The organism is Gillisia sp. Hel_I_29 (assembly GCF_000744275.1).
Classification (GTDB): Bacteria; Bacteroidota; Bacteroidia; order Flavobacteriales; family Flavobacteriaceae; genus Gillisia.
The window spans coordinates 576,717-692,059 of sequence record NZ_JQLP01000005.1; the positions used below are offsets into that span (position 1 = coordinate 576,717).

Below are 115,343 nucleotides of genomic sequence, written 5' to 3' on the forward strand. Positions count from 1 at the left end.
AAAAAAGGATAATGCTCGTGAAGATTAAGTAATTTATTATTTTATTTTTCATTTCTTTCTAGTGTTTATCCTTTAGTTATCTACTTAAGTATAATTTTCCTTGCACTGGAGATGTAACTCCATCATTGTATTTCAGGATATAGAAGTAAACTCCCGCAGGTAATACATCGTTTCCTAGAGTTGTTTTTCTGTTAGAAATACCATCCCAGTCTCCTGTAGAAGCGTTTCCTTCAAAAACTACTTGACCCCATCTGTTAAATATCTCGATAGTATAGTTTGGATAATCTGTAGCGATATCTGGTATTACAAACTTATCATTGATCTGATCTCCGTTTGGAGAGAATCCTTCAGGAATTCCACAGAAACCAACTTTAACAACAATTGCAAGTCTTTCAGTGCTTTCACATCCAAAATCGCTATCTGTTGAAGTTGCATAGTACGTAATTCCATTTTGTAAAGTAGTAGAGGCTGCAAGAGCAGTTCCTCCATCTTCAGAACTGTAAATAGATACATTGGTACCATTTACATTCTCCACAAGATCCTGAACCGTTGGATTATCTTGTCTGCAGAACTCATTTCCTTCTAATTGAAGAGTAGGAGCATCAGAATCATTAATTGTTACATTAACCATTACTGCTATAGATCCACAAGAGTTTTCATCTGCAGTTGCAACTGCGTAGTAGTCTTCTCCAGTAACTAATGGATCAGTACTTTCTGCGACAATTGTAAGTGTAGCATCTTCATACCATACTATGTTAGATCCGGTAGCAGAAAGATCTGCAACTGTTGGGTTGTTAATAAAACAGAATGTTTGATCTGCATCTGCAACAGGTGCATCAGAAATTCCATTTACAGTAATTGTAATAGTAGCTTCATCTGTTCCTATTGCACAATCCTCAGCTCCGTTAAGAGAGTATGTAAGAGTAACAACTCCTTCACCTGCAGCAGATGGATTAAATATACCATCTTGGTAAGGTGCACTAAAAGAACCTCTGTTTCTGTTAGCTTCAGGAAGTAAACTTCTTAAATCAACATCTTCAGTTTGGTCTACACAATAGCTGGCTGCTATATCATCGCCAGCGTCTGCAGTTTGTGGCTCCGTAACTGTAATTGTAAAAGTTGCAGTTTCTGTTCCAGTAGTACACTCATTATTATCATTTGAATAATCGACAACATATGTAAAAGTAGTAGTACCTACATTGTCCGCCGGATTAAATATACCATCTTCAAATCCTTCGAAAACACCAACTGTTAGTGCGTCGTCATTTAGATAATCAACAAGTGCAAAGCTGCTTTCTGTAGAACAGAAGTTCAAGGTTACATCTTCACCTGCATTAGCCGTTAGAGATTCTTTAACCGTAATAGTAAGATCAGCAGAATCAGTACAAGCTCCATTACCAACAGTGTATGTTGTAGTAAATGATGCAATTTTGTTAGACTGATATTGAGCAATGATTTCGCTGATAGTTGGATTGAATGTACCATTTCTATCAACCCCTTCTTCTAACAACCCTAAATAGAATCTTCTAACTTGAGTTGTATTAAAATTATCTACTTCAGCTTGGCAAACTTCTACGCTGTTATCAGCGCCAGCATTTGCATTACCTTCTGTGACATTGATTATAAATTGAGTAGAATCTGTTCCAATCAAACATGTGGTTGGATCATTTTCCGATACAGTGTAAGTAATATTTATGATACCAGCTGTAGTTACATCTAAAAGTCCATTATTAATCGATCCATTATCACTTGTAAATGTTCCACCAGCAATATTAGCAGAGGTAAGTAAACTTGAAAGATCTAATGTTCCTTGAGCGGTACATGCAGTTGCATCATCAATTGTTCCTGCATTAGCATTTTGAACTTCGTTAACATTAATAGTTATAGTTGCTTCATCAGAACCGATAGCACAATCTGCAGCTCCATTAATAGAATACGTAATAGTAAATTCACCAACACCTACTGTAGAAGGGTTAAAGAGTCCATCTTCAAAAGGAGCACTAAAAGTCCCTCTTGTTGAATTTTGAATAGAAAGTAAGGTTCTTAAATCAATATTCTCATTCTGGTCTTCACAATAATTAATTGCGATATTTTCTCCAGCATTAGCTTCAACAACTTGGTTTACTGTTATAGTAAATTGAGTAGAATCTGTTCCAATCAAACATGTGGTTGGATCATTTTCCGATACAGTATACGTAATATTGAAAACTCCAGCTGTAGTAACATCTAAAAGTCCATTATTAATCGATCCATTATCACTTGTAAATGTTCCACCAGCAATATTAGCAGAGGTAAGTAAACTTGAAAGATCTAATGTTCCTTGAGCAGTACATGCAGTTGCATCATCAATTGTTCCTGCATTAGCATTTTGAACTTCGTTAACATTAATAGTTATAGTTGCTTCATCAGAACCGATAGCACAATCTGCAGCTCCATTAATAGAATACGTAATAGTAAATTCACCAACACCTACTGTAGAAGGGTTAAAGAGTCCATCTTCAAAAGGAGCACTAAAAGTTCCTCTTGTTGAATTTTGAATAGAAAGTAAGGTTCTTAAATCAATATTCTCATTCTGGTCTTCACAATAATTAACTACGATATTTTCTCCAGCATTTGCTTCAATGAGTTCATTTACGGTTATAGAAAAATTTGTAGAACTTGTTCCGCTTAAGCATGTAGTTAAATCGCTAGCTGTGACAGTATAAGTTATATCGAAGACACCAGCATTAGAGATGTCTAAAATGCCATTAGTAATAGTTCCATTTGAATTAGAGAAAGTACCTCCAATAGTATTTGCACTAGTTAAAAGGTTAAATAAATTGAAGCCTTCTTGATTAGTACATACAATTTCATTAGCGATGTCACCTACGTTAGCAACTACACTTGGAACAACAGTAACAGTTAAAGAAATATTGTTGCAAGATCCGTTACCGTATGTATAGGTCGTAGTGAAATCTCCTAATCCATCAGCATCATTTTGATACATTTGAGATATTTCTCTAGGTGTAGGATTAAAAGTTCCGTTTCTAGGCGTACCCTGAGGTAATAGATTAAGATAGTATTTTCTAATCTCATCAAAGCTAGGGAAAAGTGCATCAACATTACTTTCGCATACGATAGATGGTTCTGGAGAAGGTAAAGTTGTACCCTCGGATACAGTTACTGTAAATTCTTCTGTATCTTCACCTTCAAGGCAAGATTCAATGTCATTTTCGCTTACAGTATAAATTATGGTGAAAGTTCCAGTGCTAGATATATCTAAAACTCCGTTCGTAATTGGTGCGCCGTTTATAGTAAATGTTCCTCCTGGGGGATTACCAGAATTTAGAATACTATTCAAGTTCAAACTTGATTGAGAAGTACATGCTATCACATCTTCAATATTTCCTGCATTTGCTGGAGTTGTATCGGTGATTGTTAAGCTTATTGGTAATGAACTTACTCCACAGCTATTAGTAACATTGTAAGTTGTTACGAAAGTTGCCGAAGGAGCTCGGTTTTCGTTAGCTAAATAATTCAAAATTTGACCTCCCACTTCTTGTAAGCTAGGAGTAAAAGTTCCACTTAAATCTGTAATACCTCTTTCAGCTAATGCGTCATTATATAAAGCTATTGCAGCAGCAGGGTTTGTTAAGAAACCTGCAACTTCAGTAATACATTCTTCTAAAGCTATTGGAGCTCCTAGATCTGTTCCTTGTACAGTTATGGTGAAAGTAGTAGAATCTGAAGTTCCAGGAGTAGTGCATGCCTGTCCATCACCAACTGAATAGGTTATTGTATATGTTCCTGCTCCTATAGCTGGATCAAAATTACCATCATTATTAACACCAATACCAGTAAATGTACCATTAGGAGTTGCACCCTGACTTAATAATGAATTGTCAAGTATAACTATTTCTGTGGATTCACATGGCAATGTAATATTCGCTATAGATCCTGCATTTGCATCTTGAACTGGTACAACAGATACAGTAAGAATTACTGAAGATTGGCAATCACCTGTACCTAAAGTGTAAGTAGTAAGGTAGTCACCAACTTTATCAATATTATTCTGATACATTTCAGATAATTCTCTAGGGGTAGGATCGAATGTTCCATTTCTAGGAGTTCCAGGCGCTAAAAGGTTTAAATAATATTTTCTTATTTCATCAAAGCTTGGAAATAGCGCATCTACATCAGATTCGCAAACAATACCAGTTGTAGGAGTTCCGAAATCTACAGAATTACTTCCTACAGTTATAGTGAAAGTAGTAGAATCTGAGGTTCCAGGTGTAGTACAAAGAGAACCATCACCTACCGAATAAGTAATTGTATATGTTCCAGGTCCTATAGAAGGATCAAAATTACCATCTGCGTTAATTCCTGTTCCAGTGAATTTTCCATCAACAGTAGCATTGGAACTTAAAATATCGTTGTTAAGAATTACAAGATTTGTATTTCCACAATCAACAATTATATCTTCAATGGTGCCTGCATTTGCATCCTGAACAGGGACTACACTAATAGTCAGATTTACAGAAGTCTCACAGCTTCCTTCACCTACCGTATAAGTAGTAGTAAAGTCACCAAGACCATCTGCATCGTTTTGATAAATTTGAGCTATTTGACCCGCATCTGGACTAAAAGTACCATTTCTTGGAACTCCAGATTCTAATAAACCTAAGTAAAAATTACGAATAGCATCTTCACTAGGAAACATAGCATCTACATCAGTTTCACAAACAATTCCTGGAGCTGGAGTATTAATTACAATAGGATCGGTTAATTCTACGAAAACTGGAGCTCTATCACCAGCAGAAGTTTCACAAGGAGGTGTGATACTACCTCTAGCGTTTACTACTTGGGCAGCGAAATATGTTTGCCCATTGATAAGTTGAGTGTTAGAAGCTAATGGAGAATTTGCAGTTTGAGATCTGTACCATCTTATTGCTTGAGTGTTATTGTAAGTTCCTTGAGCAATAAGATCTGCAACAGTTGCATTTTCACAAAATGTCTGTGTTGTTTCTACATTTGGAGCTACAATTTGATTAGGATTAAAACCAACTGCTACTCTAAACGAAGGACAGGAACCAGCTGCTGCGGTATTTGTTGGCACTTGACCAACAAAATAACTAGATCCAGCATTTAGTGTTGCACCAATTAATGGAGTAGTTGATTCTTCGGAGCCATAAACTTCAATACGGTAGTTGGTTTGTGGAACGAATAAATTTGCTAAATTATCAGAATTAAAGCTAGCTGGAGTACACGTGGTAAACTCAAATCCACTTACAATGCTGTTGGTTATTCTATTTGAAGGTCGCGGCGCATTTGTTACCGTAACAGATAAAGGAGATCTACAATCTCCAGTTGAATTGTTAACAAAATAAATTGCTCCATTTGTTAATAATTCATCTCCAGGAATAGCTTGAGTATCACCTTCTGTATCCGATGTTTGGAAAACCGGAAAACCGTCGGTATCAAGATCATCTATCGTTTGCAGATAGCAGAATGTTTGAGAAGCAGGAAAATCTCCTGGTTCAGGGCACGTTTGCCCAAATGAGGGCGAACTTCCAATTAATAAAATAAAGGCAAAAAAGAGCATAGAAATCCCCTTCTTTCCTAAAGTAAAATTTTGCATAGGCTAGGTGTTAAATTTGACATTAAATGATCGTTAATAATTACGGGTATTAAAACCGTCACAAATATTGCAATAAATTTCAACAATAAAGGCTCATTTAAGTATAATTTTAACAACAGCTTTAAAATACGTTAATGTTTTGTTAACCTGCTAATTGTCATTAGTTTTGGCGTAAGATTTTCTAGTGTAATTTCCGTTATATTCGATATATGAAAACAATCTTAATATTATTAGGTATCATAGTTACTCAAAGTTGCTATTCTCAAAATATTTCTAAAGAAATTAGCTCAAATATTCATAACGGTGAAGTAGGTAAAGCTGTAGAATTGTTGGAGGGAAATATTAAACATAATCCTAATGATATTTCTTCCATCAATATTCTGGGGGATATTTATAGTTACCAAAAAAAATGGGATGAAGCCATAGATTGCTATAAAAAACTTCTTGTCTTGGAAACGAATAATGCAGAGTATAATTTTAAATATGGAGGTGCTTTAGGAATGAAAGCTCTTTCAGTATCTAAAGTGCAAGCCGTAGTCTATATTTCTGATATTAAAACTTATTTGGAAAGAACTTTAGAACTTCAGCCTACTCATATAGAGGCGAGAAGGGCTTTAATAGAGCTTTATATTAAGCTCCCTGGGTTTTTAGGGGGTGATCATGAGCGCGCTGTTACCTTATCTCAAGAACTGTTTTATTTAAGTAAAGTAGATTCTTATTTGGCTAAAGCGTTTATTCTTAAAGAAGATAGTGATATTGCCGAGGCGAAAGTTTACTACAATAAAGCGTTTGTTTTATACAATCAGTTACCGGAGGGCAAAAGGAGGAATTCCTTAAATTATGAACTAGGAAAGATCGCTGCGGAGATGGATCTACAGTCATCTTTCGGTCTAAAATTATTGGATATATATATTCAAAAATATAATTACAAAGATATTTATTCTCTCGAATGGGCTTTTCTCAGAAAAGCTCAAATTCAGGCAGATCAAAAGAACAAACAAGAAGCTTACCTAGCAATAAATAAAGCTTTATCCATTAATAGTCAGTTCAAAGAGGGACATCAAGAAAGAAAAAGAATACAGAATCTATAACGTATTTACTATAATTCTGGCATAGAGGTTTGTTAATGAAATAAGTATATTTGCGAAAATTTCAGTTTATGAACTTACATTTTATTGCTATAGGTGGGAGCGCTATGCACAATCTAGCGCTTGCATTACATCATAAAGGCTACAAGGTTACTGGAAGTGACGATGCTATTTTTGAGCCTTCTAAATCTCGATTAGATAAATTTGGATTGTTGCCTCCCGAATTTGGATGGTTCCCGGAAAAGATAACCACTAATTTAGATGCAGTCATTTTAGGGATGCATGCTAAAGAGAATAATCCTGAACTGCTAAAAGCCAAAGAGTTAAATATACCTATTTACTCTTATCCTGAATTCTTATACGAGCAATCAAAAAATAAAACACGAGTTGTTATTGGTGGTTCTCATGGGAAAACTACCATAACCTCCATGGTCTTACATGTAATGCATTATCATGATAAGGAAGTAGATTATATGGTGGGAGCTCAGCTAGAAGGTTTTGATACGATGGTGAACCTCACCGAGGATAATGACTTTATAGTATTAGAAGGAGACGAATATCTTTCTTCTCCTATAGATAGAAGACCAAAATTTCATTTATATAAACCGAATATTGCACTGCTAAGCGGAATTGCTTGGGATCATATTAACGTGTTTCCAACATATGATAATTATCTAGAACAATTTAAAATATTTGTAGATTCTATTATTAGTGGCGGAGTTATAGTTTTCAATGAAGAAGATAAAGATTTGAAAGAGGTTGTAAGCAATTCTGATAATCAAATTAGAAAGCATGCATATGTTACTCCAGAATATAGGGTTGAAAATGGTATAACTATCTTAGATACTCCTGAAGGAGAATTGCCAATAGAGATTTTTGGTGCTCATAATCTAAATAATCTTGCCGGTGCGAAATGGATCTGCCAACATATGGGTATAGATGAAGATGATTTCTATGAAGCAATAAGTACATTTAAAGGGGCATCAAAGAGATTAGAGCAAATTGTAGCTTTAGATAGAACAGTAGTTTTTAAAGATTTTGCACATAGCCCATCCAAGGTTTCTGCTACCACAAAAGCTGTCAAGGGTCAGTTTGTAGATAAAGAAGTTATAGCTTGTTTAGAATTACATACTTATAGCAGCCTTACTCCAGAATTTTTAAAACAATATAAAGACAGTCTAAATCCGGCCAATAAAGCGGTGGTATTTTATTCTCCGGAGGCACTAGAGATTAAAAAGCTTAATCCTATTTCTAAGGAACAGATCATAACTGCTTTTGGTAGGGAGGATCTTATTGTTTATACCAATGCTATAGAATTTCAAAATTATTTGGAGACGCTAGATTATAAAAATAAAGCAGTTTTACTTATGAGCAGCGGGAATTACGGCGGACTTAACTTTGATGATATTAAGAATTGGGCAAAATAGCATGGGTTAAATTACAGTGCTGAAATTCAATTGTTTATATATTAAAATGTTCTTTGTTTTTTTATCTTTAATAAAAGAGATAAAATGAGCAAAGAACATTCTTCTTTTAGTATTAAAAATTGGGCGCTAGATGATCGCCCGCGAGAGAAATTACTACAAAAAGGCAAAACGAGTTTGAGTGATGCAGAACTGATCGCTATTTTAATTGGTTCTGGTAATTCTAAAGACAGCGCGGTAGAGCTAAGTAAGAAGATCTTATCTCATTGTAATAATAGCCTGAATTATTTAGGGAAATTATCTGTGCAACAACTCACACAATTTAGAGGTATTGGTGATGCTAAAGCTATCACTATTATTGCTGCAATGGAGCTTTCTCGTAGAAGGAGGTATGAAGAAGCATTAGAGCTTGTAAAGATCTCAAGCAGCAATTCGGTTTTCGAGATTCTTCAACCAGTTATTGGGGAATTACAACATGAAGAATTTTGGATCTTATATCTAAATAATTCAAATAAGGTGATAGAGCAGTTTCAAATTAGTAAAGGAGGTATTACCGGAACCTTAGTAGATGTTAGAATTACTCTTAGAAAAGCATTGGAATTAGGTGCAGTTTCTCTAATTCTAGCGCATAACCATCCTTCCGGAAACTTAAATCCCAGTGAGGCAGACAAGCAGCTAACATCAAAACTAAAAACTGCAGCTGAAAGTCTTGATATTAAGATTCTAGATCATGTTATTGTTACTGAGAAAAGTTACTTTAGCTTTGCAGATGAAGGAATGCTCTAAGCTAAATATGCAATGCTCTTAATTTATACTCAAAAAATAACACCCAGAATAATTTATATTTTCAAGCATATATGTACTCACGTGCTAGGTTTGGACATTAAATTCACTACCAAAATAGAAGAATTTATTGCGCATCAAGGCATGAAGTTCTCTTATGGGAAGAAAAGGCTAGGAAATGAGCTATTTATTCAAAGTACAGAACTTCTATTAGAACAGGGTTTAAGCGATGTAGAGGTAAAGGTTCAGAAATGGGAGCAGACAAAGTGCTTCTTTGCTGTTTCAGATAATAGCGATCTACCTTTCGATATTTTCGCTTCGTCTTTTTACCTGCTCTCCAGGTATGAAGAATATCTTCCTCATGTAAAAGATGAATCGGGGAGATTTCCGGCATCAGAAAGTTTAGCTTATAAAAAATCTTTTATAAAAAGTCCGGTAGTAGATATTTGGGCTTATAAGTTTAAAGATCTTTTAGAACTCAGATTTCCAGACATAGAGATAAGAAAAAGGGACTATGTGGCTACAACAATCATTTCTGTAAGTCATGTTTTTAATTTTAAGAACAAAGGTTTTCTAAGAACCTTAACTGGAACTATAAAAGATATAAGCCGACTTAAATTTACAAGGGTTTCAGATAGGATCAAGGTATTATTAAGGTTAAAAAAAGATCCTTATAATGTTTTTGAAGACCTAATTAGTTTTATAAAGAGACATAAGGCTAAGATGGTATTTATGTTTCAATTAAGCGATTACAATGTGTATGACAGAAATATTAATCATAATAGACTTAATTATAAATCTATTATAAAATATATGGCAGACTATTCAAAAGTTGGATTAAGGCTTGGATATTTTGCTGTAAAAGAATTAAAAGCTCTTAAATCTGAAAAGAAACGTTTTGAAAATATAATTCATGGGCCTTTACAAAATGTGCTAAATAGTAAATATAATTTAATGCTTCCGGAGCATTACAGCTATCTAAACGAACTAGAGATCACTAATGACTATTCTATGGGCTATCCACAAACTCCGGGATTTAGAGCAGGAACTACTACGCCGTACTTATTTTTTGATATTAATATGGAGGTAACAACCCCGCTAACAGTGCATCCTTACATTTTTCACTCACAAATATGTCAATCTAAAAATCAGGCAGAGTTAGAAATTATTATAGATGATATGGCAGAACAACTTAAAGCGGTAGGAGCTCCATTTATCTCCGTTTTTAAAAATCGAGATTTTTCAGAATATTCAGATAAGAATTTACATTATTCACTATTAGAACGTATCCATGAAATTTGATAATATTCAACATGTTTATTTTGATTTAGACCATACTCTATGGGATTTTGATAAAAATTCTGCCTTAACATTTGAGATGATCCTGAAACAAGAACGTATAGATATCGATTTATCTGAATTCTTAGATGTCTATATTCCTATAAATAGCAATTATTGGGAATTGTATCGTAAAGACCAGATCTCTAAAGAATCTCTAAGGTCTGGCAGGTTAAAGGATAGTTTTGAGCAACTAAAAATGAATATACCTCTAGAAACTGTTGATAGTCTTGCCACAAAATATTTAGAATACTTACCACAGAATAATCATTTGCTAGAAGATACCATGGAGATTTTAGAGTATTTGAATCCCAATTATAAGTTACATATTATTACCAATGGTTTTGAAGAGGTACAGAATGATAAATTAAATAATTCTAAAATATCTAAATTCTTTACCACAATAACTACTTCGGAAGAGGCCGGGGTTAAAAAACCGAATACTAAGATCTTTAATTTAGCTTTAGAAAAAGCATCGGCATACCCGGAAAATAGTATTATGATTGGAGATAATTTTGAAGCTGATATCTTAGGTGCTAAGAATGCAGGAATGAAATTTCTATACTTTGACTATTATCAAAAGCGCGAAGTTTTAGAATGTCTTCAAATTCAAAAGTTAAAAGAGATATACGAGTATCTATAGCAATAAAGAATTCCTATATTCGTTTTATTACCCAAATCTTAAACCGAATGTACCTCCAGAAACTTTTATATAAGGTCCTGCTATTTTCCTTGATTATTATTGGTGCTATTTCGTGTGTTAAAGATGTAGATCTCGATCAAACCGATGAAATATCTCTTCAGCCAAAAATGCAAGTAGATCTATTGATATTTGATGTAGATGAAGTAGATTTTATAGATCCTGAAACTACTGCTTTAAGAACAGTTATTAAAGATACTGTAAGGCTTGAATTTCTAGATGATAGTTACATTCAAGATGATCTGGATAAAGTGGAATTTAGCTTTAAATATAGTAACGCCTTCCCTCAAGATTTTAATACTACTATCTATCTACTTTCAGAAAATGACAGAACACAGAGAAAAATAGATCTTACAGTGAAGGGAGGTTCTTCAACCTCTCCAGAAATTACAGAAATAATAGATTTTGTAGATACAGCTGAAATTGATATGATTAAGAGATCTATTAAAATGGTAGTTGAGGTTGCTGTAGTTCCTAATACAGAACCTTTTGTGGGGGAGCTTAAATTTCAATCTAAAGGCTTATTTTATTTTGTTTTTTAAGTTATGAGAATAGTCATAAGCATTATATTATTTCTGTGTTTTTCTGTGCTCACGGCTCAGAACAAGCAGTTGTTGTATAATGTTAGTGCGCTACCACAAACCCTAATGTCCAATCCTGGAGCCAATATTAATTTTGATGGACATATAGGTATTCCCTTTCTTTCTCAAATTAGTTTTGCTGTGGGTTCTTCTGGCGTAGATATGCACGATATCTTTAAAACTTCGAGCAATGGGATAAATTCAAGAATTACTAATACAATACAGCGCCTTACCAATCAAGACTACTTTATGGTGAATGAGCAAATTGAGATCTTGTCACTAGGCTGGAGAATTAATAAAGATAATTATCTCTCGGCAGGGGTGTATCAAGAAACAGATCTGTTTGCATATTTTCCTAAGGATCCTATGGTCTTAATTAATGAAGGGAATAATGATTATCTCAATGTTCCTTTTAAATTTGAGGATGTGAGTTTTACAGGAGAAGTGCTCACCGTTTATCATTTGGGTTGGAACAAAAGAATGGATAATAAACTTACGCTAGGGGCAAGGCTAAAGTTATATTCTGGAATTTTTAATGTGGAAAGTACAGACAATTCAGGAACTTTTACAACGCGCGAAACTCCAGAGGGTTTAAATTATTATAGACATTTCGCATCCGGTATAGATATAAGAGTAAATACCTCTGGGTATGCTTCTCTTAAAGATGATAGTAAAACTGTACAAGAAGCCTCCAAAGAATTATTAAAGCGATCTTTTTTTGGAGGTAATGTAGGTGCGGGTATAGATCTAGGCGCTACCTATAAAATAGATCAAAATTTTGTGGTAACAGGAGCTATACAGGATTTTGGTTTGATGTATCAAAGAGAAGATGTTGAAAATTATCTTTACTACGGAACTTATGAAACCAGTGGTATAGAACCACTTTTTCCAGAAGTGGCTCCCGGAGGAAAAGCAATTCCTTATTGGGATATTTTTGAAGATGAAGTAGACGCAAATTTGAAAGATGAAACTATTCAGGAGTCCTACATTACTTGGAGACCATTAAAGATAAATACAAGTTTGCAATATGGTTTTGGAGAGACCGTTGGCCCATGCAACTATCTAAGACCATTAAAAAGAAGATTTGAGAACATATTTGGGATACAACTATTTGGTGTAAAGAGGCCAAGAGGTCTAAAATATGCTTTTACGATGTTCTATGATAGGAAATTCACTCCAGATCTAAGAATGAAAATAACATATACGCTAGACGATTTTTCTTATGCAAACGTAGGATTAATGGTTTCAAAGAAAATTAATAATTTTAATCTCTATCTTGCGGCAGATAATCTTTTTGGATATATCAATTTAGCCAGATCACAACATCAGGCGCTACAAATGGGACTTCAATTTATATTTATTAAATAATGAAAAACATAATTTATACCGTAATATTTATAGTACTAGGTACACTTTCAAGTTTTGCTCAAGTCAATGCATACAAGTATGTAATCGTACCAAACGAATTTGAATTTTTAAGAGAAGCAGATCAATATCAATTGAATTCTCTCACTAAGTTTCTTTTTGAAAAATATGGGTTTACCGCCTTTTTAGAAGGAGAACAACTACCTTTAGAATTAGCAGGAAATAGATGTAAAGCGCTTACTGCATTTGTAAAGAATGAGTCTGGAATTTTTTCAACTAAATTCTACGTCGGATTAAAAGATTGTAATAATAAAGAGATCTTTATTTCTAAGGAAGGTACCAGTAGAACTAAAGAATACAAAGTAGCTTATCACGAAGCTCTAAGAGATGCATTTCAATCTGTAGCAGCGTTAAACTATAGCTACAATAATTCTGAGGCTCTAAAATCAACAGATAGTACAAGTAAAAAAGAAGATATTGCTGTTGTTGAGGTAGTGGCAGTTCCAGCTGCAATTAATAGGAAGGACGAGCGTATAACAGGTAATAAATCTATGAAACAGCCTTCAGAAGATAGGGTAGATGCCAAGATCTCTGGTAATTTATCTTTCGAAATGAAGGGGAATACCTTTATTCTAAAAAGATCTGACAATGGTTATAAATTTTTTCAGAATGGAATGACTGAACCTTTTGCTGCGCTTATAGCTTCAAATAAAGAAAATAGTTTTATTTACTCTTCAGTCACTAATCAGGGTATGGCTTATTTTAACAAAGATGGAGATCTTCTGATCGAAATACTAGACAGAGCTACAAATTCTATTAATACGCTTGTCTACAAATTAAAGAACTAATATCCATATTTGCCCTTCCAACGTTTTTTTAAAAAATCGCGTTGAGCATTTTCTCGCTGATTATTTCCTGGTTCGTAAAAGGTGGTATCTTTTACCTGATCTGGTAGAAATTCTGCGGCTGCAAAGTTGTTTTCATAATTATGAGCATATTGATAGTTATCACCGTAGCCAAGGTCTTTCATAAGTTTGGTAGGTGCATTTCTAATAGATAAAGGAACAGGAAGATTTCCGGTTTGTTTTACCAAACTTTGCGCTTTATTAATAGCCATATAGGAAGCATTGCTTTTAGCTGAAGTAGCGAGATAGATTACACACTGACTTAGAATAATTCGGGATTCAGGAAATCCAATAGTGGTTACCGCCTGAAATGTATTATTTGCCATGATAAGCGCCGTGGGATTGGCATTTCCAATATCTTCACTAGCAAGTATCAGCAATCTACGTGCTATGAATTTAACATCTTCACCGCCTTCAATCATACGTGCTAACCAATATACAGCCGCATTGGGATCACTGCCCCTTATAGATTTTATAAAAGCTGAAATGATGTCATAATGTTGCTCCCCAGTCTTATCGTAGAGAACGGTATTCTGTTGTACTTTGTTCATCACCATGTCATTGGTAATTTCTACCGGGGATTCTCCCGTGCTTACAAGAAGTTCAAATATGTTGAGAAGTTTTCTGGCATCGCCACCGCTTAATCTTAAGAGAGCTTCGGTTTCTGTTAGCTTAACATTCTTTTTATTGATAATAGGATCTTCTCTCATTGCCCGCTCTAATAGTGCAATAAGTTCTTCTTTCCCAAATGGTTGTAAAACATAGATCTGGCACCTAGAAAGTAGTGCAGAGATCACCTCGAAACTTGGATTTTCTGTAGTGGCGCCTATTAAAGTTACCCATCCTTTTTCTACTGCAGCTAATAACGAATCTTGTTGAGATTTACTAAACCTATGAATCTCATCTATAAACAAGATAGGATTCTTAGTTGTAAATAGTCCTTCCCCTTTTTTAGCCCTTTCAATAACTTCTCTTATATCCTTAACCCCGCTATTTATAGCGCTAAGAGTATAAAAAGGTCTTTTGCTCTCCTGAGCTATTATATTAGCCAGGGTAGTTTTTCCAACTCCTGGAGGTCCCCATAAAATTAAAGAAGGAATCATTCCCTGTTTAATTTGCTGACTTAAGGCGCCTTTTTCTCCTACTAGGTGCTGCTGGCTTAAGTAATCTGCTAATTTCTTTGGTCTTAATCTCTCTGCTAAGGGTTCATTCATAATGCAAAGGTACTAATTAGACTCAAACCTAGATTATCTATATTGTTAAACGGGGATAGACATTTTGTCAAAAAAGTAATTTAAGCATGAGATTTGATTTAAAAAGATAGCGAGAAGAGAAACCATTCAAGATGGTTTTTAATTCTTAATTTTAAATATCAAATCACGTAATCATTGAAAGATCGTAATCCATTTAAATTTTCCACTAGAGTAATAGGGTATCCTTTACTTTTTGTACTTCTTATTTGGACGGTGTTTTGGGTGGAAATAAGATTTGGTTTAGATTTTAATTATTTAGGGATAAGACCTCGAGAAATTGTAGGTTTAAGAGGGGTGTTGTTATCGCCATTTATTCATGCAGATATAAAACACCTCTTTAATAATTCTATACCGCTACTTATATTAAGTTTGGCGCTATTTTATTTTTATCGAGAGCTTAGTTGGAAGATCTTGATCTATGGAATATTGCTTACCGGTATTCTCACTTGGTTAATTGGTAGGCCGGCAAATCATATTGGTGCCAGTGGATTGATCTACTTGTTAGCTTCCTTTCTATTTTTTAAGGGTATATTCTCTAAATTCTATAGGCTGATGGCCTTATCATTTATCGTAGTTTTTTCTTATGGGGGAATGATGTGGTTTGTAATGCCAGTAGATCCTAGTATATCCTGGGAAGGGCATTTATCTGGATTTGTAGTAGGTCTTGTTTTCTCTTTTATTTATAAAAAGGAAATAGTTGAACCTCCAAAATATGAATGGGAGCAGCCAGATTACAGCGAGGAAAATGACTTATTCATGCAGCATTTTGATGCTGATGGGAATTTTGTGGAACGCAAAGAAGAACCTGAATACCAAGAACCCGAATATCACTATATTTTTAAAAAATCTGAAGAAGAATAAATTAGAGACGTTGCCTTACAATTTCATATAAGAAAGCTCCACATGCTACAGATACATTTAGAGATCCAATTGTACCGAACATAGGTAGTTTTGCTCTATCGTTCACTATCTTTAAAACTGAAGGATTGATACCTCTTCCTTCACTTCCCATTACTAGCGCGGTAGGCTGATTTAAATTAGTGTCATATAACGTTGTATCACTTTTTTCTGTTGCTGCTACCACATTTACACCAGATCCCTGTAAGTAATATATGGCGTCTTTAATATGATTCACTTTACAAATAGGAATGTTGAATACTGCGCCGGCAGAGGTCTTCACAGTATCTGCATTTACTGGAGCTCCACCTTTATTTTGAACAATAATGGCATGGACACCTGTACATTCTGCAGTTCTTATAATTGCTCCAAAATTTCTAGCATCTGTAATTTGGTCTAACAATAGAAATAGAGGAGTAGTATCAGTATCTTCTAATACCTTTTGCACAACATCTTCCATTTCTGGAAACTCGATAGGAGAGATCTTTGCAACAACACCTTGATGGTTTCCTTGAGTAAGTTTTTGAAGTTTCTCTACAGGAACATAAGAAATGTTGAAGCCTTTTTTGTTCAATAACGTTAGAAGCTCTTGAAACAATGAATTATTAAGTCCTTTTTGAATATAGATCTTGTCTATATTCTTTTCACTTTGTATTGCTTCAATAACTGTTCTTATTCCAAAAATTGTAGTAGTATCTTCCATAAGGGCAAAGATAGGTTTTTCTTAAATCTTCTAAATAAAAAAAGCTGCCCAATTGGGCAGCTTTTAATTACTAATATTAAGTATTCTAATTACTCAGTACCACCATCATAAGTTGATTGGTCTGGGCTAGATACATCCCAGAAAACTGGAGTTTGTGCATCATCACCACCAATAGCTGTAGCAGCATCAATGTAATTAGCATTGTTCAAGTTCTGCTCATCTACAGGATATGTATATCTAAGAGGAACAAATGTTCCGCTATCTGTTGGTAAATTCAATGCAGGTGCATCATATAATCTCCAAACAGACCATCCTTGGAATGGGTTGTCAAACATTGCAATCCAGTATTGAGTTGCATATTGTTCAACAGAACCATCATAAGCTACAGAAGATTGTCCAAGATAAGCGTCTATAGCATCGCTTGAAATTCCCCAGTACTCTAAAGATGCAGTGATAGCAGCGTTGTAATGAGATTCTGCATCTCCACCAACGTTGTATCCAAGATCTGCAGCTTTAGAAAGGTTGAATTCAACCTCTGCGTAGTCTATTAATATTCCCTCTCTAGTAGGATCTAAGAATGGATCTCCAATATGGGTAAAAGACCCAAAGTTGTTACTTCCACCATAATCACCACCAACATATCCACTAGCGATGTTCTCATCAAAGAAAACTTCTCTTCTTGGATCTTCAAGAGCGTTCATGTAATCTACAATAGTTTCTGAAGCTAAGAAATCTGAACGACCACTCTGTACAAAATCTTCCCAAAGTGGGTTTGTGTTTGGATCGTTAGACTGATACTCTAAAGTTACGTTATCATCGTTAGATGTTAAAACTCCATCAGCAACTGCAGATTCTACAGTAGATTGAGAAAGACTTGGGTTTACATCTGCAAGTCTCATTCCTAATCTAAGTTTAAGGGAATTGGCAAATTTTACCCATTTACCCATATCTCCTTTAAAGATAACATCTGCACTAGTGTACCCTTGTCCAGCATTAAGTAAAGCATTTACGCTATTTAATCTTGAAACAAGATCTTCGTAGATTGCCATATCATCATCAAACTTAGGCTGAGGAAAAGCATCTGCTTGAACTGCTTCAGTGTAAGGGATGTCTCCAAAAGAATCCACTAAAACATGCCATGCGTAAACTTCAACTACTTCTAGTTGACCTAAACGTGCATCAATTTCTGCTTGTTCAAGTTCTCCGTTTTCTCTTACTACTCTTTTAGCATCCTGAAGATCAAAGATCACATCTCTGTAAAATTCTGACCATACTGCATCTGGATTTTGACGAGCTGTAAAATCATAATTTGGTTCATCTAAGTACGTAGTAGTAGTTAGATATTGCCCGAAGAATCTAAATAAAGGTTCGTTAACGTTTGGGCTAGCCATATAATCCTCTAGACTTACCGTAGCATTCGTGAATAAAAAGTCTGAAGCTACCTCTGTTGGATTTTTAGGATCCCTGTTATAATTCTCATATTTCTCATCACTCTGACAGGACCAAAGCATTGCGAGCGCTGAAACAGCAACAATATATTTTTTCATATTTTTTTAATTAAAAGTTAAGTTTAACACTTGCACCAATCTCTCTCATTGTTGGATAAGCACCAGACTGATATCCTTGTACGTTTCCAGAACTTAAACCAGCTTCAGGATCAGAGTAAGGAATGTTCTTGTCTATGATCCAAAGGTTACGTCCAATTAATGCGATAGAACCGCTAGTAAATGGAGTTGAATCTAAGATCTTATCTCCAAAAGTATAGGTTACGTTCGCTTCTCTTAATTTTACGAATCCAGCGTCATACACATGCTCTGCACTAGGAGCTCTAGCGTACCCGTAAGGGTTTGCATATGTAGAAGCATCTGCTCTAACAGTGTTTGGAGAAGTATTAGTTACTTGGTAAGATCCATCAGGATTAAATGTAACCTGTCCTTGAACTCCGTCTAAAAGAACTCCACCAGAATTAGCAGCGTATGTTCCATCTTCATTTCTAACTACAGCATCTCTTACAGGATTACCTAAGTTATTGTCACCTACACTACTTGCATAGATACCAGTTGCTCTACCATACCAAGAATCAAGAGAGAAAATATCTCCACCTTTTTGGATATCGATTAGGAATCCTAAAGATAGGTTCTTGTATGCTAAAGTGTTTTGAATACCTCCAGTCCAATCTGGTTGGAAATCTCCGATAATGTAGTTTGAATTTGGAGTTTTTACGTAGTAACCACTAGCGTTAATTAATTTATTTCCGTCATTGTCATAAACAAAGTCAGAACCTCTAATAGTACCGTAAGGTTGTCCAGGAACAGCATTAATAGAAATTCCACCTTGAGGAGAAGCTAATTGAAGGTTATCAATACCATCTGTTAACTCAAGTACAGTACTTTCGTTTTTAGCCCAGTTGATAGTCATATTCCAGTTAAAGTTCTCTGTTCTAATTGGGTTAAGATTTAAAGAAACTTCAAAACCTTTGTTCTCAATAGTACCTGCGTTCAACAATTTAGAAGTAAATCCTGTTGCAGTAGAAACTGGTACCGGAGTAATTTGATCTTCAGTTTGGTTGTTGTAGTAAGATACATCAAATCCAACTCTTCTGTTGAAGAAATCTGCCTCTAAACCAAATTCGTAAGAATTAGTACGCTCAGGTTTTAAAGCTGGATTCTTTAAACTTCCGTTGTTACTCGCTACACCTGCACCATCAAAAGGAGCATATACAGTGTAAGTATTAAATACATTGTAAGGATCTGTGTCATTACCAACTTCAGCGTAGTTAGCTCTTAATTTCGCAAAGTTTAACCACTCTCCATCAATAATGTTAGAAAGAATAATACTTGTAGAAACAGAAGGGTAATAGAATACGTTATTATTGTCCTCTATAGGAAGCGTAGAAGAACGGTCTCTACGGATAGTTCCTTCTAGGTAGTAAGTATTTAAATATCCTACTCCACCTCTTGCATAGATACCATCTAGCATTCTAGTGTTTTCGTACTCTAATGGAGGATTCATTGGGCTTGCACTGTTGCTTAAAGCGTAGAAACCTGGAGCGTTAAGACCACCATTTGTGGATGCTCTAATAGAATTTCTATCATTTCTTCTTAAGTTGAAACCAATGTTACCATCTAAGTTAAGATCTTCTGTAATGTCCTTGTTAATGTTAAGGATAAGATCATAGTTATATTCTGCAGCTCTGTTGTTGTAACGCTCGTATTTAGCGATATCTGCACTTCCTACGTTAATTCTTTCTTCTTGAAGTTCATCATAAGTATCAAAAGAGAATCTACCTAATAAGCTAAATACATCGTTGAATTCATAAGAAAGGTTTACGTTTCCAAAATATCTTGTACGAGTATCAGTTTGATAGTTTTCGTAGAATGTCCAGTAAGGGTTGTCTGAATATATTGGGGATAGGTCACTTGGACTGTTTGGGTTCCATGTAATGTTCTCTCCAGTAGCTTCATAAGCTCTTCTTTGTTCTTGCCAGTCTACGTTGGTTTGAAACCATTGTCTAAACTGTTGCATGATGTTTAAAGAACTGTATCCAGTACCATAACGACCTTTACCATTTGTTTTAGTAAAAGTAATGTTGGTTTGAGCGCTAAATTTATCTGTGAAATCGTGAGATCCACTAAATTTCAATGTATTTCTCTTAATGTTAGAGTTAGGTAAGTTACCTTCTTGATTTAAGTGAGTTCCACTAATTCTAAAAGAACTCTTGTCTGTTCCACCATCTAAAGCTACAGAGCTTATTGCAGTAAAACCAGTTTGCCAGATCGAGTTTGGATCATTAGCTCCTGCAACCCAAGGAGTTGCTTGCTGGTAGGTATCCAATTGTGGATAAATAGAATTCCACTGGTAGATGTTTCTATTTGGGTCAAAAGCTGCACCAAAAGAAGCATCTTCAGTAAATGGAGTAGACTCATCTAAGATACCATCACCATCTACATCGTATAGGTTGAAATATCCATCTTCAGAATCATAATATGGTCCGTATCCAGCACCATATTGTTTTTGATATTCAGGAAGTGTTTCCATATCTGCATTGCTCACAGTAAGTGAAGATTGTACAGATACTCCAATTCCTTTTCCTTTTTTACCTTTTTTAGTCTCAATAATAACAACACCGTTAGCTGCTCTTGCTCCGTATAATGCAGTTGCCGCAGCACCTTTTAATACGTTAATAGATGCAATGTCATTCGGGTTGATATCTGAAGCAGCGTTACCATAATCGTAACCACCTCCACCACCACGTTGTGTAGCGTCGTTGGTGTTTATGTTACTAACAGGAGTACCGTCAATAACGAAAAGAGCTTGGTTGTCTCCAGTTAAAGAAGAACTACCACGAATTACAACGTTGGTAGACCCACCCATTGTTCCAGAGCTTTTAACGTTTAGACCTGCAACTTTACCAGAAAGTGAGTTAACAAAGTTTTGACTTGGATTGTCTGAAACTTCATCACCACTAACTTCTTGTGTGGCATAACCAAGAGACTTTTTCTCTCTTTTAATACCCAAGGCGGTAACAACTACCTCATCTAGTTGAGCAGAATCTGCTTCTAGAGTTACATCTACAGTTGCTGAATCTCCAACAGGATACTCTGCTTTTTTCAATCCGATGAAAGAGAAAACCAATACATCACCTCTAGAGGCCTGGATTGAGTAATTTCCGTCAAAATCAGACTGAACACCATTAGTTGTACCTTTTACAATAATGTTCACACCCGGAATCGGAACTCCGGATTCATCGACAACGGTACCCGTTATCGGTTGTTGCTGCGCAAAGGTTACTTGCACAACAAACGCTAGTAATAGCGTCAAAATTTTACTAAATTTTGTTTTCATTGTTAATTTGTTTTGAATTAGCCAGTTCCAAAAGTCCTAATAAAAGGCATAGTATGCAAACTAATGCACTAAAAATATTAAATTAGGATTAAAATATTGTTAATAATATTCTTTATTATACTCTACTACAACCGCTTATCTCAATAAATAGGGTTGGAGCTCTAAAATAATTTAACATATTGGCGATTAAGATTCTCTCTAAATGTTAAATATATTTGCGGAATTGCTATTGTTAATCTCATAATTGCATCTTCTTTTAGGAATGAATAATGTAAATAAGACAAGGCTGCTGAAAATAAACACCTTAACATTTGAATTATTAGTTTTTATTGCTACCTTTGCAGACCCTAAAAAGTAGGGAAGGTAATTTTTAACAATAATTAGTGTAAAAGAAATTATGCCAACAATTTCACAATTAGTACGAAAAGGAAGAGCCAAAATAACCAAGAAGAGTAAATCGGCTGCTTTAGATTCGTGCCCTCAAAGAAGAGGTGTTTGTACGCGTGTTTATACCACTACTCCTAAGAAACCAAACTCTGCAATGCGTAAAGTTGCAAGGGTAAGGTTGACTAACGGAAAAGAGGTAAACGCATACATCCCTGGAGAAGGACACAATCTACAAGAGCACTCGATAGTATTGGTTAGAGGTGGAAGGGTAAAAGATTTGCCAGGAGTTAGATATCACATCGTTCGTGGTGCCTTAGATACCGCAGGTGTTGCAGGTAGAACTCAGCGTAGATCTAAATACGGAGCAAAACGCCCTAAGAAGTAATTAAAAACTTTTAATGTAAAGACATGAGAAAAAGACAGGCAAAAAAACGGCCTCTTTTACCAGATCCAAAATTTAATGATCAGTTAGTAACTCGTTTTGTTAACATGATGATGTGGGATGGTAAAAAATCGGTTTCCTTTAAAGTTTTCTACGATGCAATTGCAATAGTAGATGAGAAAAAACAAGATGAAGAGAAAACCGCTCTAGAAATTTGGAAAGATGCACTTTCTAATGTAATGCCACATGTTGAGGTGAGAAGCCGTCGTGTAGGTGGTGCAACATTTCAAATTCCAATGCAAATTAGACCAGATCGTAAAGTTTCAACTGCAATGAAGTGGTTGATCTCTTATTCGAGAAAACGTAACGAAAAATCTATGGCTCAGAGATTGGCTGGAGAGATTATTGCGGCGTCTAAAGAAGAAGGTGCTGCCGTTAAAAAACGTGTAGACACTCATAAAATGGCTGAAGCTAACAAAGCATTCTCTCACTTTAGATTCTAAAAAAAAATGGCACAAAGAGATTTAAAATTCACAAGAAATATAGGTATTGCTGCGCATATTGATGCAGGTAAAACCACTACAACAGAACGTGTATTGTTCTACACCGGAGTTAGTCACAAGATTGGGGAAGTTCATGACGGTGCAGCAACTATGGACTGGATGGAGCAAGAGCAGGAGAGAGGTATTACAATTACTTCTGCTGCTACTCACTGTAAGTGGATGTATCGCGATCAGGAATATACTGTAAATATTATTGATACTCCAGGTCACGTAGATTTTACCGTAGAGGTAGAGCGTTCTTTACGTGTACTTGATGGTATGGTAGCTTTATTCAGTGCGGTTGATGGTGTTGAGCCACAATCTGAAACTGTGTGGAGACAAGCAGATAAATATAGAGTACCACGTTTAGGATTTGTAAACAAAATGGACCGTCAGGGATCTGACTTCTTTAATGTTTGTAATCAAGTAAGAGAAATGCTAGGTGGAAACCCAGTGCCTCTTCAAATTCCTATTGGTGAAGAAAATGATTTTAAAGGTGTTGTAGATTTAATATCTAAAACAGCTCTTGTTTGGAATGAAGAAGATTTTGGAATGACCTATGAAACCATAGATATTCCAGCTGAATTGATGGATGATGTAAACAAGTACAGAACTTTATTGGTGGAAGCAGTAGCAGAATATGATGAAGCTTTAATGGAGAAATTCTTTGAAGACGAAAGTTCTATTACTGAAGATGAGATTATTGCTGCTCTTAGAGCTGCAACTATCGATATGTCTATCATTCCAATGATGTGTGGTTCTGCCTTTAAGAACAAAGGTGTTCAAATGATGTTAGATGCGGTTATGCGTTACCTTCCATCTCCTGTTGATATTGATGCTATTATTGGTGTTAATCCAGATACAGAAGAAGAAGAGTCTCGTAAGCCTCATGTAGATTCTCCATTCTCTGCTTTAGCTTTTAAAATTGCTACAGATCCTTTCGTAGGTCGTTTAGCTTTCTTTAGAGTGTATTCTGGTGCTTTAGATGCAGGTTCTTACGTATTGAACAATCGTTCAGGTAAGAAAGAACGTATCTCTCGTATCTATCAGATGCATGCTAATAAGCAAGAGCCTATAGATAGAATTGAAGCTGGAGATATTGGAGCTGCAGTTGGTTTTAAAGATATTAAAACTGGAGATTCTCTTACAGATGAGAAACACCCAATTACTTTAGAATCTATGTCTTTCCCTAACCCGGTAATTGGTATTGCTGTAGAGCCTAAGACCAAAGCCGATGTTGATAAGATGGGTATGGCTTTAGCTAAATTAGCTGAAGAGGATCCAACTTTCCAAGTTAAGACAGATGAAGCCTCTGGACAAACTATTATCTCTGGAATGGGTGAATTACACCTTGAAATTCTTGTAGATCGTTTGAAAAGAGAATTCAAAGTAGAAGTTAATGAGGGTCAACCTCAAGTTGAATACAAGGAAACTATTACTAGAAGTGCAGATCATAGAGAAACTTATAAAAAGCAATCTGGTGGTCGTGGTAAATTTGGTGATATCGTTTTTGAAATGTCTCCTGCAGATGAGGACTTTAAAGGTCCAGGTCTCCAGTTTGTAGACGAAGTAAAAGGTGGACGTATTCCTAAAGAATTTATTCCTTCAGTAGAGAAAGGATTTAAAGAAGCTATGAAATCTGGTCCATTAGCTGGATTTAAGATGGATAGTTTGAAAGTTATCTTAAAAGATGGATCTTTCCACCCTGTGGATTCTGATCAACTTTCTTTTGAATTGGCTGCAAAAATGGGATATAAAGTTGCTGCTAAAAAAGCTGGAGCTGTTATTCTTGAGCCAATCATGAAAGTAGAAGTTGTAACTCCAGAAGAAAACATGGGAGATATCGTAGGTGACCTTAACAGAAGAAGAGGGCAGGTAAACGATATGTCAGATAGATCTGGTGCTAAAGTAATTAAAGCAGAAGTGCCGCTTTCAGAAATGTTTGGATATGTTACTACATTAAGAACATTATCTTCAGGTAGAGCAACCTCTACAATGGAATTTTCTCATTATGCTGAAACTCCTTCCAATGTTTCGGAAAGTGTTATAAAAGCAGCTAAGGGTACATCAAACGAATAATATTAGGGATATGAGTCAGAAAATCAGAATAAAACTAAAATCCTACGATCATAACTTGGTTGACAAGTCTGCAGAGAAGATCGTAAAGACCGTAAAAACTACGGGTGCTGTAGTAACGGGGCCAATCCCTTTACCTACTCACAAAAAAATATTTACTGTATTGCGTTCTCCTCACGTGAATAAAAAAGCGAGAGAACAATTTCAATTAAGCTCTTATAAAAGATTGTTGGACATCTATAGTTCATCATCTAAAACTATTGATGCTTTAATGAAATTGGAATTACCAAGCGGAGTAGAAGTAGAGATTAAAGTGTGATAAATGTTTTATCAATACTTCTTAATTGAGGAAAAGATAAAAGATTTTAGCATGAAAGCATAAGCTTTCAATACATGTCCTGAGCGATTGGCGAGGGAAAAACGGAGAAAAATACATTCAGGATTGGAGTATTTTCAATCCTGAATATTTTTAATAAATAATTTAATTTAATTAATAATTATGTCTGGGTTAATAGGAAAAAAAATAGGCATGACCAGCATTTTTGACGAGAACGGGAAAAATATTCCTTGTACCGTTATTCAAGCTGGACCATGTGTTATCACCCAAGTCAGAACCAATGAGGTTGACGGGTACGAAGCACTTCAACTTGGTTTCGATGACAAAAAGACTGCTAATAAGGCTGCCACTGGGCACGCTAAAAAGGCCGGTTCTGCAGCAATGCGTAAAGTCGTTGAATTCCAAGGATTTGAAGGAGAATACAAATTAGGAGACTCTATTACTGTTGATCAATTCGTGGAAGGCGAATTTGTTGACATTGCTGGTATCAGTAAAGGTAAAGGTTTTCAAGGTGTTGTTAAAAGACACGGTTTTGGTGGTGTAGGTCAAGCTACTCACGGACAACATAACCGTTTAAGAGCTCCAGGTTCTATTGGTGCAGCGTCATATCCTGCAAGAGTATTTAAGGGTATGCGTATGGCCGGTCGTATGGGAGGTGAAAAAGTGAAAGTAGAAAACTTAAGAGTTTTAAAAGTAGTTGCAGATAAAAATCTACTTGTTGTAAAAGGATGTGTTCCTGGTCACAAAAACTCATATGTAATCATTCAGAAGTAATGGAAGTAGCAGTTTTAGATATTAAAGGAAAAGAAACAGGTAGAAAGGTTAGTCTTTCTGACTCTGTTTTTGCAATAGAACCTAATAATCACGCAGTATATCTTGATGTAAAGCAATACTTGGCTAACCAACGCCAAGGAACGCATAAAGCAAAAGAGCGTGCGGAGATTACAGGAAGTACTCGTAAGATTAAGAAACAAAAAGGTACAGGTACTGCTCGTGCAGGAAGTATTAAATCTCCAGTTTTTAGAGGTGGAGGTAGAGTTTTTGGACCACGTCCAAGAAATTACGGGTTTAAATTGAACAAGAACCTTAAAAGATTGGCAAGAAAATCTGCTCTTTCTTTAAAGGCAAATGATAAGAATATTATCGTAGTAGAAGATTTCCAATTTGATACACCAAAAACCAAAAACTTCATCGATGTTTTGAAAGGTTTAGGGGTAGATAAGAAAAAATCTCTTATAGTCTTGGGTGACGCGAATAAAAATGTATATTTGTCGTCACGCAATTTAAAAGGCACCGAAGTTGTAAGTAGCTCAGAATTAAGCACTTACAAAATCCTTAACGCAACAAGTCTTGTGTTTATGGAGGGGTCTTTAGAAGGAATTGAGTCGAATTTAAGTAAATAAATGCTATGAGTATCTTAATAAAACCTATTATTACAGAAAAAGCAACTGCAGATAGTGAGTTAATTAACCGCTATTCTTTCGTTGTTAATAATAAGGCGAATAAGATTGAAATCAAGAATGCAGTAGAATCTGCTTATGGTGTTTCAGTTACTAAAGTTCGCACAATTAATGTCCGTCCAGATCGTAAATCCCGTTTTACAAAAACAGGAGTGATCACTGGTAAAACAAGTGCTTATAAAAAAGCATATGTACAGGTGGCGGAAGGTGAAACTATTGATTTATACAGTAATCTTTAAGATTAAACAATGTCAGTTAGAAAATTAAAACCAATCACCCCTGGTCAGCGTTTTAGAGTAGTTAATGGTTTTGACGCCATTACTACTGATAAGCCGGAGAAGAGTTTAATAGCTCCGATTAAAAAATCAGGTGGTAGAAACAGTCAAGGAAAAATGACCATGCGCTATAAAGGTGGTGGTCACAAAAGACGTTACAGAGTAATAGACTTTAAGCGCGATAAGCATGGTATTCCTGCTACAGTTGCGACTATAGAATATGACCCGAACAGAACTGCTTTTATTGCACTTTTGAATTATCAAGATGGTGAAAAAAGATATGTTGTAGCTCAAAATGGATTGCAGGTAGGTCAGAACATCGTTTCTGACGCTGAATCTGCAGCACCGGAAATTGGAAATGCTATGCCTTTGAGCAGCATTCCATTGGGTACTATTATTTCTTGTATTGAATTACGTCCTGGACAAGGAGCTGTTATGGCTCGTAGTGCTGGAGCTTTTGCTCAATTAGTAGCGAGAGAAGGGAAGTATGCTACAATTAAACTTCCTTCTGGGGAGATCAGAAGAATTCTTGTGACTTGTGTTGCAACTATCGGTGCTATTTCAAATAGCGATCACCAACTTATCGTTTCCGGTAAGGCTGGTAGAAGTAGATGGTTGGGAAGAAGACCAAGAACAAGACCGGTTGCGATGAACCCTGTAGATCACCCAATGGGTGGTGGTGAAGGTCGTGCATCTGGAGGTCACCCACGTTCTAGAAAAGGTTTACCTGCTAAAGGATTCAGAACCAGATCTAAAACAAAAGCGAGTAATAAATATATTGTAGAACGTAGAAAGAAATAATAAGATATGGCACGTTCATTAAAAAAGGGACCTTACGTTCACTATAAGTTAGATAAAAAGATTTCTCAAAACGTAGAATCTGGTAAAAAAGCAGTTATCAAGACATGGTCTAGAGCTTCTATGATTACACCAGATTTCGTTGGGCAAACTATTGCAGTTCATAACGGAAAACAATTTGTTCCTGTTTATGTTACTGAAAATATGGTAGGTCATAAATTAGGAGAGTTCTCACCGACTAGATCTTTTAGAGGTCACGTAGGTGCGAAAAACAAAGGTAAAAGATAATTGAAGCTATGGGAGTTCGTAAAAGAGAAAAAGCAGAGCAAACTAAGGAAGCTAAAAAGCAGATAGCATTTGCAAAACTGAATAACTGCCCTAGTTCGCCAAGAAAAATGCGACTAGTTGCAGATTTAGTACGAGGTGAACAAGTAGAGAGAGCGCTTCATATTTTAAAATTTAGCTCTAAGGATGCATCTCGCAAATTAGAAAAGTTATTACTTTCTGCGATTGCTAACTGGCAAGCTAAAAATGAAGATGCAAGTATCGAAGATGCTGAATTATTCGTAAAAGAAATACGCGTAGACGGTGGAAGTATGTTGAAGAGACTTCGTCCTGCTCCACAAGGTCGCGCTCACAGAATTAGAAAACGTTCCAACCACGTTACATTAGTGCTTGGAGACAACAATAATACACAAAGCTAAGAGTATGGGACAGAAAACAAATCCAATCGGGAATCGCCTTGGTATCATTAGAGGATGGGAATCCAACTGGTACGGAGGAAATGACTACGGCGATAAATTAGCCGAAGACGATAAGATTAGAAAATACATCCATGCTCGTTTATCAAAAGCGAGTGTATCTAGAGTGATCATTGAGCGTACTCTAAAACTTGTAACCGTTACTATCACTACTGCTAGACCTGGTATCATTATCGGGAAAGGTGGACAAGAGGTAGACAAGTTAAAAGAAGAGCTTAAGAAGATCACAGACAAGGAAGTTCAAATCAACATCTTTGAAATTAAAAGACCTGAATTGGATGCGCATTTAGTAGCTTCTAGTGTTGCAAGACAAATTGAGAATCGTATCTCTTACCGTCGTGCAATTAAGATGGCTATTGCTGCAGCAATGAGAATGAATGCTGAAGGTATCAAAATTCAAATCTCTGGTAGATTGAATGGTGCTGAAATGGCTCGTTCTGAAGGTTACAAAGATGGAAGAATTCCATTGTCAACTTTTAGAGCCGATATTGATTATGCTTTAGTTGAGGCGCACACTACTTATGGTAGATTGGGTGTTAAAGTATGGATCATGAAAGGTGAGGTTTACGGTAAAAGAGAACTTTCACCGCTTGTTGGCATGGCTAAGAAGCAAGGTGGAAAAACCGGAGGAGCCGCACGAGGTGGTAACAACAAATCACGTCGTAGAAAGTAATTTTTTAAAGTAAAGAAAAATGTTACAGCCTAAAAGAACAAAATATCGCAAAATGCAAAAGGGCCGTATGAAAGGTGTTTCTCAAAGAGGACACAGACTTTCAAACGGTACATTTGGGATTAAGTCATTAGACTCAAATTTCCTTACTGCACGTCAAATTGAAGCAGCGCGTATTGCCGCGACTCGTTATATGAAAAGAGAAGGTTCATTGTGGATTAAAATATTTCCAGATAAGCCTATTACAAAGAAACCTCTTGAAGTACGTATGGGTAAAGGTAAAGGTGCCGTTGAATATTGGGCAGCAGTTGTAAAACCAGGAAGAATCCTTTTCGAAATAGGAGGGGTACCTTACGATGTTGCAAAAGAGGCGTTACGTCTTGCAGCTCAAAAGCTTCCGGTTAAAACTAAGTTTATTGTAGCTAGAGATTTCGAAGCTTAATTAAGACACGTTATGAAACAATCAGAAGTAAGAGAATTATCTGTAGCTGAATTACAAGAAGAACTTGGTAAAACAAGAAAAGCATATGCAGATTTAAAAATGGCTCACGCAGTATCGCCATTAGAGAACCCAATACAGTTACGTACTGTAAGAAGATCTATAGCGAGATTAGCTACGGAGTTAACTAAAAGAGAACAACAATAAGTGTTATTCTGCTGAAAGATGGAAAAAAGAAATTTAAGAAAAGAACGTATAGGTGTAGTTACCAGTAATAAAATGCAGAAATCCATAGTGGTTGCTGAAGTTAAAAAGGTAAAACACCCTATGTATGGAAAGTTCGTTTTAAAAACGAAGAAATACGTAGCACACGACGAGACAAATGACTGCAACATTGGAGATACAGTAAAAATAATGGAAACACGTCCATTGAGTAAATCTAAATGTTGGAGATTAGTAGAAATTATAGAAAGAGCTAAATAAGATGGTACAACAAGAGTCTAGATTAAAAGTAGCAGACAATACCGGGGCAAAAGAAGTTTTGACCATTCGTGTATTAGGGGGTACAAAAAGAAGATACGCTTCTGTTGGAGACAAAATAGTTGTCAGTGTAAAAGAAGCTACACCTAATGGAAACATTAAAAAAGGTGCAGTTTCTACGGCAGTTGTTGTTCGTACCAAAAAAGAAGTGCGTAGACCAGACGGATCATATATCCGTTTTGATGATAACGCATGTGTTCTTTTGAATCCGGCTGGAGAAATGCGCGGTACTCGTGTATTTGGACCAGTAGCAAGAGAACTTCGTGATAAACAATTCATGAAGATTGTATCATTAGCACCAGAGGTGCTTTAATACATACATAAGATGACAAAGCTTAAAATAAAATCTGGAGATACCGTAAGAGTGAATGCTGGAGACCATAAAGGTCAAGAAGGTAAAGTTCAGAAGGTTCTTCGTGAGAAAAATAAAGCAATTGTGGAAGGTGTTAATATGGTTTCTAAACATGAGAAGCCAAGCGCATCTAATCCACAAGGAGGAATAGTAAAAAAGGAAGCACCAGTTCATATTTCTAATTTATCTCTAGTAGATAAAAAAGGAGACACTACACGTGTAGGTTATAGAACGGAAGATGGTAAGAAGGTGAGATTTTCCAAAAAATCTAATGAAGTAATATAGTTATGGCATACGTACCAAGACTTAAACAAGAATATAGAGATAAAATTATCTCTTCTCTTACAGAAGAATTCAGTTACTCTAACGTAATGCAGGTTCCAAAACTACAAAAGATAGTTTTAAGCCGCGGAGTTGGAGCAGCTGTAGCAGACAAAAAATTGATCGATCATGCAGTTGATGAATTAACTGCAATTACCGGTCAAAAAGCCGTATCTACAATGTCTAAGAAAGATGTTGCTTCATTCAAATTACGTAAAGGGATGCCAATTGGTGCCAAAGTTACGTTACGTGGAGATAGAATGTATGAATTCTTAGATCGTTTAATCACTTCAGCGCTACCTCGTGTACGTGACTTTAGTGGTATTAAAGCTACTGGTTTTGATGGTAGAGGAAATTACAATTTAGGTATTACAGAGCAAATTATATTCCCTGAGATCGATATCGATAAGGTGAATAGAATTAGCGGTATGGATATTACCTTTGTAACTTCTGCTCCTACAGATAAAGAAGCAAAATCATTGTTAACTGAACTAGGATTACCTTTTAAAAAGAATTAATTATGGCTAAAGAATCAATGAAAGCCCGTGAGGTGAAGAGACAAGAAACGGTAAAGAAATATGCTGAAAAACGTGAGGCTTTAAAAGCAGCTGGCGATTTTGAAGGTTTACAGAAATTACCAAAGAATGCCTCTCCAGTTCGTTTGCACAACCGTTGTAAATTAACCGGAAGACCTAAAGGGTATATGAGACAATTTGGTGTTTCTCGTGTTATGTTCAGAGAAATGGCAAATCAGGGATTAATTCCAGGTGTAAGAAAAGCAAGTTGGTAAATTTATAAATAGGTTTTAGGTTCGTCCCGGTAATTACCGGGTTCGAAAACCATTACCGCAAATCAAGTATATGACTACAGATCCTATTGCAGATTATTTAACAAGAATTAGAAACGCCGTAGCTGCCAACCACCGTGTTGTTGAGATACCGGCTTCTAATCTTAAAAAGGAGATCACTAAAATATTATTCGATCAAGGATATATTCTTAGTTACAAATTTGAAGATAATTCCACACAAGGAATTATTAAAATAGCTCTTAAGTATGACAAATTAACTAAAGAGCCAGTAATAAAAGAAATTCAACGAATAAGTAAACCCGGTTTACGTAAGTATGCTGGAGCTAACGAGCTACCTAGAATCTTAAACGGTCTTGGAGTTGCTATTGTTTCTACTTCTCACGGAGTAATGACAGGGAAGCAAGCCAAAGCTGAAAAAGTTGGTGGTGAAGTGTTGTGTTACGTTTACTAATACTTAAAGACTTAAGAAATGTCAAGAATAGGTAAAAGCCCAATCACAATTCCAGATGGCGTTACAGTAGACGTAAAGGACGGGATAGTGACGGTTAAAGGAAAATTAGGAGAGTTAAAGCAAGAATTTAGCGATATCGAGATCAAGATCGAAGATGGAGTTATTACATTCGAGCGTTTCTCTGACAAGAAAGACCAGAAATCAAAACACGGTTTATACCGTGCGTTGGTAAATAATATGATTGAAGGAGTTTCAAATGGCTTTAGTAAGCAATTGGAATTGGTAGGTGTAGGTTATCGTGCATCTAACCAGGGAAATAAATTGGATTTAGCAATTGGATTCTCTCACAATATTGTATTTGAAGTGGCTCCAGAGGTTACTGTGGAAACAGTTTCAGATAAGGGTAAAAACCCAATCGTGAAATTAACTTCACATGATAAGCAATTGGTAGGCCAAATAGCATCTAAAATTCGTTCCTTCAGAGCTCCAGAGCCTTACAAAGGAAAAGGAATTAAGTTTGTAGGAGAACAATTAAGAAGAAAAGCAGGTAAATCAGCTTAATAAGAGTTTAGATATGGCATTTTCAAAACAAGATAGAAGAAATAAGATTAAGAAGAGGATTCGTAAGGACATTACGGGTACCCAAAGTCGTCCAAGATTGGCAGTATTTAGAAGTAATAAAGAAATTTATGCTCAGATAGTTGACGATGTGGAAGGAAAAACTTTGGTTGCAGCTTCTTCTAGAGATAAAGACGTATCATCAGCAGAAGGCAATAAAATCGACAAAGCTACTTTAGTCGGAAAAAGCCTTGCTGAAAGAGCGCTAAAAGCCGGAATAGAAACTATTTCTTTTGATAGAGGTGGTTATTTATATCACGGAAGAGTTAAATCATTGGCAGATGGTGCCCGTGAAGGCGGACTAAAATTCTAATAAGATATGTATCAAGATTATAAAAATGTAGAACTTGTAAAGCCAGCCGGTCTTGAATTGAAAGATCGTTTGGTGGGAGTACAACGTGTTACAAAAGTTACTAAAGGTGGTAGAGCATTTGGTTTTTCTGCTATTGTAGTAGTAGGTGATGAAAACGGAGTTGTTGGTCAAGGTTTAGGTAAATCTAAAGAGGTTGCCGATGCTATTGCTAAAGCCGTGGAAGACGCAAAGAAAAACTTAGTGAGAATTCCTTTGAATAAAGGAACGATACCTCATGAGCAAAAAGGGAAATACGGAGGAGCAAGAATTTTGCTTATACCAGCAGCTACCGGTACTGGAGTTATAGCAGGTGGAGCAATTCGTGCCGTATTAGAATCTGTAGGAGTACATGATGTACTTTCTAAGAATCAAGGTTCTTCTAACCCTCATAACGTAGTTAAAGCCACTTTTGATGCATTATTGCAATTAAGAAGTGCTCAAACTGTAGCTAAGCAACGTGGAGTTACATTAGATAAAGTATTTAAAGGTTAATTCAAGGATAAAATGGGAAAGATAAAAGTAACACAGGTTAAAAGTGCGATCAAACGTACAGCAAACCAAAAACGTACTTTGGAAGCACTTGGTCTTAGAAAACTAAACCAAACTGTAGAGCACGAAAACACACCAAATATCCTTGGTATGGTAAATAAAGTTTCACACTTAGTTTCTTTTGAAGAAACAAAATAATAAATCACATGGATTTAAGTAACTTAAAACCTGCAGAAGGTTCAGTTCAAAGTAACAGCAAGCGTGTAGGACGTGGAGAAGGATCCGGTAAAGGTGGTACTGCCACTCGTGGTCACAAAGGTGCAAAATCTCGCTCTGGTTACTCAAAGAAGATTGGTTTTGAAGGTGGGCAAATGCCACTTCAAAGACGTGTACCGAAGTTTGGTTTTACAAACAGAAATCGTAAAGTATACCAAGGGATCAATTTAGATACCTTACAAACACTTGTAGATAATGGAAACGTAACAGATTCTGTTGATATGAATGTTTTGGTAGAAAACGGTCTTGTTAGAAAAAACGAGCAAGTTAAGATATTAGGTAGAGGAGAATTAAAAGCAAAGTTGAAAATATCTGTTCATAAATTTACTGCCTCAGCAAAGGATGCTATAGAAGCTGCCGGAGGTGAAGTAGTTACTTTATAATAGATAAACTATGAAATTTATCAATACTATTAAGAATATCTGGAAAATCGAGGAGCTAAAAAATAGAATTTTAGTTACCCTAGGTCTATTGTTAGTTTACAGGTTTGGAGCCCAGGTTGTATTACCTGGGATCGATGCTGCACAGTTATCGAATCTTGCTAGTCAAACAGATAGTGGGCTTTTGGGTCTTCTTAATGCCTTTACTGGAGGAGCATTTTCAAATGCTTCCGTATTCGCATTAGGGATCATGCCTTATATTTCTGCTTCTATTGTAGTGCAGTTAATGGGAATTGCGGTTCCTTACCTGCAAAAGCTTCAAAAAGAAGGAGAGAGTGGAAGAAGAAGAATTAATCAAATTACAAGATGGTTAACGATTGCAATTACCTTGGTTCAAGGTCCTGGTTATATCTATAACCTTTTTGCTACGTTACCTCAAAGTGCATTCTTATTAGGGGATAACATTACCTTCATAGTTTCTTCAGTAATTATACTTACAACAGGTACCATCTTCGCGATGTGGCTTGGGGAGCGTATTACAGATAAAGGAATTGGTAACGGAATCTCATTATTAATTATGGTTGGTATCATCGCTCGTTTGCCTTTGGCTTTCGTTCAAGAATTCGCATCTCGCGTATTTGAATCTAACGGTGGTTTGATAATGATCTTAATAGAATTGGTGATTTGGTTTGCTATTATCTTTGCGTCTATCATGCTAGTAATGGCAGTAAGACAGATTCCAGTACAATATGCAAGAAGAAGTGCAACTGGTGGGTATGAGAAGAATGTATTTGGATCAAGACAGTATATTCCTCTTAAATTAAACGCATCTGGGGTAATGCCTATCATCTTTGCTCAGGCAATTATGTTTATTCCGGCAGCCGTTGCAGGTTTATCTGATGGGGAAACCTCTCAGGGGATCGCAGCTGCTTTCAGTAATATCTTCGGGTTCTGGTATAACCTTGTATTTGCTTTGTTAATCATTGTATTTACATACTTCTATACAGCTATAACAGTTCCAACTAATAAAATGGCAGATGATCTTAAGAGAAGTGGTGGTTTTATTCCAGGGATTCGTCCAGGAGGAGAAACTGCAGAATTTCTTGATAGAGTAATGTCTCAAATTACCCTTCCAGGGTCAGTTTTCCTAGCATTGATTGCAGTGTTCCCTGCTATCGTAATGCAATTGTTGGGTGTGCAGCAAAGTTGGGCATTGTTCTTTGGAGGTACTTCACTATTAATTTTAGTGGGGGTTGCGATTGATACTATGCAACAGGTAAACTCATATTTGCTTAATAGGCATTATGATGGCTTGATGAAAACAGGTAAAAATAGAAAAGCAGTAGCGTAACTATGGCAAAACAATCAGCAATAGAACAAGATGGTACTATAATCGAAGCGTTGTCTAATGCAATGTTTCGAGTAGAACTTGAAAACGGTCACGTTGTGACAGCTCATATCTCTGGAAAGATGCGTATGCATTACATTAAATTGTTACCAGGAGATAAAGTAAAATTGGAAATGAGCCCTTATGATTTATCTAAGGCTCGAATAACATACAGATACTAAAAACAAATTCAGGTAATTGCAAAATTTTTAATACTTTTGCAGTCTGAAAAATTTGTGATAGTAAAATGCTTAATCGCGGTTTTATTAATTACGATTAGGAAATACATAAACCTATAGAGATGAAAGTTAGAGCATCAGTTAAAAAAAGGAGTGCCGAGTGCAAGATTGTGCGAAGAAAAGGCAGACTTTACGTTATTAACAAAAAGAATCCTAGATTTAAACAAAGACAAGGCTAATTATGGCAAGAATTGCAGGGGTTGATATACCAAAACAAAAGCGAGGAGTTATAGCGTTAACCTATATCTTCGGAATTGGCAAAAGCAGATCTCAAGAGATCTTGAAAGAAGCCAAGGTAGATGAGAGCACCAAAGTTTCAGATTGGTCCGATGATGAAATCGGAAGAATTCGTGAAGCTGTGGGAACTTATAAAATTGAAGGTGAACTACGTTCAGAAGTACAAATGAGCATTAAACGTCTTATGGATATAGGATGTTACCGTGGTGTTCGTCATAGATCAGGACTTCCATTAAGAGGTCAACGTACCAAGAACAATTCACGTACCAGAAAAGGTAGAAGAAAAACAGTTGCTAATAAGAAGAAAGCAACTAAATAATAAGTAAGATGGCAAAAACTCAAAAAGCAGCTCAAAAGAAACGTAAAGTAATCGTTGAGTCTAATGGAGAAGCGCATGTTACTGCTTCTTTTAACAATATCATTATTTCTTTAACTAACAAGAAAGGGGATTTAATCTCTTGGTCTTCTGCCGGTAAAATGGGCTTTAGAGGGTCTAAGAAGAATACTCCTTACGCTGCACAATTAGCTGCAGAAGATTGTTCTAAAGTAGCTCATGAAGCTGGTTTGCGTAAAGTTAAGGTGTTTGTTAAAGGACCAGGAAATGGTAGAGAATCTGCAATCCGTTCTATTCACAATGCAGGAATTGAAGTAACAGAAATTATTGATGTTACTCCATTACCGCACAACGGATGTAGACCTCCAAAAAGACGTAGAGTTTAATTATTAAGTATAAACAAAGAAAGCACTATAGATTATCGAAGGACAGTGACCTTAATTCATAATCGCTTTTTTTTTAAAAACAATTTTCAATGGCAAGATATACTGGTCCAAAGACTAAGATAGCACGTAAATTTGGCGAGGCTATATTCGGAGACGATAAGTCTTTCGAAAAAAGAAACTATCCTCCGGGACAACACGGTAATAACCGTAGAAGAGGGAAAAAATCTGAATATGCAATCCAATTAATGGAGAAGCAAAAGGCTAAATATACTTATGGTGTATTAGAGCGTCAATTCAGAAACATGTTTGAAAAAGCTACACGTTCACAAGGTATTACCGGTGAAGTACTTTTACAATTATGTGAGTCTCGTTTGGATAATGTTGTTTACAGAATGGGAATTTCTCCATCAAGACCTGGTGCGAGACAATTGGTTTCTCACAGACACATTACTGTAAACGGTGAAGTGATGAATATTCCTTCTTACCAGTTAAAGCCTGGAGATGTTGTAGGGGTAAGAGAAAAATCAAAATCTTTGGATGCAATTCAAAGTTCACTTTCTAATTCAAGTGCTACTTACGAGTGGATCACTTGGAACAATGATACTAAATTGGGAACTTATGTTTCCGTTCCTGGAAGAGTTCAAATTCCAGAAAATATAAATGAACAATTCATCGTCGAATTATATTCGAAATAATAATTCACAGAAGTCGTAATATGGCAATACTAAATTTTCAGAAGCCCGATAAAGTTATAATGATTGATTCAACCGATTTCGAAGGGAAATTTGAATTTCGCCCTTTGGAACCAGGATATGGATTGACTGTTGGTAACGCTTTAAGAAGAGTACTGTTATCATCATTAGAAGGATTTGCAATAACTTCAGTTCGCATTGAAGGTGTTGATCATGAATTCTCTACAATCCCTGGCGTGGTAGAAGATGTAACAGAAATTATATTGAACCTGAAACAAGTAAGGTTTAAAAGGCAAATTGATGAAATAGACAATGAAGCCGTTACAATTTCTGTTTCCGGTCAAGAACAGCTTACTGCTGGTCATTTCCAGAAATTTATCTCAGGTTTTCAAATTCTAAATCCAGATTTAGTTATTTGTAATTTAGATAAAAAAGTAAGTTTCAATATGGAACTTACCGTGGAAAAAGGAAGAGGTTATGTTCCTGCAGAAGAGAACAAAAAAGCCAATGCTCCTTTAGGAACTATCTTTACAGATTCGGTATATACACCAATAAAAAATGTAAAGTATAGTATAGAGAATTACCGTGTTGAACAAAAAACTGATTATGAGAAATTGGTATTTGAGATCAGCAGTGATGGTTCTATTCATCCTAAGGATGCCTTAACTGAGGCAGCTAAGACCTTGATACACCACTTTATGTTGTTCTCTGATGAGCGTATAACTCTAGAGGCTGATGAAATTGCGCAAACTGAAACTTATGATGAAGAATCCCTTCATATGAGACAGTTGCTTAAAACCAAATTGGTAGATATGGATCTTTCTGTTAGAGCACTTAACTGTTTAAAGGCAGCTGAAGTTGATACCTTGGGAGATTTAGTATCTTACAATAAAAATGACTTAATGAAGTTCCGTAACTTCGGTAAGAAATCTTTAACCGAGCTTGAAGAGCTTGTGAATAATAAAGGTTTAAACTTTGGTATGGATCTATCAAAATATAAATTGGATAAAGACTAGTTTCCAGTTTCTGGATAATAGGTCTAAAAGAGAATAGTAATGAGACACGGAAAGAAAATAAATCACTTAGGAAGAAAAACGGCGCACCGTAAGTCTATGTTAGCAAACATGGCTTGTTCCCTAATTGAGCATAAGCGTATTAACACTACTGTTGCTAAAGCTAAAGCTTTAAAGCAGTTTGTTGAGCCTTTGGTTACCAAATCTAAAGAAGATACTACACACAATAGAAGATTAGTTTTTGCTAAACTTCGTCAAAAAGAATTCGTTGCAGAATTGTTTCGTGATGTAGCACCTAAGATTGGAGACCGTCCAGGAGGTTATACAAGAATTATAAAACTAGGTAATCGTTTAGGAGATAATGCTGATATGGCAATGATCGAATTTGTAGATTACAATGAAGTTTATAATCTTACTAAGCCAGAGAAGAAAAAATCTACTCGTAGAGCAGGTAAGAAAAAAGATGCTGATGCGGCTGCAGCTCCGGCTAAAGCAGAAAGCAAAAGCACAGAGAAAAAAGACGATAAAAAAGAAGAGTAGTAATGATTCTTCTAAATCAATTTAATAAAAAGGATAAGCCATTTAGGTTTATCCTTTTTTTTTGCTTTGTAGAGAAATCCTCGTCAAATTATCCTTATTAAAAAATCTTTAATATCTATCATGGCAAATTATTATTTAACAACTCTACAAGTGATATTGTAAAGATGTTTAAATTTGCCGCAACTTTGTAAACTAAGACATGAAATACCAATCTAGAAAAAAAGCGATTATCTTATTAGCAGACGGGACCATTTTTCATGGTAAATCTGTAGGAGATAAGGATGGAAGTGCCGTAGGTGAAGTTTGTTTCAATACGGGAATGACCGGTTATCAGGAGATCTTTACAGATCCATCTTATTTTGGGCAATTAATGGTGACAACCAATGCTCATATTGGTAATTATGGTACTATAGGGGAAGAAAATGAATCTGATAAAGCAAAAATATCAGGTTTGATCTGTAAGAATTTTAGTTACAACTATTCAAGACCTAGGGCAGAAGCTTCTTTAGAATCATTTTTAAACGATAGTAATCTATTTGCCATTTCGGATGTTGATACCAGAGCATTGGTTACTTATATCCGTGAGAATGGAGCTATGAATGCAATTATTTCTACAGACGTAGACAACATAGAGGGGCTTAAGGCTCAACTGGAAAAAGTTCCAGATATGAATGGTCTCGAATTAGCTTCTAAAGTTTCTACGAAGGAGCCCTATTATTTTGGTAATGAAAATGCCACCTATAAAATAGCAGCGCTAGATATAGGTATCAAAAAGAATATTTTAAGAAATCTTGCTGATAGAGATGCATATATAAAGGTGTTCCCATATAATGCTACTTATGAAGATTTAAGCAAATGGAAACCAGATGGTTACTTTCTGTCTAATGGCCCGGGAGATCCTAAACCATTATCAGATGCTATAGCTCTTACCAAAACTATTATAGAGAATAATCACCCTTTATTTGGAATATGTCTTGGTCATCAGATCATTGCAATTGCCAATGGTATATCAACATATAAAATGCACCATGGGCATAGAGGTATTAATCATCCTGTAAAAAATCTTAAAACCGGGAAAGGGGAGATCACATCTCAAAATCATGGTTTTGCAGTAGACAGAAAAGAGGCTGAGGCAAATCCCGATATTAGCATCACTCATATTTGTTTAAATGACGATACTATTGGAGGATTAGAAATGACCAATAAAAATTGTTTTTCTGTACAATATCACCCCGAGGCGAGCCCTGGGCCGCACGATGCCAGTTATCTTTTTGACGAATTTATAGACAGAATTAAAGCGACAAAATAAACTTTGTAATTAATATTATATAAAACTCGGGGTGTAAGCCTCGGGTTTTCTTATTTATATTCATTTTAAGCGTTAATTATGTAAAGATATTGTAATTAAAAATTAGATTTGCGGATAACCATCAATCAAAAACTAATTTAATGAAACAATTTTTTACTACACTATGCCTATTAATGGGGGTACTATCTTATTCTCAAAATTCAACTCAAAATCAATTCTCTTTAAATTTTTTAATTCCTTCTTTAGAATATGAAATTGCCGTAACTAAGAATACCACTGTAGATGCAGTATTAGGGATGGGATTTGGCTATCACGATGCTTCTTATCTAGATAATCCTGAATATGGCATTTATCCTCAATTCGAAACTCAATATAGATATTATTACAATCTTGATAAAAGAATGGAGAAAGGTAAAAAGACATCAGAAAACAGTGGGAATTATCTTGCTGCTGTAGGGCTTATTGCTAGTGGTGATCCTATTTTAGGAGATATGCAATTAAATAATGATTATAGTGGTTTTGTTGGGCCGGCTTGGGGATTGCAACGGGTTTACAGCGGAAATTTCAAGTTGAATTTGACTCTAGGATTAGGTTTAGGTTTTAATAATGTTGATAATGCCTATTTGGCCTCTCAAATATCCTTTCAGCTTGGGTTTAAGTTGGGGAAAGAAAACCCTGAGCGTAAATAGACGAAATTTTTATTATAAGAATTACAAATTGCGCTGATTGTTAAGTTTCCATACTAAATTTCATCTCTATCTATATAATAGCTATCAAATAAATATTCTTCATGAAAATCAATTTAATTTCAATTATTACATTTTTTTTAATATCAACATGTTATGCTCAAGTTAAATTTGAGAAGGGTTATTATATAGATGTTTCAGGAAATAGAATTTCGGGTTACATAGAAAATCAGGACTGGAATGATAATCCAGAAAGTTTCAACTTCAAGATCAATGAAAACTCAGAACCTGAATTCAAAACAATAGATAACATATTAGAATTTGGAGTTGCAAATTCAAGGTTTTTAAAGGCTAAGGTTCAAGTAGATCTTTCACGCAATCTGGTAAGAGAGTTAACTGAAAATCGAAGTCCAGAATTTACCACACGAGTTGTGTTACTAAGCTATTTGATAGACGGGCAGGCCGATCTTTTTCTATATAGAAAGAATGGTGTGCTTCGTTATTTCTTCAGAGAAGATAATAATATTCCGGAACAACTCATCTACAAAAGATATTTGATCTCGGGGAAGATAGCAATCAATAATTACTTTCAGCAACAACTGTTTGTGATGCTAAATTGCAGCAATAGAGATGTAGCAGATTATAAGAAGATTTCTTATAGCAAAAGTGATCTTGAAAATTATTTTATAGATTACAATAAATGTAGTGATGCCGCTATCTCTAATTATGGCAAGTATAATTCATCGGGCAAATTAAATATAAAAGCATTGGTAGGAGCAGATTTTACTAATATGGATATCGAAAATGGTCTTAATGCTACAGGTATTTCTTTAGCTAATGAAATCTCTATTCGGGTTGGTGCAGAAATAGAATACGTTTTACCTTTTAATAAAAATAAATGGGCTGTTTTTGCGCAACCAGTCTATAGAAGTTTTAAGGCAGAAAAACATCTTACCAAAAGTTATGAATCAGATTTTTCAATAAACAGTAGGTCTGTAGAATTAGCTATTGGAGTTAGACATTATTTCTTCTTAAGTTCTACAACTAAGTTATTTGTAAACGCCGTTGTAAGTGCAGATCTTCCTGTAAATACAGAGGTTGCCTTTGCAAATACATTTATGAACGAAGATCCGTTTTTAGATGAATTTAAATCGGGATCGAGTTTTGGAGTAGGTGCTGGAGCTACTTTGTTCAACAAACTAGCGGTGGAATTTCGTTACAATTCTTCTCGAGACCTAAATGGTTCTAGGTTTGTTGATGGCACCTATAATTTAGATTTTGTGTCATCGTATGGCACTGCTTCGCTCATATTCACATATTCATTTTTGTAAATATCTACAGTATTAATCCTATTTCTATAGGCTTATTTACTAAAACGATGTAGTGAAAATTCCTTCTAAAACTTTCTGAATTCTTAAAAAATTGAGCTTCAATTTGTATCTTGTCATCTGATTACTATATAAAAACAAAATATAATATTATGAGTATAATTATCAATATTCACGCACGTCAGATATTTGATTCAAGAGGGAACCCTACTGTAGAAGTAGATGTAATTACAGAAAACGGAATTTTAGGTAGAGCAGCAGTACCTTCTGGAGCTTCTACAGGAGAGCATGAAGCTGTAGAGTTAAGAGACGGTGGAAAGGAATTCATGGGGAAAGGAGTTTCTAAGGCTGTAGATAATGTTAATTCTGTTCTTGCTGAAGAATTGTTAGGTTACTCTGTTTTTGATCAGAATTTGATAGATCAGGCAATGATTGAACTAGATGGTACCCCAAATAAAGCGAAGCTTGGTGCTAACGCTATTTTAGGAGTTTCTCTTGCGGTTGCTAAAGCGGCAGCGAATGAGTTAAATATGCCGTTATATAGATATATTGGAGGAGTAAGTGCAAATACACTTCCAGTACCTATGATGAATATCATTAACGGTGGTTCTCATAGTGATGCTCCAATCGCATTTCAAGAATTTATGATCATGCCTGTGAAAGCAAAAACTTTCTCTCATGCTTTGCAAATGGGAACTGAGATCTTCCATAATCTTAAGAAAGTGTTACATGACAGAGGTTTAAGTACTGCTGTTGGTGATGAAGGTGGATTTGCTCCAACCTTAGATGGTACTGAGGATGCATTAGAAACTATTTTATTAGCAATTAAGAAAGCAGGGTATAAAGGAGGAGATGAAGTAATGATAGCTTTAGATTGTGCTGCAGCAGAATTCTATGAGAATGGTAAATACGATTATAAGAAATTTGAAGGTGAAGGTGGAGTAACAAGAAGCAGCGAAGAACAAGCAGATTATTTAGCAGAACTTGCTTCTAAATATCCAATCATCTCTATTGAAGATGGAATGGATGAAAATGACTGGGAAGGATGGAAATATCTTACAGATAAAATTGGAGATAAAGTTCAATTAGTAGGAGACGATCTTTTTGTAACTAATGTAGAAAGACTTTCTAGAGGTATAAATGAAGGAATTGCGAATTCAATTCTTATTAAAGTAAATCAGATAGGAACACTTACCGAAACCATTGCGGCTGTAAACATGGCTAAAAATGCAGGGTATACAAGTGTGATCTCTCATAGATCTGGAGAAACGGAAGATAATACAATAGCAGATCTTGCGGTAGCTTTAAACACAGGACAAATTAAAACAGGTTCTGCTTCAAGAAGTGATAGAATGGCCAAGTACAATCAACTTTTACGAATAGAAGAAGAACTAGGAAGTGTAGCTTATTTTCCGCAGATGAAAGCTTTTAAGATCTAATAAGAAAGCGTTATTTATATATTAAATCCTCATCAATACCTGATGGGGATTTTTTTATCTTCATTTTTCCAAAAATATTGCTAAAGTTATTAGTGATATGGTAAATTACGATGGGTATTACGTGTCTTTTAGACACTATTTTTGTATTTTAGCTATCCGAAAAATTAATCAGAAAAAGTTATAATTATATGTCAAAAGTTGCTACGCTAGAGATCGATGGGAAGAAATATGAGTTCCCTATAACCATTGGAACTGAAAATGAAGTTGCCATTGATATTAAGAGTTTAAGAGGGGATGCGGGAGTGATTACTCTTGATCCTGGTTTTAAAAATACTGGAAGTTGTGAAAGTGCCATTACTTTTCTTGATGGTGAAAAAGGAATTTTAAGATATCGAGGATATTCTATAGAAGAACTTGCTGAAAAAGCAGATTTTCTAGAGGTTGTTTTCTTGTTGATCTTTGGAGAACTTCCAAGCAAGCAAGAGTTAGATAAATTTAAAGCTGATATCAAAGATCAGAGCGAGGTAAATCATGATATGAAAACTGTAATAAACGGTTTTCCACCTTCTGCTCACCCAATGGGGATGTTGTCTTCTTTAACTAGTGCTCTTATCGCCTTCAACCCAAAATCTGTAAATGTAGATTCTGAAGAAGATATGTACAAGGCAATCGTTAAGTTGTTGGCTAAATTCCCAACACTTGCAGCATGGACATTGCGTAAGAGAAATGATATGTCTATGGATAATAGAGATAACAATCTTGGGTATGTAGAAAGTTTGCTTAAAATGATGTTCGCTAAATCTGGTGAAGATTATAAATTAGATCAAACGGTAGTAGATGCTTTAGATAAATTATTAATTCTTCATGCAGATCATGAGCAAAACTGTTCAACATCTACTGTAAGAATAGTTGGTTCTTCTCATGCAGGATTATTTGCTTCAATATCAGCAGGAGTTTCTGCACTTTGGGGACCACTTCATGGTGGAGCTAACCAAGCTGTAATAGAAATGTTGGAAGAGATTAAAGCTGATGGTGGAGATACTTCAAAATTCTTAGATAAGGCTAAAGATAAAGATGATCCATTTAGATTAATGGGCTTTGGGCATAGAGTTTACAAAAACTTTGATCCACGCGCCAAGATCATTAAAAAAGCTGCCGATGAGGTTTTAGAAGCTTTAGGAGTAGACGATCCAATTTTGGATATCGCTAAGAGTTTGGAGAAAGCTGCTTTAGAAGATCCATATTTTGTAGAAAGAAAATTATATCCAAACGTAGATTTCTATTCAGGAATTATTTACCGTGCTATGGGGATTCCAACAGAGATGTTTACAGTAATGTTTGCAGTAGGACGTCTTCCAGGATGGATCGCACAATGGAGAGAAATGCGTTTAGGGAAAGAACCAATTGGTAGACCAAGACAAGTTTATATTGGAGAAAGCTTACGTGATTTTCAAGATATAGAAAAGAGATAATTATTATAAATATCTATATAAAAAAAGCTTCATTGTACAATGAAGCTTTTTTTATATTTGCTAAAAACCCACTAAAATGTTGAAATTGAACATCACCAGTGAAACTGCTCCTTTAAAGGCCGTAGTTTTAGGAACTGCTGTAAGTAATGGACCAACTCCAGAGCTTATAGATGCTTATGATCCCAAATCGGCTGAATTTATTGCTGCCGGCACCTATCCATTAGAAAAAGATATGGTTGCAGAGATGGAGGCTGTAGCTGCAGTTTTTGAAAAATACAAGATTCAGGTATTCAGACCTAAGATCATAGAAGATTACAATCAGATATTTACCAGAGATATTGCATTTGTTATAGATGATAAATTTATTAAGGCCAACATCTTACCAGATAGAGATGAGGAGATAGAGGCTATAAATCATGTTATCTCTCAAATAGATCCTTCTAAGGTTCTTACCATGCCAGAAGATGCTCATATGGAAGGTGGAGATGTAATGCCTTTTAAGAACTATATTTTGGTAGGAACTTATAAAGGAGAAGATTATAAAGATTTTATAACTGCCAGAACAAATATGAAAGGTGTGCAGTGGCTTCAGGAAGTTTTCCCTAATAGAAAAGTGAAATCCTTCAGTCTTAAAAAATCGAATACGATAGCTAAAGATAATGCCTTGCATTTAGATTGCTGTTTTCAACCGGTAGGAAAAGATAAAGCGATCATTTACAAAGGAGGATTCTTAATTGAAGAAGAATATGAATGGTTGGTTCGATTATTCGGAAAGGAAAATGTATTTGAGATCACTAGAGATGAAATGTACTATATGAATTCTAATGTGTTTTCAATTTCTGAAGAGGTAGTTATCTCAGAAAAGAATTTTACCAGACTAAATACATGGTTAAGAGAACAGAATATTACGGTAGAGGAGGTTCCTTATGCAGAAATTTCTAAACAGGAAGGTTTGCTAAGATGTTCAACATTACCATTAATTAGAGAATAGAAAGTAAATGAAGATGGAACAAATTACAAATACCGTTTTAATGGTACGCCCTGTTAATTTCAGGATGAATGAAGAAACTGCAGTAAATAATTATTTTCAGGAAGATCTTAAGTTAAAAAATGAAGAGATAAACAAACAGGCACAATCTGAATTTGATGCCTTTGTAGAAAAATTAATGAAGGTTGGGGTGAATGTTGTTGTGGTAGACGATGTTAAAGAACAAGATACTCCGGACTCTATATTTCCAAATAACTGGGTTTCTTTTCATCAAAGCGGAAGAGTTGGAATTTATCCAATGTTTGCAGAGAATAGAAGAAGAGAACGCCGAATGGAATTCTTTGAGCAATTAGAATCTCGTGGTTTTAAAATTGAAGATGTTATAGATTATACTGAGGCTGAAGATGAAGACATCTTTTTAGAAGGTACAGGAAGTTTGATCTTAGACCGTGTAAATAGAAAAGCATATTGCGCACTTTCTCCAAGAGCAGATGAAGAATTATTCATAGAATTTTGTGAAGATTTTGAGTTTACTCCTGTCATTTTTACAGCAAATCAAGATGTAGATGGAAAGAGAATGCCTATTTATCATACCAATGTGATGATGTGTATTGCTGAAGATTTTGCAGTGATATGTGCAGATAGTATTGATGATGCTAAAGAAAAAAAGAATGTTCTGAAACATCTTAAAGAAGATGGGAAAGAGATCATTAGAATTTCAGAAGCACAAATTCATGAATTTGCGGGTAATATGTTACAAGTTAAAGGCGCAAATGATAAAAAGTATTTAGTAATGAGTGCTACGGCTCATAAAGCTTTAAATAAAGGTCAGGTTAATGCTATAGAGAAACATTGCGAAATTTTGAGTGCAGATCTTAATACCATAGAAACTTGTGGTGGTGGTAGTGCACGTTGCATGTTAGCTGAAGTTTTCTTACCTAAAAAATAAATTAAGAGGAAGTTTTTTTTACTACTTCCGCTTTCTTAAAAAGAGTTCTGGTAAGTAGTATAATTACTACTGCGGTAAAGAATGCAAAAGGGAGTGATCCTATTATTAGAAATTTTTGCATTGCTGTAAGTACGTCGCTGTCTGGTTTTATAGAGCCAAGAACTACAATAGCTTCAGAAAATATAAAAATGATTAAAGCCCAAATGAGTCGGAATTTCTTTTTCGGCTCTTTGTCTTTTTTGGAAGAAAACATGCTTAATACATAGATGGCAGAATCTACCGATGTAACCAAAAAACTAATCAGTAACAATACCACCAGCAAATTCACTATTACAGATAAAGGATAATTCTGTAAGAATATGAAAAGTGAGGTAAATACATTTCCAAATTCATTGTTATACGTTCCCCATTGTTCTATCAAATTAAATGCTGAAGATCCAAAAACACTGAACCAAAAGAAAGTTCCTAAAGAAGGAATAATCAATACGCCTAATATCATTTCTCTTATGGTTCTTCCCTTTGAAATTCGAGCAATAAAGATTCCAGTAAAAGGAGCCCAAGCCAACCAAAACGCCCAATAATAATAGGTCCAATTGGTTAGAAACTCTTTCCCGGGATCGTAACTTCCATAAGCAATACTCAGCGGAATAAAATCTATAATATAATGATAAGTAGCGGAGAGGAAATTGGAGAAGATCAACGACATATCGCTTTGTACAAATACAAAGAATAGTAAAATCAAGGTGAGATAAATATTCCAATTGGATATTCTCTTAATTCCTTTTTGCATTCCTTGCCAAGCAGATAAGAATGCGACTGCGCAAATTGCGAACACTAATATCAGAGTAGTTATTAGATCTCCTGATGGTTTAGAAAGTAAATGACTTATGCCTCCTTCTATTTGAGTAGTCCCTAGGCCAATAGCAGCTACCAGTCCTATTACGGTAGTAAGTATTGTAAGAATGTCTATACTATTTGGTAGATATTTAATTCGATTAAAATATGGCAAACTAGTGCCAAGTCTTATGTTATCTTTTTTGATGAAAATAGCATAGCCAACCAACAGAGCGAAAATTGCATAGAACGCCCATGCAGTAAAACCCCATTGGTAAAAGGTATATTCCAAAGCAATTACTTGGGGAGAACTTCCATTTTGTATAGGGTTATTCTGTAACATATAAACAGGTTCCTGCACACTTCGTAAAAGAATACCTGCTCCCATTCCTGCGCTATATAGCATTGCTATCCAAGACCATCTATTAAATTCTGGAGGAGAATTCCCTAATCTTAGGGCTCCAATTTTAGAGATTGCAATTGCTAATAGAAATAATACACAAATTAATCCTAGCCATAAATAAAATCCTCCAAACCATTCTCTTACCCAAATAGAGCCCACCTCAATAAAGTTGTAAAATGTGTTAGTAGCGAAGAAAATAAAAAGTGCTGTGAACAGTAATATTCCTGTAGAAAAAAGGAGTATTGAATTTTTGCTTATAAATGAATCGTTCTTCAAAAAATCTTAATTAATTATCGCCTTTAGCAATTCTATTGATCATACCATCAAAGATAAAATAATGAAATGGAAGCATAGTGTACCAGTACAATCTACCCCAAATTCCTTTTGGTCTGAAAGTAGCAGTTTGATGAAGAATGTTGTTTTCATCTATTTCAAATTCTAACCAGGCTTCTCCGGGAACTTTCATTTCTGCGAATAGAAGCAATCTCTTTTCCTCTTTATCTGCAAGGAGCACTCGCCAGAAATCTAAAGAATCTCCAGCAGCTATTTGGGTGGGATGCGTTCTTCCTCTTCTAAGTCCAACTCCGCCAAAAAGTTTATCCATATAGCCTCTAATTTTCCATAGCCAATTTCCATAATACCACCCTCGCTGACCACCAATTGCCCAAATTCTTTCTAGAACTTCTTCTGGATTTTCCACTTTTATAGATTGTTCATCTTTTACACAACCAAAAGTTGGTACCTGAATATATTGATTGAGATCTTTTCTAAATCTCCCACTGCTCATAGAATCTTTCCAGCTAGATACAACTTGATTCTGTTCAATTTTGAAGAAGGCAAGTTTTATAGCTTCTTTATATGAAATAGGATGCAGATCTAAGATCTCCTGTAATCTCTTGTCATTAGAGATCACTTCTATTCTCATACTGTCTACTAAATTAAGTGCAAGTTTGTATGAGGTAGAGGTAACAAAATATAACCAATACGATGAGATCTTTGGCGATAGAAAAGGAACATCTATAATCCATAAATTAAGCTCTCTTACTTCAGCATATTGTTGCATCATCTTTTTATAAGATAGAATGTCTGGGCCTCCAATATCAAAAGATTTATTATAGCATTGATCATTGCCTATAACTCCTGTTAAAAACTGAAGAACATCTCTAATTGCTATAGGTTGGCATTTGGTCTTTACCCAAGTAGGAGTAACCATAACCGGTAGTTTTTCGCATAGATCTCTAATGATCTCAAAGGAAGAGCTTCCAGATCCTACAATTATTGCAGCCCTAAGAACGGTGGTGTTATAATTGCCTTTATAAAGAATGTCTTCTACCTTTTTTCTTGATTTTAAATGTTTGGAAAGCTTTTCTTCATTTACAATACCGCTGAGGTAGATCACCTGTTTTACACTAGTGCCTTCCATTATAGTATTGAAATTCTTTGCTGCCTGAGATTCCTGACTATCAAAATCTTTTGTAGATCCTGTCATGGAGTGGATGAGATAATAAGCAATATCTATATTTTTTATAGATTCTGGAATTACTGGTTTTTCCAGAAAATCGATCTCCACAACCTCGATCTTCTTTCTTAATTCTTTGTTTACGGCGAGACGATTCTTGTCTCTTACGGCGCAGATAACTTCATGACCCAGCTCCAGTAATTGCGGTAAAAGTCTGAGTCCTATGTATCCATTGGCACCCGTAAGTAATATCCTCATTTGTATGTTTTATATTTTATAATTTAGGAATTAAATGATTACTTTCACTCCTATTAATAAATATTTATAAAATGAATAACACCCTAAAAATCGTTTTACTTATTTTAGGTTTTGGCTTGGTAGGATATGGACTCTACACATTATTTACTCCTGAAGTTTCTTTGCAGGCAGGACCTCTAAAAGTAGAGGCTCAGGGAGATAATACGCAATCTTATGCAATGATTGGTTTAGGAATTCTATCCTTAATTGGTGGATTGGCTTTTAGAAAACGGTAAACACTTCTTAACTAAAACACTTTATTGATAACAGTTATCACAGAAGAACTAATATATTCCACCCCAATTGCAATTACAATAAATCCTATAATCCTGGAGATAGCATTAATTCCGGAGGCACCAAGCATTTTTACGATGTAATGCGAGCTTTTTAGAACAAGAAAAGTTGCGAGGCAAACTGCAAGTATGGCTAACACGGTAATTATCCGTTCCGAAAAAACCTGATATTCCTCATACATTCCAATAAGCATAGAAATAGAGCCTGGCCCTGCTAACATGGGAATTGCCAAGGGAGTTAAGGAAACACCTTCCCGCTGGTATGCGTCATCTTTTACACGCTTGTCCATACCTTTATGTTTGGAAAAAGATCCCGTTAATAAGGCAAATCCTGAGGTTACAATAATAAGTCCGCCGGCAATTCTTAAAGATTCTATGCTAATTCCAAAAAATTGAAGTAAATATCTTCCAGTGAAAAATGAAATCACTAAGATCACAAAAATATTTATCGCGGTAAGAAATGAAGTTTTAGATCGTTCCTTAGAAGAATCGTCTTGAGTTAATCCAACAAAAATAGGTACTGTTCCTAAAGGGTTAATAACAGAGAATAATGCTGCAAATACATATATAAATAATTCCATGTGTTTTTGAGGCAAAGTTGCGTAGTTAATCTCAATTCAAAATCACTAGAAATTTAAGCTTGTATTATCTAAAAGCTTTTAAAGTGGAGCTTTGTAAAGTAAAAGTTATCTTAGATCTTCTAAATGGGTAGGAGAATTATCATTTCGATAATTTAAGATCTTCATCATATATTTATGAATCTGTGGGGTGTTTGCTTTCACCTTTATAAAATATTGGTCTTTATAAATGGAATATTCCTCTGCTTTACCTTTATAAAGATTTAGTTTATAATATGGTATAATAAGCGCATAAGTATCTAGCAGCGCTCTAAACATTACAATAATTCCCTTTGGTCTCATTTCTACATTGCAGATGTTGGTATTATTATCTAAGATTAATAGGTTATGGATATCTATACTGGTGCTTGTAATGTTTAATTTGGGAGATCCGGTTCCGTTAAGTTTAAAACGCTCTACCAACGTAAATGGTGGTCCAACTTCCGCATTAATCTTTTCCTTAATTTCTGGTCTGTTATAGCTTATATTCAATAACATAATCGCTTTTTTATAAAGATATGAAATTGAGCTTAAAGCGTTATAGCGTGCCATTAAAATCTATTATCTTTGCGGCTTATCACGCATTAAAAGAGAAAAGATCTAAAGAATGAGTATTCAGGAAAGCATAGAACAAGAGGTAAAAAGTGCATTATTGCAAGAATATGGGGTAAGCCTTGAAAATATTGAGTTTCAGCCTACCCGTAAAGATTTTGAAGGAGATATAACCATTGTAACTTTTCCTATGCTTAGGCAGATTAAAACGAACCCAGTTCAACTAGGGCAGTTTATAGGTGAAAGTTTAGTAAAATCTGTAGCTGTAATTTCAGGTTTTAATGTGGTGAAAGGATTCTTGAATCTTGTTTTAAGTGATTCATTTTATCTAGATTTCTTTGAAAAAGTTTCTTCTGAAGAAGATTTTGGTAAAGTGAAAATAACCGATAGTTCTAAAACTATTATGGTTGAATATTCTTCTCCTAATACAAATAAGCCATTGCACTTAGGCCACGTTAGAAATAATTTGCTAGGATACTCTGTTGCAGAGATCTTAAAGGCTAGCGGTAATAATGTATATAAGACTCAGATCATCAACGATCGTGGTATACATATTTGTAAATCTATGTTGGCTTGGAAAAAATTCGGAAATGAAGAAACTCCGGAGTCTACAGGATTAAAAGGCGATAAATTGGTAGGGAACTACTATGTAAAGTTCGACCAAGAGTATAAAAAGGAAATTTCAGAACTAGTTGCTCAAGGCAAAACGGAGGAGGAAGCAAAAGCTGAAGCACCAATCTTTGTGGAAGCTAAAAATATGTTGCTGAAGTGGGAAGATGGTGATACAGAGACCGTAGCACTATGGGAAAAAATGAATACGTGGGTTTATAATGGTTTTGAAAAGACCTATGATGCCATGGGTGTAGATTTTGATAAGAATTACTACGAAAGTGAAACCTATTTATTAGGAAAAGATGTAGTAGCTCAAGGTCTTGAAAAAGGTGTTTTCTATAAGAAAGAAGATGGCAGTGTTTGGATAGATCTTACAGAAGATGGTTTGGATGAAAAAATAGTTCTGAGAAGTGATGGAACTGCGGTGTATATGACCCAAGATATTGGTACCGCTATACAGCGAGTTAAAGATTTTGATATCGATGGAATGGTTTATACCGTGGGTAATGAACAGGATTATCATTTTAAAGTGTTGTTCTTGATCTTGAAAAAACTTGGTTTTGAATGGGCGAACTACTTATACCATTTAAGTTATGGAATGGTAGATCTTCCTTCAGGTAAAATGAAGAGTAGGGAAGGTACTGTGGTAGATGCAGATGAGTTGATGGAACAAATGACTACTACAGCCAGAGAAATTTCAGAAGAATTAGGCAAGCTAGATGATTACTCACCAGAGGAGAAAGCAGATCTATATAAAATGATAGGACTTGGAGCGCTTAAATATTATATTCTGAAAGTAGATCCTAAGAAGCGAATTTTATTCAATCCGGAAGAGTCTGTAGATTTTCAAGGTAACACAGGTCCATTTATTCAATATACCTATGCAAGAATACAATCTATCCTTAGAAAGGCAGAATTTGATCTTAACAAGAAGATAGAAATTGCTTCAGATTATGAGTTGCATGATAAAGAGCGTGCTCTAATAAAACAATTGCAATCTTATCCTGAAACAATTCAACTTGCTGCAGAGAATCATAGTCCGGCATTAATTGCAAACTATACTTACGATCTTGTAAAAGAATTCAATTCTTTCTACCAGAATGTAACCATTCTAGGAACAGAAGATATTTCAGAAAAAATGTTTAGAGTACAGCTTTCTAAGGTGGTTGGAGATGTAATAAAATCTGCATTCCAATTATTAGGAATACAGGTTCCAGAGAGAATGTAGATTTTTAATAGTATAAAAGATAATAAATAATTAGCAAGTTTAGGCTGAGGTTAGTTTGTTAGAACATTGTTTCTAAATAAATGTTTTCACTTCAGTCTCAAATCATTAAATTTGCGATTCGCGGTAAAAGGCGGAAAACTTAAATCAGAAGAAAGAATTATGTTTGATAATTTAAGCGATAAGTTAGATAATGCCTTACACATATTAAAGGGGCACGGGCAAATTACGGAGGTAAACGTTGCAGAAACTTTGAAAGAGGTAAGAAGAGCGTTGGTAGATGCCGATGTTAATTATAAAATAGCCAAAGATTTTACCAGTGTTGTAAAGGAAAAAGCTTTAGGACAGGACGTGCTTACAGCTTTAAAGCCGGGCCAGTTAATGGTGAAGTTGGTTAAAGACGAGCTTACTGAATTGATGGGTGGCGACGCTGAAGGTATTAATTTATCAGGGAATCCATCTATTATCTTAATGTCTGGATTGCAGGGTAGTGGTAAAACTACCTTTTCCGGGAAGCTTGCAAATTATCTTAAAACAAAAAAGACAAAGAATCCATTATTGGTTGCCTGTGATGTCTATAGACCTGCAGCGGTAAATCAATTACATGTAGTTGGAGACCAGATTGGGGTTGAGGTCTATAGTGATGAAGGAAATCAAGATCCGGTTAAGATTGCACAAGATGCAATTGCACATGCAAAGAAAAATGGAAATAATGTTGTAATTATAGATACTGCAGGTCGTTTAGCAGTAGATGAGGCTATGATGATCGAGATAGCTAATATTCATGCAGCTATACAGCCACAAGAAACACTTTTTGTGGTAGATTCTATGACAGGGCAGGATGCGGTAAATACTGCAAAAGCCTTTAATGAGAAATTAAATTTTGACGGAGTTATACTTACCAAATTAGATGGTGATACCAGAGGTGGTGCAGCTATCTCTATTAAATCTGTAGTAAATAAACCAATTAAATTTATTGGTACAGGGGAGAAAATGGATGCAATAGATGTATTCTATCCTTCTCGTATGGCAGAGAGAATTCTTGGGATGGGAGATGTTATATCTCTTGTAGAGCGTGCTCAAGAACAGTATGATGAAGAAGAGGCTAGAAAACTTCAAAAGAAGATCGCTAAGAATCAATTTGGTTTCGATGATTTCTTAAACCAATTACAGCAAATCAAGAAAATGGGATCTATGAAAGATCTTATGGGAATGATCCCAGGTGCAGGAAAGATGCTTAAAGATGTAGATATAGATGATGATGCCTTTAAACATGTAGAGGCTATTATCTACTCTATGACTTTAGAAGAAAGAACTACACCAACAGTTATAAATGCCAACCGTAAAAGAAGAATTGCTAAAGGATCCGGAACTTCAGTTCAGCAGGTAAATCAATTATTAAAGCAATTCAACCAGATGGGGAAGATGATGAAGATGATGCAAGGTGGTGGCGGTAAAAAAATGATGCAGATGATGAAAGGGATGAAATAATCCTTTTTTTCATTTCTGAATAGCTAGATAGAATTTCAACAACACAAACAACACAACAACCAAATGACAATTCTCGACGGTAAGAAAGTTAGCAATGATATTAAAGATGAAATTGCTGCTGAGGTTACTAAATTTAAAAATCGTGGTGAGAAGGTTCCTCATCTAGCGGCTATAATAGTAGGAAAAGATGGAGCTAGTCTTACGTACGTTAATAGTAAAGTTAAGGCATGTGAAAGAGTTGGATTTGAGTCTTCTCTTTACAGGTTGCCACATACAGTAAGTGAACTGGAGCTGCTTGCAAAAATTGAGGAGCTTAATCAAAATGACGATATTGATGGCTTTATTGTGCAGTTGCCTTTGCCTTCACAAATAAATACCCAAAAAGTTTTAAACGCTGTAGATCCAGATAAAGATGTAGATGGTTTTCATCCTACAAATTTTGGAAAAATGGCTTTAGATATGACTACTTTTATACCTGCTACTCCATTTGGAATATTAGAATTACTAGAGCGTTATGATATTCCAACAAAAGGAAAGCACACGGTTGTAATTGGAAGAAGTTATATAGTAGGAAGGCCTATGAGCATTCTTATGGGGCGTAGTGGATTTCCCGGCAACTCTACAGTTACATTAACTCATGAATTCACTAAAAATATTACGCAGGTAACTTCACAGGCAGATATCATAATCATAGCAGTTGGAATACCAGATTTTCTAAAGGCAGAAATGATTAAAGATGATGCGGTAATTATAGATGTGGGGATTACTCGTGTGCCAGATGATTCTGAAAAAGGCTATGTGATAAAGGGAGACGTAGATTTTGAGAATGTAAGTAAAAGAGCTTCTTTTATAACTCCGGTACCCGGAGGAGTGGGGCCAATGACGGTTTCTATGTTATTAAAGAATACGTTACTTGCCAGAGAACGGCATAATGTAAGAGCGCTAGAAGCTAAAAAATCATAAAAAAAAAGAGGGAATTAATTATTAATTCCCTCTTTTTTTTTATATCTAGTTTCTTATGCTTCAACTTCAGAAGCCCCTTCTTCCAACTTCCAGTCTAAGTAATTGTGAAGGTCAGATTCTATAAATCGTAATCCAAATGAAAGTACCGCTAGATCATCTATATATCCCAATCCTGGAATAAAATCTGGAATAATATCAAAAGGATTCAATACATATAAAAGTGAAAAAGCAATAGCGGCTATTGTAAACCAGGGTACATTGCTGTAAACCCCTTTTCTATAATCTTGTAACATCCCGATCATGATCTTTCCAAGTTCAGTATATTTTTTAAGAGTGTTAGAATTCAATAATTTCTCTGAGATCTCTTTTTGATTGTTCATTACAACATCTACATCACCTTCATTCATTTTGGTGATCTCTCCACTCACGTAATCTTCGTTTATTAATTTTTTATTGCTGTTAAACATATTGGTTTTTTTTAGTTGTTATTTTATAAATTATCATATTCATTTCCATATTCTTTCTTGTAGATCTTCAGTATAAGTAAAAATAAAGAGATTAGCAAAGGTCCAAATATCAATCCTATAAATCCAAAGAGAGGAACTCCTACAACTACTCCAAATAGCGTTATTAATGGATGTACGCTAGAAAGTTTCTCTAAAATATAAAGTCTTACAAGGTTATCTGTAGCACCTACTATGGTAAATCCATAAATAAGTATTGCAATTGCTTGCCAGTCCTGCCCTTGTGAAAACATTAAAACTGTTACGGGTATAATTCCTAAAGCAGTTCCTATAAACGGGATCATAGATCCAATAATGGTAATCACAAACCAAAATAATGGGTCTGGAGCACCAAATATTAAATATCCAATTAATGCTATAAAGCCTTGAATAATAGCAACTAAAGGAATTCCAATAGCATTTGATCTTACAGAAATATCGCTTTCTTCTCCAATTAGCAATACATTTTCTTTATCTAAGGGGATATACTCTTCTACATGAGCCTGCATTTCTTTTCTATTGATAAGCATGTAGTAGAGTAAAAAGTACATAATTCCTATAGCAATAGTTGCATTAAAAGTACCTCCCGCCAAACTTTGTAAATTTGAAGAGATCCAGGATGTAATGGAAGAGCTATCTATATTATCACTAAAACTATATCCTAAGTAATGCTCTAATTTATCTGCTTGTCCTTTTACAGCCTCAACAACTTTTTCTGAATTAGAAACTGCCTGCCCTATTTTAGAAGAGAGCATCACCACAATTAGAACAATTGGTATTAATATTCCAACAAAGGAGCCTAACATAAGAACAGATGCCGCCAATGATTTCTTCCAACCTCTATTCACAAGCTTCTCCATCCACTTGCGCATTAACACGTATAGCGTAATTGCACCTAGAACTCCGGAAAGGTAAGGAGCTATTTCTTTAAAAATCAAAACGCCCAAAAATACAATGAGTAGAAGTACAAAAAGCTGTCGTACAAGATTGGGTTTAAGTAAATTCATTTACGTATTATTTGGCAAAAAGTTGATTCATATCTTTAAATGCTTTGAACTCTAATGCATTTCCAGATGGATCTTTAAAGAACATGGTAGATTGCTCTCCTGTTTTACCTTTAAACCTTACATATGGTTCTATTATAAAAGTTATATTTTTCTCCTTGAGCCTTTGTGCAAAGGTTTCGAAATCTTTCCATTGCAAAACTACACCAAAATGAGGAATAGGTACATCTTTTCCATCTACAGGATTTCCCTTAGAAGTTAGTTTTGGTTGAATTTCTTGCTCATGCAATACCAATTGATGTCCAAAAAAGTCGAAATCTACCCAATGCTCACTACTTCTTCCTTCTTCACAGCCTAGAGTATCTCTATAAAAAACTCTGTTTTCTTCAAGATTATTTACAGGGATTGCTAAATGGAAAGGTTGAATAGTGCTCATAATTTTAATTGTTTCTTAATGCGTGAATAAGTTCAGATTTGGTCATTTTAGATCTACCTGCTATCTCTACTTCCTTAGCTTTTTTATAAAGCTCCTTTTTGGTTCGATCTTCGTAATTTTTAGATTTACCACCTTTAACTCCGGCGTTTGAAGTATTTGCAATTCTGGCAGATTTCTCTTTACTATAGCCTTTATCTCTTAAAGCTTCGTATTGATCTTCATTTTTTACGCTATTATCACCAGATGCCATTTTTATTTTAAAAATATAAAGATATCTTTAAAGAGGAGTTATCCCTACAGCTAATAATCTGTTAATATTTGTAGGGTGAATTAAAGTATGAAAGGGGTTATTTTCTTCTTGAAATTCTTTTGTCAAAAGATGTGCGCTCTTTTCTTTCTTTAGGTTCTTGCGACTTCTTATCTAACTTTTTGTTGGTATCTGCTTCATGAGTTTTTGCAGATGAAGAAACCATCTTATTAATAGTGTCAATTTCTTCTGGCGTTATATCTCTCCATTCTCCAGTAGGAATGTCTAAAGAAACATTCATGATTCTCACTCTCTTAAGGTTGACAACCTCGTATCCAAGATATTCGCACATTCTTCGAATCTGCCGATTTAAACCCTGTGTAAGTACTATTCTAAAATCAAATTTCCCAAGACGTTCCACTTCACATTTTTTGGTCATGGTGTCTAATATTGGAATTCCCATTCCCATTCTTTCTACAAAATTGGAGGTAACGGGACGATCTACGGTAACAATATATTCCTTCTCATGATTATTGCGAGCACGGAGGATCTTGTTTACTATATCTCCATCATCGGTTAGAAAGATTAAACCTTCACTCGCTTTATCCAATCTGCCTATTGGAAAAATGCGTTTTGGATAATTTATGTATTCTATAATATTATCCTTTTCAACACCAGTATCTGTAGTGCAAACAATACCTACTGGTTTATTAAAAGCCAGATAAACTGGTTTTTCGTTTTTGTTCTCTATGGTCTTCCCATCAACTCTAACAATATCCCCTTGAGCGATCTTCGTACCCATTTCTGGAACTTCCCCATTCAATGTTACTCTTCCTTGCTCAATTAATTTATCTGCCTCTCTTCTGGAACAGTAACCCGCTTCGCTTAAATATTTATTGATTCTGGTGAGTTGCATAGGATATAATAAATTAGGGTAGCAAAGATAAAGATTCAAATGCTAGTAAATAAGCAGATGACTTTTTAATAATTGCTACCCTGATAAAATATTGTAATTATTGAGCTTTTCTATTCTCAACAGCCACTTCATCTGTATCTTTTCTGTACTTAAGCATGGAAATACCGGCAATAAAGAAGATAAATCCAAGAATGGCCAAGGCCCAAGGATTCATCATTAAAGCTACACTTCCAAAAACACCTAAAACACCCATGATAAGTGCAATTGCTCCACCTATTAACATGATAACTGCTAAAATCTTAATCATAATGTAAATTATTGGTTAGAGGATAAAGGTAAATAAAGAAATTAATAAGAATTTCTAATTAACATTTTATAAACATTACAATCATTAAAGCTTATATGATAATCTCAGCATTTAAAGTGTTTTTAATAGATTACCAGCTTATCATAAAATACTTGATCTTAGCATTATCAGGAATTTGCGAAGCTGTGATTCTAGTATCCGTATCGTATCTTAGGCTAGTTGGAAGCTCTTTTTTATCTATGGTGAGGTAAAGATTAAGTTCATCAATAAAGACCACTGCAGAATTTAGTGTATTCTCTATTCTGGAAATTCCGTAGTTCTTTACAACATCTCCAAAGGTGCTATTAATATTTAGGCCTTTGGAAGTTTCATAGCGCGCATCTAAGATCTGAATATATCCAACAGTACTGGTAGAATCAAATTGCTGCACAGGTTCTAAGATCAAAATTGGAGAGCCATCTTTATCGTAAATCTCTATATCATTAGCATTGCTAGAATATCCGTCATCTGCATTATTTCTTACGATAGAATCATTCTTAAAGATAGAGTCTAATTGGTTAATTCTTATCTCTTTTGTTAGAGTGCCAACTCTGCTGGCATCGATAAGGTAGGGATCAGAATCTTTATTACAAGAAATAATGGTAAAGGCTATTAGTATTAAAATTGATATTTTTTTCATGGTGTTATTTAAGTTCTTCAATTTATTTAAATGCTTTATTTAGAATGCTCATTACTCCTCTTATAAAGGTAGCGCTGGTGAGAACCTTGATAATAGCACTTTGAGGATCGCTCCTTCTTCTGCTAGATCTTGAGGTAGTTCTTTCTACTACTTGTCGCTCTTTCTTGGCTTTATCTTTTAGTTCTTCTTTTTGTGCCTGTTCTATTTTTTTGTTCAGGATCTCATAAGCACTTTCCCTGTCTATATCTATATTATACTTAGAAATTAAGCTAGATCTTTTTATAAGCTCATCAATCTCTGAATTAGATAATATGTCCATTCTGCTCATTGGTGCTCTAAGCATTGTTGCAGCCAATGGCGTTGGACGTCCTTTTTCATCTAATGCCGAGATAAGCGCCTCTCCAATTCCTAACGATGTAAGTACAGATTTGGTATCATAAAATTTAGATATAGGATAATTCTCAGCAGTTAATTTGATCGCTTTTCTATCATTTGCAGTAAATGCTCTTAGTGAATGCTGAATTTTAAGGCCTAACTGACTTAGTATTTCTTTTGGAACATCGGTTGGATTCTGCGTAACAAAATAGATGCCAATTCCTTTAGATCTTATCAACTTAATAATACTTTCAATTTGATCTAGTAGTGCATCTGAAGCTTCTTTAAATATAAGATGAGCTTCATCGATAAATAATATGAGTTCTGGCGCTTCACTATCTCCCTTTTCTGGAAAGGTAGAATAGATCTCTGCTAGTAAGCTTAACATGAATGTGGAAAATAACTTAGGCTTATCTTGAATGTCATTCAGCCTTATAATATTAACATAGCCTTTCCCTTCGGGAGTTATTCTTACTAGATCATTAACTTCAAAAGAAGGTTCTCCAAAAAATCTGTCACCCCCTTGTTGTTCTAAAGCTACAATCTTACGAAGAATAGCTCCAGTGGAAGATTTAGACATACTTCCATAATTTTCTTGAAATTCTTCCTTCCCATCTTCCGTAGCATAAAAAATGATCTTTTTTAGATCTTTAAGATCTAAAAGAGGAAGCATATTATCATCACAATATTTAAAGACTATAGATAAAATACCTGTTTGTGTTTCTGTAAGATCTAAAATTCTTGATAGAAGTACAGGTCCAAATTCGCTTACCGTAGCCTTTAATTTCACACCTTTTTGTTCTGAAAGGCTAAGAATTTCTACCGGTGAGGCTTGAGGTGTAAAGTTTATACCAATAAGATTGTGTCTGGCTGTAATTTTTTCATGACCAGGAGATGGTTTGGCAATGCCGCTAAGGTCTCCCTTTAAGTCCATCATTAAAACCGGAATCCCTTTTTCAGATAGATTTTCGGCAAGTATTTGCAAGGTCTTTGTTTTTCCTGTTCCCGTAGCTCCCGCTATGAGTCCGTGGCGGTTTAGTGTTTTAAGGGGGATTTTTACTTGAGCGTCAGAAAAGGTTTCTCCATCCAACATTGCTGCGCCTATAACTATTGAGTCTCCTTTGGTGTTATAGCCGTTTTGGATACTTTGTATGAATTCTTCAGATCTTTCCATAATACTAAGTTATCATAAAAAAGGGAAAGGACTTTATATCAATCTCAAATCTCTATACTTATTGACCTCCTATTTTACAGCCGGACTTAACATTCGTAAAGTTCCTGTATCTGCGTTCATGCTAACCTTCAGTCCGTTAGGTAACGTAGAGTTGTCATCAATATGCCCAAACATAGCGCCAGAATATGCTGGAATATTTAATGGTTTTATATAATGATCTATCACTTCTTCAAAAGTTAAAGAGCCATATCCGCTGCCACCAGCATCACAGCCTGTACATTTACCAAAAACAAATCCGGAGATCTTGTCTAGTACTCCACCTAGCTGAAGTTGAGACATCATTCTATCTACAGCATATATCTCTTCACCTACATCTTCCAAGTATATTATTTTTCCATTCCAATCTTGAGGGAAGTATGGAGAGCCCATAATGCCGGTTAAAACAGAAAGATTTCCGCCCACTAGTATTCCTTCTGCAGTTCCAGGAGCGATTGTACGTGTTCTATTTTTTACCTGAGTAAGATTATCACCAATATCTTTTGGGTTTTCATAAGTAACTGCTTCCCCTTTAAAAATGATATTTTTAAATATCGAGTAACTAAAATTATTCCACGTAGAAACTGCTAACGGCCCGTGGAAAGTAACAAGACCGGTTTTGGTATATATCGCAAGATGCAATGCAGTAATGTCGCTATAGCCTATAAATACTTTCGGGTTCTTAGCAATAACATCATAGTTCAATTTGTCTAGAATTCTCGCGGCTCCAGAGCCTCCTCTTAAAGCTACAATTCCTTTTATTTCTGGATTGGCAAACATGTCGTTTAATTCTGAAGCGCGCTCCTCATCGGTTCCGGCAAGATGGCCATACCTGCTTTTTACATATTTTCCAAGCTTCACTTTTAGACCCATTGCTTCAAAATTTTCGACAGCGATCTCGTATGGTTCAGAATCGAAAATTGCAGAAGAAGGACTCACAATTCCTATAGTGTCACCTTCAGATAAATGCTTTGAAAGTAGAAATTTTGGATCTTTAGAATTGATATCATCTTTAGCTAAGAAGGGAGATGTAAAAGAGGCTAATGAAACTCCTAATCCGCCAATACCAATATTTCTTAAAAAATTTCTTCTTTCCATTTTTATATGTTTTTCCTGAATTTAATTGAATGTTGAGCTATCTCTAAAAGCTTAATATTTTCAAACTTAATATTTCTCGTAGATATTTTTAAAGATTGGTTCTAATTGTTTTCTTATCTCTGAAGCGGGGCGTAAATAATTATTTTCCATAAAACTAAAGATTAATATTTTACCAGATTTTGCTTTAATATAGCCACTCAATGCCTGATTGTTACTTAACGTACCTGTTTTTGCGAATATATAAGCAGGCTCATTTACGAAATAATCTTTAAGAGTTCCAGACTTTCCTCCGGCGGGTAGCATTTTAAGTAATCTTTCTTGAGGCACTTCTTTTCTTATTTTTTTAAGCAATAAGACAATAGATCTTGGACTGAAGAGATTGTATCTTGATAACCCAGAACCGTCTATCCATTTTGTTTCCGGCAAATCTTTGAGGTAATTTCTTTTCATAAAGTCAATAGCTTTTTCTGGCGCAAGTGTATCAGATATCTTTAGCGATGCCATTAATAAGATTTGCTCTGCAATAAAGTTATCGCTGTCTTGGAGCATTTTATAGTAAATACTGTCTGATGGGAGGCTGTACAAGATGCGATCTAGCTTCTGATTGCTATTTGTAATATTCAACACTTCAACCTTTTTATGTAGCGTATCACTTAGAAGTTGAGCGAAAAGTTGAGGTGAAGTTTTAAAAGGAATTATTTGTTCATTTTTTGAAGGTTTCCAATTGTCTGTATAAACCAGTTCATTCTTCTCAAGAACTCTTTTTACTTTTGAACTCGAGTGGTCTTCATTAGACTTTATCAAGATTTTCTGAAAATATGAGGGATATGTTCTAGGGGTGTTTTCAAGATAAGACTCACTTATACTAACCACATTACCATATATTGGGAATTCTGAACGCTCTGCCGAGTAATAATCGTTATAATCATCCCAAGCCCAGCCGGGACCAAAACCTGAAGTAGTTATGCTATGGGGCTGGTAATATAAATTCTGTTTACTTTCTTTTAGGAAGTTTAATACTTTAGATTCTGGTAAATTCTTGTATAACAGAGAAGGATCTCCTGTTCCTCTAAAAATCAAAGAATCACCTGAAATTCGGTATTGAAGCGCAGGAACAGAATCTCCTAGAATTTTTAGTCCAGTGTAAAAAGTAAATAATTTAGTGTTAGATGCCGGAATAAAATACTTGTCTGCATTATAAGTATAGATCATTTTTTGACTATCAACATCATACAAAGCAAAACCGGTAAATCCCAATTGTAATACTTTAGAGTCTTTTAGATCTCTATTTAATTGCTTCTGTATAGAACAAGACTGAAGAAGACTTAAAAATATAACTATGCAGATTAATTTTAATACGTAAGCTATGAAGGTGTTCACGATTTGTTTTTTAAAAGGAGTGTGTAAGTTAGAATAATTAGCAAAATATAAGTTTAAGTTCTAGATCTTTTGAAGTGAATTAAAATCTGATATATTAGGTCTTAAAGTTTCCTTATCTTTGCCGGCTATGATTACAGAAGAAACTAAAGCATTGGTAGATAAAGGTATAATGCTTCCGCTTATGGAGGAATTTTACACTATTCAGGGAGAAGGATTTCATAAAGGAACAGCTGCATATTTTATCCGAATTGGTGGTTGTGATGTGGGATGCCACTGGTGTGACGTTAAAGAAAGTTGGGATGCTGGATTGCATCCGCCAACGCATGTAGGCGAAATTGTTGAAAAAGCAATTGCTCAAAGTAAAACCATTGTTATAACTGGAGGTGAACCGCTTACTTGGGATATGACTGCTCTTACAAATAACCTTAAGGCGAACGATTGCCAGATACATATTGAAACTTCTGGTGCCTATAAACTTTCAGGTGCCTGGGATTGGATTTGTCTTTCTCCTAAAAAGATTAAATTACCTACAGAGGAGATCTATCCGCTAGCAAATGAATTAAAAGTGATAATTTTTAATAAGCACGATTTAATTTTCGCTGAAGAACAAGCTGCTAAAGTTAGTGAAGATTGTATATTATATCTTCAACCAGAGTGGAGTAATAGAGATAAAGTTATACCGTTAATAGTAGATTATGTTATGAATAATCCAAAATGGAAAGTTTCTCTACAAACACATAAATATCTTAATATCCCATAATAAAAAAGAGCTTGATAAATTATCAAGCTCTTTTTAGTTTTGTTAAGTTGTAATTACTTCGCTTTAGTAAAAGGTACCTCTACGAATTTATTATCCCAACCTGCTAACAATGAAGCGCCATCTTCTGTTGGCTCAAATGCCATAGAAAAGGATTCAATACTGGTAGGAGATTGCTTAACAGGTACAGTAATTCTTACCATATCTTTTTTATCGGTATACTCATAAGCTCCCCATGTGTGAACGCTATTATTTAAAATGATGGTCCATTCATTTTCCTGCGGAATAGTATAAATGGTATAAGTTCCTGCCTTAACCAAGTTGTTGGCGATCTTTACATCTTTGTACAATGTTAGTTCTGTAGATTCATTAGCTCCCGTTCTCCAAACCTCTCCATAAGGAACTAGGTTTCCAAATACCTGACGGTCTCTCTTTTGTGGTCTGCTATAAATTATTCTTGCAACAACTTCTTTATCTTTTGTTTTATACTCAATAAGATCCATTGGGCTGGCATCTAGTTTTGCAAAATTAGGCCCTTGTGTAGCACTCGCAGAAGTAGAATCTTGTGCAAAGCTAAGTGTACTGGTTAGTGATAGAAATCCTACCGCAGTAAAAAGAATTATTTTTTTCATAATACAATTTTCAAATTTGTTTTAAAGTTACAATTTAGATGCGATAGCCATTGTTAATGACATACTTAAACTTTGTTAAAATTAGAGGGTACTTACTAATTGAAAGTTTTTCATAAGAAATTTTACGTAATGACTTATTTTTTATATCTAATAAGCTTAAAAATGTATTTAAAAATAATCAATTAAAGATATTAGGTTTTAATATGTAACTAAAGTATTCATATTTGTTACATATTAAAATCAAAGTTATGTGTGGAATATTAGCCATTATTGGAAGAAAAGAAGAAAAAGTAGAAAGTATTCAAGCTCTTTCTAAGAGAATGAGTCACCGTGGACCGGATGAAAGTGATATGCATATTACAGAATCTGGCGCTATTTTAAGTCATGAGCGTCTAGCGATCATAGATATAAATACCGGGATACAACCAATTCAAGGAACTTCAAAAGCTTGGATGATCCATAATGGTGAAATATATAATTACAAGGCACTTAAAGAGAATGATTTGAAAGGGCACACTTTTAGAACTACTAGTGATTCTGAAGTTATTGTTCATCTATACGAAAAGTATGGTTATAGCTTTGTAGATAAGTTAGATGGAGACTTCGCTTTTGTGGTGGTAGATGGAAAAGATTTTATTGCAGCCAGAGATCCAATAGGGGTGAAACCATTGTATTATGGAACAGATGAGTTTGGTGCTATGTGGTTCTCAAGTGAAATGAAAGTTCTTGCAGATCAATGCGAAACTTTTGAAGCCTTTCCTCCGGGATATTACTATACTCCAGATACGGGCTTTGTGCAATATTACAAGCCAAAATGGTACAGACCAGAGAGAAGTGTGGAAGATGCAGATCTTACAAAGCTCAGAGAAGCGTTAATTACTGCAACCAGCAAACGATTAATGGCAGATGTGCCTTTGGGAGTATTGTTAAGCGGAGGTCTAGATTCATCGCTAACCTCTTCTATAGCGGCAAGAATTTTAGCGCAAAGCGGAAAAAAATTGCATTCATTTTCTATAGGTTTAGATAGTTCTGCACCAGACCTAATAGCTGCGCGAAAAGTGGCGGATTTCTTAAAAACAGAACATCACGAAATTCATTTTACTGTTGAAGAAGGTATAGAGATCATTAAAAAATTAATATGGCATTTAGAAACGTATGATGTAACTTCAATTCGAGCAAGTACGCCTATGTATTTCCTTTCTAAAGCGATCACCGAAAAGGGAATTAAAGTAGTACTATCTGGTGAAGGTGCAGACGAGATTTTTGGCGGATATCTATACTTCAAAAATGCCCCTTCTGCTGAAGAATTTCAAAAGGAAACCGTAAGAAGAGTAAAAAGGTTGTCTACAGCAGATTGTTTAAGAGCAGATAAATCTACAATGGCTCATGGCTTAGAAGCCAGAGTACCTTTCTTAGATAAAGCATTTTTGCAGACCGCTATGGAAATTGCTCCAGAATTTAAGATGCCATCTAGCCATGGAGGCGTAGAAAAATTTATTCTTAGAAAAGCATTTGATACGCCAGAACAACCATTTTTACCAGATGAAGTATTGTGGAGACAAAAAGAGCAATTTAGCGATGGAGTTGGATATAGTTGGATAGATAGTTTAATAGCATATGCATCTTCTAAAGTGAGTGATGTAGAGATGGAAACTGCCAAGAGTAAATATCCTGTAAATACGCCATCTACTAAAGAAGCATATTTTTACAGAGAGATATTTCATGGCTATTTTCCTCAGGATTGTGCAGCCAAATCTGTTAAAAGATGGATTCCTAAATGGCAAGCAGATTTAGACCCAAGTGGTAGAGCAAATACAACGCATATAGCCAAGGCAGATATGTCTAAAGTAGGGCAGAAAGTGTAGTGTTAAAATAGGGTTTTTCACAAAAATTGTTAATAACTTAAACGTATTGCGGTACGCTTCAAGCTAATAGCAACAAGGGTTTTGTTATATTTGTCTGTTATAAAAATAGACAAATTTTAACAGAATTATATATGAGCGAAGAAGCGAAAAAACACATTTATTCGGCGGATAGTATTCAGGCGCTGGAAGGAATGGAGCATGTACGCATGCGTCCTTCTATGTATATAGGAGATACCGGAGTACGTGGTTTGCACCATTTGGTTTACGAAGTAGTTGATAATTCTATTGATGAGGCCTTAGCGGGTCATTGTGACAAGATAAAAGTTACTATAGGTAAAGATGGAACAGTTACTACCGAAGATAACGGTAGGGGTATTCCGGTAGATCTACATAAAAAAGAAAACGTTTCTGCATTACAAGTTGTAATGACCAAAATTGGTGCAGGAGGTAAGTTTGATAAAGACTCATATAAAGTATCTGGTGGTTTGCACGGGGTAGGTGTGAGTTGTGTAAATGCACTTTCAGATGAATTAAAAGCTACAGTATACCGCGATGGTGTAATATGGCAACAAGAATATGAAAGAGGGAAGCCTCTTTATCCTGTGAAATCTGTTGGAGAAACAGAATTAACTGGAACGGTTGTTACATTTAGACCAGATCCTACAATTTTTCAGCAAACTACAGAATTTAACTATGATACTTTGGCAAGTAGAATGCGTGAGCTTTCCTATTTGAATAAAGGAATCACCATTATTCTTGAAGATGAAAGAGTTACTACTGAAGATGGGTCGGTTTTTTCTGAAGTGTTTCATTCTGATGAAGGGTTAAAGGAATTTATAAAATATCTTGATGGAAACCGTGAGCCTATCATAGGAGATGTAATTTCTATGGAAGGTGAGAAGAATGATATTCCTGTTGAGGTTGCTATGGTGTATAACACTTCTTTCAATGAAAATCTACACTCATATGTAAACAACATTAACACCCATGAAGGAGGAACGCATTTATCTGGATTTAGAAGAGGTTTAACAACCACTTTAAAGAAATATGCAGATGCTTCTGGAATGTTGGATAAATTGAAATTCGAGATCGCTGGAGATGATTTCCGTGAAGGATTAACGGCAATTATTTCGGTAAAGGTATCAGAACCACAATTTGAAGGTCAGACAAAAACTAAATTAGGTAACCGTGAGGTTACCGCAGCAGTATCTCAGGCAGTTTCTGAAATGTTAGAAAACTATTTGGAAGAGAATCCTGGAGATGCTAAGATAATTGTAGAAAAAGTGATCCTTGCCGCTCAGGCACGTCATGCCGCTAAGAAAGCGCGTGAAATGGTGCAGCGTAAAACGGTGATGAGCATTGGAGGTTTACCTGGGAAATTATCAGATTGTTCAGAGCAAGATCCTGCAAAATGCGAAGTGTACCTTGTGGAGGGAGATTCTGCAGGTGGAACTGCAAAGCAAGGACGAGATAGAAACTTTCAAGCAATTTTGCCTTTAAGAGGTAAGATCTTGAATGTGGAAAAAGCAATGACTCATCGTGTGTTTGATAACGAAGAGATCAAGAATATTTATACTGCTCTTGGTGTAACTATTGGAACAGAAGAAGATAGTAAGGCTTTAAATTTATCTAAGCTGAGGTATCATAAAGTAGTGATAATGTGTGATGCCGACGTGGATGGTAGCCACATTGAGACGCTAATTCTTACATTCTTCTTCAGATACATGAAAGAATTAATAGAAAACGGACATATTTATATTGCAACTCCACCGCTTTATTTGGTTAAAAAAGGTCAGAAAAAGCAATATGCTTGGAGTGAAAAAGAGCGTGATGCGGTAGCAGAAAGCTTTAATGGTAGTGTTCAGATCCAACGATATAAAGGTCTTGGAGAAATGAACGCAGAACAATTATGGGATACCACTATGGATCCTGCTTTTAGAAAACTGCGTCAGGTTAATATAGACAATAGTAGTGAAGCAGATAGGATCTTTTCTATGTTGATGGGGGATGAAGTTCCACCAAGACGAGAATTTATAGAGAAAAATGCAGTCTATGCTAATATAGATATCTAATAAATATTTAAAGTCCACTTTTTAAAGTGGACTTTTTTTTGCCTTATCATAAACTTTTTAAGTTTCTTTCACAAAGCTTAAATTTTACTATTTTTACCTCGAACAATAAACCTACACCCCTTGAAAAAAATACACCTCTCTATTCTGGTAGCTGCCACACTATTAGGATTTTCTACCGTAAAAGCTCAAAGTGATCAAGATCTACTTGTAGATGATATGCTATTAATTGCAGAAAATTTTGCGACCCCTGGCGCTGAGGCTGCTTCTGTACAATCTTCTGCAGGTTGGTTTAACTCTGCACAAGATTTAGGTAAATGGAAAATTGATATTTCTATTCATGGAAATGCCTTATTCGTTCCAGGAAGTAAGCAAACTAAATTAGTGCAGAATGGAGATTTTAATATACTAAATGTGCAGGGAGGCTCCAATCTTTTAGCTCCAACCGTTTTTGGTAAAGATTCTGAAGGGGTTTATGAAGGTCAATTTTTAGGGCAAGATTTTACATTGGATGCTTTAGATGGTCTGGATAAAAAAATAGTGATCCACCCATTTCCACAATTAACGGTAGGCTTGCCTTATGGTACAGAGATAGCCGTTAGATATGTGCCGGAAGTAACACTCAATAATGTTGGAGTAAGTACTGCGGGAGCTGCAATCAAGCATAATTTTTCACAATATATTAAACGTTATAGAGAAGAAGACTTTAGTATTTCTGGAGTAGTGGCATATAGTACCATCAATATCAATTACGAGTATGATCCAATTCAAATAAATGCAAATGGTTTGAACGTGCTAAACCTTAACGAAATTGAGGTTGATGCTAATATATGGATGGCTCAAGCCTTGGCTTCTAAATTATATGATAGTTTTGAAGTTTTTGGTGCTGTTGGAATTACTAATTCTAACTTTGATTATACATTAGGTGGAGGCGGACAGATATTGCCGCAATTAAATAGAGAATTGGGAGCGCTTGGAGGAACTGATGTCAATTTTAAGGCAGATCTTGGATTCAACCTATATTTTGAGGATTTTCAGTTTTCAACAATGTTAACTGCAGGAAGTTTTTTTAATGCGAATGTAGGCTTGCATTATCGCTTTAATTAACAGCACATTTAACCAATCCTTATTATAAGTCTTCTCTTAAATTTGTATTTTCGTAAAAAATAAATTTAATAACATAAAATACTTAAAATGAAAGTTACTATCGTAGGTGCTGGAGCAGTAGGTGCCAGTTGTGCTGAATATATTGCAATTAAAGACTTTGCTTCAGAAATAGTTTTATTAGATATCAAAGAAGGTGTTGCTGAAGGTAAGGCGATGGATTTAATGCAAACTGCAACTCTTAATGGATTTGATTCGAAAGTTACAGGTGCTACCAACGATTATTCTAAAACTGCAGGTAGTGATGTTGTTGTAATTACAAGTGGTATTCCTAGAAAACCGGGAATGACAAGAGAAGAATTAATAGGTATCAATGCAAACATCGTAAAAGAAGTTTCTTCTAACCTAATTCAGCATTCTCCAGATGCAATAATAATAGTGGTAAGTAATCCTATGGATACTATGACTTACCTTGTACATAAAACTACCGGACTTCCAAAAAATAGAATTATTGGAATGGGTGGAGCTTTAGATAGCGCACGTTTTAAATACCGTTTGAGTGAAGCATTAGATTGCCCTCCTTCTGATGTAGATGGAATGGTAATAGGTGGACATAGCGATACAGGGATGGTGCCACTTACAAGATTGGCTACTAGAAATAGTATTCCTGTGAAAGCATTTTTATCTGAAGAACGCCTTACGCAGGTGTCTGAAGATACTAAAGTTGGTGGAGCAACGCTAACTAAGTTATTAGGAACAAGTGCATGGTATGCGCCAGGAGCAGCAGTATCTGCAATGGTTCAGGCTATTGGGTGTGATACTAAAAAGATGTTCCCTTGTTCTGCTTTATTAGAGGGTGAATACGGGTTAAATGATCTTTGTATTGGAGTTCCAGCAATTTTAGGTAAAAATGGTCTTGAAAAGATCGTTGAAATCGAACTTGATTCAGCTGAAAAAGCAAAAATCAAAGAAAGTGCAGAAGGAGTTAAAAAAACAAATGAATTATTAGAATTGTAATTCAATCATTATTAGCGGTTTAAGCTGATAAATATTTATAAAAAAGGTCGCTTTATAAGCGGCCTTTTCTTTGTTTAAAAGTTAAATTTTTCAAAAAAAAATAATTGGGATTTGAATATTGAAGTCCTATATTTGTCCGTTTTAAAAATTGATACTAAATTTTAAGGAATAATGCAGAATAAAGGACTGATTAAGATTTTTGCTATTTTGTTCGCTTTGGTATGTATATACCAATTATCATTTACCTTCATCTCTACAGGTGTTGAAAGTGACGCAGAAGAATTTGCAACTCAGAAGATTAACACAAACGTTGAAGACTATTCAGCAAAGAGAGATCTGGCGGAACAGAGGTATTTAGATTCTATTGGGAATGAAAGTATCTTTGCCGGAATTACTTATAATTCAGCTAAAGATAAAGAGTTGAATAAAGGTCTTGACCTTAAAGGAGGAATTAACGTGATACTTCAAATTTCTGTTAAAGATATTATAAGAGGTTTAGCAAATGATAGTAAAGACCCTGTTTTTAATAAAGCTATTGCTGAAGCAGATGCTGCACAAAAAGACAGTCAGGAAAGTTATATAGATCTATTCTTCGAAAAGTTCAATGAAAATGCAGGTGCTAAATTAGCTTCTCCAGATATTTTTGCGAACAAAACCCTTAGCGATCAGATCAACTATGAAATGTCTAATGGGGAAGTAGAACCTATTATTCGTGAAAAGGTAGATCAGTCAATTCTTTCTGCTTTTGAAGTATTAAGAAAAAGGATCGATAAGTTTGGGGTAACCCAGCCAAACATTCAGCGTTTAGGAAATTCTGGGCGTATTTTAGTTGAGCTTCCGGGAGCTAAAGATATTAATCGTGTAAAAGGTTTATTACAAAGCACTGCTCAATTAGAATTCTGGTATGTTTATAAGAATACAGATTTTGGTAATTTCTTGGTAAATGCAGATAGGGTTCTTGCAGAATCTATAACTAAAAATGAGACCAAGCCTGATACAAGTGCAGATACTACTACTGCTGCTATTACTGATGCAGATAAAGAGATCGAAGATCTTTTAGCTAGTGCAGAAGATACTACTGCGGAGGCTGTAACGGGTAACAATCCATTATTAGAATTATTAGTTGCTCCAGGAGGTCAAGGTAGCCCGGTGCTTGCAACATTCAATACTGCAGATACTTCTAAAGTACGTGAGTACTTAAATATGCCACAGGTTAGATCTTTACTACCTAATCAATTAAGATATGCTGAATTTGCTTGGGGTGTGCCAAGTGATAATTTCGTAGAATTATATGCATTAAAAGGAAATAGAGAAAATACTCCTAGCTTAACAGGAGATGTGATAACAGATGCGCAGCAATCTTACGATCAATTGGGTAGAGTTACGGTTTCTATGCAAATGAATGGAAAAGGAGCTAAAGTTTGGGAAGATATGACTGGTAAGGCTTACCAGGAACAAAGTAACATTGCAATTGTATTAGATAAAGTGGTGTATTCTGCACCAGGAGTTACTACTGGACCTATTTCTGGTGGTAGAAGTGAGATCTCAGGAGATTTTGATATTACAGAAGGTCAGGATTTAGCAAATGTGTTAAGAGCTGGTAAGTTACCTGCTTCTGCAGATATTATTCAAAGTGAAGTTGTAGGACCGTCTTTAGGTCAAGAAGCTATTGATAGTGGTATCAATTCATTCCTAATTGCATTAGCGTTAGTATTAATATGGATGATCTTTTACTACGGTAAAGCCGGATGGTATGCAGATATCGCATTAGCGGTAAACATTCTTTTCATCTTTGGAATATTGGCTGGATTAGGTGCTGTTCTTACTTTACCTGGTATTGCTGGTATCGTATTAACCATAGGTATGTCTGTAGATGCAAACGTTCTTATATTTGAAAGGATTAAAGAAGAATTAGAGAAAGGAAAATCACAAGCGGAAGCTATTAAGGATGGTTTTGGAAATGCACTTTCTTCTATTTTAGATGCAAACATAACCACAGGTCTTACCGGATTAATTTTACTTGTATTAGGTACAGGTCCAATTAAAGGATTTGCTACTACCTTACTTATTGGTATTGCTACATCACTTTTTACTGCCATCTTTATTACAAGATTGTTGATTGACGGATATGGTAAGAATGGTAAATCTTTATTGTTCTCTACGTCTTTAACTAAGAACTTATTCAAGAACATGAATTTTGATTTCTTAGCAAAAAGAAAGATCGCTTTCATATTCTCCGGGATATTAGTTACCATTAGTATTATATCATTCTTAACTAATGGACTTAATCAGGGAGTAGATTTTATTGGAGGTAGAACTTACACAGTAAGGTTTGCGGAAGATGTGAATGCCACAGATGTTCAAAAAGATTTGGTAGCTACTTTTGGAAGTGCAGAAGCAAAAACATTTGGAGCAGATAATCAATTAAAGATTACCACAAAATATAAAGTAGAGGATGAAGGTGAAGCTGTAGATACAGAAATTCAGAATAAATTATATACCTCACTTAAGCCATACTTACCGGCAGATGTAACTTTTGAAGACTTTACTGTTGGTTCTAAAGATAGAGCGATAGGAATCATGTCTTCTTTGAAGGTAGGACCAACCATTGCAGATGATATTAAAAATGATTCATTCTGGGCTGTTATTGGATCTTTAGTAGTGGTATTCTTATACATCTTACTAAGATTTAGAAAATGGCAATACAGTTTAGGAGCTGTGGTTGCAGTTTTCCATGATGTGGTAATTGTGTTGGGTATTTTCTCTCTAACATACAATATCATGCCATTTAGCATGGAGATAGATCAAGCCTTTATTGCCGCGATCTTAACGGTAATTGGATACTCGCTGAATGATACAGTGGTAGTGTTTGATAGAATTAGAGAATTCTTTAATGAGCACACTACATGGCCAATGGCACGTACTGTAAACTCTGCGCTTAATAGTACATTAGGTAGAACCTTGAATACCTCATTAACTACATTAGTGGTTTTAATTGCGATCTTTATCTTTGGAGGAGAAAGCTTAAGAGGATTTATGTTCGCAATGATCGTAGGGATTATAGTAGGTACTTATTCGTCATTATTCATAGCGACACCAGTAATGTTTGATAGTGTTAGAAAGAAAGCATTAGAAAGAAAACCTGTTACTGAAGAATAGTAATTAGGTATCTATAAATAAAAAGTCCGTCTTAATTAAGACGGACTTTTTATTTATATAATTTTCTTAGTTATGTGCTTTAATAGAATAGTATTAGAAACTTAAACGTTAGAATTAATGTATTCTTTATTTCTGTTCTGAAAGTGGATAGAAATCTATCTTATCACCTACCTCTATATTTAGATGTTGAATCTCTCCTGCATTTAATTCCAATACAAATTTCGCAGGGGCTTTAGAAGGTAAGCTTGTCTCATCTAAAGGTTTTGCATTCTCTACATAGCTAACTACAGTGCTATCTTTAGAATAGTATATAATATCTAGTGGTATATATGTATTCTTCATATAGAAGGATCTTATATTTTCATCCTGAAAGATAAAAAGCATCCCTTCATTCTTCTTCATACTCTTTCTGTACATCAAACCAGTTTGCTGCTCATAAGAATTATCTGCAATCTCTATATCTATCTTTTCTATAGTATCTGCTGCCTTAAGTAAATAAAGCTCTCCTTCCTTCTTAAATTCAATTTCCGGAGTTTCTACTTTAATGTCTTTTTGCTCCTCATTTCCGCAGGAAATTAAAATGGTAGCGATTAAAGCATAGGTTAGATGTCTTAAGTTCTTCTTCATGCCTTTGTAGTTGTTTTTGAAGCTTGTGGTCTAAACATAAAATAGAATCCAGCAATTATAAATGGTACGCTAAGCCATTGGCCAGTATTTAGTAACCAGGTACCTCTTTCTTCAACCTGAGCTTCTTTCATGAATTCTATAAAGAATCTAACCGTCCAAAGTAATACTAAGAAAAGTCCAAAAATATATCCTAAACGATCTTTTTTGTCAGTCTTCCAATATAAGAACCATAATAATAGAAATATCAACAGGTAGCAAAATGATTCGTAAAGTTGTGCAGGGTGTCTAGGGAAGGTTTCTCCAAGATTTTCGAAGATCACTCCATAGTCAGAATTTGTTGGTTTTCCAATGATCTCAGAATTCATAAAATTACCAATTCTAACAAAGATACCTCCGCTTGCAACAGGTATTACAATTCTATCTAATATCCATAAAACAGGTTTGTCTAAAACACGTTTTCTGTACAAATACATTGCTACTATAATTCCAATAGCTGCACCATGACTTGCTAAACCTCTAAAGCCTGTAAATTCAAATTCAGGCTTAAATTTAACAGGTAAAAAGATTTCTAACAGATTGTGTTGAAAATACTCCCAGTCATAGAATAGCACATGGCCCAATCTAGCGCCAATGAGAGTTGCTAATACTGTGTATACAAAAAGTGAATCTAATTTTTCAATAGGAATACCCTCTCTAACATATATACTTTTCATTATGTACCATCCCAGTCCAAAGGCAATTAAGAACATTAGGCTATAATAGTGAAGGGTAAAAAAACCAAGTTCTAAACCTTCTGAAGGACTCCAGGTAATTGCATTAAAAAGCATGTTGTAAATATTTTAATTAGGTTGGTAAATATACATATTTGCATGGTTTTGTAACTTAAAGCATGCAAATATTGAACAATGCATTAGGGAACAGGATCGTATCCAGAGCCACCCCACGGGTGACAGCTAAATATCCTTTTTAAACTAAGTTTGCCGCCTTTAAATAACCCGTGCTTCTTAAGTGCTACCAATGTATATTGAGAACATGTAGGGGTATACCTGCAGGCTGCAGGAGTTAAAGGCGATATTACTTTCTGGTAGAATCTTACCAGAAGAATAAACGGATATGCTAATTGGTTTTTGATCATAGATCAACAATTAGTAGTTAACTTATAGAAAAAGTTGTTCCTTCTTTTCCGTCTTTTAATTGAATTCCAAGATCTAGGAGCTTATCTCTTATTTGGTCGCTTGTAGCAAAGTCTTTATTATTCCTTGCTTGAGCTCTCATTTCAATAAGCATCTCAACAATTCCAGATAATTTTTCAGAACTATCTTTATTAGCAATAGCTACATCAATAAGGCCCAATACATCAAAAATAAATTCGTGCATGGTGGTTTTAAGAGTGTCTCTATCTTCTGTGCTTATTTTCTCTTCACCATCTTTAATTCCATTTACTAACTTTACGGCCTCAAATAGATTAGCAATTAATATAGGACTGTTAAAATCATCGTTCATAGCGTCATAACAACGCTGTTTCCATTCACTTACTGAAAAAGAAGAAGTTTCAGAAGTAGGTAACTCAGAAATACTTCTAAATGAATCCATCAATCTATTGAATCCTTTTTCACTTGCTAACAGGGCATCATTAGAAAAATCTAATATGCTTCTGTAATTAGCTTGGAGCATAAAGAACCGTGCAACAGATGGAGAAAAGCCTTTACTTAAATTTGAATTATCGCCACTAAATATTTCTGTAGGAAGTATATTATTTCCAGTAGATTTTGCCATTTTCTTACCATTTAAGGTAAGCATGTTTGCGTGCATCCAATAATTCACCGGAATTTTCCCTGTAGAGGCTTCCCCTTGAGCAATCTCACATTCATGATGAGGAAACTTTAGGTCCATTCCACCTCCGTGAATATCGAATTCTTCACCAAGATATTTCGTGCTCATTACGGTACACTCTAAGTGCCAACCTGGAAAACCGTCGCTCCATGGAGATGGCCATCTCATAATATGTTGGGGTTCTGCTTTTTTCCAAAGAGCGAAATCCTGTGGATTTTTCTTGTCACTTTGTGCGGCAAGTTCTCTGGTATTAGCGATCATATCCTCAATATTTCTTCCGCTTAATTTGCCATAATGATGATCTTCATTAAATTTTATCACATCAAAATATACAGAGCCGTTCACCTCATAGGCCAATCCTTTTTCTATAATAGTTTTGATGGTTTCAATTTGCTCCACAATATGTCCCGTAGCGGTAGGCTCTATACTTGGTGGCAGATTATTAAACTTCTCAAGAATGTTATGAAAATCTACGGTGTAGCGTTGCACTACTTCCATCGGTTCTATCTGTTCTAAACGTGCTTTTTTGGCTATTCGGTCTTCCCCGGTTTCTGCATCATTTTCTAAATGGCCAGCATCGGTTATGTTTCTAACGTAACGAACTTTATATCCTAAATGCTTTAGATATCTAAACACAAGGTCGAAAGAGATAAAGGTGCGACAATTTCCTAAATGAACATTGCTGTAAACGGTAGGTCCACAAACATACATTCCTATATGCCCTTCATTAATGGGGGTGAAAATTTCCTTTTCTCCCGTCATTGAATTATATATTTTTAAGCTCTGCTCTTTATATAGCGCCATAAAAATCTCTCTCTTTTAAATATTTATATCAAATAGGTTTAGAATGAAGTATCTAGCTTTATGTAGTCTAAGAATTCTCTCTTAGTGCCTGCATCTTTAAAAGCGCCTCCAAATTCACTGGTTACCGTGCTGCTTTCAATATCTCTAATACCTCTACTATTTACGCATAAATGTTTAGCGTCTATAACACACGCAACGTCATCTGTACCTAAAGCTTTTTGAAGTTCTTCAACAATTTGCATAGTAAGTCTTTCCTGAACTTGTGGTCTTTTTGCGAAATAATCCACAATTCTGTTCATTTTAGATAATCCTATTACAGAACCCTTAGAAATGTATGCTACGTGAGCCCTTCCAACAATTGGAAGCAAATGGTGTTCACACGTAGAATAAATGGTAATATTCTTTTCCACTAACATCTCACCATATTTATACTTATTCTCAAAAGTAGAAGCTTTAGGTTTATTGTCTGGTTGCAATCCAGAGAAGATCTCATTAACGAACATCTTAGCAACCCTTTGTGGTGTTCCCTTAAGACTATCATCGGTAAGATCCATACCTAGAGTATGCAGAATATGCTCAACATCTTTATTGATAATAGCAATCTTTTCTTGATTGCTTAACTCAAATGCATCATCTCTGATAGGATTTTCTGAATTTGAAGAAGCATGCGCATCTCCAATTTCTGTAATCTCGTTCTCTATATTGTCTATCTTCATAGTACTTTTTTGTATAGTAGTCGTAATCTCTTTAATTCGCTTGCAAAGATACATATTTTAAAGTTTTTTAAGCGAAAGTTTATTAAGAGCTACTGTCTATACTGACATGAAATTTGTTATTTTGTAGGTTCTTGGGAAAATGAATTATGAAGTCTGTTTTGAATTGTCTTTTTTTTATCTTTTTTACGCTATTCTGTGTAAGCAACTCTTTTGCTCAAGGTGATAGGTGTGAACGCATAAAACCGTTTTGTGCGGGAGATACGCAATTCGTATTTCCTAATTCCAATAAATTAAATAGTGATATTGCTAATGCTGAAGCAGGTCCGGATTATTCTTGCCTTGAGGAGCAATCTTATCCTGCATGGTTCTTTATGAAAATAGGAAAACCGGGAGATTTAAATTTTGAAATCACTCAAACTATAAATGCAGATGGATCTGGCTTAACACTAGATGTAGATTATGCAGCATGGGGGCCGTTTAGAGAAGGCGAAGATTTTTGCAGTGATAGTGCGTTGAGCGATGCGAATGCGGCGGGATGTAGTTACTCACCTGCGCCTATAGAGAACTTTAATCTTAAAGGTGCTAGAACCGGTGACATCTATGTGGTTCTAATTACAAACTTTTCTCAAGCGGAAGGTTATATCAGTTTAAAACAAGTAAATACGGCAAGCCCAAATGCAGGGAATACAGATTGCTCGATAATTAGCTTGCTGGGTGAAGATCAAAATGTATGTGGATTAGATAGTGTAGAATTAAAGTTAGAAAATCTTTATGCTGATGTTTTTACCTGGTATAAAAAAGATGCTTCAACAGGAATATACGTCGAAATTCTTAATGAGACCACTTCTAAATATTCGGCTAATTCTTCAGGAGATTATAGAGTAGTGGCTATTAATGCCCTTACAAATACACAAGTTTCAGATGATGTATCTATTCAATTTAACGATGCGCCCATTGCACAAAAGCCAGAAGATCTTTCGAGTTGTAGTATCAATAATACTGCTAAGTTTAATCTGTCTTCTTTAACTCCGCAATTAAGCGCGAATTATATTGATACTATTGATAGTTTTTCAGCAACTTTCTACAAATCTCAGGCAGATCTAAATAATGATATTTCTATTGAGAATGCAAACGTTTATGAGGGTGTAGATGGGCAAATTCTCCTTGCAACCATCACCAATAATAGGACAGGTTGTATTTCAAAACCTGTAAGTTTCCAGCTAAAGATTGAAGACTCCTTAGAAATTGATTGGAACGATAGTATTTCAACTTGTGTTGATGCTAATGGGAAGCTGCTTAATTCTTTTAGTATTGGCCAGGATCTTGGAGATGATTATATTTATAATTGGACACCAGATAACGATCCGGATGGTGATGGTGTAGAAAATGCAATTTTTGTTGTTGATGAGATTGATGCTTCTAAAGGGTATTCTGTGGAAATTTCGAGTTTGTCTTCAGGTTGTACAGCCATTTTCAATACTACTGTTTTAAGTTATACCGTACCTACCTCAATTGAGGTAAACACTTCCGGGAACGACTTTGATGATGGATATCTGGTAGAAGTTTCGGTAATAAAGGGTGTAGGGGATGAGCCTCCTCTAGAATATAGATTGGATGATGGTATTTGGCAACAAAGTAATAACTTTAATGATGTTCCTGCCGGATTTCATACCGTTTCAGCAAGAGTTGTTGGTGGCTGTGGAAGTATCACTTCTGAAGAATTCGTTTTGATTGGCTACCCCAGGTTTTTTACACCTAATGGCGATGGCTACAATGATAGATGGAATGTAATAAATGACGAGAAAGTTTCTTACGTACGTTTATTCATTTATGATAGATTTGGAAAATTACTAAAACAACTCAACCCTAATGTAGGAGGTTGGAATGGTACTTACAACGGAAAAAATCTGCCATCAGACGATTATTGGTTTGTAGTAGAACTTCAAGATGCTTCTAGATCAATTAAACAATTCAAGGGGCATTTCACTCTAAAAAGATAGATCCGGAAATTCGAAGTGGAAGATCCGGATCGTTTGACTTTTAATTCAATATTTTTAGATTCCAAAACTCACAGATAGTACAACATTAGAGAAATCTCGTTCAATACGAGAGGTGTTAGTTAATCCAACCTGATAGAATTGTGGGTTGTCTATTCTAGAAGCATGATCATAAGCAACATCTAACTTTATATTTCCAAAATTATAACCTAATCCGGCAGAATAACCATCTAGATTTCCAATAGTAGACTCGTTTTTATAGGGACTTTGCTCATATCTATAGCCTCCTCTTAGGCTCCAGTCTTCAATTCTATATTCTCCACCAACCTTAAAACTTGAGGTGGCTTGAAGATTACTGCTGATCAATTCATTCTGAAAATTAAATTCTGGATCGCTACTTGGAGTAAATTTAGTCTTAGAATAATCTTTATAAGTGTAATCGAAACTAATTAAACCTTTGCTTCCAAACAATACTGCCAAGCTTCCTGTTAAGTTACCAGGTGTTCTTAAAGTATAATCTGGGTAAACATTTACAACGTTGGTAATTACATTTACTACTTCATCTGTATTAGCGCTATAAGATTGTATAGCCTGAGAAGATTCTTCTTGAATGTTGTACCAGGTTGGGGATTCATAAGAAACACCTAATCGTACATAATCGTTAACTTTAGCAATAGTTCCAAGTTGAAAGGAAAATCCATCTCCGGTAGTGCTTAAATTATTTCTGAATACGATCTCATTAATTTCGCTATTAGAATTCGTATTGAATTCGCTATACCTTGTTGATTTATCATAGTTAATAAAATGAGCATTTAGGTTAGCTCCAAAGTAAAGAAAATCCTTATAAGTAGTGGCTGCGTTAAATGTGAACTTACCGTTTAATCCTGTAGAAGCTAAAGCAAATTGCTGATCGAAATTTCCTGGTGCAATCGCAGAAGAATAAGAAGTATTGTCTAGATCGTTAGAATTTGGGTTGATAACAAATGCTTGATACCCTAAAAATGCCTGTTGTGCTCCAAACCCAATATTCTCACCAAGATAGCGGTAAAGATCTGCAATTGTCTCTCCATCTACGGTTTCTAGATTATCTAAAGGAACTCCATTAGCATAGCCTAGAAAATACTGATCTATAGAATTGCTGCTTATTCCGGTAGCTACATAATCATCTTTAAAGTTATTGGTAAGAGAATAATTAAAGCCTAAAGTTAATTTTTTCCAACTGTTTTCGGGATCATTACTGTTAAAAACCAAAACTGCACCGGCTTGCGAGAAATTAAAATCTGAATCGTCTGAGCTTGTGGTTCTATTACCGTAGCGGGTATCATTATTTCTACTGTTGTATTCTAATGAAACAGTACTGTAACTATTATTAAAAATAGCAGATCCAGCCGGGTTAATCTTCATTGCAGAAAGATCACCTCCCAGCGCTCCAAACGCACCGCTTAAAGCTTTAAATCTAGCCGTGCCGTATAATTGGGATGTAGAATATCTAACCGCATCTGTAATGTCTTGTGCTTGTGAAAAGGTCACAGCCAAAAGTGCTATGACCAATAAAAATATTCTTTTCATGAATTTTTCTTTGAAAAATTAATTTTAATTATTTCTTCCTCTTGAAGATGATCTAGAGCTTCCTCCAGAACTTCTAGTAGTTCCAGAACTGCGGGATGAACCACTATTACTTCTTACGGTACCACTACTTCTTCTAGTAGTTGATGAAGAAGATCTTGTGCTACTGCTATTACTGCTTCTTGTTGATCTATAAACCGGAGAATTTGTAGAGCTTCGGTTCGATCTTGAATAACCATCGTAAGAACCAGATCTAGTATTGTAAGAATTAGATGATCTTCTACTTATACCATAATCGTCATTTGAATTTCTAATATTTCTTATACTTCTAGAATAACTAGAGTTTCTCCCACGATTTCCTAAGCTTGTAGCATTTCTAAGATCTGAAGATCTATTGCTACGGTAGGTCGAGGTAGAGTTTCTTCTTCCGGTGTTATAAGCTATGTTGTTCTGGTTGTAATAAGTATATCTATTTCCATAGTAGTTGTATGGATTGTACCATCCGCCTGCTCCATATAAAAATGGGTGCACAGCGTATCCATAACCATATCTATTTCCGTAGAATCCTCCATATCCAAAACCGTAAGGAAATCCCCAGTTACCTGGTCCATAATATCCAGGGCCCCATGGGTCAAAAATTCCTCCTGCCCAATATGGGCTATAAAATCCTCCATAAAACCCATTACCATAAAACCCATTGTTAATGATATTTATAGAGTAAGAATCTGGATTTGTGCCCCAGGCAGCATTACCGCCTTGGTAGTTGTATTCAATATCTCCTTCATAATCTCCATCACTAGAAGAGTAGTTCTCTACATCTGTAAAAACTGCTCCTTCGGCTAAGACATCGCCATATAATGCGGCTTCTTCTTCAAAAAGATTTTGATAATAATTTTTATTGCTTTCTTGATTTTCCATCTGTTCTGTCTCGCCATAAGTACGAGAAGAATCTCCGTAAACACTATCATTCTCATATCCAGAATAATGGTAGGAGCCACAAGAAGTAAACAAAAACAATGTTACAGGAGCTATGAAAAAAAGTATTTTCTTAGAAATGCTAGTATAAAGTTTCATAAGCTATGTATTTAATTGTTGAACATTACAAAATTAGTTAGTTTTGCGCTAACAGATCGTGGTTTTAACAAAACACGCGACATAGCTATAAATCCTCAATTTTTATGCCAAATACAAGTAATGAGTAAGAAACTAACTACACGCCACGATAACTATTCTAAATGGTATAACGAGCTGGTTGTCAATGCCAATCTAGCCGAGAACTCAGCAGTGAGAGGTTGTATGGTCATTAAACCCTATGGATATGCTATATGGGAAAAAATGCAGGCAGAATTAGATTCAAAGTTTAAAGAAACTGGTCATGAAAATGCCTATTTCCCACTTTTTGTCCCTAAAAGTTTATTTGAAGCAGAAGAGAAAAATGCAGAAGGATTTGCTAAAGAGTGCGCAGTAGTAACTCACTACAGGCTTAAAACCGATCCTGAAAATAGTTCTAAATTAATTGTAGATCCAGATGCTAAGCTCGAAGAAGAACTTATTGTAAGGCCAACTTCAGAAGCAATTATATGGAATACCTATAAGGGATGGATCCAGTCTTATAGAGATCTGCCAATTTTGATCAATCAATGGGCTAACGTTGTGAGATGGGAAATGCGAACCAGATTGTTCTTAAGAACTGCAGAGTTTTTATGGCAAGAAGGGCATACAGCGCATGCAACAAAAGCCGAAGCCATAGCAGAGGCAGAGCAAATGAATGATGTTTATGCAGAATTTGCAGAAAAGTTTATGGCTATTCCTGTTATTAAGGGAACTAAGTCTGAGAATGAACGTTTTGCAGGTGCAGAAGAAACCTATTGTATAGAGGCCTTAATGCAAGATGGAAAAGCTTTACAAGCAGGTACATCTCACTTTTTAGGTCAGAATTTTGCTAAAGCTTTCGATGTTAAATTTGCATCTAAAGAGGGGAAACTAGATTATGTTTGGGCAACTTCTTGGGGAGTATCAACCAGATTAATGGGGGCATTGATAATGACTCATAGTGATGATCAAGGCTTGGTGCTACCTCCAAACTTAGCTCCAATACAAGTGGTAATTGTACCTATTTATAAAGGAGATGAGCAATTAGCACAAATTTCTGAGGTGGCCAATAAATTGGTAAAAGATCTTAGGGCAGTAGGGGTTTCTGTGAAGTTTGATGACAGAGATACTCAAAAGCCGGGATGGAAATTTGCTCAATATGAATTGCAAGGAGTTCCAGTACGTTTAGCAATTGGTCCTAAAGATCTTGAAAAGGGAAGTGTTGAACTTGCCAGAAGAGATACTCTTACCAAAGAAACTGTTTCGCAGGAAGATGTGGTAGATAAGATTAAAGGTTTGATGACCGAAATACAGGACAGCCTTTTTGAGAAAGCTTTAAAATTTAGAGATTCACATATTACAGAAGTGGAAACTTTTGAAGCTTTTAAAGATGTTCTAGAAAATAAGGGAGGTTTTATTTCTGCTCACTGGGATGGAACTTCTGAAACTGAATTAAAGATAAAAGAGCTTACTAAAGCCACGATTAGGTGTATTCCTATAGATGGTAGTAAAGAAGCCGGGAAATGCGTTCTTACAGGGGAGTACTCTAATCAAAGAGTGTTATTTGCGAAGGCATATTAAAAGGGTTTAAGGGGAAAGCTTACTTAGCAATGGTTAAGTATTTCTCTTTGTTATTTGAAATAGTGGGTCAAAGAAATAATTTTGAAAAGTTTTTTTCAAATGTAAATTGCTGTATTTCTGAAGCTAAAGAATTAATTTGAAAATAATTCAGAAAAAATTACTTCAGCGTTTGTACGATTGAAAAATAGTTGTATTTTTGCATCCGCATTAAAACAAATAATGGTCCGTTCGTCTAGGGGTTAGGACGCATGGTTTTCATCCATGTAACAGGGGTTCGATTCCCCTACGGACTACTAAGCAATTTTAAATTGCTAACATGTTCAGGTAAGAAGTTGAGTAGATTTTTTACAAGTTCAAATTGAAATAAATAATGGTCCGTTCGTCTAGGGGTTAGGACGCATGGTTTTCATCCATGTAACAGGGGTTCGATTCCCCTACGGACTACAATAAAAAATTAATTAAATAGTATTTGTAATGGCAAATCATAAGTCAGCGTTAAAGAGAATCCGTAGCAATGAGGCCAAGCGTCTTAGAAACCGCTACCAACATAAAACTACTAGAAACGCTATCAAGAAATTGAAAGAGGCTGATAAGAAAGATGCAGAGACTTTATATCCATCTGTTATCTCTATGATCGATAAATTAGCTAAGAAAAATATCATTCATGATAATAAAGCTTCTAATTTAAAGTCTAAATTAGCTAAACACGTAGCAGCGCTTTAAGAAAGTCCTGTTGTAATAAGTATATTAACTGTTGTAAATATTTATTTGCAACAGTTTTTTTGTTATCTAAATTTTTAGAAATAGAAATCACTAAAGCGTTTGCTATGGTGATTTTTTAATTTTAAAATAGGGTGATGTGTAAATGGAGGTTCTAGTTTCGTAGAAACTGAGTATTGATATTATCGATATAATTTAGAACTTCTTCTTGCCCAAGACCATTCTCGGAGGAGGTAACAAAGTATTCTGGCATTTCTGTCCAGGTCTCCAGCATTTTGGCTTTATAGTTTTCTACATTGCGATCTAAGGCGTTTGGCTTTAATTTGTCTGCCTTCGTAAAGATGATGCAAAATGGAATTCCATGCTCACCCAGATATTGCATAAATTCCATATCTATAGGTTGAGGTTCATGTCTGCTATCAATTAGCACAAATGCACAGATCATTTGTTCGCGTTGCTCGAAATAAGCAGTAATAAATTTTTGAAATGTCTTTTTGATACTTTTGGAAACTCTGGCATATCCATAGCCTGGAAGGTCTACCAAATGCCAATCTCCATTGATGAGGAAGTGATTTATAAGCTGCGTTTTTCCGGGTCTCCCGGAAGTTTTAGCTAAGCTTTTTCTGCTGGTGATCATATTGATCAATGAAGACTTTCCAACATTACTTCTACCAATAAATGCATATTCCGGCAGGGAACTATTTGGGCATCTTGCAACCTCGCTGTTGCTTATTACAAATTCAGCGGTTTTAATCTTCATCTTTGGTAATCTTAAAATTCTCTTTTCTGAAGCCAGTCAAAGAATAATTCATTAAATAAATCTGGATGCTCCATCATAGCGGCATGTCCGCATTTGTCTATCCAGTAAAGGTCTGAGTCTGGTAAGAGTTTGTTGAAATCTTCTGCAACTTCTGGTGGAGTTACATTATCGTTCTTTCCCCATATTATACAAGTTGGAGTAGGCATATTTGGGAGATCTTTTGCCATGTTGTGTCTAATAGCGCTTTTCGCTATAGCTAGCGTTTTGATCAACTTATTTCTGTCTGTAACAGTAGTATAAACTTCGTCTACAATTTCTTTTGTGGCTACTTCAGGATCGTAAAATACGTTTTGAGCTTTCTTCTTGATGAATTCATAATCTCCCCTACGTGGATAACTTTCACCCATTGCATTTTCATACAATCCAGAGCTTCCTGTTATAACCAGAGCTTTAACTAGTTCAGGATACATTTTTGTGCAAAGTAAAGCTATGTGTCCTCCTAAAGAATTACCAAGAAGTATCACTTCTTTATATCCTTTAAAATCTAAAAATTCTTTTATGAATTTCGCGAAATTCTGTACGCTAGTTTTAAGAAGTGGTCTGGAATATAATGGTAATTCTGGAATTAAAATCTTATATCCTTTCTCTGGGAAAAAGTCTACTACTCCATCAAAATTACTCAATCCGCCCATAAGTCCATGCAAAATAACTATCGGAGTACCTTCCCCTTTTTCTAGGTAGGTAAATTTCCCTTCTTGCTGTAAATTATGTTTCATTGATGCCCTTTGCGGTTAGCAATCGCAAATATAGCGATTTCAGTACAAGTATAATCATTTTTACTTAATACAACGGAGTTTCTCTAAAGCTTTTAATCGTGAAAATCTTATAAAAAAATGTGAAAATCGAAGCTAAAATATTCAATTCTAGCAAGGTGCTGAATCCGAACCGAATACATCTATTAAGAAGTGTTTCAGCTGAATAGGTGGTAAAACTTATCAACAAAGTGGTGAAAAGTGGTAAAATGTGGTAATATTTTCGATATATTTGAATCTATAAAGATTTGAAGTGGTAAACCTAATTGGAACTTACGAATGCAAGGTTGATGCAAAGGGCAGATTAATGATGCCGTCTGCATTAAAGAAGCAATTGTCTTCAGTTTTGCAGGAGGGTTTTGTGTTGAAGCGTTCTGTTTTTCAGTCTTGTTTGGAATTATATCCTATGCATGAGTGGAATTTGATGATGGAAAAGATCAATGATCTAAATAGGTTCGTGAAAAAGAATGATGACTTTATTAGAAGATTTACCGCTGGTGTTAAAATAGTGGAAGTTGATGCAAATGGAAGATTGTTGATTCCTAAAGACCTTATTGGATTTGCTAAAATAGATAAAGAGATCGTTTTGTCCTCTGCAATCAAAATAATTGAGATCTGGGATAAAGATAAATATGAAAATACCCTTGATGAATCTGCAGAAGATTTTGCAAGCCTGGCTGAAGAAGTAATGGGAAATTTAAATGGAAATGGAATATCATAATCCGGTATTATTAAATGAGTCTGTAGATGGTTTAAATATTAAGCCAGACGGAGTTTATGTAGATGTGACTTTTGGTGGTGGCGGACATTCTGCTGAAATTTTGAGCAGATTAGGTGAAAAGGGAAAATTATTTGGATTTGATCAAGATCCAGATGCTTTGGCTAATAAGTTAGACGATTCAAGATTTACCTTAATCCCGGAGAACTTTAGGTTTATAAAGAGATTTTTAAGATTTCATGGTATTAAACAGGTGGATGGAATTTTAGGAGATTTTGGCGTGTCTTCTCATCAGTTCAATGTGGCAGAACGCGGCTTTTCTACCCGTTTTGATTCTAAGTTGGACATGAGAATGAATCAAAAAAGCGTTTTGAGTGCATATGAGGTGGTAAATGATTATGAGCAGGATCAATTGAAGAAGCTTTTCTATGAATATGCAGATCTTCGAATAGCCCCAAAATTAGCGGCAGAGATCGTTAAGGCTAGAGAAGAAGCTCCTATAGATAGCAGTGAGCGTTTAAAAGAGGTTTTAAAACCTTTCTTATTTAAAGAAAAAGAGCATAAGATTTTAGCTCAGATCTATCAGGCTATAAGAATAGAAGTGAATCAGGAATTGGATGTGCTAAAAGAATTTTTAATACAAACTCCAGATCTGCTTAAAAAAGGAGGTAGGTTGAGTTTGATCTCTTATCATTCTTTAGAAGATAGATTGGTGAAAAGATACATAAGAAGTGGACTTTTTGAGGGCGAGCCGGAAAAAGATTTCTTCGGAAATATTTCTGTTCCACTTAAAAAAGTAGGAGGGTTGATTGTGCCTTCTTCAGAAGAGATCGCTTTAAATAATAGAGCGAGAAGTGCTAAGCTTAGAATAGCTAAAAGATTATAAGAGAAAAAAATAGTAATGCTTTCTGTAAAGAATTGAAGATGACGAAAAAGGAGATGAATAATGGAGTGTATGGTATTTTAAAAGCCAATTTTTTAATAAGCAGTGATGCGGTTAAGAATTGGAGGTTCATAGTTTTTTGTACACTCTTGGCTATTATAATGATCGCCTGTTCTCACAGCGCAGAAAGTAAAGTTCATCAAATTGCCAAATTAAGTGACGAGGTTAGAGCGCTAAGAAGTGAGTTTGTAGACAATCGTTCTTCCTTAATGAAGCTAAAGATGGAATCTAATATTATTAGAAGAATGGCAGATAGGGGTATTGAAACTTCTGAAATGCCACCATACAAAATTAAAATTAACATTACAGACTAACCCAAATAAACTGTGGCTACTACAGAGAAGCACATACTAAATAGATTATACATTATAGCGGGACTCATGTTTGTCTTTGCTGTGGCTATTGGGGTGCAGTTAATTAAAATACAGTTTGTTGAAGGTGATAAGTATAGAAAATTAGCAGAAGACGGGGTATTTAAGAATTTTAAAATTCCTGCCAATAGAGGCAATCTATATGATGTAAATGGAAATTTACTGGCTACGTCGGTTCCAAAATACGACATCCGTTTTGACGCTGTAACCGTTTCTGATGAACACTTTGAAGAAAACGTCGTGCCTCTTTCTAAAAAGCTTGCAGCTATGTTCGGCAAAACATCTGCACAATGGTCTAAAGCTTTAAGAACAGCTAGGGTAAATAAGCACAGATACTTTTTGGTGGCTAAAAACCTTGGTTATTCAGACTATATGAGGGTGAAGGGCTTCCCGATGTTTAATTTGGGAGCGTATAAAGGTGGGATCATTGTGGAGCAACGTACCGTGAGAGAGCATCCTTTAGGGCTTATGGCAGCAAGAACTGTTGGTTACGAGCGCAAAGACGATCAGGGTTACTATACCAGAGTTGGTTTAGAAGGCGCTTTTGGGCCTTTCTTAGACGGAACAGATGGGCATAGATTAAAACAAAAGATTGCAAAAGGGCAATGGAAGCCTATTAGCGATAACAATGAAATAGAACCGCAAGATGGTTATGATGTAATATCTACTATAGATGTTAATATTCAGGATATAGCACATCATGCATTGCTCGCTCAATTAGAAAAATATCAGGCAGATCATGGAACTGTGGTGGTTATGGAAACCAAGACAGGAGAGATTAAGGCAATTTCTAATCTAGGTAGAACAGAAGATGGTTCTTATTATGAAAAATTGAATTATGCTGTTGGTGAAACTCATGAGCCAGGATCTACTTTTAAATTAATGTCTTTAGTTGTTGCTTTGGAAGATAAGGTAATAGATACCGGAACAGTGGTAGACACAGAGCAGGGAGTTTTCAAGGTTAAGGGGTATAAGGTAAGAGATTCTCACAGGGGAGGTTATGGTAAAATAAGTGCAGCTCGTGCTTTTGAGCTTTCTTCAAATGTTGGGGTGGTTAAATTAATTTATGACAATTATAAAGACCAGCCGCAAAAATTTGTAGATGGTCTTAATCGTATGAATCTTAATGAAAAATTAGATCTTTCTATTAAAGGAGAAGGTGCTCCTTACATCCCGAGTCCGGGAGATAAAAAATGGTCTGGATTATCTCTAGCATGGATGGCATATGGATATGGGAGTGTGCAGATATCACCTTTACAAACACTAACCTTTTATAATGCTATTGCCAACAATGGCGAAATGGTGAAGCCTAGATTTATTAGAGAGATCAAAGAGTGGGATAAAACCATTCTTAAGAATGATAGAAAAGTGATTAATCCTTCTATTTGTTCTATAGAGACCGTAAATAAAGTGAAGGCAATGATGGAGAATGTAGTTGTTAGAGGAACTGCAAAAAGTTTGTACTCACCAAACTTCTCTATGGCAGGAAAGACAGGAACTGCTCAAACAGAATATTGGATGAAAGACTGGAATTCTAATCCAAGATATATTTCATCTTTTGTAGGTTATTTCCCTGCAGACAATCCAAAATATACAAGTATCGTAATTATACACAAGCCTAATAACAGAGTAGGGTATTACGGTGCAGATGTTAGCGGGCCCGTTTTTAAAAGGATCGCTCAAAAAATTTATACAGATACTCCTTTAGAAGATACGATAGAATCTCTAGAGGTGGATAAGAAAGTAATTACTAAAGATTTCGAAAAGTATTTTTCTGAAGCTCAAAATAAGAAGGATGTTATGCCTAATGTTACAGGAATGCCTGTAATGGATGCTATTCCTTTATTAGAAAATCTTGGGTTAAATGTAATTATCGAAGGTAACGGAGTAGTGAAGAGACAATCTGTAGCTCCGGGAAAAAAGATCAAAGCAAATCAAAACGTAGCATTAAGTTTAAGTTGAAGAATTTAAAAGACATATTATATAAAGTTTCTATGGAAGCCGTAGTAGGTAAAACTGCTATTACTATAAATTCCATTCAGTTTGATTCTAGAAAAGTAGAGTTGAATGATGTTTTTGTAGCCATTAGAGGAACCTTATCCGATGGACACGAGTTTATTAAAAAAGCGGTAGCTCAAGGAGCTTTGGCAGTAGTTTGCGAAGAATTGCCAGAAGATGTTGTAAATGGTGTTACCTATGTTCAGGTAGAGAATTCCCATTCTGCACTGGCCATTATGGCTGCAAATTATTATGATAATCCTTCTGAGAATTTAAAGTTGGTGGGAGTTACCGGAACAAATGGTAAAACTACGATTGCCACCTTGCTTTATAATCTTTTTACTAAAGCCGGATACAAGGTTGGATTACTATCTACGGTTAAAGTGATGATCGCAGATACAGAATTTTCTGCCACACATACCACCCCAGATTCTTTAACGATAAATTCTTATCTAAGAAAGATGAATGCTGAAGGGTTGGAGTATTGCTTTATGGAAGTGAGTTCTCATGGAATTGCTCAGCATAGAACTACAGCATTACAATTTGCCGGTGGAATTTTTACCAATTTATCTCACGATCATTTAGACTATCATTCCAGTTTTGCGGAATATAGAGATGTAAAAAAGTCATTTTTTGACCACCTACCAGCCTCCGCTTTTGCTTTGGCTAATGTAGATGATAAAAATGGCCAAATAATGCTTCAGAATACAAAAGCAAAGAAGTATACCTATGCTTTAAAATCTTACGCAGATTATAGCGCACAGATTCTGGAAAATCAATTTAGTGGATTATTGCTGAAATTAAATGGAAATGAAGTTTGGTCTAGACTTATAGGAAACTTTAATGCTTATAATATTCTGGCAATTTATGCAGCTGCAGAGCTATTAGGCTTAGAAACTCAGGAATCTCTCAGAATTATTAGTGAATTGAATTCGGTAAGTGGAAGATTTCAGTATATAGTTTCTAAAGAAAAGATTACTGCTATAGTTGATTATGCACATACTCCAGATGCACTTCAAAATGTATTGGAAACCATCAATTCTATTAGAACAAAAAATGAAGAATTAATCACGGTTGTAGGCTGTGGAGGAGATAGAGATAGAACCAAGCGCCCAATTATGGGTAGGATAGCCGGAGCGCTAAGCACCAAAGTAGTTTTAACTAGTGATAATCCAAGAACTGAAGATCCAGAAAAGATCTTAGAAGAAGTTGAAGCAGGAGTGGAACCTCAGAATTTTAAAAAGATCATAGCTGTGGTGAATAGAAAACAAGCTATTAAAACTGCTTGTCAGCTTGCTAAACCCAATGATATCATTCTAATTGCAGGAAAAGGCCATGAGACCTATCAAGAGGTGAATGGTGTAAGATCAGATTTTGATGATCTTAAAATAGTAACAGAATTTCTAAGTCAGCTAAATAAGTAACCTCCTTTATTTTCGAGGAACTGTAAACCAAACTATGTTATACTATTTATTCAATTTTCTAGATAAAAATTACCAAGTGCCGGGAGCCGGTTTGTTTGAATTTATATCATTCAGATCTGCAATGGCTATTATTTTGTCTTTGGCAATTTCTACTATCTACGGAAAGAAGATCATAAATTATCTTCAGAAGAAGCAAATAGGAGAGAGTGTTAGAGATCTTGGGTTAAAGGGGCAGAATGCCAAAGCTGGAACTCCTACTATGGGTGGTTTAATAATTATCATAGCCACATTAATTCCTGTTTTCTTATTTGCAAAACTTGAAAATATATATGTCATCCTTTTAATAATTACTACAATTTGGATGGGGGTTATTGGGTTTATAGATGATTATATTAAAACCTTTAAGAAGAATAAAGAAGGTCTTGAAGGTAAATTTAAGGTGCTTGGGCAAATTGGTTTAGGATTAATTGTAGGGTGCACTATCTATTTTCACCCGGGAATAACTGTAAAAGAAGATGTTCAGATCACTAATAACGATCAAACAATGATGGTTGCGGCTGAAGATATTTCATCTGGAGCAGAGATCAAGAGCACTACGACCACTATTCCGTTTTTTAAGAATAATGAATTTAATTACTCTAGTTTGATATCATGGATAGATCCAGATTTAGCCAATTATGCGTGGTTGATCTTTATTCCTATTGTAATCTTTATTGTTACCGCAGTTTCTAATGGAGCCAATTTAACCGATGGTATAGATGGCCTCGCGGCCGGTACCTCTGCTATTATAGTAGTAACTCTGGCGATTTTCGCGTGGGTTTCGGGTAACATCATATTCTCAGAATATCTCAATATCATGTATATACCAAGATCTGGGGAAATGACCATTTTTATCATGGCATTTGCTGGAGCTTTGGTTGGATTTTTATGGTATAACACCTTTCCTGCTCAGGTATTTATGGGAGATACAGGAAGCTTAACCATAGGAGGAATTATTGCGGTATTAGCAATCGCTACCAGAAAAGAATTAATGATCCCGGTATTATGTGGAATCTTTTTAATAGAAAACCTTTCTGTTGTTCTGCAGGTTGGTTGGTTCAAGATCACGAAAAAGAGATATGGAGAAGGAAGAAGAATATTTTTAATGTCTCCATTACATCATCACTATCAAAAGTTAGGAATGCATGAAAGTAAGATCGTAGTGAGATTTTGGATTGTTGGAATTTTCTTGGCGATTGTAACGGTAGTGACCTTAAAATTAAGATAACCAAAATTAACTGATGTCTGATAAAACTAAAATAGCAATTCTTGGAGCCGGCGAAAGTGGGGTTGGGACAGCTATATTGGCTAAAAAGCAGGGTTTTGATGTCTTTGTATCCGACTTCGGAAAGATAAAAGCTAAATACAAAGCTGCTCTGGAAATACTTGGTGTAGACTGGGAAGAAGCCGGTCATGATATACCAAGAATTTTAGATGCAGATGTGGTGATGAAGAGTCCTGGTATTCCAGAATCTGTAGCAATCGTTAAACAGCTTATAGAAAAAGGAGTGCCTGTAATTTCTGAAATTGAATTTGCAGCTACATATACCGATGCTAAGATCATAGGTATTACTGGAAGTAACGGTAAGACAACAGTTACAAAGTGGATCTATCATGTATTGAAGGCGGGTGGAATTTCTGTAGGAATGGCCGGTAATGTTGGGGATAGTTTTGCCAAGCAAGTTGCTGAAACTACTCCAGACTGGTATGTACTAGAACTTAGTAGCTTTCAGTTAGATGGTATTATAGATTTTAAGCCACATATTTCAGTTTTAACCAATATCACCCCAGATCATTTAGATAGATACAATTATAATTTAGATGAATATGTAGCTTCTAAATTCAGAATTACTGAAAATCAAACAGAACAAGATTATTTTATATACGATGCAGACGATCAAATTATTTCAGAATGGCTTAAAGATCATCCTGTAATAGCTCAGCAACTGCCATTTTCGCTTAAAGAAAAGCTTAAGAATGGTGCTTATGAAGAAGACAACAACATTAAAGTAAATATCAATAACTCCCAATTTATTATGCCGACAAAATCATTATCTCTAGAAGGTAAACACAACACTAAAAATGCAATGGCGGCTTCTACCGTATCGCAATTATTAAGAATTAGAAAAGAAACCATACGTGCAAGTATGGAGAATTTTCAAGGAGTAGAACACAGGCTGGAAAATGTTCTAAAGATCAATAACGTGCAATATATTAATGATTCTAAAGCTACAAATGTGAATGCTACCTATTATGCCTTAGAAAGCATGAAGGCAGAAACCGTTTGGATTGTTGGAGGAGTTGATAAGGGTAATAATTATGCAGAGTTACTACCTCTTGTAAATGAGAAAGTAAAAGCAATTATTTGTTTAGGAATAGACAATGCTAAGATCTTTGAATCTTTTGGGAATTGTGTAGATGTGATTGCAGAAACACAATCTATGGCAGAAGCTGTGAAAATGGCTTATTCTATAGCAGAAAGTTCAAATGTAGTGTTGTTATCTCCAGCTTGCGCAAGTTTTGATCTCTTCGAAAATTATGAAGATAGAGGAAGACAGTTTAAAGATGCAGTAAGAAATTTATAAGCAATATTAAGAATGACCTACGGGTTTAAAGATTAAAATGAACAACATCTTTTCAAATATTAAAGGAGATAAAGTTATTTGGGCCATCACCGGACTGTTGGCAATATTTTCATTTATTCCGGTGTATAGCGCAAGTAGTAATATTGCTTATTTGTATGGTGATGGGAGTACATTTAGTTATCTAATTGTTCATTTTTTTCATCTGTTGTTAGGTTTTTGCTTATTGTTTGCTATTCATAAGATTCCATATCATTACTTTAAAGGCTTGTCCATTTTAATGTTACCGGTAATTATATTGCTCTTACTTTATACTATTGCTCAGGGAACCACCATAGATGGTGCTTATGCTAGTAGATGGATACAAATACCTGTACTGGGAGTTACATTTCAAACATCTACTATGGCATCTGTAGTGTTAATGATTTACGTAGCCAGATATTTATCAAGAATAAAAGACAAGACCGTTACATTTAAGGAGTCTATTTTACCTCTTTGGATGCCGGTGTTTCTAGTATTGGCGCTTATTCTTCCGGCTAACTTTTCTACTACGGCAATTATTTTTACAATGGTGCTCATGTTGGTATTTCTAGGAGGATATCCTTTAAGATATATAGGGGTTATTATTGGAGCAGGAATTTTAGTGTTCAGTTTGTTTATTCTTACAGCAAAAGCATTTCCGGGTCTTCTTCCAAATAGGATAGATACATGGACAAGCAGAATTGAGAATTTTGCGAGTGATGAAGATACAGATGCAGATTATCAGATAGAAAAAGCTAAAATAGCAATTGCTAGAGGCGGTATTGCTGGAACCGGTATTGGAAAAAGTGTTCAAAGAAATTTTCTGCCGCAATCTTCTTCAGATTTTATCTATGCTATAATTGTTGAAGAAATGGGCCTAATAGGAGGCTTTCTGGTAATGTTAGCTTATTTGTTCCTGTTGTTTAGAATTGTAATTGTTGCCACTAAAGCAAATTCTGTTTTTGGGCAATTGGTTGTGATGGGAGTAGGTTTGCCTATAGTTTTTCAGGCATTGGTAAATATGGCAGTTGCTACAGAATTGTTTCCGGTTACTGGGCAAACCTTGCCTTTAATAAGTAATGGTGGTTCTTCTATTTGGATGACGTGTATGGCGTTGGGAATAGTACTAAGTGTAAGCGCTAAGCGTGAAGAGGAGAAAATGACAGAAGATAGCATAGATGAAGAGAATCCGTTAGATATTTTAAGCGAAGCGATATGAGAGATCAGTTAAGAGTTATAATATCTGGAGGAGGGACAGGAGGACATATTTATCCTGCAATTTCTATTGCAGATGAGATACGAAGACGTCACCCAAATGCAGAGATCTTATTTGTAGGAGCACAGGATAGAATGGAAATGGTTAAAGTACCGGATGCCGGATATAGAATTGAAGGTTTATGGATCTCCGGACTTGACAGGCAGCAATTACTTAAGAATCTTGATTTTCCATTTAAGCTTATAAGCAGCTTATGGAAAGCTGGAAAAATTATAAAAAAATTTAAGCCAGATGTAGTAATTGGAACTGGTGGATTTGCCAGCGGACCTTTACTAAAAATGGCTAATATCAAGAAGATTCCAACTCTAATACAAGAGCAGAACTCATATCCTGGTATTACCAATAAATTATTAGGCAAAGATGCTTCAGTTATTTGTACCGCCTATGATAATCTAGAGCGATTCTTCCCTTTAGATAAAATAGTGAAAACAGGAAATCCTGTTAGGCAAGATATTATAGATGTTTCTACTAAAAGAGAAGAGGCTTTAAATTTTTTCGGTCTTCAAAAAAATAAAAAAACCTTACTTGTTCTTGGAGGTAGTTTGGGGGCAAGAAGGATCAATCAATTAATGGAAGCGTTTAAAGATTGGTTAGTAGAAAAAGATCTTCAGATCATCTGGCAAACGGGTTCACTATATAATGAGGAATATAAAAAGTTAGATTCAGAATTTGTGCATACCCATGCCTATCTAAATAGAATGGATCTGGCTTACGCTGCCGCAGATATTATTATTTCTAGAGCTGGAGCGGGAAGTGTATCAGAATTGTGTCTGGTTGGAAAACCGGTGCTTTTTATTCCATCTCCAAATGTAGCCGAAAATCATCAGGCTAAAAACGCATTGGCTGTGGCTAATAAAAATGCAGCTTTGGTTCTTGATGAACAAGATCTAGCAAAAAGATTTGAAGAAACAATATCCATCTTATTAGATTCAGAAGAAGTAAGAATGGAGTTTTCAGAAAATATAAAGCAATTGGCACTGCCTTTAGCAACATCTGCCATTGTAAATGAAATTGAAAAATTAAAAATCATTAAATAGCTCTTTTGCAAATTGCTGAAAGAAATATATACATGGATCAATTCAAAGACATACAAAATCTATATTTTATCGGGGTCGGCGGTATAGGAATGAGCGCTTTGGCGAGATATTTCAATTCGTTAGGTAAGAAAGTTGCCGGTTATGATAAAACTTCTTCAGCGCTAACAAGAACGTTGGAAGCAGAAGGAATAGAGGTGAATTATGAAGATGAGTTAGATACCATTCCAGAAGTGTTTAAAGATGTAAAACGGTCTTTAATTGTATATACTCCTGCAATTCCAAAAAACCATGAGCAGTATAATTATTTTCTCAAAGAACATTATCTTATAAAGAAAAGAGCGGTGGTGTTAGGGATGATCACTAAGGGTGTATTTACTCTAGCAGTTGCAGGAACTCATGGAAAGACTACTACAACAGCAATTTTAGCTCATTTACTAAAAGAAACAGGTGCTAAAGTTACCGCTTTCTTAGGTGGAATTAGTGAAGACATTCAGAGTAATATTATTTTGAACGGTCATGAAGTTATGGTGGTAGAAGCTGATGAGTTTGATAGGTCTTTTCTTAACCTATCTCCAAACATTGCGGCTATAACCTCTATGGATGCAGATCATTTGGATATTTATGGAGATGCAGAGCAACTTACAAACTCTTTTCTAGAGTTTGCAGCTCTAGTGCCAGAAGATGGAAAATTATTTTTTGTAAATGGATTACCTCTAACAGGAACCACTCTTGGTATAGAAGATGATTCAGATTATAGAGCTATTAATGTTAAAGTGGAGAACGGTGCATATCATTTTGATATGCATACTCCAACACAAGTTATAAAAGATTTAAAATGCAATCTACCCGGCAAACATAATTTGCAGAATGCTATAACAGCTCTGGCAATGGCGCTTCAATTTGGAACCCCACCCAATGAGTTATCCAGAGCTTTATATACTTTTAACGGGGTTAGACGAAGATTTACCTATAGAATTAATACGGAAGAGCTTGTTCTAATTGATGATTATGCACATCATCCATCAGAAATAGCTGCAGTGTATCAGGCAGTTAGAGAAATGCATGCAGGGAAAAAAGTCTTAGCTATTTTTCAGCCTCATCTTTTTTCCAGAACTAGAGATTTTGCTGAGGATTTTGCTAATAGTCTTAGTAAATTTGATGCTGTTAGATTAATGGATATTTATCCGGCGAGGGAGTTGCCTATGGAGGGAATTACTTCAAAATGGCTGTTGGAAAAGATCGAGAATAGGAATAAAGCTATGATCTCTAAAGATGAACTTTTGGAAGAGATCAAAAATACAGATTGTGAAGTAGTGGTAATGATGGGTGCAGGTAATATTGGAGAAGCGATATTAGAAGTTGAAAAATCTTTGAAAAAATGAAGATTAATTTTAACTACATAAAAGCAATATTGGTTTTAGCACTCGTTGTGTTCTTGTACGGATTTGCAGAGAAGCGAAATAATACAAGAAAACTAAAGGAAGTTGAGGTGAAATTCACTCAAAATGAGAACTTGTATATCACTGAGACAGCGGTTAATAAATTGTTAATACAAAATAGGTTAGCGCTTACGGGGGAAGGTAAAGAAACTTTAGATTTGAATAAGGTGGAGACTGTTTTAAATAGTCAACCTATGATCGAGAATGCTGAAGTATTCTTAACATTGGATGGGACCCTAAAAACGAACATCCAACAAAGAAGACCTATAGGTAGAGTGCTTGGGAATAGTACATATTATATTGATAGGCTGGGAGCTAAGATGCCATTGTCTTCTTACTATTCTGCCAGGGTACCAATATTAAATGACATTAGTGATAATAGCATTGAAGAGGTGTATCCACTGTTAAAATATATAAGTGAAGATCCTTTTTATAGTGAACTTGTTACACAAATTAGCAGAGAGAACGGCGGTTTGTACAAATTAGAGTTAAGAAGGATAGATTTTAGTCTTTTCTTTGGGTCTGTAGACAGGGTAGAAGAAAAGATGAATAATTTCAAAGCTTTTTATAAGAAAGCTTTAAAAGATGATAAATTAAGTACTTACAAAATGGTGGACCTTCAATTTGGAAATCAGGTGGTGTGCACTAAAAAATAAGTTATGGAAGAGAACGATATTGCAGTAGGACTGGATATAGGAACCACAAAGATTGTGGCAATGATTGGGCGTAAGAATGAATATGGTAAGATGGAGATCATTGGGATTGGGAAATCCAAAAGTATGGGAGTTCATCGAGGGGTTGTAAATAATATTACTCAAACCATTCAATCTATTCAGCAGGCAATTCAGGAAGCAGAAGCAGATTCTGGATTAAAGATAAAAGAAGTAGTGGTTGGAATTGCCGGCCAGCATATTAGAAGCTTACAACACAGCGATTATATTACACGTCCAAATCCAGATGAGGTAATAGATTCTAGTGATATAGCAACGCTATGTAATCAGGTTCATAAATTGGTGATGCTTCCCGGAGAAGAGATCATTCATGTATTACCTCAAGAATTTAAGGTAGATGGGCAAGCAGAGATCAAGGAACCTATAGGAATGTATGGTGGAAGATTAGAAGCTAACTTTCATGTAGTAGTTGGGCAGGTTTCTTCTATCAGAAATATTGGTAGATGTGTGAAAAGCGCCGGGTTGGAGCTTTCTGCAGTAACCTTAGAGCCTTTGGCGTCTGCAAATGCAGTATTGAGTCAGGAAGAAAAAGAAGCCGGAGTTGCACTTATAGATATAGGAGGTGGAACTACAGATCTTGCCATTTTTAAAGATGGTATTATTAGACATACGGCGGTGATTCCTTTTGGAGGAAATGTGATTACCGAAGATATTAAGGAAGGTTGTTCTATAATAGAAAAACAGGCAGAGTTATTGAAGATCAAATTTGGATCTGCTTGGCCTGGAGAAAATAAAGATAATGAGATTGTTTCTATTCCTGGATTAAGAGGAAGAGAACCTAAAGAGATCACTCTAAAGAATCTTTCTAAAATTATTCATGCCAGAGTGGTAGAGATCATTGAGCAGGTGTATTTAGAGATCAAGAATTATGGTCATGAAGAGCAAAAGAAAAAACTAATTGCAGGAATGGTGCTTACCGGTGGAGGAGCACAGTTAAAACATTTAAAGCAGTTAGCAGAATATATTACCGGTATGGATACTAGAATTGGATATCCCAATGAGCATTTAGCCGGAAATAGTGATAAAGAAACTACTAGCCCCTTATACGCAACCGCAGTGGGATTGGTATTGAATAGTTTAGAACAAAAGAATGCCAAATTTCAGGAGCAGGTAAGATTTACCGAGCCAGAGAAAGTAAATGAGGACTTAACGCCTACTTCAGAAAAATTCAAGACTGAAAATTCAGATTTAGAAGATGATTATGAAGAAGAGGAAATACAGGAGAGCAGTGCAAGAGCAGCGAAGAAAAGTATTTTTGATAAGTGGGCAGAGAAGTTTAAAGATTTTTTAGATAACGCAGAGTAAGAATATATAGAACCAGTAAAATAGGATTTATGAGCAGTACAGAATTCGAAAATATCGCATTCGATTTACCTAAAAACCAATCGAACGTCATCAAGGTTATTGGTGTTGGAGGTGGTGGAAGTAACGCGATCAATCACATGTTCATGCAAGGAATAAAAGGGGTTGATTTTGTTATTTGTAACACAGATTCCCAGGCCTTGGAAAACAGCACGGTTCCCAATAAAATTCAGTTAGGTGTAAGCCTTACAGAAGGATTAGGGGCTGGAGCAAACCCAGATGTAGGAGAGCAAGCCGCAATAGAGAGCTTTGAGGAGATTAAGCGCATGCTAGATACCAATACAAAAATGGTATTTATCACTGCCGGAATGGGTGGAGGTACTGGAACTGGTGCTGCGCCAATTATAGCCAAGCAAGCCAAAGAAATGGATATACTTACCGTAGGTATTGTAACCATTCCTTTTCAGTTTGAAGGTAAAATGAGAAATGAACAAGCTCAAAGAGGAGTTGAAAAACTAAGAGCGCAAGTAGATTCTCTTATCGTTATTAATAATAATAAGCTTAGAGAAGTCTATGGAAATCTTGGTTTTAAAGCCGGTTTCTCTAAAGCTGATGAAGTATTAGCAACGGCATCTCGTGGTATTGCAGAGGTAATTACACATCACTACACTCAAAACATCGATTTACGTGATGCTAAAACCGTACTTAGTAATAGTGGTACTGCTATAATGGGATCTGCTACAGCTGCTGGGGCTAGTAGAGCAAATGATGCTATTACCAAAGCGCTGGATTCTCCGTTATTAAATGATAATAAAATTAAAGGTGCCAAAAACGTTTTACTGCTTATTGTTTCTGGTGGCGAAGAGATCACTATCGATGAGATAGGAGAGATCAATGATCATATTCAGGCAGAAGCCGGACACAGCGCTAACATCATTATGGGAGTTGGTGAGGATGAAAGTCTGGAAGATGCTATTGCGGTGACTATTATTGCTACTGGTTTTAATGTAGAGCAACAAAATGAGATCGTTAATACAGAAACTAAAAAGATAATTCATACGCTAGAAGACGAGCAAAGAGCTGAACATAACTTTGGTCAGAAAAGATTTGATGCTGGACATGGATTTGCACAGGAAAAGAAAGAAGTAATTGCTCCAAAAATAGTACATACGCTAGATGAGGAAGAGGATTTCGAGATTCAGGAAGTAAAGCAAGAGGTGAAGAAGGAAGTAAGAGAAGATCTTAGAACTCCTCCTAGTGCAAGAATTATGAACGTGGAGTACGAGGAAGTTAATTATCATTCTGAAGAAGATTTTATAATTACAGATTCTCAAGAAGAGGAAGTAGATGAAGATTTTCAATCTACTATGGGGGATACTTCAAAAGATGAAGATCAATTTATGTTCACTTTCGACTTTCCAATAAATAATGGAAAAGAAGAACAAAGAATTCCGGAGAGAAATCAATCTTCTCCATCTTCAGAAAATAGAAGACAAGAAAATCCGCAGTCACCACAAGCACCCAAGACACCTCAGAACAATAGAATTGTACATTCATTAAATGAGGATACAAAAAAGATGGAAGTTAATGAGCCTATAGAAATTATTCCTGTTACAGAAAGTTCTGCTACCGGAGTAAAAAGATATAGCTTAGATGACTATATGGAGGTTGAGCAAATGCTTAAAAAATCCAAACCGGCTCCTAAAATGGTAGAAGAAGAAGAGGTAGTTTTTGAGAAGAAGACCATAGCGCCGCAACCTTCACAAAATCCATCTAGAGGTAATGAATTAGACCCTTTTGATAATCCTATTTCTGAATCTTTAATAGAACGTGCAGCAGAGAGAAGAGCTAAAATGAAGGAGTTCAATTACAAGTTTAGAAGTAATGCTGCTCAAATAGATGAGATAGAAAAGCAACCAGCTTACAAACGCGCAGGAGTTGATCTAGACAGTTCCAGACATGGAGAAGAAAAGTTGTCCCGTACCACTTTAGGGAATGGTGATAATGATGAACTTCGCTTTAGAAGTAACAATTCTTTTTTGCACGATAATGTAGACTAATAACATATCTGCCCAGCAGAAAACCCAAAATTCCCTTACCGAATTTTGGGTTTTTATTTTTATCTTCGTCCCATAATTAAAATCAAAGAAATGAGTTTACAAGAGCGTATAATGACCGAGATGAAAGCCGCAATGCGTGCTAAAGACAGCCTTAAATTAGAAGCATTACGAGCAATAAAGGGAGGTATCTTGTTAGCTCAGACAGAAAGCGGATCTAAGGAAGCTATAACGGAAGATGCAGAATTAAAATTGCTTCAGAAACTAGTTAAGCAACGTAAAGACAGCGCCGTAATCTATAAAGAACAAGGCAGAGAAGATCTTGCGCAACCAGAATTAGACCAAGCAGCTGTTATTGAAGAATTTTTACCGGAACAACTAAGTGTTGTAGAGGTAGAAGCTAAAGTGGATGCTATTATTGCTGAAACCGGTGCAGAAGGAATGAAAGATATGGGGAAAGTTATGGGTGCTGCTTCGCAAGAACTTGCGGGAAAAGCAGATGGAAAAACCATTTCTATGATCGTAAAGCAGAAATTAAGCTAACTATCTAAATAAATTACCAATTAGTAATTATAGCATTAATAAAATCTTATGATTTCTAATTGAAAAGGCTCCGTGGCGCAACTGAATAGCGCATCAGATTTCGGCTCTGAGGGTTGCAGGTTTGAATCCTGCCGGGGTCACTTTTAGAGAATTCAAATTAAACCAAAACCCTGTAAATACTATGATTTACAGGGTTTTATGTTTTATTAGACTTTTGTTTGGGAATCTTTTATTATATTTATTTTCTCACAAATCGTCAACATAATTTTAATTCTGTCAACATGTTGACACTTTGAAAATCTGAGACTAAAATTTTTGTGATTTGACTTTCGTCTTTACTGAGTAATAATTTAAGACGATACTAATGCGCACTTCAAAAACATTTTCCATCTTATTCTGGGTATATTCTTCCAGAGTAAAAAACAATCAAACAAACCTTTATGTTCGTATTTCAATTGATAGCCATAGAGTAAATATTAGTTTGAAAGCTAAAATTCCATTCGATCTATGGGATGCTTCCGCACAACGTGTAAATGGTAATTCTAAGGAAGCAAGAGAATCAAATAAGCTAATTGCAGAAACACGAACAAAAATTTTTCAAAATTATCAGGATTTAAGATTTCAGAATAAAAAAGTAACACCTGAATTTTTAAAAGCGGATTTTTTAGGAGAAGGACCTAAAGATAAATCTCTGTTGGATATTTTCGAGTATCACAGAGAAAAGATTGAGAAAACGTTAACCGATGGTACTATTCGTAATTTCAAGGTTACCGAGAAATACGTCATTCGGTTTTTGAGAGAAGAACTAAAAACAAATTCTGTTTATTTGAATGAGCTCAATTATAAATTCATAAATGATTTTTCCAATTTTCTTTTTACCTGTTGGCCCAAAGGTCATGTGAATGCAATGAGTCATAATACAGTGATGAAGCATTTACAAAGACTTCGTAAAATAACTACCCTTGCTTTTCATTTGGAATGGGTGGAGAAGGATCCGTTTATACGTTGGAAACCTACTTTTGAAAAAAAGGAAAGAGACTTTCTAAATCCCAATGAATTAAAATTAATCGAAGATTTTAATTTTTATAATGATCGTTTGGATAGAGTTAGAGATTTATTTGTCTTTAGCTGTTATACAGGAATCAGTTTTTCAGATATTAATGATCTAAATAATAATAATATCAGGACTGGCTTGGACGGGCAGAAATGGATATTCACTTCAAGAAACAAGACTAAAACGAAAGTTAAAATCCCTTTACTGGATAAAGCTTTAGAGATCCTTCAAAAGTATGACGGACATCCTATGACTGAAATAACCCAAAGTCTTTTACCTGTTATCACCAATGTTAAGGTAAATCTTTATTTAAAAGAAGTAGCTGATCTGTGTGATATCAAGAAGAATTTAACCTTTCATATGGCCAGGCATACATTTGCTACTACGATTACCCTTTCTAATGGTGTTCCAATAGAGACTGTGTCTAAACTTTTAGGACATACGAAAATAGCAACGACCCAAATATATGCGCGAGTACTTGAAGATAAATTAAGTCTGGATATGTCTGAATTAAGTAGAAAACTTAGGGATAGAAAAGAATAATTTAATTTCAAAGTTTATTTATTGGAATTTCTTAATTCGCGATTCGCGAATTAAGAAATTCCAATAAAATTTATAAATATCGTGTATCGCAATATGCAATAAAATTCCAATCGCGTTAGAATTTCAGATTTTTACAATCTTCATTACAACGGTTCGCCATAATTTTTATTCCTACTAGTACGCAAGTTGTCTCTATTTTGGGACGGCTCACTAGACCTTTGGTAATTTTTCATTTCATCAGCTTTAATCATCCAATTTCGGGCACAGGCTTTCCAATCTGTTATCGGATTTTTACCGTTTAGTTTCCAGCCAATGGATTCATAAAAATTGAAGAATTTTTTAGCCTCTATAGTGCTTCTTTTTTCAGATTTAAAATATGCTATAACCACTTGTTCATTTTTTGGACATGTTTGTTTAAAAGAGTTTATAATATGTTTACTCTTATGTTTAATAATAAATACCAATTTTTGGACAGGTGCCTGTTCAGAAATTGGATAAGTCCTATCAATTTTTTGATCAGGGTGAGTATCAAATTTGAACATCTCCACGAGTGATCCCATTTGGGGACTAGTGGAGGGATGTTATTGAAGATATCCCCAGTTGGTTAGCTCCCGAAGTAATTTGTGGTAAGTTGTCCTGGCATCGTTTTTTAATGGTTATGTATTTTTATAAATAACATCCATTGAATCCTCAGGTGATAAATTGATAAATCTTTTCATAGAATTATAGTCTATTCCTTATCGTTCTGCAAAGATTCGGAAATTGATTTCTTTAAATTCATCAACTCATTCTTTTGTTCATCAATTAGACTTTCAAGTTCATTGAAAATAAAATTAAATTTTTCCTTTTTAGAACTCTTTTCAATAGCATTGGTATCTATAGAACTGGTCTTCTTCAATTGTATCATCATGTCCAGATGGCTAATTATTTTCTTTTCTTCTTTGGAAAGAAACTCACCATATTCATTGTACCATTCTTTCTCTTGGAATATAATTTCTTCATTAAAATTGGCATTCATGCATTGATTGAAAATTTTCTCAGAATTATTTTTGACCAGATCTACAAAACCAGCCCATTTATTATTACGTGGAAGTGCTCTATATTCAAGCCAACGAGGAGAAATTGAAAAATCCTGTTCTTTGAATACTTCCAAAATTTCTAGTACTGGATTTACATTTTGTAAAGGCTTCTTCATTGGAAGAAATTCTCTATTTTGCCATAGTTCTAATATTGTTTCACAGCATTCTTTTCGCAATTGTTCTTTTCTTTTTCCTGGTGGGGTCCTATCTGTCTTTTCAATTAGCTCAGATATATAGTGAATCATCCATCTGACTAATGTATTCCCTGTATGCTCTAGCTCTAATTCTTTAATTATTTTTTCACCCAATTTTAAAATTGCGTCCTCTGAGTGTTTTAACTTTTCCATCTGGTCGTATAAGATAAATTTTTGTATTGTTCGCTAATCCTAAGTCTCGTTTTTCTAAACCATACACTTTTTTACTTAGCTGTCTTTCAATCTCACATTCAAGGATCAAGCACATATTCATCTGCTTTAAAAAATTTAAAATAAAATGAATATTAACTTTGAAAATTACACCGCTGCTTTCAACTTTATCGTGATATTTATATTCCGTAGTTTCGTTCCATTGCCTGTATTCTGAAACCACCTTACCTTCAAAGTATGCTTCTTTATGGTATTCACTGTATGAAATATCAAATATGCTTTCAACTTGTTTTCCAAAACAGATATAATCTCTTCCAATATCTTTCTTAAAGGGATCCTTAACGTCCAATCCTTCATAATCTGAGGATGGATTACTTAACCATCCAATATATTGAAAACCATTTACATCAATTTCAAAATTGTATTCATCTTTTTCAAAAGGTATTGCGTAGTCATGGGAATCTTTAGATGACTGAAACGCTCTTAACAAGGCTTCTGAACCCTTACTAGAAACCAAAGCCGACCGAATAGATATAGATTCATAATTCTCCCCAAAATTCCGACGTACGGATGAAAATGCCATGATCTGATTATTATCAAAAAAATGATCGAACCCCACTTCAGTATCATATTTTTCATCTTCTATTATTCTTCTCCAATTTTCGTCAAATTTTTCAAACTCATTGTTCCAATATTTATCTTCTAATGGAACAGTATCCGCAGCATCAGATAGCCAATAATTTTCCCAGGTGTTTGCTTTAGATTTTATCCAATAATCCCAAGTGCCCCATTGGTCTTGATATTCAGGTTCCACGGTTGGCTGAAATTCCAATAACTGATTTACCGCACAAAACATAGCATGATATTCAAAATAAGTTTCCAAATCCTCAACAACAGGGTCACTTCCCTGTCTTTTACTCATCAAATGGTAATCCCTATCACTCATTTGATTTCTTATATAATCGTCTTTATTAGGGTTACCTGTATAGCCCCATTTGTAGGTTATGAAATAATCAGCAATATTGGCGATATCACTCTCTAAAAGGTTAAAAGGTCGAGCGGCCCCACTATACCAATAAGGGATCGTATCCATAGAATCAAAACGAAAACTCCTTTCACTAGAAAATGAAATTTTTGAATTTAATTCGGCATTTTCTCCGTAGTTGTTTTGAATCGTCTCCAACCCACTTACCAAAGAGTTATCAATATTTGTTTTTTCTTCTAGGGTGTAGATTGAAGTGTCGTACTCATATAGGTTAATACAGACTTTTTTAATGAAGAATTTTATTAGAGCATGTGGTAAGTTTTGGTTTAAAAGCTCTTGGTATATTTCATCCTTTAACACAATTAATTTTGAAGGAGATTCTTGGCTGGTTCTTTCAATCGCAATCCACAAGTAAAGTTTGGCTGACATCCAATAAAACATATATTTCTTGTCCTGAAAAGGGAAACAATCCTTATGATTTTGGAACTCAAAGAGCTTTTTTATTATACCTATTTCTCCAAAATTCACAAGTCTTCGTATACAATGCACAGCTCTCCATCTTAATCTTTTGTCGGGATGACCAAGTATGAATCTTAATACATCGCATACAATTTGTTCAGGATTAGAGGGGGGAATAAGGTTATCAAACCATAAACCATCGCCAGCCTCTTTTTCAATTTTAGATGTCCATCTTTCTAAAGCCCAAAAAATTAGACTTTCATTTTCATCGATAGTTAGGCGATTATTTATCATCAAACTCAATCCATAGAGTGACTCATCTGTAAGTTGCTCTATTTTATCCGGAATAACATGGACTAGAGCATCGAACAAAACATCATCAGAAACCGAGAAAATCCTTGATAAACTTCTGACATGAGATAAAAAAAGGTAGTCATCTTCATTTAATTTACTAAACCATTTATTTAGAACATATTTGAACTTTTCTTGACTCCATTTTCTAACTCCGGGGTGGATACTCCATTCCTTTAATCTTTCTTCAAGTGCTCTTTCTAAAGAATAATAGTTCAACAGTTCATTCGAAATATCAACCAGGGCATTTAAATGTCCGACGTATCCTTGTGGGATACAATTTGTTTTAATATCCGAAAGAAAGTTTTCTATTTCCCACCTCTGTTGATAGTCATCATCACTGCCTATAATATTCCTTATAGCTACTTCAAGGTCTTTTGAGGAACTTAAATCAATGTTGTCCAAGTTGATCTCATGGGCGTAATCCTTTTTAGAAAAATTGTTAATGTATTTGGACTCATTTTTCCCCTTACTAAATGTTCTGAACTCAATAAATTCTTTTAATTGGCTTAGATGCTCTTTGGCAATAATTTTACAATTATTTAATTCTGAATACAATGCTTTTATGTGTTCCAAATTTTGCTCTAATAATAAATCTCTTGAGACTATTTTGACAAAATACTTTAGGTTTTCAGAATCTCCATTTGAATTGAATTTTGAAACTGCGGTCTTATACAATTCCATTATATCTTCATGGTAATAATGACTATTTAAAGGAAGTAGTGAACTGGCAATCTTATGGTTTATGATATTGTTTTCTAATGTTGCTTTTAATAAAATAGGAATATATTTATTTAAGCTTATGACATCTCGATGGTGCCAACGGCAAACAGTTGAAAAAACTGAGGCAGAATCCAGATTGAAAATACCTTTTATTCCTTCTCCATAGGGAAAATGTTTTTTATCATAATAGCTAAGCTTTTCATCCGCATATTCCAAAAATTGCGCTAATCTGTAGGACATTTGTGGATTACTTTGAGTAATCCCCATTTCACTTAGTTCTGAAACACATCTAATCTGATAAAACGCTTCATAGTCCACATCAGAGACAGCTTCAATAGCTTTATCAAAATAATATTTTCCAGTTTCCCGATCAATTTTGGAACCCTTTATTGAACACTTGATATATAGTTCAGTGGTTTCGAAAGCAGACATCTTACTCTCGATAATAAAATTATCTATTTCATTAAGCAGCTTAAGACATAAAGCATGTTCATCCCTTCGATTAATTAATTTCTCCAAAGCTGTCAATCTAATCGAGATGCGATTCGAATTTTTGTTGGAGAATGAATCCAATATCAAGTCAATTTGATTATCGGAAAACTTGTTTAACATTAAAATTTCAACAGCTATGGAAGCCAAAAAGTTGAGTTGATCATTTGCCCAATGGGAATAATATCTTAAATCCCAATCGTCTTTAATATTTTTACAAACAAGTTTAAATTTGGAAGTAAAATCTTTTTCATTTAACCTTGAGGTGAACACATCAGCCCTTAATTTGTAAATAGGCACAGCATGTTTAAAGAACCTTTTAAATTCCCTTTTTTCGTCATCAAGACTTCTCCTCTTCTTTGGATCATTAGATTTTTCCGCTTCTATAAATTCCCTTGGATAAATATCCTCTACAGTCATTTCTTTATCGTTGATTGACTGTATTAATGTTTCTACCTTAAGACTCAAATGCATTTCCAATTCAGAGGACTTATCAAAATTGTTATTGGAAAAATGAGGCACCCTGGTTGGCAAAGGATATGCTATTTTACTAAGTACCGCAAGAATTTCTTTTTTCGAGAAAAGATTTCGAAAAACCAATATTTCAATGAAATCAACAATAAGAAGGTAAAGTGAGCTGTTAAATTTGTTTTTGCCAGAAATGACTTTGGACAAGTATTCTATATTTTGTTTGAAATCAAAACTATCCGTATCAAAGTTGGCCTTGAACAATTTATTGACCAAAAAAATTTGAACTAATTTTGGGAGTTTCAAATCTATTAACCATTCTTTTACCTGATCTTTTGACGAGCGAAGCAAAACATTGTCCACTAGGTAATTCCCAGCGGTATATCGCACGCTTTTAGGTTTCCATCTAGAAATCGACTGATATGACTTATATGGCCCTATTAATCTGAGTATTGCTTCCGTTTCAAATGCAATATCCAAACTACTAATAGGATATCTATCCAAGTTTTCATCATCCTGGATTTTATGCCTCCAATTCAACCACTCATTGGCCGTTTTCAGATGTTTTTTAGATATTTCTATTGTTGATTTCTCCCTTGAATATATTCCTGATAATTTTAGATGGAAAGAACCACCCCATGTCTTTCTATTTGATACGGCATTAAGCTTAGTTAATGATGCTTCATCTCCAAATTGTATGACCAAATCAGGATTCCCTATTAATAAATCGTTTAAGGCTTTGTACGTTTTGGATTGTTCCGCTGCAATAAACAATAATTTAAAAAATGTGAGATTATCTGTCTCTCGGTGCGTCATCTTCATAGCTAACTTAGCACGCTCAACATAAACCTCTTTATTTCTTATAGGATCTAGGGGATATTTCCTTAGTTTTTCATTTAATACAATATCCTTTAGCTCCTTTCCGAGATGTGCCTCAAACAATATGCTCCCAAGATTAATAGAAGCATAATCTTCTTTATCTGCCTTTGAAAAAAAGAGATTCGCAATCTTTGCTATTTGATGGTCATTGGCCCGGTATTTCTTTCTAATATGATTCTCAAAATCCTCATCCCTAAAACTAAGGTTTTCGTTTGACAAAATCAATCCATGCCATATATCAGAGGCAAGATCTTTTATTAGATTTTCATCCGTTTTTAAAAGCTCTGCCAAATACGACACTGGAACTGGACGGGGCAATGTTATTAAGTTTATAAATAGATCATCTACCAATTTCCAACCATTATTGCCAATTTTGTGTACTGCTTCCGAAATTCTTTCATCAATTAAATCTTCAACAGTTTTTCCATTCGGCCGCAGATAATTGATGACTTCTTGAACCCCTTCTTTTTTGAGATCAATTGAATAAGATTGAACTCTTGGAATACCTTGGGTAAGGTCATGAAAGTCGAGCGCCTCTTTTGTAGAACTCTCAGGAAAAAAGTGCTTTAAGTGTTGTTCACTTTCTTCCTCTGTAAAGGGGTGCAATAGAATATCCAAGTGATTCTTAGGCAATAGTAGCGAATCTATCCTATAAGTCCTGGTTGTTACTATTAATTTGAATTCAGGAGGAAATGGCTCTTCTAATAAATTATGTATAAAGGAAGTTTCGTTTCGTTTATTTGCGGCAGTTATACTATTGTCGGCTGCATCAATGATTAGTACTAAATATGCATTCTCATTTCTTTTTTTTAGAATCTCTATCGCATCTAAAACCCTTCTCTTAAATTCTTTAATGTAAACATCCTCTGAATCCTCTTTAAAGACTAAAAAGTTTACACCTATTCGTTTTGCAATTTCATTGGATAATTGAACCAAAGCATTCTTATGTAAATGTCTTCTGTCTGTGGGATCCAGATATGATCCATTTCCATAGCAATCAAAAGTGATACATTCACAGTAATCAGGTATAGAATTTCTAATTTGCATTGATATTGTAGACTTTCCAATACCTGCAGGACCATGAATACACACTGCGTTATCCATACTTTTTTCTATAATCTGAAGTATCGCTCCTAATTGCTCTCTTGGGACGCTTTTTGGTAACTTTTCAAAGTTTTGCGGCACAGGGAATAAATTCTCAAGACTTCCATTATTAAACCCCAGAGTAGCAATGACATCGGTTAGTGTTATACTGATATTAGCTTTAGATTCGGGCATCATTTTATCCAAAATAAGCCTTGTTAAACCATTAAATTGGTTCCTAGATACAACACTAGTATTGCTTATAGCTTGAATTAACTCTTTCCTTAATATATCTCTTGAGTTTGATCCACAGTCTTCAAAATCTAGCAATTCTATAAAATCTGAAAATTCTGTAACCTTTAAACCAGAAGCTTCCATTAATTTCTGAAAAGCCCCTAAATATTTTCTGTTTTCTTTTAAAAATTGGTTAAAGCTTACTTTCTTTCCAATGAGCCGTAATTCCTTTTGTATTTCTTGAATAGCACTTAAATGGTCAGGATTGAAATTTCGATTACTAACTAACTTTATCTTAATCTTTTTTTGAACCAAGTCTCTTTCATAATTTTGACGAAATGCTTTGTAGATATTAGCCAACCTATGGATTATAGATCCTTGCGATGATTTAGCTTTTTTTCCTTTATAAAGACTATAAAAAGTAAGATTCTTATTGGCATTTCGAGTACTATATTTTAATTGGGATATAATTACTCGGCTAGCTTTTTCGAAATTATCAGAAGAATAATATTCAATTAAATCTATTCCCAATAGTTTCTCCCCACTTGGATCAATTCTACGAGAAAGTGAAGCCTCAATTCCCTCTATTAGAACCGTTTTCAAACCATGTTCATTAAAATTCAAGAGATCTAAAGATTTTTGAATAGCCCATAATATATGGTAATCATCTCCAGCATTGGATAGATCAGCATCCGGTATAGTGGTTTTGTTATTCATCTATTTTGATGTGATAAGTGCATAATTCGCTGAAAGCGGACAGGTGTTCCGTATCAAAACGGACACTTTTCTTCTAAAATTTGGGTTAAGTTAATTAAAATTTTTTTGCTCCTATTTTCTAAATTTTCTCTTCGATTCTTCCTCTCGAAGTAGTTATTGTAGGTCGTTTTAGAAAATATTTTACCCAGTCCGATCAAATATTTGCTGTTCATCCTGATGGTTCTTAGGAAATGTTACTGATTCCATAATTTGAAAAAGCAAGATATACACTACGGTGAGAGGACGAGATCTTCTTGTCATCAGCGAAATTTCGTAATATTCCGTAAAGCTGGCTAATATAATTGACGGCTTTCATTTTTTTAGTTTTCAGATTTAAACAAGGCTAAATATTAGTAAAAACTTCCCTTGTTCGGAGTAGAAGTTAAATTTTACTCTTATTGTTAATTTATCAGCTCATTTCAATTTTAGCAATTTTTGAATTTAAATCCATTAAACTTTAAAAGCTATAGATTCTAAAAGGTAATTCTATTTACAATGGCTCCCCATAATTTTTATTCTTACTAGTACGCAAGTTGTCCCTATTTTGGGATGGCTCACTAAACTTTTGGTTATTTTTCATTTCATCAGCTTTAATCATCCAATTTCGGGCACAGGCTTTCCAATCTATTATCGGATTTTTACCATTTAATTTCCAGCCAATGGATTCATAAAAATTGAAGAATTTTTTTGCTTCCAAGGAGCTTCTTTTTTCAGATTTAAAATATGCTAAAACCACTTGTTCATTTTTTGGACATGTTTGTTTAAAAGAGTTTATAGTATGTTTATTCTTATGTTTATTAATAGTAACCAATTTTTGGACAAGTACCTGTTCAGAAATTGAACAACTCTTGTCCATTTTTTGAACAACTGTTGTATCAAATCTGAACATCTCTATGAAGGAACCAATCTTAGGATTATTGGAAGAATGGTAATGTAGATATTCCCAAGTTTTTAAATCTTGCAACAGTTTGAGATAGGTTGTTCTGGAACGTACTTTTGCAAGTCCCATTACCTGCTTGCTGTTTACCATAAATGTTTGTGGAAAGTGTTTCTGGTTCCAAAGTTCAAAAAAGGCCAGATAAAGACTTCGGTGGGAAGACGTAATTCGATCGTCCTGGGCAAACTTACGCAAGACTGCATTTAGATGAAGTATGTAATTCACTTCGCTCACTTTTTAATATTTTAAAATTTATATCCCTTTGGATAGATCTTACTTTGAAAACAGCTATTAAACAGCATAACAGATGATTTTAATAGCCAATAGAACTTGCTTTTATGCTCGCTTCAATTATTTTTTTTAGTTGTTTAAAAACGATCCCAGCTGTACTGGTAGGGAGATGTAATACTGGCAATTGCAATCCTGTTTCCCGGATCATCTTAAAGGCGATCTTTTTCTCATTGACCCCTAGACTTCTTAAACTTAAAAAATATTGTTTTGGATCTTTGCTGAGCATTTTCCGAGCAGTATAGCTTTCCACATAATTGCGGTTATACTGAAACATCTTATCAAATGCTTTTTCTGAATGCTGAAAGAAACGATCCCTTTCAAAACCTCGCTTTATAATTTTGCCGTGCATTTCCACTTCTGAAGCTTTGTATTTGCTGCCTGGAGATAGACTGTAAGAATTAGAGGCGTCTTTTCTGCTAACGATAATATGGATATGGCTCTGCAAGCCTTCTTTTTTCATTCCCGGTTCAATCACCTGTCCTTGAAATTTATACGGAGCATCCCTGACCAGCTTCTGGATATCATTTTCTAGTTGACGGATATTCCCGGAAATTTCTCCGCGCTCTACTTTCCGCATTTCATTTTTTAGATGCGCTATTTGATTGCTGTAGGGTTTATTTTCCCGAATTGCTATATCATTACTTTTATAAGTTCGTTCCTGTTCAATTTTCGCGAAATATTTAATATCATCTACGCCTATGGGTTTCCCATTAATTTCTCTGTTGAAAGAATCAGCATACTCTTTCATGGCCTCCCGGACAAACTCCCGGAGTTTTTCTGGATTGTTATGAATGTGTTTTAATTCGTATTTACTTGGATTAATGGTGATAGAATAATATTTAGGTTCCTTGAGTTTTAATTTGGAAGTATTTTCATCGATCTCTTTGATTACCTGATATGGATGGATTTTATCTTCGTATTGATCAAAAAAGTATTCCTTAT

Annotated in this window: 111 protein-coding genes and 3 tRNA genes (2 of these 114 cut by a window edge); 79 read left to right on the plus strand and 35 right to left on the minus strand. The window is 35.1% G+C overall.

The features are described 5' to 3' along the window. Window positions 1–52 carry the beginning of a type IX secretion system membrane protein PorP/SprF gene (locus P163_RS07660; RefSeq protein ID WP_034889251.1) on the minus strand. Its footprint begins 887 nt before the window's first position, so the window shows 52 of its 939 coding nt (coding positions 1–52); it begins with the start codon at window positions 50–52; its stop codon lies beyond the left edge, outside the window. A gap of 24 nt (window positions 53–76) precedes the next feature. Further along, on the minus strand, window positions 77–5,617 hold the full coding sequence (locus P163_RS07665; protein ID WP_034889253.1) for a gliding motility-associated C-terminal domain-containing protein: 5,541 nt from the start codon (window positions 5,615–5,617) through the stop codon (window positions 77–79). Between the two features lie 209 nt (window positions 5,618–5,826). Between P163_RS07665 and P163_RS07670 the strand changes: the two genes are divergently transcribed. From P163_RS07670 to P163_RS17830, 8 genes are all read left to right on the plus strand, one after another. Beyond that, entirely contained in the window at window positions 5,827–6,708 is an 882-nt protein-coding gene (locus tag P163_RS07670; protein ID WP_034889255.1) for a tetratricopeptide repeat protein, read from the plus strand. A gap of 68 nt (window positions 6,709–6,776) precedes the next feature. Then, window positions 6,777–8,132: a UDP-N-acetylmuramate--L-alanine ligase gene (locus tag P163_RS07675; protein WP_034889257.1), complete on the plus strand. Its 1,356-nt coding sequence runs from the start codon at window positions 6,777–6,779 to the stop codon at window positions 8,130–8,132. Between the two features lie 84 nt (window positions 8,133–8,216). Further along, the gene (gene radC / locus P163_RS07680; RefSeq protein ID WP_034889259.1) at window positions 8,217–8,915 is read left to right on the plus strand and encodes a RadC family protein; all 699 of its coding nucleotides are present in this window, start codon (window positions 8,217–8,219) and stop codon (window positions 8,913–8,915) included. 81 nt (window positions 8,916–8,996) lie between these two features. Then, window positions 8,997–10,214, plus strand: coding sequence for a polysaccharide deacetylase family protein (locus tag P163_RS07685; protein ID WP_231556177.1), 1,218 nt, complete (start codon window positions 8,997–8,999; stop codon window positions 10,212–10,214). After that, complete coding sequence (locus P163_RS07690) at window positions 10,204–10,893, plus strand: YjjG family noncanonical pyrimidine nucleotidase (protein ID WP_034889263.1); 690 nt, start codon at window positions 10,204–10,206, stop codon at window positions 10,891–10,893. The genes P163_RS07685 and P163_RS07690 overlap by 11 nt, the downstream gene beginning before the upstream one ends. A 47-nt stretch (window positions 10,894–10,940) precedes the next feature. Continuing rightward, the gene (locus P163_RS07695) at window positions 10,941–11,492 is read left to right on the plus strand and encodes a hypothetical protein (protein ID WP_034894094.1); all 552 of its coding nucleotides are present in this window, start codon (window positions 10,941–10,943) and stop codon (window positions 11,490–11,492) included. 3 nt (window positions 11,493–11,495) lie between these two features. Further along, window positions 11,496–12,899 (plus strand): DUF5723 family protein, encoded by a 1,404-nt coding sequence (locus P163_RS07700; protein ID WP_034889266.1) that lies wholly within the window; start codon window positions 11,496–11,498, stop codon window positions 12,897–12,899. Continuing rightward, window positions 12,899–13,744, plus strand: a complete 846-nt coding sequence (locus P163_RS17830; RefSeq protein ID WP_051931179.1) for a hypothetical protein — start codon at window positions 12,899–12,901, stop codon at window positions 13,742–13,744. The genes P163_RS07700 and P163_RS17830 overlap by 1 nt, the downstream gene beginning before the upstream one ends. Here the strand turns inward: P163_RS17830 and P163_RS07710 are convergent. Beyond that, window positions 13,741–15,015, minus strand: a complete 1,275-nt coding sequence (locus tag P163_RS07710; RefSeq protein WP_034889268.1) for a replication-associated recombination protein A — start codon at window positions 15,013–15,015, stop codon at window positions 13,741–13,743. The two genes, P163_RS17830 and P163_RS07710, sit on opposite strands and share 4 nt — an antisense overlap. Before the next feature lie 174 nt (window positions 15,016–15,189). Here P163_RS07710 and P163_RS07715 point away from each other — a divergent pair, with 174 nt between their 5' ends. Continuing rightward, window positions 15,190–15,915: a rhomboid family intramembrane serine protease gene (locus tag P163_RS07715; protein ID WP_034889270.1), complete on the plus strand. Its 726-nt coding sequence runs from the start codon at window positions 15,190–15,192 to the stop codon at window positions 15,913–15,915. Window position 15,916: 1 nt separating this feature from the next. Here the strand turns inward: P163_RS07715 and rlmB are convergent, their stop codons facing one another. From rlmB to P163_RS07730, 3 genes are all read right to left on the minus strand, one after another. Then, the gene (gene rlmB, locus P163_RS07720) at window positions 15,917–16,654 is read right to left on the minus strand and encodes a 23S rRNA (guanosine(2251)-2'-O)-methyltransferase RlmB (RefSeq protein ID WP_034889272.1); all 738 of its coding nucleotides are present in this window, start codon (window positions 16,652–16,654) and stop codon (window positions 15,917–15,919) included. A gap of 89 nt (window positions 16,655–16,743) precedes the next feature. After that, window positions 16,744–18,201, minus strand: coding sequence for a SusD/RagB family nutrient-binding outer membrane lipoprotein (locus P163_RS07725; RefSeq protein WP_034889274.1), 1,458 nt, complete (start codon window positions 18,199–18,201; stop codon window positions 16,744–16,746). Window positions 18,202–18,211: 10 nt separating this feature from the next. Further along, the gene (locus P163_RS07730; protein ID WP_034889275.1) at window positions 18,212–21,499 is read right to left on the minus strand and encodes a SusC/RagA family TonB-linked outer membrane protein; all 3,288 of its coding nucleotides are present in this window, start codon (window positions 21,497–21,499) and stop codon (window positions 18,212–18,214) included. Window positions 21,500–21,896: 397 nt separating this feature from the next. On the opposite strand from P163_RS07730, the gene rpsL reads away from it, so the two are divergent. The 39 genes from rpsL to ctlX all read left to right on the plus strand — a co-directional run bounded on the left by rpsL (window position 21,897) and on the right by ctlX (window position 47,212). Further along, window positions 21,897–22,271 carry a 30S ribosomal protein S12 gene (gene rpsL / locus P163_RS07735; RefSeq protein ID WP_006795815.1) on the plus strand — a complete coding sequence of 125 codons (375 nt, stop codon included), beginning with the start codon at window positions 21,897–21,899 and terminating at the stop codon, window positions 22,269–22,271. Window positions 22,272–22,294: 23 nt separating this feature from the next. Then, on the plus strand, window positions 22,295–22,771 hold the full coding sequence (gene rpsG / locus P163_RS07740) for a 30S ribosomal protein S7 (RefSeq protein ID WP_034889278.1): 477 nt from the start codon (window positions 22,295–22,297) through the stop codon (window positions 22,769–22,771). Between the two features lie 6 nt (window positions 22,772–22,777). Continuing rightward, window positions 22,778–24,889 carry an elongation factor G gene (gene fusA, locus P163_RS07745; RefSeq protein ID WP_034889280.1) on the plus strand — a complete coding sequence of 704 codons (2,112 nt, stop codon included), beginning with the start codon at window positions 22,778–22,780 and terminating at the stop codon, window positions 24,887–24,889. Window positions 24,890–24,899: 10 nt separating this feature from the next. Beyond that, window positions 24,900–25,205, plus strand: a complete 306-nt coding sequence (rpsJ, locus tag P163_RS07750) for a 30S ribosomal protein S10 (protein ID WP_010230113.1) — start codon at window positions 24,900–24,902, stop codon at window positions 25,203–25,205. A 180-nt stretch (window positions 25,206–25,385) separates the two neighbouring features. Next, window positions 25,386–25,997: a 50S ribosomal protein L3 gene (gene rplC / locus P163_RS07755; protein WP_034889282.1), complete on the plus strand. Its 612-nt coding sequence runs from the start codon at window positions 25,386–25,388 to the stop codon at window positions 25,995–25,997. Then, window positions 25,997–26,626, plus strand: coding sequence for a 50S ribosomal protein L4 (gene rplD, locus P163_RS07760; RefSeq protein WP_034889284.1), 630 nt, complete (start codon window positions 25,997–25,999; stop codon window positions 26,624–26,626). Before rplC ends, rplD begins: the two co-directional genes overlap by 1 nt. A 5-nt stretch (window positions 26,627–26,631) precedes the next feature. Further along, window positions 26,632–26,922, plus strand: a complete 291-nt coding sequence (gene rplW / locus P163_RS07765; protein ID WP_034889286.1) for a 50S ribosomal protein L23 — start codon at window positions 26,632–26,634, stop codon at window positions 26,920–26,922. A 9-nt stretch (window positions 26,923–26,931) separates the two neighbouring features. After that, window positions 26,932–27,759 (plus strand): 50S ribosomal protein L2, encoded by an 828-nt coding sequence (rplB, locus tag P163_RS07770; protein ID WP_034889288.1) that lies wholly within the window; start codon window positions 26,932–26,934, stop codon window positions 27,757–27,759. Between the two features lie 6 nt (window positions 27,760–27,765). Then, window positions 27,766–28,044: a 30S ribosomal protein S19 gene (gene rpsS, locus P163_RS07775; protein ID WP_034889290.1), complete on the plus strand. Its 279-nt coding sequence runs from the start codon at window positions 27,766–27,768 to the stop codon at window positions 28,042–28,044. Window positions 28,045–28,052: 8 nt separating this feature from the next. Then, a complete protein-coding gene (gene rplV / locus P163_RS07780; RefSeq protein ID WP_034889292.1) occupies window positions 28,053–28,460 on the plus strand; it encodes a 50S ribosomal protein L22 in 408 nt (135 codons plus the stop codon). Between the two features lie 4 nt (window positions 28,461–28,464). Next, window positions 28,465–29,190, plus strand: coding sequence for a 30S ribosomal protein S3 (rpsC, locus tag P163_RS07785; protein ID WP_034889294.1), 726 nt, complete (start codon window positions 28,465–28,467; stop codon window positions 29,188–29,190). Window positions 29,191–29,209: 19 nt separating this feature from the next. Then, a complete protein-coding gene (gene rplP, locus P163_RS07790) occupies window positions 29,210–29,629 on the plus strand; it encodes a 50S ribosomal protein L16 (RefSeq protein ID WP_034889295.1) in 420 nt (139 codons plus the stop codon). A 12-nt stretch (window positions 29,630–29,641) separates the two neighbouring features. Next, the gene (gene rpmC, locus P163_RS07795) at window positions 29,642–29,833 is read left to right on the plus strand and encodes a 50S ribosomal protein L29 (protein ID WP_034889297.1); all 192 of its coding nucleotides are present in this window, start codon (window positions 29,642–29,644) and stop codon (window positions 29,831–29,833) included. An 18-nt stretch (window positions 29,834–29,851) separates the two neighbouring features. Continuing rightward, entirely contained in the window at window positions 29,852–30,109 is a 258-nt protein-coding gene (gene rpsQ, locus P163_RS07800; protein WP_006988541.1) for a 30S ribosomal protein S17, read from the plus strand. Window position 30,110: 1 nt separating this feature from the next. Beyond that, window positions 30,111–30,479, plus strand: coding sequence for a 50S ribosomal protein L14 (gene rplN, locus P163_RS07805; RefSeq protein WP_034889299.1), 369 nt, complete (start codon window positions 30,111–30,113; stop codon window positions 30,477–30,479). 12 nt (window positions 30,480–30,491) lie between these two features. Further along, window positions 30,492–30,803, plus strand: coding sequence for a 50S ribosomal protein L24 (gene rplX / locus P163_RS07810; RefSeq protein WP_034889301.1), 312 nt, complete (start codon window positions 30,492–30,494; stop codon window positions 30,801–30,803). Between the two features lie 2 nt (window positions 30,804–30,805). Continuing rightward, a complete protein-coding gene (gene rplE / locus P163_RS07815; RefSeq protein ID WP_034889303.1) occupies window positions 30,806–31,357 on the plus strand; it encodes a 50S ribosomal protein L5 in 552 nt (183 codons plus the stop codon). A gap of 2 nt (window positions 31,358–31,359) precedes the next feature. After that, the gene (gene rpsN, locus P163_RS07820; RefSeq protein WP_034889305.1) at window positions 31,360–31,629 is read left to right on the plus strand and encodes a 30S ribosomal protein S14; all 270 of its coding nucleotides are present in this window, start codon (window positions 31,360–31,362) and stop codon (window positions 31,627–31,629) included. A gap of 70 nt (window positions 31,630–31,699) precedes the next feature. Next, window positions 31,700–32,098: a 30S ribosomal protein S8 gene (gene rpsH / locus P163_RS07825; RefSeq protein ID WP_034889307.1), complete on the plus strand. Its 399-nt coding sequence runs from the start codon at window positions 31,700–31,702 to the stop codon at window positions 32,096–32,098. An 18-nt stretch (window positions 32,099–32,116) separates the two neighbouring features. Then, window positions 32,117–32,659: a 50S ribosomal protein L6 gene (gene rplF, locus P163_RS07830; RefSeq protein ID WP_034889309.1), complete on the plus strand. Its 543-nt coding sequence runs from the start codon at window positions 32,117–32,119 to the stop codon at window positions 32,657–32,659. Window positions 32,660–32,672: 13 nt separating this feature from the next. Continuing rightward, on the plus strand, window positions 32,673–33,029 hold the full coding sequence (rplR, locus tag P163_RS07835) for a 50S ribosomal protein L18 (protein ID WP_034889311.1): 357 nt from the start codon (window positions 32,673–32,675) through the stop codon (window positions 33,027–33,029). Window positions 33,030–33,035: 6 nt separating this feature from the next. Beyond that, on the plus strand, window positions 33,036–33,560 hold the full coding sequence (gene rpsE, locus P163_RS07840) for a 30S ribosomal protein S5 (RefSeq protein WP_034889313.1): 525 nt from the start codon (window positions 33,036–33,038) through the stop codon (window positions 33,558–33,560). A 12-nt stretch (window positions 33,561–33,572) separates the two neighbouring features. Further along, entirely contained in the window at window positions 33,573–33,755 is a 183-nt protein-coding gene (rpmD, locus tag P163_RS07845; protein WP_034889315.1) for a 50S ribosomal protein L30, read from the plus strand. Window positions 33,756–33,763: 8 nt separating this feature from the next. Next, a complete protein-coding gene (gene rplO / locus P163_RS07850) occupies window positions 33,764–34,216 on the plus strand; it encodes a 50S ribosomal protein L15 (RefSeq protein ID WP_034889317.1) in 453 nt (150 codons plus the stop codon). Between the two features lie 10 nt (window positions 34,217–34,226). Beyond that, window positions 34,227–35,564, plus strand: a complete 1,338-nt coding sequence (secY, locus tag P163_RS07855) for a preprotein translocase subunit SecY (RefSeq protein ID WP_034889319.1) — start codon at window positions 34,227–34,229, stop codon at window positions 35,562–35,564. A 2-nt stretch (window positions 35,565–35,566) separates the two neighbouring features. Next, the gene (gene infA, locus P163_RS07860) at window positions 35,567–35,782 is read left to right on the plus strand and encodes a translation initiation factor IF-1 (protein WP_006988529.1); all 216 of its coding nucleotides are present in this window, start codon (window positions 35,567–35,569) and stop codon (window positions 35,780–35,782) included. 119 nt (window positions 35,783–35,901) lie between these two features. After that, window positions 35,902–36,018 (plus strand): type B 50S ribosomal protein L36, encoded by a 117-nt coding sequence (ykgO, locus tag P163_RS18125; protein WP_073370549.1) that lies wholly within the window; start codon window positions 35,902–35,904, stop codon window positions 36,016–36,018. A gap of 2 nt (window positions 36,019–36,020) precedes the next feature. Continuing rightward, window positions 36,021–36,395 (plus strand): 30S ribosomal protein S13, encoded by a 375-nt coding sequence (rpsM, locus tag P163_RS07865; RefSeq protein ID WP_034889321.1) that lies wholly within the window; start codon window positions 36,021–36,023, stop codon window positions 36,393–36,395. Window positions 36,396–36,403: 8 nt separating this feature from the next. Further along, entirely contained in the window at window positions 36,404–36,796 is a 393-nt protein-coding gene (gene rpsK / locus P163_RS07870) for a 30S ribosomal protein S11 (RefSeq protein WP_034889323.1), read from the plus strand. 89 nt (window positions 36,797–36,885) lie between these two features. Beyond that, window positions 36,886–37,491: a 30S ribosomal protein S4 gene (gene rpsD / locus P163_RS07875; RefSeq protein ID WP_034889325.1), complete on the plus strand. Its 606-nt coding sequence runs from the start codon at window positions 36,886–36,888 to the stop codon at window positions 37,489–37,491. 20 nt (window positions 37,492–37,511) lie between these two features. Then, window positions 37,512–38,504, plus strand: a complete 993-nt coding sequence (locus P163_RS07880; protein WP_034889328.1) for a DNA-directed RNA polymerase subunit alpha — start codon at window positions 37,512–37,514, stop codon at window positions 38,502–38,504. Window positions 38,505–38,543: 39 nt separating this feature from the next. Next, window positions 38,544–39,041: a 50S ribosomal protein L17 gene (gene rplQ / locus P163_RS07885; protein WP_034889330.1), complete on the plus strand. Its 498-nt coding sequence runs from the start codon at window positions 38,544–38,546 to the stop codon at window positions 39,039–39,041. A 199-nt stretch (window positions 39,042–39,240) separates the two neighbouring features. Next, window positions 39,241–40,350, plus strand: coding sequence for a glutamine-hydrolyzing carbamoyl-phosphate synthase small subunit (carA, locus tag P163_RS07890; protein ID WP_034889332.1), 1,110 nt, complete (start codon window positions 39,241–39,243; stop codon window positions 40,348–40,350). A 140-nt stretch (window positions 40,351–40,490) separates the two neighbouring features. After that, the gene (locus P163_RS07895) at window positions 40,491–41,039 is read left to right on the plus strand and encodes a hypothetical protein (protein WP_156100670.1); all 549 of its coding nucleotides are present in this window, start codon (window positions 40,491–40,493) and stop codon (window positions 41,037–41,039) included. A 101-nt stretch (window positions 41,040–41,140) separates the two neighbouring features. After that, the gene (locus P163_RS07900; RefSeq protein WP_034889336.1) at window positions 41,141–42,367 is read left to right on the plus strand and encodes a hypothetical protein; all 1,227 of its coding nucleotides are present in this window, start codon (window positions 41,141–41,143) and stop codon (window positions 42,365–42,367) included. 149 nt (window positions 42,368–42,516) lie between these two features. Further along, window positions 42,517–43,803: a phosphopyruvate hydratase gene (gene eno, locus P163_RS07905; RefSeq protein ID WP_034889338.1), complete on the plus strand. Its 1,287-nt coding sequence runs from the start codon at window positions 42,517–42,519 to the stop codon at window positions 43,801–43,803. A 188-nt stretch (window positions 43,804–43,991) separates the two neighbouring features. Continuing rightward, window positions 43,992–45,275: a citrate synthase gene (locus tag P163_RS07910; protein WP_034889339.1), complete on the plus strand. Its 1,284-nt coding sequence runs from the start codon at window positions 43,992–43,994 to the stop codon at window positions 45,273–45,275. Window positions 45,276–45,351: 76 nt separating this feature from the next. After that, entirely contained in the window at window positions 45,352–46,266 is a 915-nt protein-coding gene (locus P163_RS07915) for a dimethylarginine dimethylaminohydrolase family protein (RefSeq protein ID WP_034889341.1), read from the plus strand. 13 nt (window positions 46,267–46,279) lie between these two features. Further along, window positions 46,280–47,212: a citrulline utilization hydrolase CtlX gene (gene ctlX / locus P163_RS07920; RefSeq protein ID WP_034894099.1), complete on the plus strand. Its 933-nt coding sequence runs from the start codon at window positions 46,280–46,282 to the stop codon at window positions 47,210–47,212. Window position 47,213: 1 nt separating this feature from the next. Here the strand turns inward: ctlX and P163_RS07925 are convergent, their stop codons facing one another. After that, a complete protein-coding gene (locus tag P163_RS07925) occupies window positions 47,214–48,725 on the minus strand; it encodes a BCCT family transporter (protein ID WP_081891314.1) in 1,512 nt (503 codons plus the stop codon). A gap of 10 nt (window positions 48,726–48,735) precedes the next feature. Further along, on the minus strand, window positions 48,736–50,166 hold the full coding sequence (locus P163_RS07930) for an SDR family oxidoreductase (protein ID WP_034889344.1): 1,431 nt from the start codon (window positions 50,164–50,166) through the stop codon (window positions 48,736–48,738). Window positions 50,167–50,237: 71 nt separating this feature from the next. On the opposite strand from P163_RS07930, the gene P163_RS07935 reads away from it, so the two are divergent. Then, on the plus strand, window positions 50,238–50,441 hold the full coding sequence (locus tag P163_RS07935) for an LPXTG cell wall anchor domain-containing protein (protein WP_034889346.1): 204 nt from the start codon (window positions 50,238–50,240) through the stop codon (window positions 50,439–50,441). Between the two features lie 11 nt (window positions 50,442–50,452). Here P163_RS07935 and P163_RS07940 read toward each other — a convergent pair whose 3' ends face one another. Together P163_RS07940 and P163_RS07945 are read right to left on the minus strand one after the other, a co-directional pair. Beyond that, window positions 50,453–51,079, minus strand: coding sequence for a MarC family NAAT transporter (locus P163_RS07940; RefSeq protein WP_034889350.1), 627 nt, complete (start codon window positions 51,077–51,079; stop codon window positions 50,453–50,455). A gap of 105 nt (window positions 51,080–51,184) precedes the next feature. Beyond that, window positions 51,185–51,613 carry a hypothetical protein gene (locus P163_RS07945; protein ID WP_034894103.1) on the minus strand — a complete coding sequence of 143 codons (429 nt, stop codon included), beginning with the start codon at window positions 51,611–51,613 and terminating at the stop codon, window positions 51,185–51,187. 109 nt (window positions 51,614–51,722) lie between these two features. Here P163_RS07945 and argS point away from each other — a divergent pair, with 109 nt between their 5' ends. From argS to P163_RS07960, 3 genes are all read left to right on the plus strand, one after another. After that, window positions 51,723–53,507 (plus strand): arginine--tRNA ligase, encoded by a 1,785-nt coding sequence (gene argS / locus P163_RS07950; RefSeq protein WP_034889351.1) that lies wholly within the window; start codon window positions 51,723–51,725, stop codon window positions 53,505–53,507. Window positions 53,508–53,666: 159 nt separating this feature from the next. Then, on the plus strand, window positions 53,667–54,995 hold the full coding sequence (gene ffh / locus P163_RS07955; RefSeq protein WP_034894104.1) for a signal recognition particle protein: 1,329 nt from the start codon (window positions 53,667–53,669) through the stop codon (window positions 54,993–54,995). Window positions 54,996–55,058: 63 nt separating this feature from the next. Beyond that, window positions 55,059–55,958 (plus strand): bifunctional 5,10-methylenetetrahydrofolate dehydrogenase/5,10-methenyltetrahydrofolate cyclohydrolase, encoded by a 900-nt coding sequence (locus P163_RS07960; RefSeq protein WP_034889354.1) that lies wholly within the window; start codon window positions 55,059–55,061, stop codon window positions 55,956–55,958. 53 nt (window positions 55,959–56,011) lie between these two features. On the opposite strand, the gene P163_RS07965 is transcribed toward P163_RS07960, so the two are convergent. The 10 genes from P163_RS07965 to dacB form a co-directional block, all read right to left on the minus strand. After that, window positions 56,012–56,425 (minus strand): YkvA family protein, encoded by a 414-nt coding sequence (locus P163_RS07965; protein WP_034889357.1) that lies wholly within the window; start codon window positions 56,423–56,425, stop codon window positions 56,012–56,014. A 23-nt stretch (window positions 56,426–56,448) separates the two neighbouring features. After that, complete coding sequence (locus P163_RS07970) at window positions 56,449–57,468, minus strand: AI-2E family transporter (protein ID WP_034889360.1); 1,020 nt, start codon at window positions 57,466–57,468, stop codon at window positions 56,449–56,451. A 7-nt stretch (window positions 57,469–57,475) separates the two neighbouring features. Then, the gene (locus P163_RS07975; RefSeq protein ID WP_034889363.1) at window positions 57,476–57,901 is read right to left on the minus strand and encodes a VOC family protein; all 426 of its coding nucleotides are present in this window, start codon (window positions 57,899–57,901) and stop codon (window positions 57,476–57,478) included. Window positions 57,902–57,905: 4 nt separating this feature from the next. Further along, complete coding sequence (locus P163_RS07980) at window positions 57,906–58,151, minus strand: Rho termination factor N-terminal domain-containing protein (RefSeq protein WP_034889366.1); 246 nt, start codon at window positions 58,149–58,151, stop codon at window positions 57,906–57,908. 97 nt (window positions 58,152–58,248) lie between these two features. Further along, window positions 58,249–59,064, minus strand: a complete 816-nt coding sequence (gene rluF / locus P163_RS07985; protein ID WP_034889369.1) for a 23S rRNA pseudouridine(2604) synthase RluF — start codon at window positions 59,062–59,064, stop codon at window positions 58,249–58,251. A 97-nt stretch (window positions 59,065–59,161) separates the two neighbouring features. Further along, a complete protein-coding gene (locus P163_RS07990; RefSeq protein ID WP_034889372.1) occupies window positions 59,162–59,371 on the minus strand; it encodes a hypothetical protein in 210 nt (69 codons plus the stop codon). A 130-nt stretch (window positions 59,372–59,501) separates the two neighbouring features. Further along, window positions 59,502–60,050, minus strand: a complete 549-nt coding sequence (locus tag P163_RS07995) for a hypothetical protein (protein ID WP_034889375.1) — start codon at window positions 60,048–60,050, stop codon at window positions 59,502–59,504. 22 nt (window positions 60,051–60,072) lie between these two features. Further along, window positions 60,073–61,599: a helicase HerA-like domain-containing protein gene (locus tag P163_RS08000; protein ID WP_034889378.1), complete on the minus strand. Its 1,527-nt coding sequence runs from the start codon at window positions 61,597–61,599 to the stop codon at window positions 60,073–60,075. A 69-nt stretch (window positions 61,600–61,668) separates the two neighbouring features. Then, a complete protein-coding gene (locus tag P163_RS08005) occupies window positions 61,669–62,733 on the minus strand; it encodes an LD-carboxypeptidase (protein ID WP_034889381.1) in 1,065 nt (354 codons plus the stop codon). Window positions 62,734–62,799: 66 nt separating this feature from the next. Then, entirely contained in the window at window positions 62,800–64,113 is a 1,314-nt protein-coding gene (gene dacB / locus P163_RS08010; RefSeq protein WP_034889384.1) for a D-alanyl-D-alanine carboxypeptidase/D-alanyl-D-alanine-endopeptidase, read from the minus strand. 127 nt (window positions 64,114–64,240) lie between these two features. Between dacB and P163_RS08015 the strand changes: the two genes are divergently transcribed. Next, entirely contained in the window at window positions 64,241–64,873 is a 633-nt protein-coding gene (locus P163_RS08015; RefSeq protein WP_034889387.1) for a 7-carboxy-7-deazaguanine synthase QueE, read from the plus strand. 53 nt (window positions 64,874–64,926) lie between these two features. Here the strand turns inward: P163_RS08015 and P163_RS08020 are convergent, their stop codons facing one another. Continuing rightward, window positions 64,927–65,502, minus strand: a complete 576-nt coding sequence (locus P163_RS08020; protein ID WP_034889390.1) for a DUF2911 domain-containing protein — start codon at window positions 65,500–65,502, stop codon at window positions 64,927–64,929. 248 nt (window positions 65,503–65,750) lie between these two features. Here P163_RS08020 and asnB point away from each other — a divergent pair, with 248 nt between their 5' ends. The 5 genes from asnB to secDF all read left to right on the plus strand — a co-directional run bounded on the left by asnB (window position 65,751) and on the right by secDF (window position 74,716). After that, the gene (gene asnB / locus P163_RS08025; protein ID WP_034889394.1) at window positions 65,751–67,367 is read left to right on the plus strand and encodes an asparagine synthase B; all 1,617 of its coding nucleotides are present in this window, start codon (window positions 65,751–65,753) and stop codon (window positions 67,365–67,367) included. 131 nt (window positions 67,368–67,498) lie between these two features. After that, window positions 67,499–69,439: a DNA topoisomerase (ATP-hydrolyzing) subunit B gene (gene gyrB, locus P163_RS08030; RefSeq protein WP_034889397.1), complete on the plus strand. Its 1,941-nt coding sequence runs from the start codon at window positions 67,499–67,501 to the stop codon at window positions 69,437–69,439. A gap of 120 nt (window positions 69,440–69,559) precedes the next feature. Beyond that, on the plus strand, window positions 69,560–70,543 hold the full coding sequence (locus P163_RS08035; RefSeq protein WP_034889400.1) for a DUF6588 family protein: 984 nt from the start codon (window positions 69,560–69,562) through the stop codon (window positions 70,541–70,543). Between the two features lie 87 nt (window positions 70,544–70,630). Then, entirely contained in the window at window positions 70,631–71,557 is a 927-nt protein-coding gene (gene mdh / locus P163_RS08040; protein WP_034889403.1) for a malate dehydrogenase, read from the plus strand. Window positions 71,558–71,728: 171 nt separating this feature from the next. Next, window positions 71,729–74,716, plus strand: a complete 2,988-nt coding sequence (gene secDF, locus P163_RS08045; protein ID WP_034889406.1) for a protein translocase subunit SecDF — start codon at window positions 71,729–71,731, stop codon at window positions 74,714–74,716. Window positions 74,717–74,842: 126 nt separating this feature from the next. Here the strand turns inward: secDF and P163_RS08050 are convergent, their stop codons facing one another. The 5 genes from P163_RS08050 to folE form a co-directional block, all read right to left on the minus strand. Then, on the minus strand, window positions 74,843–75,343 hold the full coding sequence (locus tag P163_RS08050; RefSeq protein ID WP_034889409.1) for a DUF192 domain-containing protein: 501 nt from the start codon (window positions 75,341–75,343) through the stop codon (window positions 74,843–74,845). Next, window positions 75,340–76,170 (minus strand): prolipoprotein diacylglyceryl transferase, encoded by an 831-nt coding sequence (gene lgt, locus P163_RS08055; RefSeq protein WP_034889412.1) that lies wholly within the window; start codon window positions 76,168–76,170, stop codon window positions 75,340–75,342. Before lgt ends, P163_RS08050 begins: the two co-directional genes overlap by 4 nt. A gap of 83 nt (window positions 76,171–76,253) precedes the next feature. Beyond that, entirely contained in the window at window positions 76,254–76,478 is a 225-nt protein-coding gene (gene yidD, locus P163_RS18130) for a membrane protein insertion efficiency factor YidD (protein ID WP_081891315.1), read from the minus strand. 17 nt (window positions 76,479–76,495) lie between these two features. Next, window positions 76,496–77,980 carry a cysteine--tRNA ligase gene (gene cysS / locus P163_RS08060; RefSeq protein WP_034889415.1) on the minus strand — a complete coding sequence of 495 codons (1,485 nt, stop codon included), beginning with the start codon at window positions 77,978–77,980 and terminating at the stop codon, window positions 76,496–76,498. A 38-nt stretch (window positions 77,981–78,018) separates the two neighbouring features. Beyond that, entirely contained in the window at window positions 78,019–78,696 is a 678-nt protein-coding gene (folE, locus tag P163_RS08065; protein WP_172822445.1) for a GTP cyclohydrolase I FolE, read from the minus strand. Between the two features lie 146 nt (window positions 78,697–78,842). On the opposite strand from folE, the gene P163_RS08070 reads away from it, so the two are divergent. Next, complete coding sequence (locus P163_RS08070) at window positions 78,843–80,696, plus strand: T9SS type B sorting domain-containing protein (RefSeq protein ID WP_051931180.1); 1,854 nt, start codon at window positions 78,843–78,845, stop codon at window positions 80,694–80,696. Between the two features lie 54 nt (window positions 80,697–80,750). Here P163_RS08070 and P163_RS08075 read toward each other — a convergent pair whose 3' ends face one another. After that, complete coding sequence (locus P163_RS08075) at window positions 80,751–82,262, minus strand: OmpP1/FadL family transporter (RefSeq protein ID WP_034889418.1); 1,512 nt, start codon at window positions 82,260–82,262, stop codon at window positions 80,751–80,753. A gap of 24 nt (window positions 82,263–82,286) precedes the next feature. Continuing rightward, window positions 82,287–83,333 carry a hypothetical protein gene (locus P163_RS08080; protein ID WP_051931181.1) on the minus strand — a complete coding sequence of 349 codons (1,047 nt, stop codon included), beginning with the start codon at window positions 83,331–83,333 and terminating at the stop codon, window positions 82,287–82,289. A gap of 120 nt (window positions 83,334–83,453) precedes the next feature. Between P163_RS08080 and proS the strand changes: the two genes are divergently transcribed. The 4 genes from proS to rpsT all read left to right on the plus strand — a co-directional run bounded on the left by proS (window position 83,454) and on the right by rpsT (window position 85,655). After that, window positions 83,454–84,932 (plus strand): proline--tRNA ligase, encoded by a 1,479-nt coding sequence (proS, locus tag P163_RS08085; protein WP_034889420.1) that lies wholly within the window; start codon window positions 83,454–83,456, stop codon window positions 84,930–84,932. A 221-nt stretch (window positions 84,933–85,153) separates the two neighbouring features. Then, window positions 85,154–85,225: transfer RNA gene (locus P163_RS08090), tRNA-Glu, on the plus strand. Window positions 85,226–85,304: 79 nt separating this feature from the next. Further along, a tRNA-Glu gene (locus tag P163_RS08095) sits at window positions 85,305–85,376 on the plus strand. A 30-nt stretch (window positions 85,377–85,406) separates the two neighbouring features. Continuing rightward, complete coding sequence (rpsT, locus tag P163_RS08100) at window positions 85,407–85,655, plus strand: 30S ribosomal protein S20 (protein WP_034889423.1); 249 nt, start codon at window positions 85,407–85,409, stop codon at window positions 85,653–85,655. Window positions 85,656–85,806: 151 nt separating this feature from the next. On the opposite strand, the gene yihA is transcribed toward rpsT, so the two are convergent. Both yihA and P163_RS08110 read right to left on the minus strand, forming a co-directional pair. Then, a complete protein-coding gene (yihA, locus tag P163_RS08105) occupies window positions 85,807–86,412 on the minus strand; it encodes a ribosome biogenesis GTP-binding protein YihA/YsxC (protein ID WP_034889426.1) in 606 nt (201 codons plus the stop codon). Between the two features lie 11 nt (window positions 86,413–86,423). After that, window positions 86,424–87,188: an alpha/beta fold hydrolase gene (locus P163_RS08110; RefSeq protein WP_034889429.1), complete on the minus strand. Its 765-nt coding sequence runs from the start codon at window positions 87,186–87,188 to the stop codon at window positions 86,424–86,426. Window positions 87,189–87,477: 289 nt separating this feature from the next. Between P163_RS08110 and mraZ the strand changes: the two genes are divergently transcribed. From mraZ to P163_RS08190, 16 genes are all read left to right on the plus strand, one after another. Continuing rightward, complete coding sequence (gene mraZ / locus P163_RS08115) at window positions 87,478–87,945, plus strand: division/cell wall cluster transcriptional repressor MraZ (RefSeq protein WP_034889432.1); 468 nt, start codon at window positions 87,478–87,480, stop codon at window positions 87,943–87,945. After that, entirely contained in the window at window positions 87,932–88,828 is an 897-nt protein-coding gene (rsmH, locus tag P163_RS08120) for a 16S rRNA (cytosine(1402)-N(4))-methyltransferase RsmH (RefSeq protein ID WP_034894108.1), read from the plus strand. Before mraZ ends, rsmH begins: the two co-directional genes overlap by 14 nt. 53 nt (window positions 88,829–88,881) lie before the next feature. Beyond that, window positions 88,882–89,199, plus strand: a complete 318-nt coding sequence (locus P163_RS08125; RefSeq protein WP_034894110.1) for an FtsL-like putative cell division protein — start codon at window positions 88,882–88,884, stop codon at window positions 89,197–89,199. A gap of 12 nt (window positions 89,200–89,211) precedes the next feature. Further along, window positions 89,212–91,218 (plus strand): penicillin-binding protein, encoded by a 2,007-nt coding sequence (locus tag P163_RS08130; protein WP_034889435.1) that lies wholly within the window; start codon window positions 89,212–89,214, stop codon window positions 91,216–91,218. Next, window positions 91,215–92,678 (plus strand): UDP-N-acetylmuramoyl-L-alanyl-D-glutamate--2,6-diaminopimelate ligase, encoded by a 1,464-nt coding sequence (locus P163_RS08135; RefSeq protein WP_034889438.1) that lies wholly within the window; start codon window positions 91,215–91,217, stop codon window positions 92,676–92,678. Before P163_RS08130 ends, P163_RS08135 begins: the two co-directional genes overlap by 4 nt. Before the next feature lie 34 nt (window positions 92,679–92,712). Continuing rightward, window positions 92,713–93,945, plus strand: a complete 1,233-nt coding sequence (gene mraY / locus P163_RS08140) for a phospho-N-acetylmuramoyl-pentapeptide-transferase (RefSeq protein WP_034889439.1) — start codon at window positions 92,713–92,715, stop codon at window positions 93,943–93,945. A gap of 13 nt (window positions 93,946–93,958) precedes the next feature. Further along, a complete protein-coding gene (gene murD / locus P163_RS08145; RefSeq protein WP_034889442.1) occupies window positions 93,959–95,302 on the plus strand; it encodes a UDP-N-acetylmuramoyl-L-alanine--D-glutamate ligase in 1,344 nt (447 codons plus the stop codon). A 37-nt stretch (window positions 95,303–95,339) separates the two neighbouring features. Further along, entirely contained in the window at window positions 95,340–96,539 is a 1,200-nt protein-coding gene (locus tag P163_RS08150; protein WP_034889444.1) for an FtsW/RodA/SpoVE family cell cycle protein, read from the plus strand. Beyond that, a complete protein-coding gene (gene murG / locus P163_RS08155) occupies window positions 96,536–97,633 on the plus strand; it encodes an undecaprenyldiphospho-muramoylpentapeptide beta-N-acetylglucosaminyltransferase (protein WP_034889447.1) in 1,098 nt (365 codons plus the stop codon). Before P163_RS08150 ends, murG begins: the two co-directional genes overlap by 4 nt. A 32-nt stretch (window positions 97,634–97,665) precedes the next feature. Beyond that, window positions 97,666–99,015 (plus strand): UDP-N-acetylmuramate--L-alanine ligase, encoded by a 1,350-nt coding sequence (murC, locus tag P163_RS08160; protein ID WP_034889450.1) that lies wholly within the window; start codon window positions 97,666–97,668, stop codon window positions 99,013–99,015. Further along, the gene (locus tag P163_RS08165; RefSeq protein ID WP_034889454.1) at window positions 99,012–99,728 is read left to right on the plus strand and encodes a cell division protein FtsQ/DivIB; all 717 of its coding nucleotides are present in this window, start codon (window positions 99,012–99,014) and stop codon (window positions 99,726–99,728) included. The genes murC and P163_RS08165 overlap by 4 nt, the downstream gene beginning before the upstream one ends. Before the next feature lie 3 nt (window positions 99,729–99,731). Next, a complete protein-coding gene (ftsA, locus tag P163_RS08170; RefSeq protein ID WP_034889457.1) occupies window positions 99,732–101,108 on the plus strand; it encodes a cell division protein FtsA in 1,377 nt (458 codons plus the stop codon). Window positions 101,109–101,137: 29 nt separating this feature from the next. After that, a complete protein-coding gene (ftsZ, locus tag P163_RS08175) occupies window positions 101,138–103,165 on the plus strand; it encodes a cell division protein FtsZ (protein ID WP_034889460.1) in 2,028 nt (675 codons plus the stop codon). A gap of 90 nt (window positions 103,166–103,255) precedes the next feature. Further along, on the plus strand, window positions 103,256–103,705 hold the full coding sequence (locus P163_RS08180; protein ID WP_034889463.1) for a GatB/YqeY domain-containing protein: 450 nt from the start codon (window positions 103,256–103,258) through the stop codon (window positions 103,703–103,705). Window positions 103,706–103,771: 66 nt separating this feature from the next. Then, a tRNA-Arg gene (locus P163_RS08185) sits at window positions 103,772–103,845 on the plus strand. 224 nt (window positions 103,846–104,069) lie between these two features. Further along, window positions 104,070–105,302: a site-specific integrase gene (locus P163_RS08190; RefSeq protein WP_034889466.1), complete on the plus strand. Its 1,233-nt coding sequence runs from the start codon at window positions 104,070–104,072 to the stop codon at window positions 105,300–105,302. 143 nt (window positions 105,303–105,445) lie between these two features. Here P163_RS08190 and P163_RS08195 read toward each other — a convergent pair whose 3' ends face one another. The 5 genes from P163_RS08195 to mobB form a co-directional block, all read right to left on the minus strand. After that, window positions 105,446–105,844, minus strand: coding sequence for a hypothetical protein (locus P163_RS08195; protein WP_156100671.1), 399 nt, complete (start codon window positions 105,842–105,844; stop codon window positions 105,446–105,448). 188 nt (window positions 105,845–106,032) lie between these two features. After that, complete coding sequence (locus P163_RS08200; protein WP_034889472.1) at window positions 106,033–106,728, minus strand: hypothetical protein; 696 nt, start codon at window positions 106,726–106,728, stop codon at window positions 106,033–106,035. Beyond that, window positions 106,682–113,134, minus strand: coding sequence for an ATP-binding protein (locus P163_RS08205; protein ID WP_034889475.1), 6,453 nt, complete (start codon window positions 113,132–113,134; stop codon window positions 106,682–106,684). The genes P163_RS08200 and P163_RS08205 overlap by 47 nt, the downstream gene beginning before the upstream one ends. A gap of 529 nt (window positions 113,135–113,663) precedes the next feature. Beyond that, window positions 113,664–114,344 carry a hypothetical protein gene (locus P163_RS08210; protein ID WP_034889477.1) on the minus strand — a complete coding sequence of 227 codons (681 nt, stop codon included), beginning with the start codon at window positions 114,342–114,344 and terminating at the stop codon, window positions 113,664–113,666. A 79-nt stretch (window positions 114,345–114,423) separates the two neighbouring features. Then, a protein-coding gene (gene mobB / locus P163_RS08215) for a MobB family relaxase (protein ID WP_034889480.1) crosses the window boundary here: on the minus strand, window positions 114,424–115,343 show its 3' portion. Its footprint extends 106 nt past the window's final position; only the last 920 of its 1,026 coding nucleotides appear in the window; the start codon falls outside the window, past its right edge; its stop codon occupies window positions 114,424–114,426.

Bases quoted from the DNA above. Each gene is read 5' to 3' on its own strand.
- P163_RS07665 (WP_034889253.1), bottom strand. From the start codon at position 5,617: ATGCAAAATTTTACTTTAGGAAAGAAGGGGATTTCTATGCTCTTTTTT.
- P163_RS07670 (WP_034889255.1), top strand. From the start codon at position 5,827: ATGAAAACAATCTTAATATTATTAGGTATCATAGTTACTCAAAGTTGC.
- P163_RS07675 (WP_034889257.1), top strand. From the start codon at position 6,777: ATGAACTTACATTTTATTGCTATAGGTGGGAGCGCTATGCACAATCTA.
- radC (WP_034889259.1), top strand. From the start codon at position 8,217: ATGAGCAAAGAACATTCTTCTTTTAGTATTAAAAATTGGGCGCTAGAT.
- P163_RS07690 (WP_034889263.1), top strand. From the start codon at position 10,204: ATGAAATTTGATAATATTCAACATGTTTATTTTGATTTAGACCATACT.
- P163_RS07695 (WP_034894094.1), top strand. From the start codon at position 10,941: ATGTACCTCCAGAAACTTTTATATAAGGTCCTGCTATTTTCCTTGATT.
- P163_RS07700 (WP_034889266.1), top strand. From the start codon at position 11,496: ATGAGAATAGTCATAAGCATTATATTATTTCTGTGTTTTTCTGTGCTC.
- P163_RS17830 (WP_051931179.1), top strand. From the start codon at position 12,899: ATGAAAAACATAATTTATACCGTAATATTTATAGTACTAGGTACACTT.
- P163_RS07710 (WP_034889268.1), bottom strand. From the start codon at position 15,015: ATGAATGAACCCTTAGCAGAGAGATTAAGACCAAAGAAATTAGCAGAT.
- rlmB (WP_034889272.1), bottom strand. From the start codon at position 16,654: ATGGAAGATACTACTACAATTTTTGGAATAAGAACAGTTATTGAAGCA.
- P163_RS07725 (WP_034889274.1), bottom strand. From the start codon at position 18,201: ATGAAAAAATATATTGTTGCTGTTTCAGCGCTCGCAATGCTTTGGTCC.
- P163_RS07730 (WP_034889275.1), bottom strand. From the start codon at position 21,499: ATGAAAACAAAATTTAGTAAAATTTTGACGCTATTACTAGCGTTTGTT.
- rpsL (WP_006795815.1), top strand. From the start codon at position 21,897: ATGCCAACAATTTCACAATTAGTACGAAAAGGAAGAGCCAAAATAACC.
- rpsG (WP_034889278.1), top strand. From the start codon at position 22,295: ATGAGAAAAAGACAGGCAAAAAAACGGCCTCTTTTACCAGATCCAAAA.
- fusA (WP_034889280.1), top strand. From the start codon at position 22,778: ATGGCACAAAGAGATTTAAAATTCACAAGAAATATAGGTATTGCTGCG.
- rpsJ (WP_010230113.1), top strand. From the start codon at position 24,900: ATGAGTCAGAAAATCAGAATAAAACTAAAATCCTACGATCATAACTTG.
- rplC (WP_034889282.1), top strand. From the start codon at position 25,386: ATGTCTGGGTTAATAGGAAAAAAAATAGGCATGACCAGCATTTTTGAC.
- rplD (WP_034889284.1), top strand. From the start codon at position 25,997: ATGGAAGTAGCAGTTTTAGATATTAAAGGAAAAGAAACAGGTAGAAAG.
- rplW (WP_034889286.1), top strand. From the start codon at position 26,632: ATGAGTATCTTAATAAAACCTATTATTACAGAAAAAGCAACTGCAGAT.
- rplB (WP_034889288.1), top strand. From the start codon at position 26,932: ATGTCAGTTAGAAAATTAAAACCAATCACCCCTGGTCAGCGTTTTAGA.
- rpsS (WP_034889290.1), top strand. From the start codon at position 27,766: ATGGCACGTTCATTAAAAAAGGGACCTTACGTTCACTATAAGTTAGAT.
- rplV (WP_034889292.1), top strand. From the start codon at position 28,053: ATGGGAGTTCGTAAAAGAGAAAAAGCAGAGCAAACTAAGGAAGCTAAA.
- rpsC (WP_034889294.1), top strand. From the start codon at position 28,465: ATGGGACAGAAAACAAATCCAATCGGGAATCGCCTTGGTATCATTAGA.
- rplP (WP_034889295.1), top strand. From the start codon at position 29,210: ATGTTACAGCCTAAAAGAACAAAATATCGCAAAATGCAAAAGGGCCGT.
- rpmC (WP_034889297.1), top strand. From the start codon at position 29,642: ATGAAACAATCAGAAGTAAGAGAATTATCTGTAGCTGAATTACAAGAA.
- rpsQ (WP_006988541.1), top strand. From the start codon at position 29,852: ATGGAAAAAAGAAATTTAAGAAAAGAACGTATAGGTGTAGTTACCAGT.
- rplN (WP_034889299.1), top strand. From the start codon at position 30,111: ATGGTACAACAAGAGTCTAGATTAAAAGTAGCAGACAATACCGGGGCA.
- rplX (WP_034889301.1), top strand. From the start codon at position 30,492: ATGACAAAGCTTAAAATAAAATCTGGAGATACCGTAAGAGTGAATGCT.
- rplE (WP_034889303.1), top strand. From the start codon at position 30,806: ATGGCATACGTACCAAGACTTAAACAAGAATATAGAGATAAAATTATC.
- rpsN (WP_034889305.1), top strand. From the start codon at position 31,360: ATGGCTAAAGAATCAATGAAAGCCCGTGAGGTGAAGAGACAAGAAACG.
- rpsH (WP_034889307.1), top strand. From the start codon at position 31,700: ATGACTACAGATCCTATTGCAGATTATTTAACAAGAATTAGAAACGCC.
- rplF (WP_034889309.1), top strand. From the start codon at position 32,117: ATGTCAAGAATAGGTAAAAGCCCAATCACAATTCCAGATGGCGTTACA.
- rplR (WP_034889311.1), top strand. From the start codon at position 32,673: ATGGCATTTTCAAAACAAGATAGAAGAAATAAGATTAAGAAGAGGATT.
- rpsE (WP_034889313.1), top strand. From the start codon at position 33,036: ATGTATCAAGATTATAAAAATGTAGAACTTGTAAAGCCAGCCGGTCTT.
- rpmD (WP_034889315.1), top strand. From the start codon at position 33,573: ATGGGAAAGATAAAAGTAACACAGGTTAAAAGTGCGATCAAACGTACA.
- rplO (WP_034889317.1), top strand. From the start codon at position 33,764: ATGGATTTAAGTAACTTAAAACCTGCAGAAGGTTCAGTTCAAAGTAAC.
- secY (WP_034889319.1), top strand. From the start codon at position 34,227: ATGAAATTTATCAATACTATTAAGAATATCTGGAAAATCGAGGAGCTA.
- infA (WP_006988529.1), top strand. From the start codon at position 35,567: ATGGCAAAACAATCAGCAATAGAACAAGATGGTACTATAATCGAAGCG.
- ykgO (WP_073370549.1), top strand. From the start codon at position 35,902: ATGAAAGTTAGAGCATCAGTTAAAAAAAGGAGTGCCGAGTGCAAGATT.
- rpsM (WP_034889321.1), top strand. From the start codon at position 36,021: ATGGCAAGAATTGCAGGGGTTGATATACCAAAACAAAAGCGAGGAGTT.
- rpsK (WP_034889323.1), top strand. From the start codon at position 36,404: ATGGCAAAAACTCAAAAAGCAGCTCAAAAGAAACGTAAAGTAATCGTT.
- rpsD (WP_034889325.1), top strand. From the start codon at position 36,886: ATGGCAAGATATACTGGTCCAAAGACTAAGATAGCACGTAAATTTGGC.
- P163_RS07880 (WP_034889328.1), top strand. From the start codon at position 37,512: ATGGCAATACTAAATTTTCAGAAGCCCGATAAAGTTATAATGATTGAT.
- rplQ (WP_034889330.1), top strand. From the start codon at position 38,544: ATGAGACACGGAAAGAAAATAAATCACTTAGGAAGAAAAACGGCGCAC.
- carA (WP_034889332.1), top strand. From the start codon at position 39,241: ATGAAATACCAATCTAGAAAAAAAGCGATTATCTTATTAGCAGACGGG.
- P163_RS07895 (WP_156100670.1), top strand. From the start codon at position 40,491: ATGAAACAATTTTTTACTACACTATGCCTATTAATGGGGGTACTATCT.
- P163_RS07900 (WP_034889336.1), top strand. From the start codon at position 41,141: ATGAAAATCAATTTAATTTCAATTATTACATTTTTTTTAATATCAACA.
- eno (WP_034889338.1), top strand. From the start codon at position 42,517: ATGAGTATAATTATCAATATTCACGCACGTCAGATATTTGATTCAAGA.
- P163_RS07910 (WP_034889339.1), top strand. From the start codon at position 43,992: ATGTCAAAAGTTGCTACGCTAGAGATCGATGGGAAGAAATATGAGTTC.
- P163_RS07915 (WP_034889341.1), top strand. From the start codon at position 45,352: ATGTTGAAATTGAACATCACCAGTGAAACTGCTCCTTTAAAGGCCGTA.
- ctlX (WP_034894099.1), top strand. From the start codon at position 46,280: ATGGAACAAATTACAAATACCGTTTTAATGGTACGCCCTGTTAATTTC.
- P163_RS07930 (WP_034889344.1), bottom strand. From the start codon at position 50,166: ATGAGGATATTACTTACGGGTGCCAATGGATACATAGGACTCAGACTT.
- P163_RS07935 (WP_034889346.1), top strand. From the start codon at position 50,238: ATGAATAACACCCTAAAAATCGTTTTACTTATTTTAGGTTTTGGCTTG.
- P163_RS07940 (WP_034889350.1), bottom strand. From the start codon at position 51,079: ATGGAATTATTTATATATGTATTTGCAGCATTATTCTCTGTTATTAAC.
- P163_RS07945 (WP_034894103.1), bottom strand. From the start codon at position 51,613: ATGTTATTGAATATAAGCTATAACAGACCAGAAATTAAGGAAAAGATT.
- argS (WP_034889351.1), top strand. From the start codon at position 51,723: ATGAGTATTCAGGAAAGCATAGAACAAGAGGTAAAAAGTGCATTATTG.
- ffh (WP_034894104.1), top strand. From the start codon at position 53,667: ATGTTTGATAATTTAAGCGATAAGTTAGATAATGCCTTACACATATTA.
- P163_RS07960 (WP_034889354.1), top strand. From the start codon at position 55,059: ATGACAATTCTCGACGGTAAGAAAGTTAGCAATGATATTAAAGATGAA.
- P163_RS07965 (WP_034889357.1), bottom strand. From the start codon at position 56,425: ATGTTTAACAGCAATAAAAAATTAATAAACGAAGATTACGTGAGTGGA.
- P163_RS07970 (WP_034889360.1), bottom strand. From the start codon at position 57,468: ATGAATTTACTTAAACCCAATCTTGTACGACAGCTTTTTGTACTTCTA.
- P163_RS07975 (WP_034889363.1), bottom strand. From the start codon at position 57,901: ATGAGCACTATTCAACCTTTCCATTTAGCAATCCCTGTAAATAATCTT.
- P163_RS07980 (WP_034889366.1), bottom strand. From the start codon at position 58,151: ATGGCATCTGGTGATAATAGCGTAAAAAATGAAGATCAATACGAAGCT.
- rluF (WP_034889369.1), bottom strand. From the start codon at position 59,064: ATGCAACTCACCAGAATCAATAAATATTTAAGCGAAGCGGGTTACTGT.
- P163_RS07990 (WP_034889372.1), bottom strand. From the start codon at position 59,371: ATGATTAAGATTTTAGCAGTTATCATGTTAATAGGTGGAGCAATTGCA.
- P163_RS07995 (WP_034889375.1), bottom strand. From the start codon at position 60,050: ATGAAAAAAATATCAATTTTAATACTAATAGCCTTTACCATTATTTCT.
- P163_RS08000 (WP_034889378.1), bottom strand. From the start codon at position 61,599: ATGGAAAGATCTGAAGAATTCATACAAAGTATCCAAAACGGCTATAAC.
- P163_RS08005 (WP_034889381.1), bottom strand. From the start codon at position 62,733: ATGGAAAGAAGAAATTTTTTAAGAAATATTGGTATTGGCGGATTAGGA.
- P163_RS08015 (WP_034889387.1), top strand. From the start codon at position 64,241: ATGATTACAGAAGAAACTAAAGCATTGGTAGATAAAGGTATAATGCTT.
- P163_RS08020 (WP_034889390.1), bottom strand. From the start codon at position 65,502: ATGAAAAAAATAATTCTTTTTACTGCGGTAGGATTTCTATCACTAACC.
- asnB (WP_034889394.1), top strand. From the start codon at position 65,751: ATGTGTGGAATATTAGCCATTATTGGAAGAAAAGAAGAAAAAGTAGAA.
- gyrB (WP_034889397.1), top strand. From the start codon at position 67,499: ATGAGCGAAGAAGCGAAAAAACACATTTATTCGGCGGATAGTATTCAG.
- mdh (WP_034889403.1), top strand. From the start codon at position 70,631: ATGAAAGTTACTATCGTAGGTGCTGGAGCAGTAGGTGCCAGTTGTGCT.
- secDF (WP_034889406.1), top strand. From the start codon at position 71,729: ATGCAGAATAAAGGACTGATTAAGATTTTTGCTATTTTGTTCGCTTTG.
- P163_RS08050 (WP_034889409.1), bottom strand. From the start codon at position 75,343: ATGAAGAAGAACTTAAGACATCTAACCTATGCTTTAATCGCTACCATT.
- lgt (WP_034889412.1), bottom strand. From the start codon at position 76,170: ATGCTTTTTAATGCAATTACCTGGAGTCCTTCAGAAGGTTTAGAACTT.
- yidD (WP_081891315.1), bottom strand. From the start codon at position 76,478: ATGATCAAAAACCAATTAGCATATCCGTTTATTCTTCTGGTAAGATTC.
- cysS (WP_034889415.1), bottom strand. From the start codon at position 77,980: ATGGCGCTATATAAAGAGCAGAGCTTAAAAATATATAATTCAATGACG.
- folE (WP_172822445.1), bottom strand. From the start codon at position 78,696: ATGAAGATAGACAATATAGAGAACGAGATTACAGAAATTGGAGATGCG.
- P163_RS08070 (WP_051931180.1), top strand. From the start codon at position 78,843: ATGAAGTCTGTTTTGAATTGTCTTTTTTTTATCTTTTTTACGCTATTC.
- P163_RS08075 (WP_034889418.1), bottom strand. From the start codon at position 82,262: ATGAAAAGAATATTTTTATTGGTCATAGCACTTTTGGCTGTGACCTTT.
- P163_RS08080 (WP_051931181.1), bottom strand. From the start codon at position 83,333: ATGAAACTTTATACTAGCATTTCTAAGAAAATACTTTTTTTCATAGCT.
- proS (WP_034889420.1), top strand. From the start codon at position 83,454: ATGAGTAAGAAACTAACTACACGCCACGATAACTATTCTAAATGGTAT.
- rpsT (WP_034889423.1), top strand. From the start codon at position 85,407: ATGGCAAATCATAAGTCAGCGTTAAAGAGAATCCGTAGCAATGAGGCC.
- yihA (WP_034889426.1), bottom strand. From the start codon at position 86,412: ATGAAGATTAAAACCGCTGAATTTGTAATAAGCAACAGCGAGGTTGCA.
- P163_RS08110 (WP_034889429.1), bottom strand. From the start codon at position 87,188: ATGAAACATAATTTACAGCAAGAAGGGAAATTTACCTACCTAGAAAAA.
- rsmH (WP_034894108.1), top strand. From the start codon at position 87,932: ATGGAATATCATAATCCGGTATTATTAAATGAGTCTGTAGATGGTTTA.
- P163_RS08125 (WP_034894110.1), top strand. From the start codon at position 88,882: ATGAATAATGGAGTGTATGGTATTTTAAAAGCCAATTTTTTAATAAGC.
- mraY (WP_034889439.1), top strand. From the start codon at position 92,713: ATGTTATACTATTTATTCAATTTTCTAGATAAAAATTACCAAGTGCCG.
- murD (WP_034889442.1), top strand. From the start codon at position 93,959: ATGTCTGATAAAACTAAAATAGCAATTCTTGGAGCCGGCGAAAGTGGG.
- P163_RS08150 (WP_034889444.1), top strand. From the start codon at position 95,340: ATGAACAACATCTTTTCAAATATTAAAGGAGATAAAGTTATTTGGGCC.
- murG (WP_034889447.1), top strand. From the start codon at position 96,536: ATGAGAGATCAGTTAAGAGTTATAATATCTGGAGGAGGGACAGGAGGA.
- murC (WP_034889450.1), top strand. From the start codon at position 97,666: ATGGATCAATTCAAAGACATACAAAATCTATATTTTATCGGGGTCGGC.
- P163_RS08165 (WP_034889454.1), top strand. From the start codon at position 99,012: ATGAAGATTAATTTTAACTACATAAAAGCAATATTGGTTTTAGCACTC.
- ftsA (WP_034889457.1), top strand. From the start codon at position 99,732: ATGGAAGAGAACGATATTGCAGTAGGACTGGATATAGGAACCACAAAG.
- ftsZ (WP_034889460.1), top strand. From the start codon at position 101,138: ATGAGCAGTACAGAATTCGAAAATATCGCATTCGATTTACCTAAAAAC.
- P163_RS08180 (WP_034889463.1), top strand. From the start codon at position 103,256: ATGAGTTTACAAGAGCGTATAATGACCGAGATGAAAGCCGCAATGCGT.
- P163_RS08190 (WP_034889466.1), top strand. From the start codon at position 104,070: ATGCGCACTTCAAAAACATTTTCCATCTTATTCTGGGTATATTCTTCC.
- P163_RS08195 (WP_156100671.1), bottom strand. From the start codon at position 105,844: ATGTTCAAATTTGATACTCACCCTGATCAAAAAATTGATAGGACTTAT.
- P163_RS08200 (WP_034889472.1), bottom strand. From the start codon at position 106,728: ATGGAAAAGTTAAAACACTCAGAGGACGCAATTTTAAAATTGGGTGAA.
- P163_RS08205 (WP_034889475.1), bottom strand. From the start codon at position 113,134: ATGAATAACAAAACCACTATACCGGATGCTGATCTATCCAATGCTGGA.